The sequence below is a fragment of the Pantoea agglomerans genome (genome assembly GCF_020149765.1).
GTDB classification, from domain to species: domain Bacteria; phylum Pseudomonadota; class Gammaproteobacteria; order Enterobacterales; family Enterobacteriaceae; genus Pantoea; species Pantoea alvi.
This window is the reverse complement of the sequence record NZ_CP083809.1, coordinates 2,271,288-2,386,630: the sequence shown is the minus strand read 5'-3', so window position 1 is coordinate 2,386,630 and position 115,343 is coordinate 2,271,288. Positions and strand designations below refer to the sequence as shown.

At 57.2% G+C, this 115,343-nt stretch carries 97 protein-coding genes and 4 pseudogenes (1 of these 101 only partly in view); 52 read left to right on the top strand and 49 right to left on the bottom strand.

Going from position 1 to position 115,343, the window contains the following annotated elements:
• The 4 genes from LB453_RS14040 to treZ all read right to left on the bottom strand — a co-directional run.
• On the bottom strand, window positions 1–98 hold the 5' portion of the coding sequence (locus tag LB453_RS14040; protein ID WP_103795526.1) for a general stress protein. The gene continues 88 nt to the left of window position 1, outside the view; the window shows 98 of its 186 coding nt (coding positions 1–98); its start codon is at window positions 96–98; the stop codon falls past the left edge of the window.
• Window positions 99–448: 350 nt separating this feature from the next.
• Window positions 449–2,524, bottom strand: coding sequence for a glycogen debranching protein GlgX (gene glgX, locus LB453_RS14035; protein WP_103795527.1), 2,076 nt, complete (start codon window positions 2,522–2,524; stop codon window positions 449–451).
• Window positions 2,525–2,592: 68 nt separating this feature from the next.
• Entirely contained in the window at window positions 2,593–5,091 is a 2,499-nt protein-coding gene (gene treY / locus LB453_RS14030; RefSeq protein WP_103795528.1) for a malto-oligosyltrehalose synthase, read from the bottom strand.
• Window positions 5,088–6,875 carry a malto-oligosyltrehalose trehalohydrolase gene (gene treZ, locus LB453_RS14025; RefSeq protein WP_103795529.1) on the bottom strand — a complete coding sequence of 596 codons (1,788 nt, stop codon included), beginning with the start codon at window positions 6,873–6,875 and terminating at the stop codon, window positions 5,088–5,090. The genes treY and treZ overlap by 4 nt, the downstream gene beginning before the upstream one ends.
• 461 nt (window positions 6,876–7,336) lie before the next feature.
• On the opposite strand from treZ, the gene LB453_RS14020 reads away from it, so the two are divergent.
• On the top strand, window positions 7,337–8,698 hold the full coding sequence (locus LB453_RS14020; protein WP_411970225.1) for a sugar porter family MFS transporter: 1,362 nt from the start codon (window positions 7,337–7,339) through the stop codon (window positions 8,696–8,698).
• 98 nt (window positions 8,699–8,796) lie between these two features.
• Window positions 8,797–9,054, top strand: a complete 258-nt coding sequence (locus LB453_RS14015) for a hypothetical protein (protein ID WP_081141082.1) — start codon at window positions 8,797–8,799, stop codon at window positions 9,052–9,054.
• Window positions 9,055–9,081: 27 nt separating this feature from the next.
• Here LB453_RS14015 and LB453_RS14010 read toward each other — a convergent pair whose 3' ends face one another.
• On the bottom strand, window positions 9,082–9,369 hold the full coding sequence (locus tag LB453_RS14010; RefSeq protein WP_103795531.1) for a hypothetical protein: 288 nt from the start codon (window positions 9,367–9,369) through the stop codon (window positions 9,082–9,084).
• Between the two features lie 53 nt (window positions 9,370–9,422).
• On the bottom strand, window positions 9,423–10,187 hold the full coding sequence (locus tag LB453_RS14005; RefSeq protein WP_224481448.1) for an SDR family NAD(P)-dependent oxidoreductase: 765 nt from the start codon (window positions 10,185–10,187) through the stop codon (window positions 9,423–9,425).
• Between the two features lie 151 nt (window positions 10,188–10,338).
• Between LB453_RS14005 and LB453_RS14000 the strand changes: the two genes are divergently transcribed.
• Entirely contained in the window at window positions 10,339–11,541 is a 1,203-nt protein-coding gene (locus LB453_RS14000) for an FAD-dependent oxidoreductase (protein ID WP_103795533.1), read from the top strand.
• A gap of 123 nt (window positions 11,542–11,664) precedes the next feature.
• Here the strand turns inward: LB453_RS14000 and LB453_RS13995 are convergent, their stop codons facing one another.
• The 6 genes from LB453_RS13995 to LB453_RS13970 form a co-directional block, all read right to left on the bottom strand.
• Complete coding sequence (locus tag LB453_RS13995) at window positions 11,665–12,015, bottom strand: DUF3147 family protein (protein WP_103795534.1); 351 nt, start codon at window positions 12,013–12,015, stop codon at window positions 11,665–11,667.
• A 219-nt stretch (window positions 12,016–12,234) separates the two neighbouring features.
• A complete protein-coding gene (locus LB453_RS13990) occupies window positions 12,235–12,483 on the bottom strand; it encodes a YqjD family protein (protein ID WP_048785201.1) in 249 nt (82 codons plus the stop codon).
• Between the two features lie 342 nt (window positions 12,484–12,825).
• Window positions 12,826–13,515: a YetF domain-containing protein gene (locus LB453_RS13985; protein ID WP_103795535.1), complete on the bottom strand. Its 690-nt coding sequence runs from the start codon at window positions 13,513–13,515 to the stop codon at window positions 12,826–12,828.
• Window positions 13,516–13,721: 206 nt separating this feature from the next.
• Window positions 13,722–14,735, bottom strand: a complete 1,014-nt coding sequence (locus LB453_RS13980) for a zinc-dependent alcohol dehydrogenase family protein (RefSeq protein ID WP_103795536.1) — start codon at window positions 14,733–14,735, stop codon at window positions 13,722–13,724.
• Between the two features lie 164 nt (window positions 14,736–14,899).
• Window positions 14,900–16,108, bottom strand: coding sequence for an aldose 1-epimerase family protein (locus tag LB453_RS13975; RefSeq protein ID WP_103795537.1), 1,209 nt, complete (start codon window positions 16,106–16,108; stop codon window positions 14,900–14,902).
• Between the two features lie 342 nt (window positions 16,109–16,450).
• Complete coding sequence (locus LB453_RS13970) at window positions 16,451–17,704, bottom strand: MFS transporter (protein WP_103795538.1); 1,254 nt, start codon at window positions 17,702–17,704, stop codon at window positions 16,451–16,453.
• A 434-nt stretch (window positions 17,705–18,138) separates the two neighbouring features.
• Here LB453_RS13970 and LB453_RS13965 point away from each other — a divergent pair, with 434 nt between their 5' ends.
• Both LB453_RS13965 and LB453_RS13960 read left to right on the top strand, forming a co-directional pair.
• Window positions 18,139–20,103: a methyl-accepting chemotaxis protein gene (locus tag LB453_RS13965; RefSeq protein ID WP_103795539.1), complete on the top strand. Its 1,965-nt coding sequence runs from the start codon at window positions 18,139–18,141 to the stop codon at window positions 20,101–20,103.
• A 163-nt stretch (window positions 20,104–20,266) separates the two neighbouring features.
• Complete coding sequence (locus tag LB453_RS13960) at window positions 20,267–20,473, top strand: DUF2767 family protein (protein ID WP_103795540.1); 207 nt, start codon at window positions 20,267–20,269, stop codon at window positions 20,471–20,473.
• 358 nt (window positions 20,474–20,831) lie between these two features.
• Here the strand turns inward: LB453_RS13960 and LB453_RS13955 are convergent, their stop codons facing one another.
• The gene (locus LB453_RS13955) at window positions 20,832–21,635 is read right to left on the bottom strand and encodes a DNA polymerase beta superfamily protein (protein WP_103795541.1); all 804 of its coding nucleotides are present in this window, start codon (window positions 21,633–21,635) and stop codon (window positions 20,832–20,834) included.
• A 13-nt stretch (window positions 21,636–21,648) separates the two neighbouring features.
• A complete protein-coding gene (locus LB453_RS13950; protein WP_103795581.1) occupies window positions 21,649–22,875 on the bottom strand; it encodes an RtcB family protein in 1,227 nt (408 codons plus the stop codon).
• Between the two features lie 187 nt (window positions 22,876–23,062).
• On the opposite strand from LB453_RS13950, the gene rtcR reads away from it, so the two are divergent.
• Complete coding sequence (gene rtcR / locus LB453_RS13945) at window positions 23,063–24,637, top strand: RNA repair transcriptional activator RtcR (protein WP_103795542.1); 1,575 nt, start codon at window positions 23,063–23,065, stop codon at window positions 24,635–24,637.
• A 34-nt stretch (window positions 24,638–24,671) separates the two neighbouring features.
• Here the strand turns inward: rtcR and LB453_RS13940 are convergent, their stop codons facing one another.
• Together LB453_RS13940 and LB453_RS13935 are read right to left on the bottom strand one after the other, a co-directional pair.
• A complete protein-coding gene (locus tag LB453_RS13940) occupies window positions 24,672–25,235 on the bottom strand; it encodes a hypothetical protein (protein ID WP_103795543.1) in 564 nt (187 codons plus the stop codon).
• 62 nt (window positions 25,236–25,297) lie between these two features.
• Complete coding sequence (locus tag LB453_RS13935) at window positions 25,298–25,627, bottom strand: hypothetical protein (protein ID WP_103795544.1); 330 nt, start codon at window positions 25,625–25,627, stop codon at window positions 25,298–25,300.
• A 213-nt stretch (window positions 25,628–25,840) separates the two neighbouring features.
• On the opposite strand from LB453_RS13935, the gene LB453_RS13930 reads away from it, so the two are divergent.
• Window positions 25,841–26,020: a hypothetical protein gene (locus LB453_RS13930; protein WP_224481447.1), complete on the top strand. Its 180-nt coding sequence runs from the start codon at window positions 25,841–25,843 to the stop codon at window positions 26,018–26,020.
• 39 nt (window positions 26,021–26,059) lie between these two features.
• Here LB453_RS13930 and LB453_RS13925 read toward each other — a convergent pair whose 3' ends face one another.
• Window positions 26,060–26,416, bottom strand: coding sequence for a DUF4186 domain-containing protein (locus tag LB453_RS13925; RefSeq protein WP_103795546.1), 357 nt, complete (start codon window positions 26,414–26,416; stop codon window positions 26,060–26,062).
• A 98-nt stretch (window positions 26,417–26,514) separates the two neighbouring features.
• Here LB453_RS13925 and LB453_RS13920 point away from each other — a divergent pair, with 98 nt between their 5' ends.
• From LB453_RS13920 to LB453_RS13910, 3 genes are all read left to right on the top strand, one after another.
• Window positions 26,515–26,739: a YgdI/YgdR family lipoprotein gene (locus LB453_RS13920; protein ID WP_103795547.1), complete on the top strand. Its 225-nt coding sequence runs from the start codon at window positions 26,515–26,517 to the stop codon at window positions 26,737–26,739.
• Window positions 26,740–26,860: 121 nt separating this feature from the next.
• A complete protein-coding gene (locus LB453_RS13915; RefSeq protein ID WP_103795548.1) occupies window positions 26,861–27,244 on the top strand; it encodes a hypothetical protein in 384 nt (127 codons plus the stop codon).
• A 21-nt stretch (window positions 27,245–27,265) separates the two neighbouring features.
• Window positions 27,266–27,679, top strand: a complete 414-nt coding sequence (locus tag LB453_RS13910) for a GNAT family N-acetyltransferase (RefSeq protein ID WP_103795549.1) — start codon at window positions 27,266–27,268, stop codon at window positions 27,677–27,679.
• On the opposite strand, the gene LB453_RS13905 is transcribed toward LB453_RS13910, so the two are convergent.
• Complete coding sequence (locus tag LB453_RS13905) at window positions 27,680–28,342, bottom strand: MBL fold metallo-hydrolase (protein ID WP_103795550.1); 663 nt, start codon at window positions 28,340–28,342, stop codon at window positions 27,680–27,682.
• 22 nt (window positions 28,343–28,364) lie between these two features.
• Window positions 28,365–29,291, bottom strand: coding sequence for a muramoyltetrapeptide carboxypeptidase (ldcA, locus tag LB453_RS13900; RefSeq protein ID WP_103795551.1), 927 nt, complete (start codon window positions 29,289–29,291; stop codon window positions 28,365–28,367).
• Between the two features lie 167 nt (window positions 29,292–29,458).
• Between ldcA and emtA the strand changes: the two genes are divergently transcribed.
• Entirely contained in the window at window positions 29,459–30,088 is a 630-nt protein-coding gene (gene emtA, locus LB453_RS13895) for a membrane-bound lytic murein transglycosylase EmtA (protein ID WP_103795552.1), read from the top strand.
• A gap of 4 nt (window positions 30,089–30,092) precedes the next feature.
• Here emtA and LB453_RS13890 read toward each other — a convergent pair whose 3' ends face one another.
• Window positions 30,093–31,040 (bottom strand): sugar-binding transcriptional regulator, encoded by a 948-nt coding sequence (locus LB453_RS13890; protein ID WP_103795553.1) that lies wholly within the window; start codon window positions 31,038–31,040, stop codon window positions 30,093–30,095.
• Between the two features lie 183 nt (window positions 31,041–31,223).
• Between LB453_RS13890 and LB453_RS13885 the strand changes: the two genes are divergently transcribed.
• From LB453_RS13885 to LB453_RS13855, 7 genes are all read left to right on the top strand, one after another.
• Complete coding sequence (locus LB453_RS13885; protein ID WP_103795554.1) at window positions 31,224–32,165, top strand: D-ribose ABC transporter substrate-binding protein; 942 nt, start codon at window positions 31,224–31,226, stop codon at window positions 32,163–32,165.
• Window positions 32,166–32,176: 11 nt separating this feature from the next.
• Entirely contained in the window at window positions 32,177–32,785 is a 609-nt protein-coding gene (locus LB453_RS13880; RefSeq protein ID WP_103795555.1) for a DUF2291 family protein, read from the top strand.
• A complete protein-coding gene (locus tag LB453_RS13875) occupies window positions 32,782–34,296 on the top strand; it encodes a sugar ABC transporter ATP-binding protein (protein WP_103795556.1) in 1,515 nt (504 codons plus the stop codon). The genes LB453_RS13880 and LB453_RS13875 overlap by 4 nt, the downstream gene beginning before the upstream one ends.
• A gap of 2 nt (window positions 34,297–34,298) precedes the next feature.
• Complete coding sequence (locus LB453_RS13870) at window positions 34,299–35,405, top strand: ABC transporter permease (RefSeq protein ID WP_103795557.1); 1,107 nt, start codon at window positions 34,299–34,301, stop codon at window positions 35,403–35,405.
• Window positions 35,406–35,500: 95 nt separating this feature from the next.
• The gene (locus LB453_RS13865) at window positions 35,501–36,331 is read left to right on the top strand and encodes a transketolase (protein ID WP_103795558.1); all 831 of its coding nucleotides are present in this window, start codon (window positions 35,501–35,503) and stop codon (window positions 36,329–36,331) included.
• Window positions 36,324–37,268 carry a transketolase family protein gene (locus LB453_RS13860; protein WP_103795559.1) on the top strand — a complete coding sequence of 315 codons (945 nt, stop codon included), beginning with the start codon at window positions 36,324–36,326 and terminating at the stop codon, window positions 37,266–37,268. Before LB453_RS13865 ends, LB453_RS13860 begins: the two co-directional genes overlap by 8 nt.
• Before the next feature lie 2 nt (window positions 37,269–37,270).
• Complete coding sequence (locus tag LB453_RS13855) at window positions 37,271–38,758, top strand: FGGY family carbohydrate kinase (RefSeq protein WP_103795560.1); 1,488 nt, start codon at window positions 37,271–37,273, stop codon at window positions 38,756–38,758.
• Window positions 38,759–39,115: 357 nt separating this feature from the next.
• On the opposite strand, the gene LB453_RS13850 is transcribed toward LB453_RS13855, so the two are convergent.
• Together LB453_RS13850 and LB453_RS13845 are read right to left on the bottom strand one after the other, a co-directional pair.
• A complete protein-coding gene (locus tag LB453_RS13850) occupies window positions 39,116–40,240 on the bottom strand; it encodes a mechanosensitive ion channel family protein (RefSeq protein WP_103795561.1) in 1,125 nt (374 codons plus the stop codon).
• 95 nt (window positions 40,241–40,335) lie between these two features.
• Window positions 40,336–41,070 carry a flagellar brake protein gene (locus tag LB453_RS13845; RefSeq protein WP_103795562.1) on the bottom strand — a complete coding sequence of 245 codons (735 nt, stop codon included), beginning with the start codon at window positions 41,068–41,070 and terminating at the stop codon, window positions 40,336–40,338.
• 207 nt (window positions 41,071–41,277) lie between these two features.
• Here LB453_RS13845 and LB453_RS13840 point away from each other — a divergent pair, with 207 nt between their 5' ends.
• A complete protein-coding gene (locus tag LB453_RS13840; protein WP_103795563.1) occupies window positions 41,278–41,526 on the top strand; it encodes a GlsB/YeaQ/YmgE family stress response membrane protein in 249 nt (82 codons plus the stop codon).
• Between the two features lie 58 nt (window positions 41,527–41,584).
• Here LB453_RS13840 and LB453_RS13835 read toward each other — a convergent pair whose 3' ends face one another.
• Both LB453_RS13835 and treA read right to left on the bottom strand, forming a co-directional pair.
• Window positions 41,585–43,687, bottom strand: a complete 2,103-nt coding sequence (locus LB453_RS13835; RefSeq protein ID WP_103795564.1) for a TonB-dependent siderophore receptor — start codon at window positions 43,685–43,687, stop codon at window positions 41,585–41,587.
• Window positions 43,688–43,857: 170 nt separating this feature from the next.
• Window positions 43,858–45,543 (bottom strand): alpha,alpha-trehalase TreA, encoded by a 1,686-nt coding sequence (treA, locus tag LB453_RS13830; protein WP_103795565.1) that lies wholly within the window; start codon window positions 45,541–45,543, stop codon window positions 43,858–43,860.
• A gap of 201 nt (window positions 45,544–45,744) precedes the next feature.
• On the opposite strand from treA, the gene ghrA reads away from it, so the two are divergent.
• The 3 genes from ghrA to LB453_RS13815 all read left to right on the top strand — a co-directional run bounded on the left by ghrA (window position 45,745) and on the right by LB453_RS13815 (window position 49,530).
• Window positions 45,745–46,686: a glyoxylate/hydroxypyruvate reductase GhrA gene (gene ghrA, locus LB453_RS13825; protein ID WP_103795566.1), complete on the top strand. Its 942-nt coding sequence runs from the start codon at window positions 45,745–45,747 to the stop codon at window positions 46,684–46,686.
• Window positions 46,687–46,739: 53 nt separating this feature from the next.
• Entirely contained in the window at window positions 46,740–47,477 is a 738-nt protein-coding gene (locus tag LB453_RS13820) for a phosphatase (protein WP_103795567.1), read from the top strand.
• Between the two features lie 958 nt (window positions 47,478–48,435).
• Window positions 48,436–49,530: a hypothetical protein gene (locus tag LB453_RS13815; protein ID WP_146053813.1), complete on the top strand. Its 1,095-nt coding sequence runs from the start codon at window positions 48,436–48,438 to the stop codon at window positions 49,528–49,530.
• Between the two features lies 1 nt (window position 49,531).
• On the opposite strand, the gene LB453_RS13810 is transcribed toward LB453_RS13815, so the two are convergent.
• Window positions 49,532–50,679 (bottom strand): IS3 family transposase gene (locus LB453_RS13810; RefSeq protein WP_224481446.1). Its coding sequence is split into 2 segments (ribosomal slippage): window positions 49,532–50,442 and window positions 50,442–50,679, totalling 1,149 coding nucleotides; the frame shifts between segments, so codons are not numbered across the junction.
• Window positions 50,680–51,092: 413 nt separating this feature from the next.
• Between LB453_RS13810 and LB453_RS13805 the strand changes: the two genes are divergently transcribed.
• Window positions 51,093–52,496: a hypothetical protein gene (locus tag LB453_RS13805; protein ID WP_146053877.1), complete on the top strand. Its 1,404-nt coding sequence runs from the start codon at window positions 51,093–51,095 to the stop codon at window positions 52,494–52,496.
• Between the two features lie 136 nt (window positions 52,497–52,632).
• Here LB453_RS13805 and LB453_RS13800 read toward each other — a convergent pair whose 3' ends face one another.
• On the bottom strand, window positions 52,633–52,998 hold the full coding sequence (locus tag LB453_RS13800) for a helix-turn-helix domain-containing protein (RefSeq protein WP_103797491.1): 366 nt from the start codon (window positions 52,996–52,998) through the stop codon (window positions 52,633–52,635).
• A gap of 69 nt (window positions 52,999–53,067) precedes the next feature.
• A complete protein-coding gene (locus LB453_RS13795; protein WP_103797492.1) occupies window positions 53,068–53,328 on the bottom strand; it encodes a type II toxin-antitoxin system RelE family toxin in 261 nt (86 codons plus the stop codon).
• Between the two features lie 287 nt (window positions 53,329–53,615).
• Here LB453_RS13795 and LB453_RS13790 point away from each other — a divergent pair.
• A pseudogene (locus LB453_RS13790) lies at window positions 53,616–53,843 on the top strand (phosphatase); the annotation flags it as partial.
• A gap of 23 nt (window positions 53,844–53,866) precedes the next feature.
• Window positions 53,867–54,433, top strand: a complete 567-nt coding sequence (locus LB453_RS13785) for a molecular chaperone (RefSeq protein ID WP_103797493.1) — start codon at window positions 53,867–53,869, stop codon at window positions 54,431–54,433.
• 22 nt (window positions 54,434–54,455) lie between these two features.
• Here LB453_RS13785 and LB453_RS13780 read toward each other — a convergent pair whose 3' ends face one another.
• Window positions 54,456–55,820 carry a CoA transferase gene (locus LB453_RS13780; protein ID WP_103797494.1) on the bottom strand — a complete coding sequence of 455 codons (1,365 nt, stop codon included), beginning with the start codon at window positions 55,818–55,820 and terminating at the stop codon, window positions 54,456–54,458.
• 46 nt (window positions 55,821–55,866) lie between these two features.
• Window positions 55,867–56,751 carry a DMT family transporter gene (locus LB453_RS13775; protein ID WP_103797495.1) on the bottom strand — a complete coding sequence of 295 codons (885 nt, stop codon included), beginning with the start codon at window positions 56,749–56,751 and terminating at the stop codon, window positions 55,867–55,869.
• Window positions 56,752–56,933: 182 nt separating this feature from the next.
• On the opposite strand from LB453_RS13775, the gene LB453_RS13770 reads away from it, so the two are divergent.
• The gene (locus tag LB453_RS13770; RefSeq protein WP_103797496.1) at window positions 56,934–57,656 is read left to right on the top strand and encodes a glutamine amidotransferase; all 723 of its coding nucleotides are present in this window, start codon (window positions 56,934–56,936) and stop codon (window positions 57,654–57,656) included.
• Here the strand turns inward: LB453_RS13770 and LB453_RS13765 are convergent.
• On the bottom strand, window positions 57,644–58,207 hold the full coding sequence (locus LB453_RS13765; RefSeq protein ID WP_224481445.1) for a class I SAM-dependent methyltransferase: 564 nt from the start codon (window positions 58,205–58,207) through the stop codon (window positions 57,644–57,646). The genes LB453_RS13770 and LB453_RS13765 overlap by 13 nt on opposite strands.
• Window positions 58,208–58,441: 234 nt before the next feature.
• On the opposite strand from LB453_RS13765, the gene LB453_RS13760 reads away from it, so the two are divergent.
• Together LB453_RS13760 and LB453_RS13755 are read left to right on the top strand one after the other, a co-directional pair.
• Window positions 58,442–59,962, top strand: coding sequence for an aldehyde dehydrogenase family protein (locus LB453_RS13760; protein ID WP_224481444.1), 1,521 nt, complete (start codon window positions 58,442–58,444; stop codon window positions 59,960–59,962).
• 180 nt (window positions 59,963–60,142) lie between these two features.
• Window positions 60,143–60,322, top strand: coding sequence for a hypothetical protein (locus LB453_RS13755; RefSeq protein WP_103797499.1), 180 nt, complete (start codon window positions 60,143–60,145; stop codon window positions 60,320–60,322).
• 201 nt (window positions 60,323–60,523) lie between these two features.
• Here LB453_RS13755 and fumA read toward each other — a convergent pair whose 3' ends face one another.
• Window positions 60,524–62,170: a class I fumarate hydratase FumA gene (gene fumA / locus LB453_RS13750; RefSeq protein WP_103797500.1), complete on the bottom strand. Its 1,647-nt coding sequence runs from the start codon at window positions 62,168–62,170 to the stop codon at window positions 60,524–60,526.
• Between the two features lie 151 nt (window positions 62,171–62,321).
• Window positions 62,322–63,830 (bottom strand): anion permease, encoded by a 1,509-nt coding sequence (locus tag LB453_RS13745; protein ID WP_103797547.1) that lies wholly within the window; start codon window positions 63,828–63,830, stop codon window positions 62,322–62,324.
• 580 nt (window positions 63,831–64,410) lie between these two features.
• Between LB453_RS13745 and LB453_RS13740 the strand changes: the two genes are divergently transcribed.
• Both LB453_RS13740 and LB453_RS13735 read left to right on the top strand, forming a co-directional pair.
• Window positions 64,411–67,188 (top strand): flavocytochrome c, encoded by a 2,778-nt coding sequence (locus LB453_RS13740; RefSeq protein WP_103797501.1) that lies wholly within the window; start codon window positions 64,411–64,413, stop codon window positions 67,186–67,188.
• Between the two features lie 115 nt (window positions 67,189–67,303).
• Window positions 67,304–68,278: an FAD:protein FMN transferase gene (locus tag LB453_RS13735; RefSeq protein WP_103797502.1), complete on the top strand. Its 975-nt coding sequence runs from the start codon at window positions 67,304–67,306 to the stop codon at window positions 68,276–68,278.
• Here LB453_RS13735 and dcuR read toward each other — a convergent pair.
• Window positions 68,259–68,978, bottom strand: coding sequence for a two-component system response regulator DcuR (gene dcuR / locus LB453_RS13730; RefSeq protein WP_103797503.1), 720 nt, complete (start codon window positions 68,976–68,978; stop codon window positions 68,259–68,261). The genes LB453_RS13735 and dcuR overlap by 20 nt on opposite strands.
• Window positions 68,975–70,588, bottom strand: coding sequence for a sensor histidine kinase (locus LB453_RS13725; protein WP_103797504.1), 1,614 nt, complete (start codon window positions 70,586–70,588; stop codon window positions 68,975–68,977). Before LB453_RS13725 ends, dcuR begins: the two co-directional genes overlap by 4 nt.
• Window positions 70,589–71,267: 679 nt before the next feature.
• On the opposite strand from LB453_RS13725, the gene LB453_RS13720 reads away from it, so the two are divergent.
• Window positions 71,268–71,783, top strand: a complete 516-nt coding sequence (locus LB453_RS13720) for a DUF6622 family protein (protein ID WP_103797506.1) — start codon at window positions 71,268–71,270, stop codon at window positions 71,781–71,783.
• Between the two features lie 348 nt (window positions 71,784–72,131).
• Here LB453_RS13720 and LB453_RS13715 read toward each other — a convergent pair.
• Window positions 72,132–72,642: pseudogene (locus LB453_RS13715) on the bottom strand (tyrosine-type recombinase/integrase); the annotation flags it as partial.
• A gap of 532 nt (window positions 72,643–73,174) precedes the next feature.
• Between LB453_RS13715 and LB453_RS13710 the strand changes: the two are divergent.
• The 11 genes and pseudogenes from LB453_RS13710 to LB453_RS13660 form a co-directional block, all read left to right on the top strand.
• A pseudogene (locus LB453_RS13710) lies at window positions 73,175–73,580 on the top strand (tyrosine-type recombinase/integrase); the annotation flags it as partial.
• Window positions 73,562–74,035, top strand: a pseudogene (locus LB453_RS13705) (GNAT family N-acetyltransferase). The pseudogenes LB453_RS13710 and LB453_RS13705, both read left to right, overlap by 19 nt.
• Before the next feature lie 105 nt (window positions 74,036–74,140).
• Entirely contained in the window at window positions 74,141–75,289 is a 1,149-nt protein-coding gene (locus LB453_RS13700; protein ID WP_224481443.1) for a DNA cytosine methyltransferase, read from the top strand.
• A 9-nt stretch (window positions 75,290–75,298) separates the two neighbouring features.
• Window positions 75,299–78,064, top strand: a complete 2,766-nt coding sequence (locus LB453_RS13695; RefSeq protein ID WP_103797507.1) for a hypothetical protein — start codon at window positions 75,299–75,301, stop codon at window positions 78,062–78,064.
• A 35-nt stretch (window positions 78,065–78,099) separates the two neighbouring features.
• Entirely contained in the window at window positions 78,100–80,880 is a 2,781-nt protein-coding gene (locus LB453_RS13690; RefSeq protein WP_103797508.1) for a kinetochore protein, read from the top strand.
• A 14-nt stretch (window positions 80,881–80,894) separates the two neighbouring features.
• Window positions 80,895–83,822, top strand: coding sequence for a DEAD/DEAH box helicase (locus LB453_RS13685; RefSeq protein WP_224481442.1), 2,928 nt, complete (start codon window positions 80,895–80,897; stop codon window positions 83,820–83,822).
• 72 nt (window positions 83,823–83,894) lie between these two features.
• Window positions 83,895–86,843 carry a helicase-related protein gene (locus LB453_RS13680; protein WP_224481441.1) on the top strand — a complete coding sequence of 983 codons (2,949 nt, stop codon included), beginning with the start codon at window positions 83,895–83,897 and terminating at the stop codon, window positions 86,841–86,843.
• 7 nt (window positions 86,844–86,850) lie between these two features.
• Window positions 86,851–87,999, top strand: a complete 1,149-nt coding sequence (locus tag LB453_RS13675; RefSeq protein WP_103797510.1) for a PD-(D/E)XK nuclease family protein — start codon at window positions 86,851–86,853, stop codon at window positions 87,997–87,999.
• Window positions 88,000–88,085: 86 nt separating this feature from the next.
• On the top strand, window positions 88,086–88,400 hold the full coding sequence (locus LB453_RS13670) for a hypothetical protein (protein ID WP_103797511.1): 315 nt from the start codon (window positions 88,086–88,088) through the stop codon (window positions 88,398–88,400).
• Between the two features lie 442 nt (window positions 88,401–88,842).
• Window positions 88,843–89,193 (top strand): hypothetical protein, encoded by a 351-nt coding sequence (locus LB453_RS13665; protein WP_224481440.1) that lies wholly within the window; start codon window positions 88,843–88,845, stop codon window positions 89,191–89,193.
• 399 nt (window positions 89,194–89,592) lie between these two features.
• Entirely contained in the window at window positions 89,593–90,612 is a 1,020-nt protein-coding gene (locus tag LB453_RS13660; protein ID WP_103797512.1) for a hypothetical protein, read from the top strand.
• A 605-nt stretch (window positions 90,613–91,217) separates the two neighbouring features.
• On the opposite strand, the gene ychF is transcribed toward LB453_RS13660, so the two are convergent.
• Together ychF and pth are read right to left on the bottom strand one after the other, a co-directional pair.
• Window positions 91,218–92,309 carry a redox-regulated ATPase YchF gene (ychF, locus tag LB453_RS13655; RefSeq protein ID WP_033789708.1) on the bottom strand — a complete coding sequence of 364 codons (1,092 nt, stop codon included), beginning with the start codon at window positions 92,307–92,309 and terminating at the stop codon, window positions 91,218–91,220.
• A gap of 103 nt (window positions 92,310–92,412) precedes the next feature.
• Complete coding sequence (gene pth / locus LB453_RS13650) at window positions 92,413–93,000, bottom strand: aminoacyl-tRNA hydrolase (RefSeq protein WP_033747682.1); 588 nt, start codon at window positions 92,998–93,000, stop codon at window positions 92,413–92,415.
• Window positions 93,001–93,263: 263 nt separating this feature from the next.
• Between pth and ychH the strand changes: the two genes are divergently transcribed.
• Window positions 93,264–93,533, top strand: a complete 270-nt coding sequence (ychH, locus tag LB453_RS13645) for a stress-induced protein YchH (RefSeq protein ID WP_103797513.1) — start codon at window positions 93,264–93,266, stop codon at window positions 93,531–93,533.
• Window positions 93,534–93,593: 60 nt separating this feature from the next.
• Here the strand turns inward: ychH and prs are convergent, their stop codons facing one another.
• The 3 genes from prs to lolB form a co-directional block, all read right to left on the bottom strand.
• Entirely contained in the window at window positions 93,594–94,541 is a 948-nt protein-coding gene (gene prs / locus LB453_RS13640) for a ribose-phosphate diphosphokinase (protein WP_006118899.1), read from the bottom strand.
• A 137-nt stretch (window positions 94,542–94,678) separates the two neighbouring features.
• Complete coding sequence (gene ispE, locus LB453_RS13635; RefSeq protein WP_103797514.1) at window positions 94,679–95,536, bottom strand: 4-(cytidine 5'-diphospho)-2-C-methyl-D-erythritol kinase; 858 nt, start codon at window positions 95,534–95,536, stop codon at window positions 94,679–94,681.
• Window positions 95,533–96,156 (bottom strand): lipoprotein insertase outer membrane protein LolB, encoded by a 624-nt coding sequence (lolB, locus tag LB453_RS13630; RefSeq protein ID WP_103797515.1) that lies wholly within the window; start codon window positions 96,154–96,156, stop codon window positions 95,533–95,535. The genes ispE and lolB overlap by 4 nt, the downstream gene beginning before the upstream one ends.
• A gap of 216 nt (window positions 96,157–96,372) precedes the next feature.
• Here lolB and hemA point away from each other — a divergent pair, with 216 nt between their 5' ends.
• From hemA to kdsA, 6 genes are read left to right on the top strand one after another with little or no spacing between them, the layout of a single operon-like run.
• Window positions 96,373–97,629, top strand: coding sequence for a glutamyl-tRNA reductase (gene hemA / locus LB453_RS13625; protein ID WP_103797516.1), 1,257 nt, complete (start codon window positions 96,373–96,375; stop codon window positions 97,627–97,629).
• Between the two features lie 43 nt (window positions 97,630–97,672).
• The gene (gene prfA, locus LB453_RS13620; RefSeq protein ID WP_103797517.1) at window positions 97,673–98,755 is read left to right on the top strand and encodes a peptide chain release factor 1; all 1,083 of its coding nucleotides are present in this window, start codon (window positions 97,673–97,675) and stop codon (window positions 98,753–98,755) included.
• A complete protein-coding gene (gene prmC / locus LB453_RS13615) occupies window positions 98,755–99,588 on the top strand; it encodes a peptide chain release factor N(5)-glutamine methyltransferase (protein ID WP_103797518.1) in 834 nt (277 codons plus the stop codon). Before prfA ends, prmC begins: the two co-directional genes overlap by 1 nt.
• 12 nt (window positions 99,589–99,600) lie before the next feature.
• Window positions 99,601–99,999 (top strand): SirB2 family protein, encoded by a 399-nt coding sequence (locus LB453_RS13610; protein ID WP_103797519.1) that lies wholly within the window; start codon window positions 99,601–99,603, stop codon window positions 99,997–99,999.
• Complete coding sequence (gene sirB1 / locus LB453_RS13605) at window positions 99,996–100,805, top strand: invasion regulator SirB1 (protein ID WP_103797520.1); 810 nt, start codon at window positions 99,996–99,998, stop codon at window positions 100,803–100,805. Before LB453_RS13610 ends, sirB1 begins: the two co-directional genes overlap by 4 nt.
• 26 nt (window positions 100,806–100,831) lie before the next feature.
• Window positions 100,832–101,686: a 3-deoxy-8-phosphooctulonate synthase gene (gene kdsA / locus LB453_RS13600; protein ID WP_103797521.1), complete on the top strand. Its 855-nt coding sequence runs from the start codon at window positions 100,832–100,834 to the stop codon at window positions 101,684–101,686.
• A gap of 113 nt (window positions 101,687–101,799) precedes the next feature.
• On the opposite strand, the gene chaA is transcribed toward kdsA, so the two are convergent.
• Complete coding sequence (gene chaA / locus LB453_RS13595; protein WP_103797522.1) at window positions 101,800–102,891, bottom strand: sodium-potassium/proton antiporter ChaA; 1,092 nt, start codon at window positions 102,889–102,891, stop codon at window positions 101,800–101,802.
• A 370-nt stretch (window positions 102,892–103,261) separates the two neighbouring features.
• On the opposite strand from chaA, the gene chaB reads away from it, so the two are divergent.
• Window positions 103,262–103,492 (top strand): putative cation transport regulator ChaB, encoded by a 231-nt coding sequence (chaB, locus tag LB453_RS13590; protein ID WP_103797523.1) that lies wholly within the window; start codon window positions 103,262–103,264, stop codon window positions 103,490–103,492.
• Between the two features lie 190 nt (window positions 103,493–103,682).
• Complete coding sequence (locus tag LB453_RS13585; RefSeq protein WP_103797524.1) at window positions 103,683–104,360, top strand: gamma-glutamylcyclotransferase; 678 nt, start codon at window positions 103,683–103,685, stop codon at window positions 104,358–104,360.
• 43 nt (window positions 104,361–104,403) lie between these two features.
• Here LB453_RS13585 and LB453_RS13580 read toward each other — a convergent pair whose 3' ends face one another.
• The 8 genes from LB453_RS13580 to LB453_RS13545 form a co-directional block, all read right to left on the bottom strand.
• A complete protein-coding gene (locus tag LB453_RS13580) occupies window positions 104,404–105,849 on the bottom strand; it encodes a serine/threonine protein kinase (protein ID WP_103797525.1) in 1,446 nt (481 codons plus the stop codon).
• A gap of 44 nt (window positions 105,850–105,893) precedes the next feature.
• A complete protein-coding gene (locus LB453_RS13575; protein ID WP_103797526.1) occupies window positions 105,894–106,847 on the bottom strand; it encodes a hypothetical protein in 954 nt (317 codons plus the stop codon).
• A gap of 14 nt (window positions 106,848–106,861) precedes the next feature.
• Window positions 106,862–107,638, bottom strand: a complete 777-nt coding sequence (locus LB453_RS13570; RefSeq protein ID WP_103797527.1) for a PP2C family protein-serine/threonine phosphatase — start codon at window positions 107,636–107,638, stop codon at window positions 106,862–106,864.
• Window positions 107,635–108,762 carry a type VI secretion system-associated FHA domain protein TagH gene (tagH, locus tag LB453_RS13565; protein ID WP_103797528.1) on the bottom strand — a complete coding sequence of 376 codons (1,128 nt, stop codon included), beginning with the start codon at window positions 108,760–108,762 and terminating at the stop codon, window positions 107,635–107,637. The genes LB453_RS13570 and tagH overlap by 4 nt, the downstream gene beginning before the upstream one ends.
• 36 nt (window positions 108,763–108,798) lie before the next feature.
• Entirely contained in the window at window positions 108,799–109,497 is a 699-nt protein-coding gene (tagF, locus tag LB453_RS13560; RefSeq protein ID WP_103797529.1) for a type VI secretion system-associated protein TagF, read from the bottom strand.
• 13 nt (window positions 109,498–109,510) lie between these two features.
• Complete coding sequence (tssM, locus tag LB453_RS13555; RefSeq protein WP_103797530.1) at window positions 109,511–111,625, bottom strand: type VI secretion system membrane subunit TssM; 2,115 nt, start codon at window positions 111,623–111,625, stop codon at window positions 109,511–109,513.
• Window positions 111,625–112,842, bottom strand: coding sequence for a type IVB secretion system protein IcmH/DotU (icmH, locus tag LB453_RS13550; RefSeq protein WP_103797531.1), 1,218 nt, complete (start codon window positions 112,840–112,842; stop codon window positions 111,625–111,627). The genes tssM and icmH overlap by 1 nt, the downstream gene beginning before the upstream one ends.
• A gap of 85 nt (window positions 112,843–112,927) precedes the next feature.
• Complete coding sequence (locus LB453_RS13545) at window positions 112,928–113,422, bottom strand: SH3 domain-containing protein (RefSeq protein WP_199187370.1); 495 nt, start codon at window positions 113,420–113,422, stop codon at window positions 112,928–112,930.
• Between the two features lie 498 nt (window positions 113,423–113,920).
• Here LB453_RS13545 and LB453_RS13540 point away from each other — a divergent pair, with 498 nt between their 5' ends.
• Window positions 113,921–115,150, top strand: coding sequence for a nitrate regulatory protein (locus tag LB453_RS13540; protein WP_224481439.1), 1,230 nt, complete (start codon window positions 113,921–113,923; stop codon window positions 115,148–115,150).
• The last annotated feature ends 193 nt before the right edge of the window (window positions 115,151–115,343 follow it).

Genomic DNA, 115,343 nt, shown 5'->3' with positions numbered 1-115,343 from the left:
AAATTACCGCTGCTCATCTGCCCGCCTTTTTTTCCCGCTTCACGCGCTCTGTCGGGATTTTCAGCAAAGTTACCTGCTCCACCACGTCGCTGAGTCATATCAATTCCTCTCTGTATAAAATAATAATTAAAAAAGAGTTTCAATGCGTTTTAACTATGTAAGGTGAAGAGCAATTTAGCAATGTAGCATAATGGATGAAACTTAAGGCGTGGAGGAGGGGGTGAGTAATCGTTTCCTAATAGTGAGGTTTCTAATCATCTATCTCAGAAAGAGATTTTTTCGCATTTTGTACAACTGTGAAATGAGTTGTACAATTTGTCCCATTGTGCGGAAATGTGATGTTGATCACATTAAAAAAGGCGGTTTTTTATCTCCAGCTTAAAAAAACAGCGCCCGGGGATCGGGGCGCTGTTTACACAGGACGCGGGGTCAGGTGGCTACCACGGGGTTACGGCCGACGGAACAGCGCAAGACTGCGCCCCTCCAGCTCAAAGTCCTTCTCTTTGGTAATCACCAGCCCCTTGTTGTCGTTGTCGGAGGTGGTAAGCTCCAGCACCCAGCCGCCTTCGCCAAACTGCGGAATGCGGAACGGCACCGTGCCCTCAAACGGGTTGATCAGCATCAGCACGTCGTGCCAGATACCCTCTTCGGTTTGCAGATCAGGACGGCCGATATAGACGCCCAGCGTCGAGCCTTCCTCCCACTGCTCCTCCTGCTGGAAGCCGCCGCCGGCGTTAAACCACTTGATCTCCATGCCGTCACGCCAGCTCTCGCGGCGCAGCAGCGGCTGCTCGGCGCGCAGGCGGATAACGTGGCGCGTAAACTCGCGCAGCGCCTCTGCGCTGGCAGGGAGGTTCTCCCAGTGTACCCAGGAGATCTCGCTGTCCTGACAGTAGCCGTTGTTGTTGCCCAGCTGGCTGCGTCCGAACTCATCGCCCGCCAGCAGCATCGGCGTGCCGTGGGAGAAGAAGAGGGTGGCGAGGAAGTTACGCTTCTGGCGCTCGCGCACCGCGTTAATCCCTTCATCCTCGGTCGCCCCCTCCGCGCCGTAGTTATAAGAGCGGTTATCGTTGTGCCCGTCGTTGTTATCCTCGCCGTTGTCGTCGTTGTGCTTCTCGTTGTAGGAGACCAGATCGTTCAGCGTAAAGCCGTCATGGGCGGTGATAAAGTTGACGCTTGCCCAGGGACGACGGCCGCGCTGATCGTAGAGATCGCCGGAGCCGAGCAGGCGCGCGGCGAAGTCGGTGGAGACGTTGTCGCCTTTCCAGTATTCGCGCACCGTATCGCGGTATTTATCGTTCCACTCCGCCCAGCCCGGCGGGAAGCCACCGACCTGATAGCCGCCGGGGCCGATATCCCAGGGTTCGCCGATCAGCTTCAGCTTCGACAGCACCGGGTCCTGCATAATGGCGTCGAAGAACCCGCCGCGCTGGTCGAAGCCTTCCGGCTCGCGGCCGAGGATGGTGCCGAGGTCGAAACGAAACCCGTCGATATGCATCGATTCCGCCCAGTAGCGCAGGGAGTCCAGCACCATCTGCAGCACGCGCGGATGAGAGGTATTCACCGTGTTGCCGGTGCCGGTATCGTTGATGTAGTAGCGGTGCTGATCGGGCAGGGTGCGGTAGTAGGAGAAGTTGTCGATGCCCTTAAAGGAGAGCGTCGGGCCAAGCTCGTTGCCTTCCGCCGTGTGGTTGTAGACCACGTCGAGGATCACTTCGACGCCGGCGTCGTGGAAGGCGCGCACCATATCGCGGAAGCCCTGAATGCCGCGCGGGCCGTAGTAGCGCGGCGCGGGGGCGAAAAAGCCGATGGAGTTGTAGCCCCAGAAATTTTTCAGCCCCCGGTCCAGCAGGTGCTGATCGTCCGGGAACCAGTGTACCGGCAGCAGCTCAACCGAGGTGATGCCCAGGCTTTTAATGTAGTCAACCGTGGCCTGATGCCCCATGCCTTCGTAGGTGCCGCGCAGCGTCTCCGGCAGCGCCGGATTAAGCTGGGTGAACCCCTTTACGTGCGTCTCGTAGATCACCGTGTTCGACCAGGGAATGCTCGGACGGTTATCGTCCTGCCAGTCAAACTCGTTGGGATCGATGACCCGACACTTGGGCATAAAAGGCGCGCTGTCGCGCGTGTCGAACGTCAGATCTTTATCCTCATGCAGCAGCTCATAGGCGAAGTGCGCCTCGTTCCACTCGATATCGCCCGCCAGTTCGCGCGCGTAAGGATCGATGAGCAGCTTGTTGGGGTTAAAGCGATGGCCGTTCTCCGGGTCGTAAGGGCCGTAAACGCGATAGCCATAAAGCGCGCCGGGCTTCAGGCCCGGCACGTAGCCGTGCCACACCTCATGGGTAAACTCCGGCAGCTCGAGGCGCGCGATCTCATTCTTGCCGCTCTCATCGAACAGACAGAGCTCAATGCGCTCGGCGTGGGCGGAAAAGATGGCAAAATTCACGCCTTCGCCGTCGTAGTTGGCCCCCAGCTGCTGTCCCGAACCTGATGTAATAGTAAACTCTGTAGCCTCAGACATTTATCCCTCTCCATTCAGTAACATGCTATCCACAAAAACCGCGATGAATGACATCGTTTTTCATTCTGTCAGACGCTAATCAGCACCAGCGGCGCGCCGCTGTTGAGTGCCTCAAGGCTGAGCCGGTCGGTCAGGTCACAGGTTTCATCTGTGAAAACGTTGCGGTAACGGCGCTGCGCCAGCGGCTCCTTCAGGGTAATCGACGTCGCGTCGCTGAAGCGCTGGCGGGCGAACGCGAGGCGCGGCACCACCACAATCAGCGCCTGCTGGGCATCGGCGCGGGCGAAGGCGACCGCATGCGAGGCTTCCGTACCGTTGACCACCAGCGGCAGATAGTCGCCGTGGCGGAACAGGGCGTGATACTGCTGGCGCAGCGGCAGCAGGGTAGCGATGGTCTGCTGCTTGAGCTGGCCGCTTTGCCATCCTTCGGGCGCGGAGAAATCGCCGCGCTCGCCCAGCATGCGCTGCAGCGCGTCGAAGTCAGGCTCCAGCCGGTTATCGGGATCCACCAGGCTGAAGTTCAGCGCTTCGCTGCCCTGATAGATATCGGGCACGCCGGGCGCGGTAAGCTTAATCACCGTCTGGCTGAGGGAGTTGATCAGGCCCGCGGCGATAAAGGGCAGCAGTCCCTGGCTGAAGTCGGCGAGGAACTCGGCGTTATCCGGCGAGAGCAGACGGCGCGCATAGTCGAGCACCGCCTTTTCGTAGGCCTCGTCGCCGTCCGCCCAGTTGGTGCGCAGCTTGGCCTCGCGCAGCGCTTTTTCAACGAAGGCGATAAAGCGCGGTTCGATAGCCGCCAGCTGGGCGGCGTCCGCCGCGCCAGAGGCGGGCCAGACGCCTGCCAGCGCCTGATAGAGCATCCACTCTACCGCCGGTTCCGGCGCGGGGCCGCCGTCGAGCGCAACCACCGCGCTGCGGTTCATCTGGCGCCAGCGCGCCACATGCTGCGCCCAGCGCTGCGGCGACTCCGTCAGGGTATAGAGGCGCGCGCGCGCATCTTCGCCGCGCTTGGTGTCGTGCGTCGAGGTGCCGGTAAGGCCGTCGGGCTGACGTTCGCGGCGCAGCTGCATTTCGTCGTGAAAGCGCGCCAGCGAGAAGGGGCGCGGCAGCGGTTCCGCGCCCACTTCGTTAAGCGCCAGCGCCGTGTGCTGGCGGAAAAAGAGCGTATCCTCGACCGATTTCGCCATCAGCGGGCCGGTCAGCTGCTGGAAGCGGGTGCGGAAGGTGGCGGCGTCGTGCGCGACGGCGTCGTCGAGTTCGCCGGTCATAATGTGCAGCAGCAGGTCGAGCGCCGCAGGCGAAAGGTCGGGCGCGTCGCGGCGCACCGCGTCAGCCACGCGTCGCAGCAGGGCCGCGCCCTCCGGCGGCATGCCGGCCGGGGTGCCGTAGCTGCGATAGACCGGAAACGCCACCAGCAGCTCGCGCAGCGCGGCGCGCAGATCCTTCTCCGCCAGCGGCGTCCCGGCAGCGCTGGCGATCGCGCCTGCCAGCTTCAGCAGGGTGGTAAATTCTCCTTCAAAATTCTTATCCGCCATCAGCAGCTTGGCGGCGCGCAGCTGGGCGCGCATATCGACCGGCTCGCCCACCGTCTGATCGTAGGCCTGGCGCAGCGCGGCGATCTGGCGCCCATCCACCAGCGCGTCGGAGAGCGCGGCGATAAATTCATAGCCGGTGGTGCCGGAAACCGGCCAGTCCGCCGGAAGCTGCTCGCCTTCGCCGAGGATTTTCTCCACCGTGATATAGCACTCCGGACCGGCATGCTGGCGCAGCTGCTCCAGATAGCCCCTGGGATCGGCCAGCCCGTCGACGTGATCGACGCGCAGCCCGCTGACCGCGCCCGAATGCACCAGCTCCAGAATCAGCCGGTGGCTGTCGTCGAAGACCTGCGGATCTTCCACGCGCACGCCCGCCAGGCCGGTGATTTCGAAAAAGCGCCGGTAGGAGAGGTCGCGCGGCGCATCGCGCCACGACATCAGCCGGTAGGGCTGGCGATCGTGCAGCGCCGCGATCTGCGCCTTATCGGTCAGCGCCAGCACCTCCGCTTCGCGGCCCTGCCAGCTCGCCGGGGAGAGCGGATAAAAGCTTTCGTAATAGGCGAACGCCGGTTTGCCGCTGGCGGGGTCCGCCTTGATGGCAATTTCACCCTTTTCCAGCACCGCCTCGAAGCTGTCGCCCAGGAAGGGCAGCGTCAGACGGCGCGTCCAGTCGATATCGAAGTAGCGCGCATAGCGGCTCTGCTCGCCGTGCTCAATCACATCGCGCCACCAGGCGTTTTCCAGCGAGGCGGCCATATGGTTTGGCACGATATCGATAATCAGCTCAAGGCCCGCCTGCTTCAGCGTCTCCACCAGCCGGTCGAAACCGGCGCGGCCGCCGATAGCGGGATCGATCGCATTGGCGTCGGTCACGTCGTAGCCGTGGGTCGAGCCGCTGGTGGCGGTAAAGATCGGTGACGCGTAAAGGTGAGTGATGCCGAGCCGTTTGATATAGGGCACCAGCGCCGCCGCGCGATCGAAGGTCATGCCGTTGCGAAACTGAATACGGTAGGTTGAGGCGGGAATAGTCATTGGGCGTCTCCTTTGGCCAGGCGCACGACGATGGCGTTCTGCGGCAGATCGCGGCTATTCTCCGGCCAGGCGAAAATCGTCTCGCCGGGCTGCTCAGGCAGCGGCTGCGCTGTTTCGCCGATATTCAGCGCCAGCGACAGCGTGCCGGCGGGGAAGCGCCAGCTCACCTGAATAAAGCCCTCTTCGCTGCGCTCCACGCGACCGGCATGGCCGCCCGCCGTGGCGAGCAGCGGCACGATATGCTGCTGGCGCAGCGCCAGCAGGCGGCGCGACAGCATAAGCCAGGCCTTGCCTTCTTCGCTCTGCGGCTTGCGCCAGTCGAGCTTCGAGCGGAGAAAGGTCTCTTCGGCGTTGGGATCCGGCACGCTTTCGCCCTCATGGCCGGCGTGACCAGCAAACTCCTTCGCGCGTCCCTCGCGCACCGCTTTGGCGAGGTCGCCGTGAAAATCGGTGAAAAAGAGGAAGGGGTTGCTCTCGCCATACTCTTCGCCCATAAACAGCAGCGGAATATGCGGTGAGAGCAGCAGGGTGGCGAGCAGCACCTGGTTGCGCGCTGGGCCGATCAGGCTAATCAGCCTGTCGCCCTGCGCGCGGTTGCCCACCTGGTCATGATTCTGGATAAAGTCGACAAAGGCCGCAGGGGGCTGGCCGCGGCTGTCGACGCCGCGCGCCTCACCGCTGTGGGGCGAAACTTCGCCCTGATAAGCGAAGCCTTCCGCCAGCACGCGGGCGACATGCTGTTCCGGGTGCGGGGTGAAATCCTGGTAATAGGCGTGGGTTTCGCCGGTGGCAAAGACGTGTACCGCGTTGTGGAAGTCGTCGTTCCATTCGCCGCTGAACAGCGGCGCGTTGCCCTGCTCATCGCGCGGATGCAGGAAAACCACGTTGCGGCTGTCTTCGGTGGTGAGATGGATCGGGCGGTCGGAAATCTCCGCGCGGATGCGCTCGGCGATCTCGATCAGCGCATGTTTCTCTGAGCTATCTTCGATCTGATCGATGGCGTCGAAGCGCAGCCCGTCGAGGCGATACTCCTGCAGCCAGTAGAGCGGCGCCTCGACGATATAGCGGCGCGCGGCGTCAACATCATAGGCGATGCCAGCGCCCCAGGGCGTTACGCGCTCTTTATGGAAAAAGTCCGGCGCCAGCAGCGGCAGGTAGTTGCCTTCCGGGCCAAAGTGGTTCAGCACGATATCCAGCACCACCGACAGGCCGTGACCGTGCGCGGCGTCGATAAAGGCTTTAAAGTCGTCAGGGGTGCCGTAGGCGGCGTGCGGCGCATAGAGCAGCACGCCGTCGTAGCCCCAGCCGCGGTTGCCGCCGAACTGCGACACCGGCAGCACTTCGATCATAGTGATGCCCAGCTCTGCCAGACAGGGGAGTTTTTCGATTGCTGCCTGGAAGGTGCCTTCCGGGGTAAAGGTGCCGATATGCAGCTCATACACCACGCTCTCTTCCCAGGGGCGGCCCTGCCACGCCTGATGCTGCCAGACGTAGCGCGTGGGATCCACGACCAGCGACGGGCCGTTAACCTCATCTTTTTGCGCACGCGAGGCGGGATCGGGCACCACCGTGCCGTCAGCCAGCACAAAGTTATATTCGCTACCGGGCGCGACGCCGGTCGAGAGCAGTTCGAACCAGCCATCCTCCGCAGGACTCATTTGCGTATCTTTGCCGTTAAGACGCAGGTTGACGCTGTGTTGACCGGGGGCCCAGAGAGAGAAGCGGACCGCATCGTTGGCGACATACTCCGCGCCCCAGCTTTTGGTAAATGATGCTGACTCCATTCAATAACCTCGTCTGAATCAAATGTGATCGATAAACCACACCGCGCGGCTCACTTCCGGCGATGCAGGCTGCAAAGGGTAAGACGGAAACGTATGTGGCGCGCCGTCGGTGCAGAGGACGCGTCCGCCGCGCCGGAACGCGGTGACGGCGCAACCGGCTCTTTACGACGCCATACGAAAATCAATCATAGTCCACGCTGGAGGAGTTGCCGGAGCGGGGCACGGCGCAGAATGGGGCTTACGCGGCGCGGGGCGGGAAAAACAGGTGACGGTCGTCACAAATTAAAAAGTGCATCTATACTTGTTACTCTTGCCTGATTTGGTGAAATTATAAGCAAATTCAGGGTGTTGAAACTCATGGAGTAAATGTGGATCAGAATAAACCTGAATCAAACGACAACGGCGCGCCGTCGGCCGATACCGTTCGCCAGCGACTCTTTTTTGTGGTGCTGGTGGCGACAATGGGCGCGCTCGCCTTTGGCTACGACACCGGCATTATTTCCGGCGCGCTGCCCTATATGACGCTGCCGCCTGCGCAGGGCGGCCTCGATCTCACCCCCTTTACCGAAGGGCTGGTGACCTCATCCCTGATCTTCGGCGCTGCGGTTGGCGCCTTTCTTAGCGGCTATGTCTCAGATCGCTTCGGCCGCCGCATCACGCTGCGCAGCCTGGCGCTGATCTTTGTCGCTGGCGCTATCGGCACCGCCGTTGCGCCCAACGTCGAGGTGATGGTGGCGATGCGCCTGCTGCTGGGTGTGGCGGTGGGCGGCGGCTCCTCCACCGTGCCGGTGTTTATCGCCGAGATCGCCGGGCCGCGCCATCGCGCGCCGCTGGTCAGCCGCAACGAGCTGATGATCGTCTCCGGGCAGCTGCTCGCCTATGTGGTCAGCGCGCTGATGAGCTATCTGCTGCACGATGCGAAAATGTGGCGCTATATGCTGGCGCTGGCGATGATCCCCGGCGCGCTGCTGTTTATCGGCACCTTTTTTGTGCCCGCCTCGCCGCACTGGCTGGTGGCAGAAGGGCGCATCAAAGAGGCGATGCGCGTGATGAGGAAGCTGCGCGAAACGCCGCGCGAGGTGCGTAAAGAGATGGTGGCGATGCGCAAACAGGCACGCGAAGCGGAGCGTGGCCCGTCGGCTGGCGAGCTGCTGCGCGAGAAGTGGGTGGTGCGTCTGCTGCTGCTCGGCGCGGGCATGGGCATCGTTATTCAGTTCACCGGCGTGAACGCCTTTATGTACTACACGCCGATTATTCTGAAAACCACCGGCATGGGCACCAGCGCCTCTATCGCCGCGACCATCGGCAACGGCGTGGTGTCGGTGCTGGCGGTAATGGCCGGTATCCGCGCGGTAGGGCGCTTTGGCCGCCGCCCGATGCTGATAACCGGACTGTGCGTCGTGATCGCCGCGCAGCTGGCGCTCGGCTCGGTGCTGGTCTTTATGCCGCAGAATCTGACCCAGAGCCTGCTGGCGCTCGCCTGCATTATGCTGTTCCTGTTCTTTATGCAGATGTGCATTTCGCCGGTCTACTGGCTGCTGATGTCGGAGCTATTCCCGATGAAGGTGCGCGGCGTGCTGACCGGCACCGCCGTCTCTTTCCAGTGGATCTGCAACGCGGCGGTCGCCTTCGCCTTTCCACCGCTGCTGGCGCTGGCAGGCAACAGCACCTTCTTTATCTTCGCGGCAATTAACGTGGCGTCGCTGGCGTTTGTCGCCCTGATGCTGCCGGAGACGCGCGGCAAGTCGCTGGAGCAGATCGAAACCCTGATGCGCGAGCGCTTCGGCGAAGCGGAGGATCCCGCCGCCAGCGGCGCGGCCTGAGGCGCAGGCTGCGGATTATCCCGCTGATAATCCGCAGCTATCACACCAAATACTATTACCGTCTGGCGGCCGATGCGCCGCCCATGAATAATCTCACCATGGCTACTTATCGAATCAAAGTGGGATTTCATAATCCCTCCGCGCTGACCTTCCGGGAGCTGGATCTGATTCTGGCTGAAGCGTCATTCCGCGCCGCGCAGTCACAGCGCGCCGGCGTTCGTTATTTCACGGAGTATGAATATGAGTCGGAGGGCGATCTCTGTTCGGTCTGTGCGCTGGCCTATAGCCACGCCTGCAAGGTGAGGAAGTGTCCGCTGGTGCTGGTGGAGATGCAAAAGGCCGAGGCGGGCGTTTAGGAGCCTGTTACGCCGCGCCTCAGGCGGCTACAGCAGTTCGTCGGCCTGAATCGGCTGCGGATGCCAGCGTTCGACCGCCTGTTTAACCTCATCTTCGCTGGGGTTCTCTTCCGTCGCCACGTTGTAGCGTTTGCCGTCTACCGCGATTACCGTAACCGGCAGCACGTAGCGCTGCAGCACGTCGCGGTCTGGCGAGGTGCTGCTCTCGGTTTCTTCAGGCGCTTTGATCTCCACCTCAACTTCGACCTGACCCGCTGCAAAGCTTTTGACTTCGCCGTGATAGCCGGCGCCGAAAATCAGATAATCCTGGTTCATAGTCTCTCCTGAGCGTGAACGGCATCGCACCGCGCGATGCCGATGGTGACGCGTTATGCCTGTTTCGGCTGGCCGTTCGAGGCGGTAATGCCGCCGTCGACCGGCAGATTAACGCCGGTGATATAGCGCGCGTCGTCGCTGGCGATAAACAGCACCGCGCTGGCGATATCGTCCGGCTCGCCGGCGCGACGCAGGGCGATGCGATCGTAGAAGCGCTCCATCAGCGCCTCGTCGTTTTTCATCTCTTCGGTCAGATCGGTGAAGGTCAGGCCGGGGCAGATGGCGTTAACGCGCACGCCGTCGGCGCCGTAGTCCATCGCCAGCGAGCGGGTAAAGTTGGTGACTGCGCCTTTCGCCGCGTTATAGACGCTCATGCCCCAGTCGCCGCCGAGGCCGGAAACCGAGGAGATATTCACCACGTTGCCGCGGGTTTTAAGCAGGTCGGGCATAAAGTGGTGGATACAGTAGTAAACGCCGTCAAGATCGACCTTCATCAGCTTGTGCCAGTCGTCCGGCTGCACCTCATGAATGCGGCCCTGCACCACGCTGCCCGCGTTGTTAATAAGCACGTCGACGCGTCCATACTTCTCCGCCACGCGATCGCGCAGCGCTTTAACCTGGTCAACCTCCGCCACGTCGCACGGCGCGACCAGATGATCCCCCGCCGACAGCAGCCCCAGCGTCTTCTGCAGCTTCTCCTCGGTTCTGCCCACCAGCACCACGGCGGCGCCTTCACGGGAAAACTGTTGCGCCGTAGCCTGGCCAATACCCGAACCCGCCCCGGTGACAACGACCACTTTTCCGGTAAATCTCGACATGTTCTCTCCTTATGGTGGGGTGAATGACATTACCTTTAAGCCTGGCAGCCAGACGAGATCGTTCAAGCCAGACGGCAATATCCCTGCAATAAGTCTGTACTTTATGGCTGACAGCTGGCCTACACTGTCAGGCACTAACCGAGGAGTAACCATGCCATCACAGACGCTTTCCGCCGACTGCTGCATCGTTGGCGGCGGCCCGGCGGGCCTGATGACCGGCTATCTGCTGGCGCGCGCGGGCCTGCAGGTGGTCGTTATTGAAAAACACGCCGATTTTCTGCGCGATTTTCGCGGCGACACCATTCATCCCTCCACGCTGGAGGTGATGCACCACCTCGGCCTGCTGGAGAAGCTGCTGGCGCTGCCGCACCAGCGCGCCGAAAAGCTGCGGGCGGAGATGGGTGGGGAAGAGGTCACCATGGCCGACTTCTCGCGCCTGCCGGTGCGCTGCCGCTTTATCGCCTTTATGCCGCAGTGGGACTTTCTTAACTTCCTTGCCGACCAGTGCGCCGCTTTTCCCGGCTTCAGGCTGTTGACCTCGACCAGGCTCAGCGAGCTGATTATCGAGCAGGATCGGGTGTGCGGCGTCACCGCGCTGCGCGACGGCCAGCCGCTGACCATCCGCGCCCGGCTGGTGATCGGCGCCGACGGGCGGCATTCAGCGGTCAGGGCGCTGGCGGGGCTGACCAGCCGCGCGTTCGGCACGCCGCGCGACGTTATCTGGTTCCGGCTCGACAAGCAGCCGACGGATCCGGCGATGGGCACCGGCCACAGCGGTCCGCGCAATAACGTTATCGTGATCGATCGCGGCGACTACTGGCAGTGCGGCTTCACTATTGAGAAAGGGGAGTTCGAGGCGCTGCAGCGCGACGGGCTGGCGGCGCTGAAGCAGCGCATCGCCGCGGTGTCGCCGTTCGACGCCGGACGACTGCAGGCCATCGACGACTGGTCGCAGATCCGGCTGCTGTCGATTCGCATCGACCGGCTGGATAAATGGATGAGGCCCGGGCTGCTCTGCATTGGCGATGCGGCGCACGCCATGTCGCCCATTGGCGGCGTCGGCGTCAATCTGGCGATCCAGGACGCGGTAGCCGCCGCCAATCTGCTGACGCGGCCGCTACAGCGCGGCAGAGTCACGCTGCGCGATCTGGCGCGGGTGCAGAAGCGGCGTCAGTTTCCCACCGTCGCCACCCAGTTTCTGCAGATCAAGATGAGCCGTAAACGAGCGGGCGGAAGCGGGAAAAACCCGATGCCGGGCATGCTGCGCAAATGGCCGTTCCTGCGCTTTGTCTTCGGGCGGCTGCTCGGCATGGGGGTTCGCATGGAAAAACCGCGCCGCTTTGCGCCGCGCTGAGGCTGAACGCGCGGCGCAATCCTGTACGTGAGCCATCAACGGCCCCGTCACCAGGACAGGCCTGTGGAAAATCCTCAGCTGCTGACGCGGGATAACAGCGAGGCGCAGCAGCGGCTCTGGCCGCTAGAGCAGCGCAATGCCAAACCGTTTTAACAGCAGCGCCCACAGAGCGAAAAGCGCGATGGTGACGATGCAGGAGATCCCCAGCGTGGGCCAGAAACCGGTGCGCTGGTAGAGAAACGGAAACAGGATAAACATCGGCAGGGTCGGCACCACATACCAGAAGGTGTACCAGGCGTGAGCGGCGATCTTCTCCTGCGCCTGTCCCTCCAGCTTCATCCAGATCAGCACCAGCACGGTAACCAGCGGCAGGGCGGCCAGCAGGCCGCCGAGGCGATCGCTGCGTTTCGCCGTTTCGGATATCAGCACCACCATAAAAGCGGTAATCGCATATTTTGAGATAAGCCAGAGCATAATTTCTTCCGTTACTGACCCGACGCAAAGCTGACGGCGAGCGGCAGCCAGTCGACAATGGGGTGAAGGGGATCGTCAGCCAGGAGAGTGACAGCTTTCAGGCTCGACGGGAAGAGGGAGAAGTGAGGCGGTGCGGACAGAGATCGGGGCGGGGCGCTGACGGGAAGAGACAGACGTCTCTTCCCGTTCTTTCCGCATCAGGCGGAAAGTCGCGCTGGATTATTTACGACCCAGCAGGAAGCCGATAAAAACGCCGACGCCAGCAGCGACCGCCAGACCGGCAAGCGGGTTGGCCTGAACCTGGTCTTTAATGGTGTCAGCCGCGTCGCGCGCAGCGTAGGTCGCCTGGTTAGAATAACGACGCGCCGCACCGCGAACGCGATGACGCGGTGAATCGGTGGCTTCGCCCCATTGCTGCTCAGCGGCGCCAGCAACTTCTTTTACGGTATCTTCGATTTTTCCTGACATTGTTCGTCTCCTTAGGGTTGGCATTCACTCAAAGCGTAGCAAAGCCCGGCGGTTATGCTGCATGTTTACGCTTTTGTTACGCTTTTTCATCTTATGGCGCTGGCTGACCCACCGGGCCGCAGCCGCATGGCGACCCTGGCGGTTGAGGGCCGCCTGGCGCATGAGGCGGCGCTGGGGCGACAGGCGGCGGTGGCGTGCAGGCGGTCAGGGCGAGCGCGGCACTCCCGAGTAAAAAAATCATTACCAGCTGTTTCATACCCATCTCCTGCTCAAAAAAACAACTGGTAAAAGCGTAGCGGGAGAGTCGCCAGCGGGCAAACGAGACGACGGACGATACGCTGTTTAGGTTCGACGCGAATGCAGCGCCAGCGACCAGATATTCCGGCCACATTCGGGACAGCTGCATCTGGCGCCGGCACGCATCTCCTGGGTCAGGCCGCAGCGCTTACAGGCATAGAGTCCATCCTGGGGAATTAACGTGAAGCAGGGGCGATGCGCGGCTGGCAGAACGGAAAGGCCAGGAATGACATCCTCATCCTTAAAGAAATAGAGGCTGAGCTGGCCATCGACCTCAACCAGCCCCAGGCGGATTTGACCAAGATGTTCTGCGCCGGCATGCCGCAGTTCCATTAAGAATTCATCTTCAGAAATATTAAGTTTGTCGAGATTGCTGGAGACATATTTCCCTTCCGAAATAAGCGTAACCACTTCCCCCTCAATTAATGTCGACAGCGCGGTGGAGCGCGACATAGCCCAGGTAGTCAGCCGATAAAGCGTAAGAAGGACGACAAAAACCATGATGACTGGCAGCACCGGCACATCGTCATAAAATGTCACGTCGCCGGAAGCTGAACCCAGCGTTAATATAATCACCACCTCGAAAAGCGACAGCTGTTGAACGCCTCGCCTGCCTGAAATTTTGAGAAAAATAAACACAACGCTATAGGCAATAAAAACGCGAATAACGACTTCAAGAAGAAAGGTATAAGGCAGGTCATTAATAAGAAATTTATCAAGATCGAAGTCGCTCATCTCTTTTCCTTTTCACTATTCCTGATTTTCTCTGCGTAGATAACCTGTCAGTCTGACGTGGCCCGCGGCGAAGCGGGTTAATGGCGCGGGATAAGGTAGATACGTGCGGGCAGGCGAATAATCATCGCCAGCACGACCCGACAAAAGGCTCGTGCTGGCGCCGTTACAGAGGGGCGATAAGCGGAAGTCTCCCTATCGCCACCTCATCACCAGGTGACGCAGATTTTGCCCAGATGGGCGCCGCTCTGCTGGTAACGAAAGGCTTCGCTAAGCTCGGCATAGTTAAAGGTGCGGTCAATCACCGGCTTCTTGCCCATCATCTCCAGCGCCTTAACAAAATCGATCTGATCCTGGCGGCTGGCCACAATCAGGCCTTTAAGCTGCACCTGCTTCGCCAGAAGAGCGAGCACCGAGATGTCCGCCTTGTCGCCGGAAAGAATGCCTATCTGCGCAATATGGCCGCCGACTTTGACCGCTTTCAGGGATTCGTTCAGGGTGGCCGGACCGCCTACCTCCACCACGTGATCGACCCCGAATCCCTGCGTCAGTGCGAGCGCTTTATCGCCCCACTGCGGCGTGGTTTTGTAGTTAATGGTTTCATCGGCACCCAGCGCCCGCACGGCGGCGAGCTTTTCATCGGAGGAAGAGGTGGCAATCACCCTGGCGCCCATCGCTTTAGCAATCTGCAGGGCCGCGACAGAGACGCCGCCGGTTCCCTGCACCAGCACCGTTTCACCCGCTTTCAGCTGGCCATCCGTGACCAGCGCGCGCCAGGCCGTCAGGGCTGAGGTGGTGATGGTCGCCGACTCGGTATGGCTCCAGCCTTGCGGCGCGTGGGTAAAAGCATTTTCCGAACGAACGACATATTCGCTCGCCATGCCATCAACGCCGTCGCCGGGGGTATGGGCAAAGCTGCCGGCTGCGGGCACCGGCTTGCCTGCCGGCCAGTTCGGGAAAAAGGTGGAGACCACAGCATCGCCGGCCTTGAAGGCTTCAACGCCTTCTCCCACTTCTTCCACAATGCCTGCGCCATCTGACAGCAGGATGCGGCCATCCTGGGTGGGGAACTGCCCGCTGGCCACAATCAAATCATGGAAGTTTAGCGAGCTGGCTTTAATCGCCACCCGAATCTCGCCTTTGCCGGGCCTGCCGGGATCGGCAATATCTGACAGGGTAATGTTTTCCAGGCCGCCGGGTGCCTTGAGCGTAACTGCTTTCATTGTGCATCTCCTGTGAGCGCGTAAATTTATCGCATAAGGGATTAATTACCATAAGTCACAGGCGCAATTTGTTAAAGCGAAGGCGGAGATTCGCCAGACGCTGGGGGATAAGATCGGCCAGCAGAGAAGGGCAGGCCGAGGCAATCGCGGCCCGCCCGTCGGCCTTACTCTACGGCGATCGGTTTCTCCTCCACCGCCGGTTGTTCATCCCCCTGAATCTGTTTGATGCGCTGCTCGGTGGCGTTAACCGCGCTGGCGCTGCTCAGCAGGGTATAGGTCAGCTCAAACGTGGTGCTTTGTCCGGGCTGGAGCTGTCTGACGCGACCCTGCTCTTTTTCAATCGTCACCGGATAGGCGTAGTTGGTGCCTGGCTCAATGCCGGTAACATAGCCCTGTTTCAGCGTGTCGGTATTCTTCCACATCGTCAGCAGGGGCAGCTGGTGGGTATCAAACTCAATCGAGGCACCCTTGTCGCCTTTGCTGTTGATCACTGCCGCCAGGGTTTTGCCGCTGCTGTCCGCCTTAGGCACCAGGTTAAAGACCATCTCATCGAAATCTCTGGCAGGTGCGCCGTAGGTGTTCCACGTTTTCAGGCCGGTTTTCGCATAGTCGTTAAAAGGCGAAACCGATTTTAACGGCGCGATAAAGCGCGCATCTTTTTCCAGAATCGGCGTGCCGAAGTTGCTGTGATAAATAATCTGATAATCGTGCGGATAGTCGCCGCGGTTGGTCAGCACGTCGTGCAGGGTAAAGGATTTCGCACCGGGCACGTAACGTAGCTCGGTCCAGGTTTCCAGGTTGGCTTTTTTAAAGGTGTGCTCTTTTAACAGACCGCGCACGCGGATTTCATGGGGCGCCTTATCGTCGATGGTGACCTCAACGCGTGACGCTGGCGTATTGCCTGCTTTGCCGTGCAGGGTATAAATCCTGCCGTCTTTGACCACCGGGTGCCCGGTCCACTCGTAGCCGCAGCGCACCATCATTTCGTTGAATCCTTCCAGCCAGCCTAATCCATTGCGGCTTTCGAGATTGATATAGGCGGGGTTAACCACCTCATCTACCGGCGAATCCCAGCCCAGACGGATGCCATCGCCGTTCACATGCAGCAGATCCATGCCGCGCGTCGGGCTAAGGGCGATAGTCAGGCCATTCTTGCTGGTAATAGTCAGTACCTTAGAGCCTTCCTGCTTGCCGCCATGCAGGACTTTCTGCTGCAGGCTGAAGGCATCGCCAGAAAGCTTCAGCTGTTTGCTGTCAATCTGCCAGTTTCCCTTGTCGGTACCCGCTTCAGCATCGGTCAGCACCCACGTTTGTGCTGCTGCCTGACCGCTTATTGCCGCCATTACCATACCTGCTAAAAGTGCTAATTTCATTTTTACGCATCCTGTTGCTGAATTGATTTAGCTTATGCCGCGCAAGAGTATAAATAGCCGCCGCAGGAAAACGTGATGCGCTTCACCTGGCGCAATTTTCTGTTAAAGGAGTGAAATAAATCAGATCTTTGTCACAGGTTTTTGCTCAGGCACTAATGGTTTGTGCAGGAAAAAGAGACAAAGCGCAGGGAGATGAGGGGGCAGGATTAAATCGTTTCAGCTTTACCGCAGCTTGCCTGCCCTGAGATAAGCCGTCAGCGTCATCCGCCAGCGCCTTACTTATTACGCTGACGGTGACGGCGACCGGTTTTATGCTTGGCCGCTTCTTTTCACCTGCGGATGTTATATATCCCGCAGACGGCTCAGAATAGTGCGCCTGAAGGCGAAAATAATGGCGCACAGCATCAGGCTGAGTAGGGCGGTGCAGATAAAGACGCCCGCGCCGGTCAGCGCCAGCATCACGCCGCCGATCAAGGGGCCGGCAGCGATCCCCAGCGTCGTCAGCATCGAGGCGCCCAGGTAAGCGCCGCGATGCCTGGCCGGCGCCAGCTGATCGAGCAGAATGTTCAGGTTCGGCATAAGAATCGCTTCTCCCAGGCTGAAGATGCCAGTGACCGTCAGCCACAGCCAGATTTCCGTTGAGCGCAGGGCAAAAAAGCAGAGCTGCGACAGGGCAAAAATCATGCCGCCCAGAAGAATGCGTTTCGGCAGGTTCATCTGTGCCATAAAGCGCACGATAAATGTCTGAAACACCAGCACGGTACAGGCATTTGTCACCAGTATCATGGTGATGAGTTTCACTGCCCCGTTGCCGTCAAGCAGCAGCAGGTACTGGGGCAGTATGGCTTCGTAATGGATAAACACCACGCTGCATAAAATGCTGCACAGCAGCGCCGCAATAAAGGTCTTATCCCCGGCGATAATACCCATCATCTCGGTCAGCTTAACCGACGGCTCGCTGCCAGCCTGCTGCTCGCTCAGCAATTTACCGGACGGGATAAACAGCAGCACGTAAGCGAAAAAAGGCAGGTAGCTCAGCCCGGTTAGCAGAAAGGTTCCCTTCTGAGAGGTCAGGCCAAAGGCGATCCCCACCAGCGGACCAAATACCGCCGCGACGTTGATCAGGTAGTAGCGCATTTGCAGCGCCAGCGCACGGCGACGACGATCGCCCAGCAAATCACTCATCAGCGCGCGCAAAGGGGGATCGACCCACGCAAAGGAGACGCCCGTAATCATAAGGCCGACGATAAACAGCCCCAGCCCGGCGGCCTGCGCCAGGATAATATATCCCAGCGCGGAAAAGGCGCAGCCCAGCAGAAGGATCACGCGCCGGCCGAGCCGGTCCGATATCTGCCCGCCATACATGCCCAGCACTACCGAAAACAGCGCGCTGCCGGTCATCGCCACGCCAATGGCGACTGGCGACAGGTGATAATTTTGCGTCATGATCACGGCGATAAACGGCCATGCCATAAAATAGCTAAATCGTATAACCAGCGTAAAAAAAAGCAGCGCATGGACAGCCGCCGGAAAGGATTTTAGCGTCTGGAACAGACCGGGTTCTGGCCGTGCGGCAGCGGCGTGTTTAGTCGGCATACTTTATCCCTGTAATGGTTTTTATTAACACCCTGAAACGCTGTTGAATATAAGTGATTAAATAGTAATAAATTTATTATTTGGCTGCGGCAAGATAAATGTAGCCAGACTGTTTAATTCGTCAGCTTATGATGTGAAGACTCTTTGTTGCAGCGAAATATAAGGGAAAGCGCAACGCAGACAATTAAATGCGGAAGTTAGTGCTGAAATAACGCACGGCCTGCTCTCCCTGTGCACATTTAACTCCTCTTATCAGTGAGACCAATCACAGTAATTGCTGAAGCTCTGGCTAGATGAGTCGATAACCCCTGCTCAGCTCATCTTTTGATGCTGACCAGGGATCATGAGTACTGATTGCGAACGGACCTGCTTTTAGCCCTCTTTTTTACAACACCAGCCTATGCACGCTTTTTAATTACAGTGGAAATAATAATATGTCTGCTTTTAAGACAATGGGTAAAAGTCTACTCGGTTCACGTTTTGCCGGCGCCTCTCAGCCCGCTAACGGCATTTTTAACTGTGAGAGTCTGCCGGCCTCGCTCTCTGCGGCAGGTCTCAGCCCGCGCGCGGCGGGGGTACTGCTGACGTTCGTGCCGCCAGAGGCTGATTTCCAGAAAGTCAGTCAGGCGTGGCAACGCTTTACCTCAGCGGATTTAACCGTCATTACGCTCTCCTCTAACGGCGCCCTCAGCGCCAGCGGCAGAGAGACAACCTACTGCAAAGGGGATGGTCAGGAAGGGAGCTGGCTCTGGTTGCCCCGCAGCCTGATTGCGGAACATGAAACCCATATCGTCGACCTGCACCTCAATGACACCCACACGGCGACCGATCGCATCAGCGCGATTGAGCAGGAGCTGGCCGCGCTGAAGCTGCGTATGCCGCTCTCTGCCGATCGCACCTTCGCCATGATCTACTGCGACGGGCTTTCGGCGTCGGAGGGATTTTTGATGCAGGCCTGGTACAACAGCGGCCGCTTTCCCTGCCTGGCCATCGGCGGCTCTGCGGGCGGGCGAGTCACCTTCGACGGCACCTGGATTGGCGTCGGCGGTCGCGTGCTGCAGGGGAAAGCGGTTATCGTTTTCTGCCGTATGGCGGCGGGCAAATCCTTTGCGCCCTTTAAAAGCCAGAACTTTGAGCCGCTGAATAAGAGCTGGCTTATTGCGGAAGCCGATCCGGTGACCCGCACCCTGACCTCGGTGTTTAATCAGCAGGGGCAGCAGCAGCCGTTTACGCAGGCGCTGGCGCAATATCTGGAGTGCAACGAACAGCAGCTTACCGAGCGGCTGAAAGGGCTGACCTTCGCCGTGAAAGTGGGGGAGGCATTTTTTATTCGCTCCGTCGCGAAAATAGCGAGCGGCAGCGTGCAGTTTTTCTGCGACCTGGAATTTGGCGACCGGCTCTACCTGATGCGCGAAACCGATTTCAAGCAGGCTACACTGCGCGACTGGCAGGCATTTACCGGGCGTCACGGCAAACCGGCGGCGATCCTGATGAACGACTGCATACTGCGTCGCGTAGGCAACGCCGATCGGCTGCATGACGCCCACTTTTTTAAAGGCATTCCCGCTGCCGGCTTCTCCAGCTTCGGCGAGATCCTTGGCGTGCCGATTAACCAGACCCTTTCTGCGCTGGTGTTCTTTAATCACGACGCCAATGCGATGGCGCAATTTCCCGTGGAGTATGCCAGCTATGCGGCACACTACGCCCAGCGCGCCCTGCGTCGCTGGGAGGCGTTGAACCGCGTGCAGTCAGGCGTGCTGGCGCGCGTGGTGAACTATCAGCAGGAGCTGGCGCCTATCGTGCAGGCGCTGCCGGTGCTGGAAGCGGCGACCCAGAGCCAGAGCGAAGCGCTCACCATGGCCGAAAGCACCATCCGCGCCATCAGCGATATCGCCAAAGAGAGCCAGCAGGCGCAGGGCCGTTTAGGCGAGGGGCTGGACGATCTGGAAGAGATCTCAAACGGCATCAACGTCATCACCCATGGCATCAGCAACATCGCCTTCCAGACCAATATTCTGGCGCTTAATGCGGCGGTTGAAGCGGCGCGCGCGGGCGAGGCGGGCAGGGGATTTGCCGTGGTGGCGGGCGAAGTGCGCCGTCTGGCCCACTCATCCAAAGAGCAGGCGGAAGCGACGGCGAGCAATATCAGCGATGCGGTGAGCACCATTTCACGCATTCGCGACGTGGCGACCAACACGGTGCAAACCGCCACCGATATGGCGGAGCGCAGCATTCAGGCTGCCGATACCATCGCGGCAATGAGCCATCGTACGCGCGAGGAGCGCGCAGACATGACGAAACAGCTGGATAGCCTGCGCACCCTGACCGCCGGCATGGACGCCATGCAGGAGGCCGTGGCGGAGCTGAAGGTGCTGCAAACGCTCTCCACCCGCCGGTAAGGCACCGCCGGCGCAGCGCTCTGCAGAGTGGCCGCGCCGGCGGCAAATAAAGCCCTGAGCCTCCGATGCTGTTGCGCCAGCGGCAGGTTTGCGGCGCGCCACGATCCTGACTACTGTTTCTGAGTACTCTTTTTCACGAGCGGCTGGGCCGGCAGGAGGAACGATGAAGCGCGATGCATTAAATGAAGAGGATTACGACGAAGTCTGCCGGGTTATTGGCGATGCGGTGGTGGTGCTGGCCGAATCGGGCCATGAGACCAAACGGGAAGAGATTTCCGCGCTGCTGAAACGTGCGCGGCAGCACCGTTCCCACAGCGAACGCGATGAGCAGCGGATGCTGGAGCACGCGATCCGTCTGGTTAAGCCTTAAACGCGGGCTGCGCAGCTGCACCCCACGCTTAAATAAAAGCCCGCAGAAAGCGGGCTTTACCTGTTGGTGAGCCGTTCAGGCGCAGGGGATCCTGCAGCCCCTGCAGTTTTTGCTGCACTTCTTCGCAGGGGCCATGCTTCAAGAGCATTGAGCGCCATTTGCCGGTTTCTTATTACTGGACGCCGAAGTGCTGCTTTAAGTAAAGGCCCTCTGAAGTGATAAATCATCGTGCCTTCAGGCGCACCAGATGCCCGGAATAGTGCGTCCGACTCGCCCAAAGGCTGAGATGGCAGCAGGTTATTATCCCAGGGCAGGGGGTGTGCCTGCCCATCAGTCTGTTCGAGACGTGTATTCCCTTTTAAGCAGCCTTGCCCATCACGGTTTTAAACAGCAGCGCATCCAGCAGCGCATCATCATTTTTGTGTGGCGGCGGAGCGAGCGTCACTTCAGCACGCAACAGCTCATGCTCGATAAAGGCATGCAGCACCGGGCGGCGTGGCCCAAACTGCGCCTCGCCGGCGCGCTGTTTGGCGCTAAGCAGTTCAGCAATATCCTCGAGTAGCGGTCCCGCCTGCACGGTTCCCTCTAGCAGCCGATCGAAGCGCATAGGCGGCGCGCCTTTGCCCGCTTCTATCCAGCGTACCGCCAGCAGCGGACGCAGCACATAAAAGTACTTTTTCAGCCTGACTTCATCGCTCTGCAAATAGTGATGGAAGTTCTTGTGGGCCATCGAGCGGTAGTGCCAGCGCGCCCGCTCGGGCGAAAAGAAACGATCGCCCATCGTCCGCAAGTCAGCCATAAGCTCCTCATCCTGCTGATAGATAACAGGCGAATCGAGCCAGTCGATCAGCGTCGGGTTGGCACGCTTTAACAGACCCAGCGCCTTGCGCCACTCCCAGCCGCATACGTCGAGTTCGGCATCGACAGGCTTTTCGATAACGTCGCGCGGCGACTCAACGCGCAGGTACCACTCAGGTTTATGCACGTAGAGAAAACGCACGTCATAATCGCTGTCCGGCGAGGCGAATCCCCAGCCCCGGCTGCCTGATTCGCAGGCGAACACTATCCGGACATCGTGCTCGGCTTCCGTCTGCGCCAGAACCGCACGAACGCGGGCGCGCATTGACTCATCGACCCCATGTAATCCCGTTTCTATCTTCATCCTGCTCTCCCTTTTATCCTTTAACGCAGACCACCTGGCGCAGCGTGTGAACGATCTCTACCAGCGAGGACTGCGCAGCCATAACGGCATCAATGTCTTTGTAAGCCATGGGTATTTCATCTATGACGTCACGATCTTTACGGCACTCAACGTGGGCCGTGGCGCGGATCTGATCGTCGAGGGTGAAACGATTTTTAGCGGCGGTGCGGCTCATGGTGCGTCCCGCGCCGTGGCTGCATGAGCAGAAGCTCTCTTCATTGCCCAGTCCGCGAACGATAAAGCTTTTGGCGCCCATCGAGCCGGGAATAATGCCCATCTCGCCCTGCTGTGCCGACACCGCTCCCTTGCGCGTAATCAATACCTGCTGATTGAAGTGCTTCTCTTTCTGCACATAGTTGTGATGGCAGTTCACCGCCTCCTGATGGGTGGCGAAGGGTTTGGTAATGGTGGCGGACAGCGCTGCCAGCACCCGATTCATCATCACCTCGCGGTTGTGGTGCGCATAATCCTGCGCCCAGCCTACCGCTTCCAGATAGTCGTCATAATGACGGCTGCCTTCCCGGAAATAGGCGAGATTGCGATCGGGAAGATGGGCAATATGCTGCTGCATATCTTTCTGCGCCAGCGTAATAAACAGCGTGCCGATCGCATTGCCCACGCCGCGCGAGCCGCTGTGCAGCATCACCCAGACCCGATCGGCCTGGTCGAGGCAGATCTCGATAAAGTGGTTGCCTGTGCCGAGCGTCCCCAGATGCTGGTGGTTATTGGTTTTCAGCAGCTGCGGATAGCGCTCCGTCAGGCGCTTAAACCGTCCGGCCAGCTGCGACCAGTGCGCATCAACATCAGGCGGCGTCTCGTGCCATGCTCCCTTATCCCGTTTACCGCGGCTGCTGCTGCGCCCGTGCGGCACGGCTTGCTCGATGGCGCTGCGCAGGCCCAGCAGGCTGTCAGGTAAATCGGCGGCGACCAGAGAGGTGCGTACTGCAATCATACCGCAGCCGATATCGACGCCGACGGCCGCCGGAATAATGGCGCCTAGCGTCGGGATCACGCTGCCAATCGTGGAGCCTTTACCCAGGTGCACATCGGGCATAACGGCCATGTGTTTAAAAATAAACGGCATGCTGCCCGTATTCAGCAGCTGCAGTCTGGCTTCTGGCTCGACGGGGACACCTTGTGTCCACATTTTTATCGGCGCGCCGGCGCCAGACTGGAGCAGGTCAAATTGAGGTTTCATCATTTTTTCGTCATTGGATCTATACATGACGTTATACATAGCGAATAGCGTGCCAGAATCGGGAATTAGCGAGGAATAGAAATAACTATCTGTATTTAAATGGTTTAATTTGGAAGGGAGAGTTTGCCAGGCAAGGTCGAGAGAGATATTCTTATTCTTTTGGATAGGCTTTTATATAAAAGGATAAAGCATGAAAAAGCGCGTCGTTATCGGCGTTCTGGGCACACAGCTCGACAGACGCGGCAAGCGCGAGCATCGCTGGACCAAATGGCGTCCCAGCGTGGCGCTGTGCCAGCACCATGACCTGCCGATCGACCGCTTTGAGCTGCTGTACCAGCCGCGCGACCTCAGCCTGGCGCAGCGGCTGACGGAGGACATTGCCGCCGTCTCACCGCACACGACGGTGATCCCCCATGAGGTAAGCCTCAATGATCCCTGGGATTTTGAAGAGGTGTATAGCGCGTTTCTCGATTTCGCCGAACGTTATCCTTTCGACACCGAAAACGAAGAGTATCTGGTGCACATTACGACCGGAACGCATGTGGCGCAGATTTGCTGGTTTTTGCTCACTGAAGCACGCTATCTGCCGGCCAGCCTGTTACAGACTGGCCCAGGACAGCAGGGGGAAGCAACGCCGCAGGGCGTCTATTCGGTTATCGACCTCGATTTAAGCCGCTATGCGACGTTAACCAGCCGTTTTCAGCGCGAGCAGCAAAGCTCGGTCTCCTTTCTGAAATCGGGCATTGAAACCCGCAACCCGACCTTTAACGCGCTTATCGAACAGATTGAACGCGTCGCGCAACGGTCAAGCGCCCCGGTGCTGCTAACCGGGCCAACGGGCGCGGGTAAATCTTTTCTGGCCGAGCGCATTTTCCAGCTGCGGCAGGCACGTCATCAGGTGCAGGGAAAGTTTGTGGCGGTAAACTGTGCGACGTTGCGCGGCGATAACGCGATGTCAACGCTGTTTGGCCATGTGAAAGGGGCCTTTACCGGCGCGCAGGCAGCGCGCGTGGGTCTGCTGCGCGAGGCTGACGGCGGCATTCTGTTTCTGGACGAAATTGCCGAGCTGGGCCTGGATGAACAAGCTATGCTGCTGCGTGCGATAGAAGATAAATGCTTTTTTCCCTTTGGCGCAGACCGCGAAGTGAGCAGCGATTTTCAACTGATCGCCGGTACGCACCGGGATATGCGTCAGTGGGTCAGGGAAGGGCGCTTCCGGGAGGATCTTTACGCGCGTATCAACATGTGGACGTTCAGGCTGCCGGGCCTCGCTGAGCGGCGGGAGGATATCGAGCCTAACGTCGATTATGAACTACAGCGCTTTATTCGCGACAATCGCAGCCAGATACGCTTCGACAAAGAGGCGCGCGCCCGCTACCTGAGTTTTGCCAGCTCAGAGGCCGCCGCCTGGCACGGCAACTTTCGCGAACTCGGGGCGAGCGTTGCGCGGATGGCCACGCTTGCTGAAAATGGCCGCATTACCGCCGCGCTGGTGGAGGAGGAGCTTGGCCGACTACAGGAGACCTGGCAGACGCCCGAGCAACCGCAAGCCTCTCTGCCGGTGAAGCAGGCGATCGACCTGTTCGACCGCGCGCAGCTGGAAACCGTTCTTGCGGTGTGCCGGCGCTCAGCCTCACTCTCCGAAGCCGGACGTGAGCTTTTCGCCATTTCCCGCCAGCAAAAAAAGCAGCCAAACGATGCGGATCGCTTGCGCAAGTACTTAAAGCGTTTTGATTTAAGCTGGGAGGAGGCGCGGCGGGCATAAACCCGCTTTCGGTCGTGCCGCCAGGCGCCCAGCGCTATGCCTGCTGCGCCAGCAGCCCCGGACGGCTGGCGGGATACCAGCTCACCAGAAAATGCCGCAGGTGATCGAGGCACCACTCCGCCTCGTCACGCTGCTGGCAGTAGTACATCACCGTCACCTTTTCATATTCCCGCGCGCGCTGGCGCAGCGGCGACCAGCCCCACTCCAGCACGCAGCGGGCGAAGTTAAGCAAGGCGTCCGGTGCCATAGCGTGCTGCGTCGCCTGCTCGCGCAGGTAGCGCCAGAAAGCCTGATCGAGCGTCAGCGTCTCCTGGCTGGCGGCCGGCAGCTCGGGACGAAAGGCAAAATCGATAAAGCCGCACACCGCGTCGGCGCGCTGCTGCCAGTCGCAGGCCAGCGTCATAAACAGCCCCTCCTGCAGATTGACCTCCTCCAGCAGGCGACGCAGATTGGCCGACTGAGTCAGCACCGCAATCTCATCAATACGCTCCGTCTGCAGCGTAAGATCGATGCCGCACGGGTTCAGCGAACCGTCTTCGTTGCGCGTGGCGGGGAAGGGGAAATCGATATAGCCGTTATTGTCCAGTCGCTTTTCCATGAAGGGTGAGCCTGCAGCCTGACGAGCCACGACAATAAACCATCTGGCCCCCGGACGCACGCCTAAGGGCACGTCCAGGTGATCATGGTGTCTTCGTGCGGATTAATCAGGCGGAACTGCTTATCCGACAGCCGCTGGGCGTAGTAGCCTTCGGCGGTGACGGCGGAGGGAACATATTTGAAACGATCCAGCGATTGCAGTGTCCCACTCTGCACGTTAACGCCGTCGCGGCTGATGGTGAAGGCGCTGACCAGGTCGAAAATAGTCGCCTGGGTCTGCCCCATTGGCTGGCCGTAAATAGTGCTGACTTCGCCTGGACACTCCACCCCTTTCGGGCCGGAAGCGCAGCCGGCAAGCAGCGTAATTAAAGTGAAAACCGTGAGTCGCAACATATCCTGTACCTGCTTCAATCCCTGGGAAACCCGTGGCGCTGATTTTGACGCGTTGCGTCCCGGCTATTGTGATCATAGCAGGTCTGGCGCGGCATCCCATTTGTACTTCGATTAATTGTTAAGCGTAAAACGTGCCAAAGGGTGACTTGAGTAGCACATTAAAGGTATTCTTGCCCTCTTTGCGCACCAGTTGGGCGATTTAAGGGAAATTGAATGAAAGAAGAAGAAGCCAGTCTAATGATTATCCGTCATGCGATCGAGAGGCTTGAAGCGGAAAAGAAGCAGCAGGTGATGACCTGCGCAGCGGCAATCCGCGATGTTATGCAGGGGTACGACGAGGAGAACGCCTCGCTGGCGTTAATGCTGGTCGCCGCCGAGGTTGCGGCGGAATAAAAATATTAACCCGGCGTTGCATTATGCGGCGCCGGGCTTTTAGCGGTTCATCTCACCCACCAGCCAGCGGTGGATTACGCTGACAATCCACGCCTGCTGCGCGCTGCTCAGCGGCTGATGGGCTGCAACACCGTGCCACTTCGCCAGACAGCCGCGACAGCAGGTCGCCGTGGCGTGCTGGGCGATAAAGACCGGATGGCCGCGCATCGGCGTCTGCTTACCGTCATTCTTCGGCTCTGCCTGCGCCAGCCGCTGCGCGACAAAATCCGCCGCATGTTGATCGATCACCTCAGGCCCTTTCGCCAGGCAGTAGGCACGCTCTTTAACGCCCAGATGAAAGCGACGGCGAAACGGCGACTGCGCCAGCCGCTGAAACAGGGCATCTTGCCGGTCCATAGGATCTCCTTTAGGAATCAATGCGTTTTAAACCTCTTCCTGGTTTCGCTTTGGCGAGGCTGTGCTAAACCTAAAAGCGAACCCAGGAAGGAGGAAATATGAAAAAAACCGCTATAGCGCTCGGTATGTTGTGCGCGGGCCTGATGCTGGCCGGCTGCGCGAACGATCACGTGCTGCACACCAACGACGGCCGCACTATTGTGGCACAGGGCAAGCCGAAGGTAGATGACGACACCGGTATGATCACCTACAAAGACGTCTACGGTAAAGAGCAGCAAATCAATCGCGACAGCATCAAAGATATGTCGCAGGTTGGGAACTAAAGCGCACTTTTGTTACATCTCGGCCCGCCACGCGCGGGCCGTTTCGCTTTTCGGCGCTGGCAGATATGTTATCCTGAAAATAGTCAACTAAATCAGAGCATAACTGCGAGGGAACCTGAAAATGAAAGCGACTCTGCTCACCCTTGGGCTGCTGAGCTGCGCCATTGCGCCCGCCTGGAGCGAAACCCAGTTTCAGATCAACTGTCCCGGCCGACCCACCATGACCATTTCACGCGCGGCCTATGGCCTGAGCACGCTTACCTGGCCGCAGCACCATTTTCAGATTGCCGCTGGCCAGCAGCATACCCGGCTGAAGGACGGCGACAGCGTAGCCATTACCCGCTTCCGCAATGGCGACCAGCTGATCGTCAATAAAGCGAGCGAGGAGACATTCTTCGTTTACCGCGACAGTAACCGGCTGCTACCCTGTAGCCGCAGCGAAACGCGCGATGTCGATCAGCTGTCGCTGGAGCCGTACGACGATCGCGCCCATCCGCACTCCTGACTCGCTTACGCTGGAGGATCTATGCAACTGAATGTTACCGATGCGGTCACGCATCAGGATCTGGATGAGGTACGCCTCGGCCTGAATGCTTTCAACAGCCGTTTTATCAACATCGATGAGATCAAGGCTATCGGCGTGTTCGTCACCGACGAGCAGGGTAAAAAGCGGGCGGGGCTGACTGGCTCGACCACCGGTAACTGGCTGCGTATCGATATGCTGTGGGTCAGCGACGCGCTGCGCGGGCAGGGGGTCGGCACGCAGCTGATCAGAGCGGCGGAAGAGGAGGCGCGCCGGCGCGGCTGCCGCTATGCGCAGGTCGATACCGCCAGCTTTCAGGCGCGCCCGTTCTATGAGAAGTTAGGCTACAGCCTGCGTTTCAGCCTGGATAACTACCCGCGTCATCATCAGCGCCACTACCTCAGCAAGGCGCTCTAATCAAAAAAGCGGCTGCTGGCGCACATCCAGCGGCTGCTGTTCCGCCTCATCAATCGCCGCCAGCCAGCTTTGCAGCGTCACCTCGACCCAGGAGAGATGGCCGCGCGTGGTGCTCATCAGCACCACATCGGGCCGCAGCGTGCGGTAGAACTCCAGCGACTGTTTCAGCTCGTGCGGATTGCTGTCCGCCACCAGTACGGTGATCCAGCGATGGTGATCGCGCGTCAGGGTATCGCCGACGAACAGGTAGGTGCGATCCTGCGGCGAACGGTAAAGAAAGCTGCTGCTGCCCGGCGTATGGCCCGGCGTCGGCAGCAGGTGGAAATCACCGAAGTGCGTCTCCTGCTGGCTGAAAGTGTCGTCCGGCTCCACCACCCGGCTGATGGGGCCAAGCGAGCGGCTATGGCAGTAGAGCGCGCTGTTAAAGCGCAGCTGAATAACGGCGGCGGCGGGTGACGCCTCGTGCCAGTGGGTCAGATAGTGGCGGATCACGCCGCCCTCGTCGGCCAGCACTTCATGATCGAGCGGGTGCGTCACGCGGCCAATCAGCAGGTTGCCGCGCGGATGACGCAGCAGAAAGCCGTGCATCATCACATCACTGGCGGCATCTTCTTCCGGGAATTCCGGCGTGGAGATCCACAAATCGTCGTACAGCGGCTTCAATGGCGATCTCCCTGAGAACGGCTTAATGCTCGGGTAAAACGGGATGGCCAGTGGCCTGCAGTTCGGCCTGATGGTTCGCCACGCGCAGGCGCGCGCGTGCTCCCAGCGGCAGCGTCACGGTATCTGCATCGTGGCCAAAGGCCAGATCGCTGATCACCGGCAGGCCGGTGAGGTCGCGCAGATATTGCCAGACGCTGGCGAAATCAAACCCATTGTCATAGTCGCTGAGCGCGCTGCTGGTAAAGCTGCCGGTGATAATGGCGCGCTGCCGCGCGAGGATGCCGCTCTGCTGCAGCTGGATCAGCATGCGCTCGATGCGGAACGGATGCTCATTAACATCCTCGATCACCAGAATCCCATCGTCGAACTGCGGCAGCCAGGGGGTGCCGATCAGCGAGCAGATCATCGCCAGATTGCCGCCCCACAGCGTGCCCTGCCACTCGCCGGCGTCCGGCGTCTCGCTGCGCCAGCCAACATTGACTGTAGGCGAAGTCAGCGCCTGCCAGAAGTGCGCCAGGGTAAATTCAGATAAAACCTCTGCGCCGAAGTTGCCGGCCAGCATCGGCGCGCTAAAGGTGATCAGGCCGGTCTGCGCCAGCAGGGCGAGCTGCAGGGCGGTAAAGTCGCTGTGGCCGCATAGCGCCAGCGGCTGATTCAGCAGGCGGCGCTGCAGCCCGACGTAATCGATCTGCGCCAGCAGACGGCTGGCACCGTAGCCGCCGCGCACCGCCAGCACAATATCGGGCAGCGCGTCGAGCTGCGCCAGCCGGTTAAATTCGGCGAGGCGTTCAGCGTCGGTGCCGGCGAAGCGCTGAAAGCGGCGGCCGATAGTTTCCAGATTATCGACCTGGTGGCCCGCCGCGCGCAGCCGCTCGACGCCGCGCCAGGCGGCTGGCTGGTTGTGACAATATCCAGAGGGGGAAACAAGATGGACGGAACGAGAAATCATAAGGCTATTCCTGCGGTTAACGGGCAATTAACGGGCCGATGATGACGAAAAGCGCGACGGAAGTCACTGGGCGACACGCTTTTTAACGCAATTAGGATAAACGGTAATTTTGCTGCGGCGCGCGCCAGGTATGATAGCCTGCGACCACATTGCATCAGGATGAAAAATTGGTGAAATTTCGATACCTTGCTCTCTCCGCGCTGCTGCTGGCGGGCTGCGCCAGCGAACCGTCAAAACAGATTGTCAGGCAACCCAATACGCCGTTAACCCAGGCGCCGCCGTCCAGAATTAACGCGAACTGGGCGATGTTCACCGAAGATGCTGCCAGTCATTATGGCGTTGATGAGAAACTGCTCAGCGCCATTATCACTGTCGAATCGGGCGGCAATCCCGGCGTCGTCAGCCGCTCTAACGCGGTGGGGCTGATGCAGATTAAAGCCTCGACGGCGGGCAGGGAGGTCTATCGCGTGCAGGGGCGCCGCGGTCAGCCGTCGAACGCCGAACTGCGCGATCCGGCGAAAAATATCGATATTGGCGCTGCCTATATCAAAATCCTGCAGCAGTCGGCGCTCTCGGGCATTCGCGACCCGCTGACGCTGCGCTACGCCACTATCGTCTCCTACGCCAACGGCGCCGGCGCGCTGCTGCGCACTTTTTCCCGCGACCGCGATCGGGCAATTGCCATGATCAACGCCATGTCGCCGGACGAGTTCTACCAGCACGTCCAGAACAAGCATCCCGCCGCGCAGGCGCCGCGCTACCTGTGGAAGGTCACCACGGCGTACCGCACCATCTGACCTCTTACTCCACCAGCAGCCGCGCGGTGGGGTAATCGACGATGAGCACGTTAACGTAGCCGCCGCGCAGCGCGCCGCGGATGGCGTGCGCCTTCTCTTTGCCGCCCGCCAGCGCCACCACCTGCGGGCAGTTGCGCACCTGTTCCAGCTCCATGCCGATCACCGGATCCTCCTCCTCGCTCAGCACCGGCTCGCCCTGTGCGTCGAAGTAGTGCAGGCAGATATCGCCTACCGCGCCGCGCTGCGCAAGGGTGCGCAGCATCTCTTCGTCGTAATAGTTGCCGGAGTTGCGCAGCAGCGCCGACGGCTCCAGATCGCCGATGCCGACGATAGCCAGATCCACCTGATCAAACTTCTCCAGCACCTCTGCGACATCAGCGTTAGCCGCCAGCCGCTGGCGATCCTGCACCGAATGCTCGATCGACTGCGAGGGCAGCAGCCAGGAGGGGCAGTTGAGCAGCGCCGCGAGGTTCTGCGTCAGAATCGTCGCCTGCACGTTGCCGTTGGCGCCGACGCCGCCCAGCAGCTGGATCACCCCTTTGCAGGCGGCGTTAAAGGGGTGCAGCGCATCCACCATGGCGCGGATGGTGCCGCTCCAGGAGGAGATGCCGATCAGCTCGTCGGCGCGCAGCCGCGTTTCCAGATAGTGCGCCGCCGCCGAGCCAATCGCCTGCTTGATCTGCTGCGAGGAGGCGTTTTCCGGCACGTCGACCACAATCGCCTGCGGCAGCCCATAGCTCTGCTCAATCGCCTTCTCCAGCGCCGGAAAGATATTGGCGGGCGGCACGACGCTGATCTTTACCACGCCCTCTTTCACGCTGCGGTTGAGAATGCGCGAGACAAAAGATTGCGACAACTTCAGCATCTGCGCGATATCTGACTGCTTCATCCCTTCGCTGTAGTAAAGCGTGGCAATCTTCACCATCAGCCGTTGCTCATCCTGTTTCGCCATTCATCCTTCCTCTCTGTGTCGGCCTGGTATTGTTAACCAGGATGCGGGAAATCACAACGCGGGACATTTTGTGATCCTTTTCGCTTTTTAAACACTCGGGGTTGCGCGCCCGACAGGAGCGGGTGCATAGTCATCTTGAATATAAAATCGCAATTGAATATTTATTCAAGCGGAGAATAGCCGATGAACGCACCTCTCGTCAAAATTACCCTACTGGCTTCACTGATCGCCTTCTCGTCCGCCGCGTTCGCCGCTGATAAAGGGCTGCTGGCGATCATTACCCCTTCCCACGACAACCTCTTCTTTAAAGCGGAAGCGGACGGCGCGCTGGAAAAGGCTAAAGCGCTCGGCTACGCCACGCTGGTGGCGTCGCATGATGACGACGTCAGCAAGCAGAACCAGCTGATCGAAACCGCCATCGCGCGCAAAGCGAAGGCGATAATCCTCGATAACGCCGGGGCGGACGCCACCGTCGGTCCGGTGCAGAAAGCCAAAGAGGCCGGCATCCCCACCTTTCTTATCGACCGCGAAATCAATAAAACCGGCATCGCGGTGGCGCAGATCGTCTCCAACAACTATCAGGGCGCGCAGCTGGGCGCAGAGAAGTTCGCCAGGCTGCTGAACGGCAAAGGCAACTACGTTGAGCTGCTGGGTAAAGAGTCTGACACCAACGCGGGGGTGCGTTCCCAGGGCTACCACGACGTGCTGGACGACTATGGCGAGATGAAGATGGTGGCGCAGCAGAGCGCCAACTGGAGCCAGACCGAGGCGTTCAGCCGCATGGAAACCATCCTGCAGAAGAACCCCGATATCGTCGGCGTGATTTCCGGCAACGATACCATGGCGCTGGGCGCGGAGGCGGCGCTGAAGGCGGCGGGCAAAACCAACGTCATCGTGGTGGGCTTCGACGGCAGCGACTACACCCGCGACTCCATTCTGAACAAAGGCAATATCAAGGCGACGGTGCTGCAGCCGGGCTGGGCGCAGGTGCAGATGGCGGTCGAGCAGGCGGACTACTACCTGAAAAACGGCAAAGCGCAGAAAGAAGAGAAGCAGCTGATGGACTGCGTGCTGATTGACGACAGCAACGCCTCAAAGCTGAAAAATTTTAGCCTGGCGAAGTGACCGGAGGCGGCATGAAACGGAGCGGAGCGATGCTGGTGGTGACGCTGGCGCTGGCGATAAGCGGCTGTACCGTGGTGGATCTCGACGCCAGCGGCAATCCGATCATGCCGAAAGATCCCCATGCGAAACCAGGCTACAGCAGCCAGACGCCGCAGCAGATCGCCGAGGCGAGCTGGCAGAGCCGGGTGCTCGACGCCGCGCAGCAGCGCGCCATGAGCTGGGCAGATATGCAGACCAAAAGCGAGACGGTGAAGGCGGGCAGCAGCGAAAGCGTCTTTGTGCGCGCCAGCGGCACGGTCGCCGCGCTGGACGAGAGCAACAGCCGCGAGCGCATCCTGACGCTGACGCTAAACGGCAGGCCGGTCAGGGTGAGCCTCGGCCCGGTGATCCGCAGCAACGCGCTGCGCGATGCGGCGGGTTTCCGCTTCGAGGAGTTCACTAATCAGGTGCAGTACGCGCAGCTTACCCGTGCGCTTAACCGTCATGCGGTGCAGCAGTTGCCGAAGGTCGATGCCAGCTGGGTGGGCAAACCGGCGCAGGCGCTGCTGGCGGTGGAGATGGGCCACGGCGTAGTTAACAACGTGATGGCGGTGGAGCTGAAGCCGGGAGAGGCGCCATGAGCGACGATATCATCCTGAAGGCCAGCAATATCTCCATGCTTTTTCCCGGCACTCTGGCGCTGGACCGCGTCGACTATCGCGTCTGGCGCGGCAAGGTCAACGTAATTATCGGCGAAAACGGCGCGGGCAAATCGACGCTGATGAAAATCCTCGCCGGGGTGCAGCAGCCCACCAGCGGCGAGCTGTTCCTCAACGGGGAAAAGGTGGTGCTGAGCAGCACGCGCGCCGCCGCGGCGCTCGGCATCGGCATGGTGCATCAGGAGCTGAACCTGTTTGAAAACCTGTCGGTGGCGGAAAACATCTTTCTGGGCCGCGAACTGCAAAGCGGCATCAGGCCGATCAACGAGGCTGAGCAGGCGCGCCGCGCCGCCGCGCTGATGGCGCGCCTTGACCAGCCGATTTCACCAAACGAGCCGGTCGGCAATCTCAAGGTTGGGCAGCAGCAGCTGGTGGAGATCGCCAGGGCGCTGGCGGAGGACGCCGATATTCTGATCCTCGACGAGCCGACGTCGGCGCTGAGCAAAACCGAAGTGGAGATTTTGTTCCGCGTGATCCGCGAGCTGACGCGGCAGGGCGTCACGCTGATCTATATCTCGCATCGCCTCGAAGAGCTGATGGCGATCGGCGACAGGATCACCATTCTGCGCGACGGCCGCTTTCAGGCGGAAGCGCAGGTCAGGGATATTGACGTCGCCTGGATCGTGCGCGAAATGCTCGGCAGCGAGCCGATGAGCAACTTTCTGCCGGCTGGTCGCACCTTTGGCGCGGCGGTGCTGGAGGCAGAGCACATTACCTGCGTCAGCCCCAACGGCAACACCCTAGTGGACGACGTCACCTTTAACGTGCGCGCCGGGGAGATTGTCGGCATCTACGGGCTGATGGGCGCGGGGCGCACCGAACTGTTTGAATGCCTGCTCGGCAGCGAACGCAACTACCTCGGCAAGATCTGGCTCGACAGCAAGCCGGTACCGACGCGGCTGGCCCCCGCCGAACGTATCCGCATGGGCATGAGCCTGGTGCCGGAAGATCGCAAGCGCGCCGGCATTTTCCCGGGATCGTCGGTAACGAGCAATCTCACCATCGCCAGCCTGTGGCGTCGCCTGACGCACCGCTTTGCTATCGCCCAACAAGAGGAGCGGGCGGCGGTGGCCAGCACCGTCGGCAATCTGGCGATCAAAGTCTCCTCGCCGGAGGTGGCGATCAGCGCGCTGAGCGGCGGCAATCAGCAGAAGGTGGTGATCGGCCGTTCGCTGCTGACTAACCCGCGCCTGCTGCTGCTGGACGAGCCGAGCCGCGGCATCGACGTCGGCGCCCGGGTGGAAGTCTTTCGCATGATGGTGCAGCTGTCGGAGCAGGGCATCGCGGTACTCTTCTCCACCTCCGACCTGAAAGAGATTATGGCGGTGGCCGATCGCATCCTGGTGATGTCGGGCGGCAAACTTACGGCTGATATGCCGCGCAGCGACGCGGAAGAGTCAGCGCTGGTGAAGGCAAGCGCACAGGGGTTCTGAGCATGAAAGGCAATAACGCGATGACAATGGCAGGGCAACCGGCGAAGGCGTTTAACTCGCGCGAAAGCATTATTCTGCTGCTGCTGAAGCTGCGCACCTTTATCGCGCTCTTTTTGATTGTTGGCTTCTTTGCGATCGCCGTGCCGGACTTTCTCGCCCCCGGCAGCCTGGTGATTATGGTGAAGCATATCGCCATCAACGCCTTTCTGGCGCTGGGCATCACCTTCGTCATTATCACCGCCGGCATCGATCTCTCTATCGGCGCCACCCTGGGGCTGTGCGGCATGCTCGCCGGCTGGCTGATCACCAAAGGGATCGTGCTGCCGATGTTCGGCATCGCCATCTTTCCCAGCGTCTGGGTGATTGTGCCGCTGGTGCTGCTAACAGGCGGCCTGATCGGCGCGGCCAACGGCTGGATTATCACCCGCTACAACGTGGCTCCCTTTATCTGCACGCTCGGCACCATGTATATCCTGCGCGGTGCGGCGATGCTGACCTCGGGCGGTGAAACCTTCCCCGGACTGCAGGGCAATCCGCTGCTCGGCAATACCGGCTTTGACCGCATCGGCGCCGGAACGCTGCTCGGGCTGCCGTACGCCATCTGGATGATGATCGTGCTGGCGCTGGTTATCGCCTATATCGCCCGTCGCCTGCCGTTCGGCCGCCAGGTCTACGCTATCGGCGATAACGAGCGCGCGGCGGAGCTTTCCGGCGTCAAAGTAAAGCAGGTGAAAATCTGGGTTTATACCCTCTCCGGCTTCTGCGCGGCGATTGCGGGCATCGTCGTCTCGTCGCAGCTGGTGGCCAGCCATCCGGCCAACGGCACCTCGTTTGAGATGAACGCCATTGCGGCGGTGGTGCTGGGCGGCACCTCGCTGGCGGGTGGGCGCGGCACCATTCTCGGCACCCTGGTTGGCGCCTTTGTTATCGGCTTTCTCGCTGACGGCCTGATCATGATGGGGGTGAGCGAATTCTGGCAGATGGTGATCAAGGGCATCGTCATTATCATCGCCGTCATCATCGACCAGATGCAAAACCGCATGCAGCAGAAAGCGGCGGTGGTGGCGCAGAAGGCGCTGATCGAGGAGGGCGAGGAGGCAAAAAGTTAATCGGTGGCGGTGCAGGCCTCTCCTTTTGCTGCACCCCCTTTTTTTACCCGTTATGAATATATATTCGTGTGTGGTTTTTAATTCAGAGGTGATGTATGAATCCTTTCAAACTTCCGGTTGATGAACTGCAGCGCAAGGCGCGCGCCGTACGCCGCCGCATTATCCAGCTTAACGCGGGCAGCCCGGCCGGTGGCCATACCGGCGCGGATCTGTCGCAGGCGGATATTCTGACCGCGCTCTACTTTCGCATTCTCGACTGCGCGCCGGATCGCACTGACGATCCGCAGCGCGACATCTATATCCAGTCCAAAGGCCATGCGGTTGGCGGTTACTACTGCGTGCTGGCGGAGGCGGGCTATTTCCCCGTCGACTGGCTGCCTCTCTATCAGCACGCTGATTCGCCCTTGCCGGGCCATCCGGTGCGGCAGAAGACCCCCGGCGTCGAGCTGAATACCGGCGCGCTCGGCCACGGCCTGCCGGTGGCGGTGGGGCTGGCGCTGGCGGCGAAAAAAGATGGCAGCAAGCGGCGCATCTTCGTGGTGACCGGCGACGGCGAGCTGGCGGAGGGCAGCAACTGGGAGGCCGCGCTGGTGGCGGCCCACTACGGCCTCGACAACCTGATTATTATCAACGACAAGAACAAGCTGCAGCTGGCGGGCACAACGCGCGACATTATGAATACCGATCCGCTGCCGGAAAAATGGCGCGCCTTCGGGCTGGCGGTGACGGAGTGCAACGGCAACGATATGGCGCAGCTGGTCGAGACCCTTGAAAGCCTGCCGCAGAACGGCAAGCCGCAGGTCATCGTGGCGCATACCGAAAAAGGCTACGGCATCTCCTTTATTCAGAGTAAGGCGGAGTGGCATCACCGCGTGCCGAAAGGCGAAGAGATCGAACTGGCACTGGAGGAACTGAAAGATGAGTAATGCACAGCATTTAGCCAGCGTCATGGTGACGGCCTTTATCGACGCGGTGAATCGCGGCGTGGATCTGGTGCCGGTGGTGGCGGACTCCACCTCAACCGCAAAAATCGCGCCCTTTATCAAAGCCTTTCCCGATCGGCTGGTGAACGTCGGCATCGCCGAGCAGACCCTGGTCGGTGCCGCTGCCGGGCTGGCGCTGGGCGGCAAGATCGCCGTGACCTGCAACGCCGCGCCTTTTCTGGTATCGCGCGCCAACGAGCAGGTCAAGGTCGACGTCTGCTACAACAACACCAACGTAAAGCTGTTCGGCCTCAACGCCGGTGCCAGCTACGGCCCGCTCGCCAGCACCCACCACAGCATCGACGATATTGCGGTGATGCGCGGCTTCGGCAACATCGAAATCTACGCGCCCGCCTGTCCGCTGGAGTGCCGTCAGATTATCGACTATGCGCTTGAGCACGTCGGCCCGGTCTATATCCGCCTCGACGGCAAAGATCTGCCGCAGCTGCACGATGACGATTACCGCTTCGAGCCGGGCAGAATCGATCAGCTGCGCGCCGGCACTGATATCGCGCTGGTGGCGATGGGGTCGACGGTGCATGAGATTGTACGCGCGGCGGAGCTGCTGGCAGAGAAAGGGATCTCGGCGGGTGTGATCAGCGTTCCATCCATCAGACCCTGCGATACCCAACAGCTGCGCAACCTGCTAAATCACTATCCAGCCGCGATCAGCGTGGAAGAGCACAACGTCAACGGCGGCGTCGGCAGCCTGGTGGCTGAGGTGCTGGCGGAAGGGGGCTGCGCTATTCCGCTGCTGCGGCTGGGCATCCCGGACGGGCAGTACGCTATCGCGGGCGATCGCGCCTCTACGCGCGCGTATCACGGCATCGACGCCGCGAGCGTCGTTAAAAGCGCAGTGCGCATTTGCGCAGGAGCCTGACCATGCAAGACCCCCTTATTCTGGCGATAGATGAAGGCACGACCAATGCCAAGGCGATCGCCGTCAATCGCCAGGGTCGCGTCGTGGCGCGCGGCAGCCAGCCGCTGACGCTCTCCCATCCGCAGCCGGGGCTGGCGGAGCAGGATGCGCTGGCGATCTGGCTGGCGGTGAAACAGGCGGTGACCGCCTGCCTGGCGCAGTGCGGCGGCGCGCCGGTGGCGGCGGTGGCGATCAGCAATCAGCGCGAGTCGGTGCTAATCTGGCAGCGGCGCGACGGCAGGCCGCTGACGCCGCTGGTGAGCTGGCAGGACCGGCGGTCGGAAGCCTTTTGCCGCGATCTGCGCGCCGCGGGCAGCGCCTCGCGTATTACCGGGCTGACCGGGCTGGCGGTGGACCCGATGTTCCCGGCGGCGAAGCTCACCGGCATGCTGGCGGCGATCCCGGACGGCGCGGCGCGTGCGGCGGCGGGCGAGCTCTGCATCGGCACGGTAGACAGCTGGCTCGGCTGGCAGCTCAGCGCGGGGGAGATGTTCGTCACCGATCACGCCAACGCCGCGCGCACCCAGCTCTACAGTCTGCATAGCAGCGGCTGGGACGATGAGCTGCTGCGGCTGTTCCAGCTGCCGCGCGCCGCGTTGCCGACTATCGTGCCGTCGGCCAGCGCGCAGGGCGCGGTAGCGGTCAGCGATATTCCCGGCCTGACACCGGGCACGCCGATTCTGGCGCGCATCGGCGATTCCCATGCGGCGCTGCAGGCGCAGCGGCGCGGCGACGAAGAGGTGGTGAAGGCGACCTACGGCACCGGCTCTTCGCTGATGATGTCGATGGCGACGCCGCTGCTGACCGACAACGGCCTGAGCACCACCGTCGCCTGGCACGACGGCGCGCTGCGCTTCGCCTTCGAGGGCAATATTACCCATACCGGCTCCGGCGCGGCCTGGCTGGGCAGCATGCTCGGCATCCAGGACCCGCACGAGCTGACCGCGCTGGCGCGCACCACCGACAGCAGTCAGGGGATCTATTTTGTGCCCGCGCTCTCCGGGCTGGGCGCCCCCTGGTGGGATCTGCGGGCGCGCGGCATGGTCTGTGGCCTGACCGACGCCGCCACGCCTGCGGTGCTGGCGCGCGTAGCGCTGGAGTCGATCGTCTATCAGATCGCGGACGTCTTTCTGGCGATGGAGCAGGCGAGCGGCCAGCGGCTGTCGGCGCTCTGCGTTGACGGCAGCGCCACCGCCAACGACTGGCTGATGCAGCTGCAGGCGGATGTGCTGCAGCGCCCGCTGCTGCGCGCCCCCACGGCGGAGGTCTCCGCGCTCGGCGCGGCGCTGCTGGCGGGCAAGGTGCTGGGCTGGTGGCAGCAGGGGGACGAGATGCAGGCGCTGCAGGGGGGCACGCGCGTGGAGCCGCGCAGCGAGCAGGCGCAGGCGATGCGGGAGTGTTATCAGGGATGGACAGAGGCGGTGGCGCGCTGCCGCTTTCAGCCGGCGTGATGGCTGGCAAAATAGGGGCAGGGTGCAGAAGTAGGTGACAAGGCCCGATGGCTAAGACGCAAAAAGCGTTATCCCGGGCGGCTCGACCCGCGCGTTTACGCCCCTTATCCCTGAGGGGCGCCCGTCACCGCGCCAGCGCGTTGCGTTGTTCAAAAACGCTTCCGGCGTTTTGTCCTTGTCGCGGGACGCTTTGCTCTTCGCCCCTTGTCACCGACGTTATGCGTTTCTTAACCGCCTGAAAAAGCCTGGGATGACCAATACTAACCCAGGGCTTATAAACAGCCGCACCCATGCTAAGGGGAAAGGGCGAAACGCCCTTGAACCGGCGCGAAACGCAAAGCGACGGGGCCAGGCAGACTACGCCCGTCGCGCCTCTTCCTCGTCGTTCTCCGCGCGCAGCATCTCCACCGGCGGAATGCGGCCGCCGCTGAACTCCACCTGACGGATCGGGAAGGCGAAGCGCACATCGCGCTGCTCCAGCGCCGCCATCAGCTGCAGGTTAATCTCCTGCTGAATATCCATATATTTGTTGTAGTCGGCGTCGAGCACGAAGTAGACCACCTCGAAGGTCAGCTTCGAATCCTCAAAGGCGAAAAAATGGGCGCGGTCGAAGCGGGTCAGCTCAATGCCCTGAATAATCGTCTTCACCAGTTCGCTCACCTCGCGCACCTGCGCCGAAGGCGTGCCATAACTCAGGCCGAAGCGAAACAGGATGCGTCGCTGCTCCATACGCTTGTAGTTGTGGATGGTCTGCTGCAGCAGAATGGTATTGGAACAGACGATCTGCTCGCCGCTCAGGCTGCGCAGGCGGGTGGTCTTCAGGCCGATATGCTCGATAGAGCCGGCGATATCGCCAAACACGATAAAATCGCCGTGCTCGAAAGGCTTATCGAAGCCGATCGCCAGCGAGGCGAAAACGTCGCTCAGCACGGTCTGAATCGCCAGCGCGATAGCGATACCGCCGACGCCGAGGCTCGCCACCAGCGCGGTAATATTGATGCCCATATTCGACAGAATGGCGAGCAGCATCATCACCCACACCACCATGCGCAGCAGAATGCCCAGGATCACCGTGGTCACCGGGTTGCGCACGTGGACCGGATCGCGCAGCAGGTTATGCAGCCACAGCCGGATGCCGCAGTCGATCCACATGGCCAGCTGCACGGCGAACGCCAGGAACCAGCCGTGGGAAATAAAGCCGTCCCAGCTGGCGGGAACGTCAACGAAGCGCAGGGCGATAAGCAGCGAAAAAATCAGCAGCAGCAGCTGGCTGGTGCTGCGCAGGATCTCCACCAGAATCGAGGTGAAGCGCACATGGCGCTGCTCGCTGTAGCGGGCAATGCGGCTGGAGATAAAGCGGATAGCGCTGCGCAGCAGCCAGTAGATCACCAGCGTACCTGCCGTCACGATAGCGCTGTTGATCCAGAAAGCCTGATTAAGAAAAAGGCGTTGAAAATAGCCGGATGAGAGCCAGTTTTCCATTGGGGAATTTCTCCTTGCTGGGAGCCGGTTTAAAAAAAAGAGCAAGGAGAAGCATAGCCTGGATGCGCCGGGTGGCGGCGCAAATCACTGAATAATTACTGAAATCGGTTCGCTTTGTCGCGCGCCAGGCGCTCAAGGGCGAAAATGACCTGCTGCAGCTGACGCTCCTGCAGCGGCTCGATAGCGGTAAAGCGAAAGCTAAGACGCGGCGTGACGCGCGTTTCGTTTTTGCTGGTCACCACGCTGCGCTCGCCAATATGCAGCAGCTGCGCGCCAACCTCGAACTGACCATATTCGCCCAGCTCGACGTGCAGTTTTTTAAACTTGTCGCCGCTGCTCAGGCCCTCCGGCAGCGGCTCGTCCACCAGCACGCCGATGCCGCCCAGCGACAGATCCTGCAGGCGGAAACGCACCTTTTTGCCGCCAGGCCACTCGCTGTGGCAGTAAAAGGTCGGCTCCAGCGGCACGGAGATACGGAAAAACTCGCGGCGCTGGATCTGCCACAGCAGCTCAGGCAGCGGTGCGCTAAAGGCGGGCAGGCCCTCGAAGGTGGTTCTCTCCAGCGACGCCAGGCTGAACTCGACTTTCGCGCCGTAGGTTTCAGCGAAGATGCTCACCTGATCGCAGGAAAGAACGTACTCGTTGTCCAGATTGTTGCTGCCGAAGTCGAAAATAATGCGATCTTCGTCGGCGTCCAGCATACGGCTGATAAACTGACCGCGTGAAAAAGTGACCATTAAGGGCGTCTGTAAACGCAGCAAATCCTTTATCACGCCCAGAACGGCCAGCGTGCCACGTTTGAGATACTGTTCTTTGTCGGCTTCTTTCACTTACGGGCTCCAAAAGAGGGCAAATTTGCTGTTAACAGAGGCTTTATGCACTCTCCGTTATCGGCGACGGGCGCGGAAGCTTTAGATCTTAAGTCAATTTTTGTCGCGGTTTATCCTGCACAAGAGAATTTCCTGTCTATACTTACCTCTGTAATTCTCCTGATTAATCAGGCGGTCACAACCTAAACAGAAAGGAAGGAGTAGTCGATGGGTATCATTTCATGGATCATCTTTGGTTTAATCGCCGGTATTCTCGCTAAATGGATCATGCCGGGCAAAGATGGCGGTGGTTTTATCGTTACGGTGATCCTGGGGATCGTCGGTGCGGTTGTCGGCGGCTGGATCAGCACCCTGTTTGGCTTCGGCCGAGTAGACGGCTTTAACTTCGGCAGCTTTGTGGTTGCGGTAATTGGCGCTATCGTGGTGCTGTTTATCTACCGTAAAGTCCGCAGCTGACACGCTTAGCGTAAGAACTGCAACGGGACGACTTTGTCGTCCCGTTTTACTTTCCCCGTCAGAAATCGTATCCCACCGACACCAGCAGCGAACGCTCCGCGCCCCAGTAGCAGTAGCCGGTGCCGTAACAGGCCGCCACATAGTGGCGATCGGTCAGGTTGCTGGCGTTAAGCTGTAGCCATGCGCCGCGCAGCGCGCTGTTCCAGACGCCGAGATCGGCGCGCACCGAGGCGTCAAACAGCGTTACCGACGGCACGCGCCGGCTGTTCCCGTTATCCGCCCACTGCTTGCCGATATAGCGCACCCCGGCCCCCGCGCTGATGCCGGCGTCGAACTGATAGTGTCCCCACAGCGACGCCATGCTGTTCGGCGTCACGTAAGGCGTGTGGCCGTCGTTGCCGTCCACCGTCTCTTTATAGCGCAGGTGGTTAAGGGTATAACCCGCCACCGTGCTCAGGCGCGGCGTCAGCTGATTGTGCGCCTCCAGCTCGATGCCCTGCGAATGCACCTTGCCGGTCGGCGTATAGGTGGAGTCAACAATATTACGCGTCGCGACATCTTTCTGCGTCAGATCGTAGATCGCCAGGCTGTAGAGATCGCGCGTGCCCGGCGGCTGATATTTCAGGCCCGCCTCATACTGTTCAGAGGTGGTGGGCTGCAGCAGATTGCCGTCGGATCCGGTAAGCGCGGTCGGCGTAATGGCCTGGCTGTAGCTCAGATAAGGGGAGAGGCCATTATCGAAGGCGTAGAGCAGCGCCGCCCGCCCGCTGATGTGGTCATCCTGACGGCGCGCCGTGCCGCTGTTGTCGGCGACGATGCGGTCGTAGCGGCCGGAGAGATCGAGATGCCAGCGATCCCACGTCATCTCATCCTGCAGATAGAGGCCGGTCTGGTAGTAGCGGCGCGTCTCGCGCGTCCAGCTGTAGTCCGGCATCGGGCCGAGCGCCTCGCCGGTGGCGGCGTTGAGCGCGCTGGCTGCGTCGCTCGCCTCGCTTAAATCGTTTTTATAGCGGTGATACTCCGCGCCGATCGACAGGCGATGCGACAGCTCGCCAGTGTCGAACTCCGCCGTGACGCGGTTATCCGTCGCCCAGGCGGAAAGCGACGAGCGCTCGCCGGAGTAGTAGCGGTTAAGGATGTTGCTGCCGGGCGCCTGCCAGCCGATCTGATAAACCTGGTCGAGATCGACATTAGCGTGGCTGTAGCTGCCGGTAGAGGTAAATGACCAGACGTCGCTGAAGTGATGCTGGAAGTCATAGCTGTAGATCTGCTCGCGGCGCTTGAACTGGTCCAGCGACGGATCGCCGTCGTAAAAGCCGGTGCTGAGCTTCGCGCCGTTATGGGCACTCAGCGCGCCGTCGCCCGGCACCGAGCCGTGATAGCCGCCCGACGGATCTTTTTGCAGATAAGCGCGCAGCAGCAGCTGCGTATCTTCCGTGGGCTGCCACATCAGCTGCGGCATCAGCGCATACTTCTCCTCGCGCGTATGGTCATACTGGGTATCGCTGTTGCGCGTCATCCCGGTCAGGCGAAACGCCCACTCGTTGCTGATGGCGTTGGTGTAGTCGAAGGCTGCGCCGCGCGTATTCTGCGTGCCCGCCGTCAGCCGAAAATGGCCCGCTTCGCTGAACTGCGGGCGGCGCGTGGTCTGGTTCACCAGCCCGCCCGGCACCGTCTGGCCGTAAAGGGCAGAAGAGGGGCCTTTAATGACGTCGACGCGCTCCAGAAACCAGGGATCGACCTGCAAAACGTTATAGCTGCCGCCGTCGCTCATCAGGCGCAGGCCGTCAAGGAAGGTGTTATCCACGTCGCCGCCGTGGAAGCCGCGCAGCGAAATGGTGTCATAGCGCGTTGCCGCGCCGCCAAAGTTGGTGAACACCCCGGGCGTATAGTTCAGCACCTGGTTGAGATCGATGGCGCCCTGATCGTCTATCTGCTGGCGGGTGATCACCGACACCGACTGCGGCGTCTTCACCAGCGGGCGATCGCTTTTGGTGGCGCCCGCGCTGGTGGTGGCGAGATAGCCCTGGGTCGGGGCGTCGGCGCTCTCCTGGGGGGAGGCGGTCACCATTAGCGTGTCGGCCGCCAGGCTGGCGGCGGGCAGAGTCATCGCCAGCGCGCACAGCAGGGCGCAGCGATGAGGGGGAAACGGCAGCGTCATGTCCTGTCCTTGTTCGGTCCGCCCCTGGCAGGCGGCACATTATTGATAAAGATTCTTAAAATCAGAGTGAGAATTATTATCAATATGTCAAAAATGTTTCAAGGATTGTTAGAGGGGAGGCGTTAAAAAAAGGAAGCGAAGAGCCGGGAGCGGCCCTTCGCCTGAGAGGATTACTTCGCCGTCGCTGCGGCCTGGGGAAGATCCTGCACGCTGTTGCAGGTTTTCTCTTTCGGACAGTACTTGTCGAGCAGCATCAGCGTCACGCCGTTGGTCCAGCCAAAGCCGTCCTGCAGCGGATATTCACCGCCGCCGCCGCCGCCGAGGTTCGGCCCGTCGACCACGTACTTCTCGACCAGCTTATGCTCTTTGTCGTAGGTGGTCTGTACGTTCTGCAGGAAGCGCATGCCAACCTGCTGCGCCAGCTGCGGCTTGTTGTAGTGCTCCAGACCTTCCACCGCCACCCACTGCAGCGGCGCCCAGCCGTTGGGGGCGTCCCACTGCTGGCCATTATTTACCGTGGTGGTAAGCAGGCCGCCCGCTTTCAGCAGCTGTTTCTCAACCGCCGAGGCGGTGCGATCCGCCTGCCGGTCGCTGGCCAGCTGCATATAGAGCGGGAAGAGCGCCGCGGCGGTGAGCTGCGGGCTGGCCTGACGCGTTTTCGTGTCGTAGTCAGCGTACCAGCCCTGCTTCTCATCCCACAGATAGCGGTTTACCGCCGCCTGACGCTTCTCTGCCAGATCGGCAAACTGCTTCGCTTTATCCTGCTGCTTGTCGAGGCGATAAGCTTTGGCCAGCGTCTGCTCCAGATGGAACATCAGGCTGTTGAGATCGACCGGCGCCAGCTGGGTGGTGCGGATCGAGGCGAGATTGTGCGCGTCGCTGAACCAGCGCGAGCTGAAGTCCCAGCCGGAGGCGGCACCGGCACGCAGGTCGCGGTAAAGTTCGCCTTTGTCGCGCTGTGGCGCTTTTTTCGCGGTATTAACGTCATCCAGCCAGGATTCGGTGCGCGGCACGTCGCGCGCGTCCCAGTAGCGGTTAAGCAGGGTGCCGTCCGCCAGCTTGATGACGCGCTTGCTCGCCTGGCCAGCGGCGACGCTATCGCTGTCCGCCATCCAGTAGTCATACTCTTTCTGCAGCTGCGGCAGATATTTGCTGTAGGCCGCGTCGCCCTCGTGGGTCGCCAGCAGATCGACCATCAGGCTAAAGAAAGGCGGCTGCGAGCGGCTGAGGTAGTAGCTGCGGTTGCCGTTGGGAATATGGCCGTACGTGTCCAGCTCCCACGCAAAGTTATCCACCATATCCTGCACGCGATCCCAGTGGCCGCTCTCCGCCAGGCCGAGCATGGTGAAATAGCTGTCCCAGTAGTAGACCTCGCGGAAGCGGCCGCCCGGCACCACGTAGGGCTTCGGCAGCGGCAGCAGTGAATCGTAGCGGCCGGCGCTTTTGGCGGTGCGCGTCAGCACCGGCCACAGGCCGTCGATATGGGCGCGCAGGCTCTGTCCGGCGGGCGGCACATACTTTTCGCCCGCGGCGGGCAGGGTAAAGTTGCTGGCGACGAAACGCTTCAGATCGAAGTTGCGCTGATTTTTCTGCATCTGCCAGTCTGCCAGAATCGACGCGGGATCGAACTTAGGCACCGCGTCGGCGAAGGTTTTCTGGTCGGGATAGAATTTCGCCTGCTGTACCGCGCTAAACAACGGCCCCAGCCGGACATCGGGCGGCTGCGGCTGGCTGCTGAGCATGCGTGAATTGTCCTCTGCCTGCGCCGTCAGCGCAGGCAACCCCAGCAGCAGAGTCAGCAGCACTGGCGCGACTCCATGACGCCCGACAGGCGCGGTTACCACAGTTTTCTTCATCGGTTTTTCTCCTTGTCCGAAAGGCGGCCGCGCGTAACGCATTGACCACTCAAACAACTTTAGTCGTAAACTGACAACGTGGCGCAACGAGACTGCGGAAATGTGAAGCAGACCGGAACAGAAGCTGGCGGCGGGGCGGTGGTTTTTGCTTGCCCTGACGCCGCTTTTACCGGAGGCTGAGGGCAAAAAACGAGGAGCGAGATGGATATTATCTGGTATCACCCGACGCAGGATGGCGACGTCTGGCTGACGGGCATGCAGCGGCGGTTGCCCCAGGCGCGGGTGCGGCGCTGGCAGCCGGGCGACGACGCGCCCGCCGATTACGCTATTCTGTGGCAGCCGCCGCGCGAGATGCTGGCGCACCGTTCCGGCCTGCGCGGCGTATTCGTTATGGGGGCGGGCGTCGACGATATTCTCTCCCGGCTGGCGCGCTACCCCGATATGCTGCCGCCGTCGGTGCCGCTGGTCCGCCTGGAGGATAGCGGTATGGCGCGCCAGATGCAGGAGTATGCGCTCTGCTGCGTGCTTGGCTGGTTCCGCCGCTTCGACGACTACGCCAGGCAGCAGCGGCAGGCGCAGTGGCAGCCTTTGCCGCCGGTGGCGCGCGAGGCGTTCAGCGTCGGCGTGCTCGGCGCAGGCGTGCTGGGGCAGAGCGTCATTGAGGCGCTCAGGCCCTGGGGTTTTCCGCTGCGGGTCTGGAGCCGCACGCCGAAGCGCATCGCCGGCGTCGAGAGCTTTGCCGGACGTGAGAGCCTCGACGACTTTCTGCGCGGCACGCAGGTGGCGATCAACCTGCTGCCCACTACGCCGGAAACCCTTAACCTGTTTAACGCGCATACGCTGAGCCAGCTACCGCCGCACGCCTGTTTTCTCAATATGGCGCGCGGCGCGCAGGTGGTGGAGGCGGATCTGCTGGCGGCGCTGGAGAGCGGGCAGCTGCGCGCCGCCGCGCTTGATGTGTTCCAGCAGGAGCCGCTGCCGCAGGAGAATCCGCTGTGGCGTCATCCGCGCGTCACCGTCACGCCGCATATTGCGGCATTGACGCTGACGGACGAGGCGATGGACGCCATTACGCGCGGCATCGGTGCCATCGAGGCGGGCGAGCAACCGTCGGGCTGCGTCGACCGCCAGCGCGGCTACTGAGCATTCCCGTTAATTTATTGACCGCCCGGGCGGGCGGCTGAAAGGAGAAAATAATGTACCCCGTTGATTTGCATATGCATACCGTCGCCAGTACCCACGCCTACAGCACGCTGCACGACTATGTCGCACAGGCGAAAAACAACGGCATCCGACTCTTTGCCATTACCGATCACGGCCCCGATATGGCCGACGCGCCACACTACTGGCACTTTGTGAATATGAAAATCTGGCCGCGCGTGATCGACGGCGTCGGCATTTTGCGCGGCATCGAAGCCAATATTAAAAACCAGCAGGGTGAAATCGACTGCACCGGGCCGATGCTCGGCTCGCTGGATCTGATTATCGCTGGTTTTCACGAGCCGGTTTACGCGCCGCGCGACAAGAGCCATCACACTGACGCGATGATCGCCACCATGGCGAACGGCGTGGCGCATATCATCAGCCATCCGGGCAACCCGAAGTTTCCGATCGATATCCGCGCCGTCGCCGAAGCGGCCGCGCATTACAATGTGGCGCTGGAGATCAACAACTCCTCTTTTACCACCTCGCGCCCCGGCAGCGAGCCGAACTGCCGCGCCATCGCCGAAGCGGTGCGCGACGCCGGCGGCAAGCTGGCGTTTGGCTCCGATTCCCACACCGCCTTTACGCTGGGGCAGTTCGAGCACTGCCTGCGCATCACGCGCGCAGTGGATTTTCCCGAAGATCGCGTGTTAAATGTCACGCCGCGCCGCCTGCTCGATTTTCTTGAACAGCGCACCGGCAAACAGATTGCCGAACTGGCAGATTTCTGACCCTTACTGCAGTGGCGTGACGTTTCGCAGAAGCAAGAGCGCGCATAAGGTCGATGGGAATGCAGGAGGTAAGGGCTACTGTGAGTGTTCTCAGCAGCATCCAGTCAGGCCTGACAAGCGGTGCCTCAGTACAAGGCGTTTGAGGGAGAGTGAACGCCTCGCCGGTACTCTGACTGACAAAGAAGAAATATAAAGCAATCTTAAATAAACGGGCCACCACAGAGGTGGCCTCTATCCTTTAAAGTACTCACTGAGAGATAGCACTCTGAGTCGTACCCAACTCATCGAGGCGGGCGAGCAACCGTCGGGCTGCGTTAACCGCCTGCGCGGCTACTGAGCATTCCCGTTAATTGCTGGAACAGCAGTATAGAGCGTTTGTCATCACCCCAATGCAAAATATCCGAACATGTATCCAGTCTCAAAACGGATTTGGAAAAATCCTGACGCAAGAAAACTACGAATGAAATGCGTATGAACAACCTCACAACAGATTTAGAGATCATGCACGGTAACTCTAAGGCTATATTAGGACTACAGGAGGATAGCGTAATCTTCGCAAAAACCAGTACTGGCATTAAGTACCGTTACTATACAGAAGCGAACCCGTTTCCAGTCGCTTCCAGCTAAAAATCACCAACGTTGGCCGGGGCAGATTCGATCAAAATTGACGCAAGTACTGCATCCGTATTTCACATTACGTTAGAGCGTGCCAGTACTAATACCCTATGGCAGTGAGTCTGCATTTCGACAGCTTATATTGTTAGTAGTGCAAGATGTTTTTGGCGATCGTGCCATTAACTGGCCTTTAAACGTGAAATGGTCACAGGACAGAAAACCACAACTGTCATTGGAAGCAAACATAATGGATGGGCTTACTCTCGCCAGTAATAAGGGGGGAATACATTTTCAGGATTCTTCAATGGTGGATGGTTTAACATGAACTAATAGAGAGGATTATATGATACATAGCACATGGGATAATGAAAAAGATTTATCTGATAACGTATTAAAACTTTTAAATGGGCACAGATGCTTCCTTGAAAGGAATACCGGGGAAACGATTGATGCTTCAAAGCAACATTATGTTTTCAACGAGCAAATGGTATTAAGCAATAACCGCCATTTCATTGCTGCCAGTATGCAAGAAGCACAACCAAACGGAGATGCTCCAAGCGAATCAGGTTCTTTGCAGATACTTGGTCATTGCTATGTCTATATGGCAACTCGTGATGAGTGGCATTTAAATATGGCAAAAAAAATATTCCAGGCGTTTGTTGATTACTTCTATCAGGAGCCAGTACCAGACACGCCACGAATGTATATCAGCAACTGGCTTGTGAATGGTAAAGAACCGGTACTTGCGAATTACCCTATCGATTGGGAATCACCGACTCACTCAGGATTTAAGCGGGTAATACTTCCTTATACTAATGGATTAACAAAAGTACCTCACGGTTCACCATACTTTGGTGAGTATCTTGATAAAGCCACTTTTGCCTATGTTGGTGAACTTACATGGGACGCTATCAACGCTTCAGTCCAGGCAGTGAAAGCAGATGGCAGTATTGACTGGAGTAATGACGGCCAACAGTATGACATTGACTGGATTATCAACTGGGAAGGTAAAAAAATTGACTGGGATGGCAATGTTCTGAGTACCGGTCACTCAGAAGATGAGAAGGGTACTATGCAGTTGAAAGATACTTCTATCACTGGCGACTATAAGACTAACTTTGCCGGTAAAGTACCGGTAGAGTTTGGTGGTTATCTGATGCCGACTAACTCTGCATGGCATAACAGACCTCTCAATGTGCCGGTAACTAAAGGCAACTTTGGTAATGCGGCTGATGCCGAACAATGGTTTTGTGATGGTGCTTATCTGTTATGGAAGCTTACTGGTGATGATCTTTATTACCGTGCATGGCAGTGTTCTCTGGAAACCTGTAAGTCATATTCAGAAATCGATTTGTATGATCGCTTCTTCCGTAAAAGTACTATCGACAAATCGCCTTTTACTGATGGCATCTCCTATGACTTGAATCGCCACGGATAATCTAGACACTTCTGAGCCGTTGATAATACTGGTTTTCATATTCAGCCGGAGGCATTTGCTCGCTCGAACCATGCCGACGCTTACTGTTATAAAACATTTCGATGTAATCAAAAATATCGCTGCGGGCTTCTTCCCGCGTTCCGTAGATCTTTTTCTTTATCCGCTCGCGTTTCAATAACTGGAAAAAGCTTTCTGCAACCGCATTATCGTGGCAGTTACCACGACGGCTCATGCTGCCCTCCAGGCCGTGTGATTTCAGGAACGACTGCCACTCATGGCTTGTGTACTGACTGCCCTGATCCGAGTGAACCAGCACCTGTTTTTGGGGATTACGCCGCCATACAGCCATCAGCAGTGCGTTCAGGACAATGTCCTTTGTCATCCGGGATTGCATGGACCAGCCGATAATTTTGCGTGAGAACAGATCAACAACCACGGCAAGATACAGCCAGCCTTCGTGGGTCCTGATGTAGGTTATGTCCGTTACCCAACGCTCATCCGGAGCATCCGGATTGAACTGCCGCTGGAGCCTGTTGGGCGACACGATACTGGCCTCGCCTTTACGTGCCCGCGGGCTCCGGTATCCGACCTGAGCCTTTATCCCGACACGTTTCATCAGCCGCCAGACCCGGTTCACTCCGCACTGTTGCCCGCTGTCCCGCAGATCCAGATGGATCTTGCGATAACCATAGACGCATCCCGATTCCAGCCAGAACTGTTTAATCTGTCCTGTCAGTCTCAGGTCTGCCTGATGGCGTTGTGAATGCGGCTGCTGAAGCCAGGCGTAAAAGCCACTGGGATGAACATCCAGCACCCGACAGAGCAGGCGAACAGGCCAGCAACAGGTGTTGTCACGGATAAAGGCGTACCTCAGTCGGACAGCTTTGCGAAGTACGCCGCGGCTTTTTTTAATATGTCCCGTTCGTCGGTAACCCGCTTCAGCTCTTTCTGGAGACGGCGGATCTCGGCCTGAGCATCTGACTGTTCTTTATTAGTGGAAGATTCCGGACCGTACTTCTTTATCCAGGCGTAAAGGCTGTGGGTGGTGATATCGAGACGTGTTGCAACGCTGGAAACAGAATGACCACGATCAACAACCTGTTTGACTGCTTCAATTTTAAACTCTTCGGGATAACGCTTACCGCTCATGGGCACCTCTCTTTAAGCCATCTTAAATGACTCGGAGGTGTCTGTTAAACCCGTGGCGATTCAACTATTTCTATCCGGGTGAACAGGAAGCGTCTTACAGCCGTGATGCAGAAGGCTACATAGTTATAGAACAAAGTGCAGCCGCACAAACCACACTAGAACAACAGGCTGTCTGGTTCAGGATCTCGAAAGATTCCAAAGTACGTACTCAATTTGGCGGGGTAGACAACGCCGGTAATCCGCTCCGTGCTCGTATCAGACTAACCCTCTCACAGCAGAAGACAGATAACGATCCATCAGCACGCGAGTACCAGTACGAGTTACCGCCAAGTACCAGTACTGCTGTGCAGACGTATGATCTACCTCTTAGCTCTCTCACTCCGGTAACTGACCTTAACGGGAAAGAATACTTCATGGCTGATCTGAGAAGCGTCTATACGTATGGTGAGCCAGACGTAAGTACGTCGATGATGACAGATTACAACATCCTTGGATCACGTCAGGGTTCAGTGAACCATACGGTATTCACATCAGACAGTGCAGGTATGGGTATTGGTTTCTGGTTACTGGATGCAGGTACATCGGTACTGAACAGCATTACGTACAAAGCTACCAGGCAGGTAGAGATTGGTATTGAAGATGATAACGGCTGGCGTTGGCAGTGGACATTACAGCCAACAGAGACATACGTTACTCAAAATCTGGTCTCAAGCCAGTTAGTACTCAGAGATTATCAACCTAACCATGCTGATACTGAAGAAAGGCCGTCCACGCCGGTATACTCAGTACTAGAAGAGTTCTCAATTACGCCTGTAGATAGTACTGAAACACACTTCTACTGGTACTGCGTGAATGATGTACCGCCAACGTTCTCACTGGATGATGGCTACACCATAAAGTACAGCGTAACGATCTCAGGGGATGCTGCATATACTGCCCGCCTCGGTGACTGTACTATTCTCGACTACAAGCCAAATAATTTAGCATTTACGCCAGGCGTTATTCCGTTCAGTAATATTTCTGTACCAGGCAACGTTCGGTTCGATGGATGGCGTGGGATGCCTTATCCAGGGTACATGCATCCGTTCATTTATACTCATGATCGAGTACCCAATGAATGGACTACTCACCTTAATAATATGGTCGAATTTTTATGGGCTTCCCAACAAAGTTATTTTGATAATTTTGGTGAGTTGGGGCCTGGTATGAGTGCATACATCTGGAACCGTTGGGACAACCTTAAGTACGGCGAACCTGATACCTGGACTATGTACCATTGGGGGGATGGTCATGCGTGGCCAGGCTATCAGCCTCGTGCTTACTGCAATGCTGCACGTGCCTGGTACGAGCTGGCGATCCAGAACAAACCAGTGCCGCCTAAGTTGCAACAGTATGTTGAGAACTGGGCTACCTGGTTAGCTCAGAAATTCAAAGAGCATGGGTGTACGCCTACTGACTGGAACACTGATGGGAGTAGCGTATTCGATACCACAGACTTCACAGGGCATATGTCAGGTTTATGGTTAGCCGGTTCATGCTTCGCAGTACTGGCAGGCTCAACACTCTCTGTACTGCCTGAGTTTATTGAGGATGTGGTAGGGGAACTTGAGCGGAATTTCATTGATACCGGAATCCCTGGGCACATAATGAATGGCTCATGGAGTCCTGCTGTACGTCTGGATACCGGCAATGGTGTAGAGAATAATGGTATGTTTTTTGGAATCTGGAGTGGCGAGATCATGAGAGGTTTAGGCACGTATCTGCTCTACAAACAACTGAATCCAAAACAGGATATGTACGAATTAATAACAAAATAAAATAAAAAAGTACTGGCATTAAGTTGCCAGTACTTAAATAAGATGGATTCTCAAAAATCACGCAAGGAGAATATATGTCTTTAGATAATAGTAATTATATTCATACAAAGGCCACCGCAGAGGTGGCCTGTATCTTTTAAAGTACTAACTGTTCTGGACGGCAATCATAGAGCTTCGCAAGCCGTTCACGCGTCTTCTTCTGTGGCTTACTCTCTGCGCGTTCTAACTGAGAGATAGCGCTCTGAGTCGTACCCAACTTTTCAGCGACATCATACTGGCTTAAGCCACGATAGATACGCCAGGCAGCCTGTAAACTTACATCCTGTTCAACCATGATGTTTACGACGGCACCAGGTACAGTTTCGTCATCATCTGGGCCAGCTTCAACCGGTATGCTCTCCCATTCGCCTTCAGCGTCTAAGAGAAGCTTTTCATACTCTGCTACAGGAAGTACCACAAATTGCGGTTTACCTGCTTCATCATAAATATACTGTTTTGACATAGTTTATCCGGGTGTCTTAGCGTCGCGGTTAATGTCATGGAGCATAATGGCTGGGCGCCCCGCCTTGTATCAGTAAGTCCTTGATGTTCTGCGTGTCACTTCTTCGATTCTAAGTACTACCGGCTCACCCTCTATCAACTCAAAGATTACCCGGTAGTCACCAACTCGTAACCGGTACGGGTTATCGGTATCCTGTAACTTCTTTATGTCTAAAGTCACAAGAGGGAAGGTGACTAACTGCTGGGTCTTCTCGTTAATGAATTTCCGATAGCGGCTATCGATCTTAGTCAGGTGCTTCAATGCACGCTTAGACCAAACCACTTCAACCATTATGCCTCCAAATCCTGAAGAACATATCCCGCTGGGGTGATTAGATAATAGGGTTGGTATTTAATTGCATCAAGATAATTTTTCTAATTATCTAATGTTATTTTCTTATGCAATATGAAAGTGTATATACCTGGAGGTTGGTAAAGATCTGCATGATATCTTAGGGTTAATGACTAACCTGTAAGTACCTTAATTGCTTGATTGTCAGAGGGTTTAACAGTGGAATATGATGGGTTCACCAGTAACTTTCGCTAACCCTGAGTTTTCGATGGATATCCGCGCGGTCGCCGAACTGCCGTGCCATCGCTGAAGCGGTGCGCGACGCCGGCGGCAAGCTGGCGTTTGGCGCCGATTTCCACACCGCCTTTACGCTGGGGCAGTTCGAGCACTGTCTGCGCATCACGCGCGCAGTGGATTTTCCTGAAGATCGCGTGTTAAATGTCACGCCGCGCCGCCTGCTCGATTTTCCTGAACAGCGCACCGGCAAACAGATTGCCGAACTGGCAGATTTCTAACCCTTTAGCCTCTGGAATAGTGCATGAACGAGTTTTCCATCCTCTGCCGCGTTATCGGCTCCCTGTTTAACCGTCAGCCGCAGGATCCGCTGCTGGTCCCGCTGTTTACCCTGCTGCGCGAGGGCAAACTTGGCGCACAGTGGCCACTGGAGCAGGACGAGCTGCTGCAGCGTCTGCAGCAGAACAGCGATCCGCAGGCGCTGGCGGCGGATTACAATGCGCTGTTCGTCGGCCCCGACTGTAAGGTACCGCCTTACGCGTCGCAGTGGCCGGAAGGCAAGCCGGAGCCGGAAGTGCGCGCCTTTCTCGCCTCGCGCGGTATGCCGCTCAGCGACGCCCCCGCTGACCACTTCGGCGTGCTGATGCTGGCGGCCTCCTGGCTGGAAGATCAGTCGGCGGAAGATGAGAGCGCGGCGCAGTGCGCCCTGTTTGACAGCTACCTGCTGCCCTGGTGCGGCGCGTTTCTCGGCAAGGTCGAGGCGCACGCCACCACCGCCTTTTACCGCACGCTGGCGATGCTGAGCCGTGAGGCGATCCAGGCGATGTGGGACGAGCTGAACGAGGCCGCCGAAGACGACGGCGAAGCGTGATGAAGCACTCCGGCGCGCAGCTCTACCAGCGCGCCGGGTGCGTACCCGGCTCGCAGCCTGGCGTTGCACAGATCTGAGGCGTGCCGGGCAGCCGGGCAGCGGCGCGCAGCCGTTCGCCGATGCCCCAGGGCGTCAGCTCTGTGGTCGGCAGCGTGTCGTGCGCATGCGCTTTAATGCCTGCGGCCAGGCTTGCGTCCCGAGAGGGATGCTGCTGCAGCAGCAGGGCGGTGCGGGCCAGCGACAGCCGCGCCCTGACGCCGTAGCCGGTGGTGTGGCGCTGGCGCAGCCCCTCCAGCGCCGCGGCGGCCATCAGATAGCCGGTGGCGTGATCCAGCGCCTGTACCGGCAGCGGCGTCGGCTTCTCCGCTTCTGCCCAGCGCATGCCGCTCTCAGCGATACCGCTCGCCATCTGTACCAGACTGTCGAAGCCGCGCCGGTTGCGCCACGGCCCGCGCCAGCCCCAGGCGTTCAGGCTGACGTCCACCAGGCCCGGCGCCAGCCGGGCGCGCGTCTCAGCGTCAAATCCCAGCTGCTCCAGCGCGTCGGCGCGATAGCCGTGTATCAGCACGTCCGCCTGGTGCAGCAGCGCGCGCAGCCTGTTGCTGCCCGCCGCTGTTTTGAAATCGACCACCGCGCGCCGTTTGCCACAGGCGATCTCTTCGTCGAGCGTCGGCTCGCCCCAGCCAGGCGGATCGAGACGCAGCACCTGCGCGCCGAGGCTGGCGAGAAAGCGAGTTGCTACCGGCCCGGCGATAACGCGCGTCAAATCCAGTACCCGAACGCCGAGCAGCGGTCGCGCGGCGGGCATCGGCCAGCTGCGCGCGGGGGCGGCATCACCCTGTTGCCAGGCGATCAGCGGCTCCTCGCGCACTGCCTGGCCCTGCGGATGCTGGTGCCACTGCTGTTCGCTGCGCATACGCGCGGCGCAGCCGCCGGCGTCGACCACCGCCTGCTCCAGCGCGTCAGCCTGCCAGCGCGCCACCTGCTGCGCCAGCGCGTCGCGGTCGGGATGCCTGCCCAGCACGCGCTCCATCGCCGCGCGATGCTGCGGCGCATTGGTGTGCAGGCGGATCCAGCCGTCGGCGCAGGGGTAATCACCGGCAAAGGCGTCCCACAGCGCAGGCGAAGGGCGATTGCGGGGAAAGAAGCTGGTCTGAAACCAGCGCGAGGCGAGGCGGACGTTTACGCTGACCGGCTGCCGGGAACCGATAAAAGCGGCCGTCGCCTGAGTCGCCAGCCCGATGCTGGTGGCCGCCAGCTCGCTGACGGCGAAAGCGGATGAGAAGGTCGCGGTATCAAGAAAGGTGGGCGGGGCGGTTGCGTCGCCGGGGCCACGCAATCCTTGCCACAGCTGCTGCCACAGGGACGCGGCAAGCTGATGATCCATAATCGTTCTCCAGAAACAGACGGTATCCAGAGCATAGCACCGCTTTTCAGCGGCGGCGCAAACGCGGGAAGCGCGCGTGCATGCGCAGGCTGCGCAGATTGATCACCGCTATCGCCGTGCCGCACACCACCAGCGAGGCACCGATGATTTTAAAGCGGTTGAGGCTGTCGCCCAGCACCACAATACCCATCAGTACCGACAGCACCGGCGTCAGCAGCGAGTAGGGCATAATCAGATTGACGTTGTACTTCTTCAGCAATCCGTACCAGAGGGTATAGGCGACAATCGACGAGGCGATCGCGCTGTAGAGAATGCCAAACCAGCCGCGCCATCCCGCCTGGCTCAGCGCATAAAACTGGTTCGACTCCATCACAAAGCTCGACAGGCCAACGATGGGCACCGCCAGAAAGGCGATCCAGCCGGTCATGGTCAGCGGCTGGATCGGCGGCGATTTTTTCACGATCAGGTTGCTCACCGCCCAGCCGGTGGCGCTGCAGAGCAGGATCGCCAGCACCCACCAGGCGGGGATGGTTGGACTGCCGGAGAGCACCGCCACGCCGCACAGGGAGATGGCGATGCCCACCAGCTGGATCGCGCGCAGCCGCTCTTTCAGCACCACCATCGCCAGCAGCATGGCGATCGGCGTGCCGAGCTGTACCACAATCGCGCCGGTGCCGGCGTCGGTATAGCGCATGCCGACGAACAGCAGCGAAAAGTGCATAAAGCCGAAGGTAAAGGCGAGCGCCAGCAGCCAGGGAAGCTGCTGACGCGTGATGCGGCAGAAGGGGATCAACACAATCGCCACCACCACAAAGCGCATCCAGGTGAGAAACAGCGGCGGCAGCTCCAGCAGGCCCCACTTCACCGCTACGTTATTGAACGCCCAGATAGAGACCACCATCAAAATCAGAAAAAAATGCCGCAGTGCCACAATCCCGTCCTTCGCTGTTATTTTTCGTTACGCCCTAATGATGGCACGAAGCGGGGAGAGGCCGACAGGCGATGACAAATATTTTTCTGTTATGACCCGTGCAGGAAAATCATAAGACACGCCGCCGCTTTGCTGTCAGACTGATTCACCGAGACGCTCACCCGTAGAGGATCCGGTTCGGTATGCTATCCACTTCCGCTTTGCCCCTTGCCCTGATTCAGTTAGAGGTTCCCCCTGCCGAGGTTGCGGCGCGTATCGGCGAACAGCCGCGCTGGTTTATTGATGCGCTTGGCCTGCAGCCCGACGATTATCTTATTGTGCGTCCCCATCTGGGCGAGTCGCTGCCGCAGTTCGATCGCATCAGCGGCGCGATCCTCAGCGGCTCCTGGGCGATGGTGACCGACCACGCCGAGTGGAGCGAGCGCAGCGCGGCGTGGGTGCGGGCGGCGATCGACGCAGAGCTGCCGCTGCTGGGCGTCTGCTACGGCCACCAGCTGATGGCCTACGCGCTGGGCGGCAAGGTGGCGGACAACCCCAACGGCTGGGAGCGCGGGCTGCTGCCGCTGACGTGCGACGCGGCGGCGCAGCGCGACGCGCTGCTCTCGGTGCTGCCGGGACGCTTCAGCGTCTGGCTGTCGCACCGCCAGTCGGTGATTGTGCCGCCGCCGCAGGCACAGGTGCTGGCGACATCGCAGAAAGATGCCTGTCAGATCCTGCGCTACTCGCCGCAGGCGCTGTCGGTGCAGTTTCACCCGGAATTTTCACGCCAGATTATGAGCGCCTGCCTGCCGGCGGGGATCAGCGACAGCGGCGCGGATATCGACGGCGCGGACTGGGCGCGGCAGCTGCTGATGGCGTTCTGGCAGCAGACGCGCCCGCAGGCGAGCCAGGCTCAGGGCGCGTAGCTGCGACGGCAGCGATAAACCCAGGCGGGCGGCACGTTTTTCAGCACCCGCTGACGCTGCCAGATAAAGTAGCGCGACAGATCGGGCTGGGTGAGCGAGGTGTACTGAAACTGCACGAAAACGCCCCCCGGCCCGAGCGCCTCGAAGGCCGCGCGCAGGATGTTGTTGCGCAGCGCGGGCGGCAGCGACAGCAACGGCAGGCCGGAAAAGATCGCGTCATACTCGCCGCTCAGATACTCCGCCGAACAGGTGCGCACCTGCAAACGCGCATCCCCCAGCGCGCGCAGTTTATCCGCCAGCGGCGCGCTAATCTCAAACGCATCCAGCGTCGCCTGCGGCTGCATGCGCGCCAGCAGATAACGCGTCAGCACGCCGTCGCCCGCGCCGAGTTCGGCGACGCGCAGCGCGCTGTGCCAGCAGACGCTGTCGCTCATGGTGCGGCACAGCGCCGCCGAGGAAGGCGTAATGCTGCCCATCTTGCGCGGATTGCGAATAAACTGATGAATAAATTCTGCTTTTGCGCGCATAAGGGTAAAAGCCGAAGCCAGCATGTCACTCTCTCCTGTGATTAACCTTATCTGTTGACCCTGTTTCGACCCCGGGTTTCGCTTTTTTTTGCCGCTTCGGCTTATTCTCAGAATTTTCTGTGTGCCCGGTCGGCGCGCTTTTCCTTTGCGGCGGTCACAGTTTCCGAAGGCAACATCTGACAGGCTGGGTTTGTTCATCCATTGTTAACAACAAGTTTCAATGTTGTTTAAATCCCAGCCATGTTAAGGAGATTTACCATGCGTTACGCCTCTCCCGGGGAACAGGGTTCTCTGATTCAGCTGCAGAAAACGTACGGCAACTTTATTAACGGCGAATTTGTGACGCCGGTGAACGGCAACTATTTCACCAATACCTCGCCGGTAAACGGCTCGGTTGCAGGGGAGTTCCCGCGTTCGGACAAGGCGGATGTGGATAACGCCGTCGCCGCGGCGCAGGCTGCCGCCGAGGCCTGGGGCAAAACCTCGCCGCAGCAGCGTTCGCTGGCGCTGCTAAAAATTGCCGATCGGCTGGAGCAAAATCTGGAATATATGGCGGTGAACGAGACCTGGGATAACGGCAAGCCGGTGCGCGAAACCCTGGCCGCCGATATGCCGCTGGCGGTGGATCACTTCCGCTATTTCGCCGGCTGCGTGCGGGCGCAGGAGGGCACCGCCGCCGAGATCGACGAGTTTACCGCCGCCTACCATTTCCATGAGCCGCTCGGCGTGGTGGCGCAGATTATCCCCTGGAACTTCCCGCTGCTGATGGCGGCGTGGAAGCTGGCCCCGGCGCTGGGCGCGGGCAACTGCGTGGTGCTAAAGCCGGCCGAGCAGACGCCGCTGAGCATTACGCTGTTTGTCGAGCTGATCAAAGATCTGCTGCCGCCCGGCGTGCTTAACGTCGTACACGGCTACGGCAAATTGGCGGGCGAGGCGCTGGCTTCCCATCCCGATATCGCTAAAGTGGCCTTTACCGGCTCGACGGCGACCGGCGGCCATATTCTCGAGCTGGCGGCGAAAAGCATGATCCCCTCTACCGTTGAGCTGGGCGGCAAATCGCCGAATATTTTCTTCGAAGATATCATGCAGGCGGAAGAGAGCTTTATTGAGAAGGCGGCTGAAGGGGTGGTACTCGGCTTCCTTAACCAGGGCGAGGTCTGCACCTGTCCGTCGCGCGCGCTGGTGCAGGAGTCGATCTATGAGCCCTTTATGGCGGCGGTGATGAAGCGCATCAAAACCATCAAGCGCGGCGACCCAATGGATAGCGAAACCATGGTCGGCGCGCAGGCGTCGCAGCAGCAGTTCGACAAGATCCTCTCCTATCTGGAGATTGCTCGTCAGGAGGGGGCAGAGGTGCTCACCGGCGGCGGCGTAGAGAAGCTGGAAGGCTCGCTCGCCAGCGGCTACTACATTCAGCCGACGCTGCTGAAGGGTGACAACAGTATGCGCGTCTTCCAGGAGGAGATCTTCGGGCCGGTGGTCGGCATCACCACCTTTAAGGATGAGGCGGAAGCGATCGCTATCGCCAACGACTCGATTTACGGGCTGGGCGCCGGCGTCTGGACGCGCGATATCAACCGCGCCTACCGCGTCGGCCGCGCCATCAAGGCGGGGCGCGTCTGGACCAACTGCTACCACCTCTACCCGGCACACGCCGCCTTTGGCGGCTATAAAAAATCGGGCATCGGGCGCGAGACGCACAAGATGATGCTGGATCACTATCAGCAGACCAAAAACCTGCTGGTGAGCTACAGCGTACAGCCGCTCGGTTTCTTCTGATTTCGCGGCCTGCGGCGCGCTGCTCTCTGGGCAACGCGCCGTTTTTGTTCCATATTCATCTCAACGCATTTCGCGTTTTTTCGACCCATTGTTAACTGTCATAACCGCGTAAGATTGCTATGGCATGGTCTGGAGAGGCGTTCCCGCCGGGCCTGAGGCCGAACTGAATAAGGAATGTTGATGAACGAATTATATAATGTGCTGACCGAACATGATGAGGTGCTGGATGGGCTGGAGTACAGCATTATTGCTGTTAACCTGCCGACCCGGCAGGCGGTCTCTCTGCGCGATAGCGGCGACGCCGCACGGCGGCTGACAGCAGAGGCGGGCGAGGCGGCTGAAGTGCCGCGCTTCTGGTAAGCTGTCGGCGTATCAGACAAGCACAATGCGCCTGAAACAGATTCCGGCAGGCAGCGCAGAGGCTTAATACGCGGCTGAAAGGGTTCGGGGAGCAAAGCGACCCGCGACGTGGATGTCGCGGGTCGAGCGAGCAGGGATGCGTAAAGCGCCCTGCCAGCCGCGTGAGCACAAATGTCACGCCTTCTATGAGGTAGTTAAGCTTTACTTCACGCAGCGCGCGCAGGTGCTGTCCTGAATCTGCTTAAAGAAGTCGTTGCCTTTGTCATCCACCAGGATAAACGCCGGGAAGTTCTCAACCTCAATCTTCCAGATCGCCTCCATTCCCAGTTCGGCATACTCCACGCACTCCAGCTTCTTGATGCTCTGCTGCGCCAGCACCGCCGCCGGGCCGCCGATGCTGCCGAGGTAGAAGCCGCCATGCTTGTGGCAGGCATCTGTAACCTGCTGGCTGCGGTTGCCCTTCGCCAGCATAATCATGCTGCCGCCGTGCGACTGCAGCAGATCGACGTAGGAATCCATGCGGCCAGCCGTGGTCGGGCCAAGCGAGCCGGAGGCGTAGCCTGCCGGGGTCTTCGCCGGACCGGCGTAGTAGATCGGGTGATCTTTCACGTACTGCGGCAGACCTTCACCGCTGTCGATGCGCTCTTTCAGTTTGGCGTGTGCGATATCGCGCGCCACGATAATGGTGCCGCTCAGCGACAGGCGCGTAGAGACCGGATAAGCGGAAAGCTGTGCCAGAATCTCTTTCATCGGCCGGTTCAGATCGACGCTGACGACGTCGCCTTCGCCCTGCTGACGCAGCGCCTCTGGAATATACTGCGCCGGGTTATCCTCCAGCTTCTCGATCCAGATGCCGTCGCGGTTAATCTTCGCTTTGATATTGCGGTCGGCCGAGCAGGAGACGCCCATGCCCACCGGACAGGAGGCGCCGTGGCGCGGCAGGCGGATCACGCGGATATCGTGCGCGAAATATTTGCCGCCGAACTGTGCGCCGAGGCCGAGCTGCTGCGCCGCCTCCAGCAGTTCCTGCTCCAGCGCCAGGTCACGAAACGCCTGACCATGCTCGTTACCGCTGGTGGGCAGGCTATCGTAGTAGTGGGTCGAGGCGAGCTTCACCGTCTTCAGCGTGGCCTCTGCCGAGGTGCCGCCAATCACAAAGGCGATGTGATAGGGCGGGCAGGCGGCGGTGCCGAGCGACATCATCTTATCCACCAGATAGTTCTTCAGCTTGCCCGGAGAAAGCAGCGCTTTGGTTTCCTGATAGAGGTAGGTTTTATTGGCTGAGCCGCCGCCTTTGGCGATGCAGAGGAACTTATATTCGTCGCCGTCAGTGCTGTAGATGTCGATCTGCGCCGGCAGGTTGGTGCCGGTGTTCACCTCGTTATACATATCGAGGGCGGCGTTCTGCGAGTAGCGCAGGTTATCTTCAATAAAGGTGTTATAGACGCCCTGCGACAGCGCCGCTTCGTCGCCACCGCCGGTCCAGACGCGCTGGCCTTTCTTGCCCATGATAATCGCCGTGCCGGTATCCTGGCAGGTGGGCAGTACGCCTTTGGCGGCAATCTCCGAGTTGCGCAGGAACTGCAGCGCGACATATTTATCGTTCTCGCTCGCCTCATCGTCCGCGAGGATAGAGGCAACCTGCTGCTGGTGCGCCGGACGCAGCATAAAAGAGGCGTCGTGAAACGCCTGCTGCGCCAGCAGGGTCAGCGCTTTCGGATCGACCTTCAGCACTTCTTGACCCTCGAAGCTGGCGACGGAAACGTGCTCGCGCGTCAGCAGGTAGTACTGGGTCTCATCGTGGGACAGCGGAAAGGGATCTTGATAGTAGAAAGGTTTGTTCGACATCTCGGCTCACTTATGCGGCGACGGCTCGCTCAGGGCGAAACAAACAGCCGCAAATATTGTTGGTTTTTATTTCGCCAGCCGTGCAGGACGCGGCTGGCGTAAGCTGAAGGGAAAAGATTTTACACTTTATTAACCTGTCTCGTCGCCTGGTTTAGAACATCATTACCATCCACGGATAGGCGATCAGCATCAGCAGCACCAGGAAGAGCAGGCCGAAAATGGTGCCCAGACGCCAGTAGTCTTTGGTCGGCAGATAGCCGCTGCCGTAGTAAATCGGGCTGGGGCCGGTGCCGTAAGGGGTGATAATGCCCATCACGCCAAGGGAGGTACAGAGCATCAGGCAGAACACCGGCATATTGATGCCAGGGATCGCCGCGGCGATGGTCAGCATCGCGGGAAGCAGCGCGGTGGTATGCGCCGTGGTGCTGGCGAACAGGTAGTGCAGCAGATAGAAGGCGATAAGCAGCACCACCGCGGAGATCTGCGGGTCATAACCCTGCAGCAGCAGGCCGCCCTCTTTGCCCAGCCAGGCGATAAAGCCAACGCGTGCCAGACCATCCGCCAGCGCCACCAGCGTGGCGAACCAGGCGAAGGTGTTCCACGCCGCCTTGTTGCTGGTGATGTCGCTCCAGTTCAGCACGCCGGTCCAGAGCATCAGGATGATAATCAGCAGCGCGGCCATCGCAGGCTCAATCCAGGCGGTGGCGAAAATCCACATCAGCAGCGCACAGACCACGAAAATCAGCAGCAGAATCTCATTGCGTGACAGTTTGCCCAGCTTCTGCAGCTCGGCGGTAGCCCAGCGCGGCACTTCGTCGTTAACCTTCACTTCCGGCGGATAGAGCCAGTAGGCCAGCAGTGGCATGGTCAGGATCAGCAGCACGCCGAGCGGCAGGAAGGCGATAAACCACATGCCCCAGGAGATATCGAAGCCGACGACGCTTTTCACCAGCGCCAGCGCCAGCAGGTTCGGTGCCAGCGCCGACAGGAACATCGAGCTGGTGATACAGGCGGCGGTAATCGCCACCCACATCAGGTAAGAGCCGATGCGGCGCGCGCTCGGGTCGTTGGGTTTAGAGCCGTAGAGCGGCGGCAGGTTGGCGATAATCGGGTAGATGGTGCCGCCGCTGCGCGCGGTATTTGACGGCGTAAAAGGAGCCAGCAGCAGATCGGCGAAGGTAATGGCGTAGCCGAGCGTCAGGCTGCGACGGCCGAGATATTTCACCAGAATCAGCGCCAGGCGGCGGCCGAACTGGGTCTTATCGTAGCCGGCAGCGAACATAAAGGCGCCGAAAATCAGCCAGACGGTGGAGTTGCCGAAGCCGCTAACGCCCCACTTAAAGGCCTCAGTGGCGACTTTAAAACCGGGCTTCGCCAGCTCGGCGGGGCTAAACAGCACAAACTGGCTGAAAAGGGCGATAACCACAACCCCGGTCAGGCCGATAACTGCCCCCGGCAGCGGTTCGAAAATCAGGCCGACGATAACGCCGACGAAAATGGCGAAAAAGTGCCAGGCGTAGGGCTCCAGTCCGGCGGGTGTCGGCACCAGCAGTAGCAGGATGGCGACTACGATGGGCAGAGCGAGCATGATCCAGCGTTTATGTTGTCCCGGCGGCGGGACAGCCGCAGGTTGCGCGGCGTTGTTCAGCGTCGTTTTCATATTCATAGTAAGGGTCTGCAAGTTATAAAGAAGAGAGTGTCGGCTTTGTTGATGCGCCCTTTATTTATTCGTGCGCGTAGAACGCCTTCAGCAAAACCTTATTGAATAACGTCTTCACATGACAACTTTATTAAATAAACTTTTGCTCCGTGCCTATATGATGCGCCTGCCATAATTGTAAATTTTGATCTAGATCAAAGAGTGAGTGCGGCGTTAATTTGAATCAGCTGCTTTAAAATGCGTGCGGCACGCATAAAAGGATTTTATGCTGGGAAATGAGGTTATCGGCGCTTTTTGGTATAAATTTCATCTCTTTTACCTTATTGAAAAGTATTGAAAAAATTTTTACTTATAACAATAATTTGATTTTTTTAGCGCTTTCGTTAACATTACTATAACCAAATTCTCTGGCTTTGCAAAATAAATAACTCCGCTGCTTTAAAAGTTTTATAACTATATTCATTTCTTTCGTAACTAAAGTTGCTGGTATATTAGTTGCATCAAGCCGGACTTTTTAATAATTCACCAGAGTGCCTCGTCCGCAGAATTTCTCAGCTTTTAATTTCCGGAGTTAATCTAAATGAATACTCGCACCCCGCTTTTAAATCCGCTGACTTTACCTAACGGCGCGGTATTAAAAAATCGACTGGTCATGGCGCCGATGACCACCTGTACGGGATTTTATGACGGCACCGTGACCAGCGAGCTGGTTGAGTACTATCGCGCGCGCGCAGGCACGCTGGGTACCGTCATCGTCGAGTGCTGCTTTATTGACGCCAAAGGGCCCGCCTTTCCCGGCGCTATCGCCATCGACAACGACAACAAAATCGCGGGACTGGCGCGCATCGCCGACGCGATTAAATCCCAGGGTTCGACCGCTATCCTGCAGATCTATCACGGCGGCCGTATGGTGGAGCCGGAGCTGATTGGCGGTAAAACGCCGGTCGGCCCGAGCGCCATCGCCGCGCCGCGCGAAGGCGCGACCAAACCGCAGGCGCTGACCGCCGATGAAGTTGAAGTGATGATCACTAAATTCGGTGACGCGGTGAACCGCGCCATCAAGGCGGGCTTCGACGGCGTAGAGCTGCACGGCGCCAATACCTACCTGATTCAGCAGTTCTATTCGCCTAACTCTAACCAGCGCGACGACAAGTGGGGCGGCAGCCGTGAAAACCGCGCCCGCTTCCCGCTGGCGGTGCTGGATATCGCCCATAAAATGGCGGAGCGCATCGCAGATAACACCTTTATTATCGGCTATCGCTTCTCGCCGGAAGAGATTGAAGTACCCGGCATTCGCTTTGACGACACGCTCTATCTGCTGGAGAAACTGGCGGAGCGCGGCCTTGACTACGTGCACTTCTCCGTGGGCCAGCTGCTGCGTCCCTCTATCGTCGATACCCGCGACCCAACGCCGCTGATCGACAAATATATTGCACAGCGCTCCGAACGCCTGGCGAAAGTGCCGGTCATCGGCGTGGGCGGCGTGGTGAATAAAGCTGACGCCGAGATGGCGCTGGAGCACGGCTACGATCTGGTGGCGATCGGCAAAGCCTGTATCGCCTACCCGAACTGGGCGGATCGCGTGCTCAACAACGAGCATCTCGACCTCTACATTGACAGCACCCAGCGCGAAGCGCTGATGATCCCGGAGCCGCTGTGGCGCTTCTCGCTGGTGGACGCGATGATCCGCGAAGTCAGCGCGCCGGGCCGCAAATATAAAGCGGGCGTCTATCAGGAAAAAGTCGAGGCGGAAGCGCTGAAGCTGAAAATCAACGTCACCCTCGATACCGACCGCATCACCGATATCTCGCTGGTGCCGGACGATACGCTGGACGTCGATTTCACCGAGACCTTTGAGAGCCTGCGTAGCCGTATTCTGGTGGCTAACAGCCCGCACGTTGACGCCATCAGCGGCGCCACAACCCAGAGCGAGGCGCTGAAAAAAGCAGTATCGCGCGCGCTCTCTACCTCCAGCAAAGAGTATGTGATTGAAGAGGGCGGTAATCCTTCCGCGCCGCAGAACTACGACGTAGTGGTGATCGGCAGCGGCGGCGCAGGCCTGGCGGCGGCGATTCAGGCGCACGACGAAGGCGCGCGCGTGGTGATCATCGAGAAGATGCCGACCATCGGCGGCAACACCATCAAAGCCTCCGTGGGCATGAACGCGGCGGAAACCCGCTTCCAGGCGATGAAGGGCATCAAAGACAGCAAAGAGCTTTTCTATCAGGAGACGCTGAAGGGCGGCCAGCACAAAAACAACCCGGCGCTGCTGCGTGAGTTTGTCGATCTGGCACCGGAGGCGATCGACTGGCTGGCGGATCACGGCATTGAGCTGAACGATATCACCATCACCGGCGGTATGAGTATCGACCGTACGCACCGTCCTGCGGACCGCTCGGCGGTCGGCGGCTACCTGATCAGCGGCCTGGTGAAAAACATCAACAAGCGCAATATTGAAGTGCTGCTCGATACCTCGGTCGCGGAAATTCTCACCGAGAATGGCGCGGTGACCGGCGTGAAGGTGGTGGATGAGTATTACGACAGCCGCATCCTCTATGCGAAAAGCGTTATCGTCGCCACCGGTGGCTTCAGCGCCAACCGCGAGATGGTGGTGAAATACCGCCCTGAGCTGGACGGCTTTGTCACCACTAACCACAAAGGCGCTACCGGCAGCGGCATCGCTATGCTGCAGAAGCTGGGCGCGGATACCGTGGATATGGGCGAAATCCAGATCCACCCGACGGTGGAACAGACCACCTCCTATCTGATCTCCGAGTCGATTCGCGGCGGCGGTGCTATCCTGGTTTCACAGGCGGGCAAACGCTTCTTTAACGAGATGGAGACGCGCGACAAAGTTTCCGCGCAGATTATCGCGCTGCCGGAGAAAAGCGCCTGGGTGGTCTTCGATGAGCAGGTTCGCGCAAACAACAAAGCGGCGGATGAGTATATCGCCAAAGGCTTTGTTATCAGCGCGCCCACCGTGGGCGAGCTGGCAGTGAAGCTCAATATGGAGCACACCACGCTTGAAGAGACGCTGGCGCGCTACAACCAGTTTGTGGTGGACCAGAAGGATGAGGATTTCGGCCGTACCACCGCGCTGCGTCATCCGCTTAATCAGGGACCGTTTTACGCCATCCGCATCGCGCCAGGGGTGCATCACACCATGGGCGGTGTCACCATCAACACCGACACTGCGGTGCTCGACAGCAACAAACAGGTGATCCGTGGTGCCTGGGCGGCGGGGGAAGTGGTCGGCGGCATCCACGGCGCCAACCGCATTGGCGGCAACGCTGTAGCGGATATCATTATCTTTGGTATCCTTGCCGGACGTAACGCGGCGGCCCTGGCGCGCGGCTAGCCCGCCGCTGGCGGCTACGAGCGCCGCGCCAGGGATGGCGCACGGCGCGCAGGGCAGCAACGCCCGGCGCGCCGTTACCGCCGCGCCCGGATCCACTTAGACAGCCGAGGCGAGTATGTCAGCCGACGAAGGCGTTTACGCCTATTCCGCAGTGCTTATGGGTTCGCCCATCCTTCTTAAACTCTTTGACGATAATGCGGCGCTGGCCGCGCAGGTCTTCCGTCTTATTCGCCATCAGGAGAATATCCTCACCGTCAACCGCGCCCACTCCGAAGTGATGGCGATCAACCACGCCGCAGGCAAAGAGGCGGTCTGCGTCAGCCGCGAGGTGTTCGATCTGATCCAGTGCGCGCACCAGGTGAGTTTATTGCCGCAGAGCCTGTTTAATTTCACCATCGGCCCGCTGGTCAAGCGCTGGAAGATTGGCTTTCAGGGCCGCAGCGTGCCGCCGCACGCCGAGCTGGAGAGGCTGATGGCGCTGACCGATCCGCGCCAGGTGGAGCTGGATCCCGCGCGGCGCAGCGTGTTTCTGCGCCAGCCGGGCATGGAGATCGATTTAGGCGCTATCGCGAAAGGCTATATCGCCGATCTGGTACGCAGCTTTCTGCGCCAGCACGGCGTGGAAAGGGCGCTGATTAACCTGGGCGGCAATGTGCAGACGCTCGGCGCGCCGCCGCAGGCTGCCGGCTGGTCGGTGGGGCTGAAAACCCCCTTCGGGGCGGCCGACGCGCTTATCGGCGTGATTGAGGTGGCGGGTAAATCGGTGGTGACCTCGGGGATCTACGAACGCTATTTCGAGCTGGACGGGCGCCTCTATCACCATATTCTCGACGCGCGCAGCGGCTATCCGCTCGACAACGAGCTGCTGAGCGTCACGGTGATTTCCGACCGCTCGATAGACGGCGATATCTACACCACGCTGCTTTACGGGCTGGGGGTGGAGCAGAGCCTCGAGGCGCTGCACGACGCGCCGCACATCGAGGCGATATTCGTGACCCGCGACCAGCAGGTGATCTGCTCTTCGTCGCGCCAGTTCGCGTTTCGCCTGCATGACCGCCGCTACCGGCTGATTACTGACAGTACTGCCTGAGCAGCGAATGGTATTCCGGCTGCAGGCGGTAGCGATAGACCGGCCGGCCGGTTGCGCCGTAGTGGATGCTGGTGAAAAGAATATTGATCTGCGCCAGCCAGATCAGGTATTTGCGGCAGGAGACGCGCGAGATATTCACCTCCGCCGCCAGCTCGTCGGTAGAGAACTCGCTGCCGGGATTGGCATCAATCCACTGGCAGAGGGTGCGCAGCGTCTGCGGCGTCAGACCCTTCGGCAGCCGTTTGCTGTCGTTGCTGGTGGGCGGGTTGCCGTGGATCAGCTGGTCGACTTCCGCCTGCTGATAGTAGAGGTGGTTATCCATCAGCGACTTCTTCTGTCGCCAGTTGGTGAGCGCCTCTTCAAAACGCGGGAACTGGAAGGGTTTGATCAGGTAATCCACCACCCCGTAGTGCAGGGAGGTTTTGATGGTGGCGGCGTCGGCAGCGGATGAGATAATGATCACCTCGACAGGCTGCTTTGCCTCGCGCAGCTCCGGCAGCAGATCCAGCCCGTTCTCATGCTGCAGATAGATATCGAGCAGCACCAGATCCACGGCGGGCTCGCTGTGGAGGATCATCTCTTTCGCCTGCTGCAGCGTCGACGCCGTGCCGACGCAGTGAAAGCCCGGCACCTGCCCGACGTAAACGCGATTCAGCTCGGCGACCATAGCGTCATCATCGACCACTAACACATTGATCATGCGGTTTTGTTGCCTCCATCCCAGGGAAGTTGTACAAAAAATTGGGTAAACACGCCCGGTTCCGACTCCACGCTGACGCTGCCGCCCAGGCTTTCCGTCTGCTGCTTCAGCAGATACAGCCCGACGCCGCGATCCTCGCCTTTAGTCGAAAAGCCTTTGTCAAAGATAGCATCCAGCTTGTCGGTCGGTATGCCTGGTCCGTCATCGCTGACCTCGCACGCCAGCCAGCCGTTCTGGTAGTGCAGCATCACGTGGATATCGCCGTTGTGTTCACTGCCCAGCGCGTCGAGGGCGTTCTCGATCAGGTTGCCGAGCACGGTGATCAGCACGGCGATCTGCTGCTCGTTGCCGATATCGGGCAGGAAGCTGGCGTCGCTCAGCGTCAGGCGATGGCCGCTGTCCGAGGCGCGATTGATTTTACTCAGCAGGAAGCCGGCGATCACCGGCGACTTGATCTTATCGAGCAGCGAACCGATTTCGGTCTGGTAGTTGTTCGCCGTCTTTAAAATATAGGCTTCGACCTGCTCATAGTTTTTCATATGCAGCAGGCCAAGAATAACGTGCAGCTTATTCATAAACTCATGCGAGCGCTCACGCAGCGCGTCGACGTAGTTTACCATGCCGCTCAGGCGCTGCAGCAGCCGCGTGATTTCGGTTTTATCCCTGAAGGTGCAGACCGCGCCGATAAGCCGCTGCTGACTGTAGACCGGCACGGTATTGCTCAGCAGCACCTGGCCGTTGATATTCAGCTCTTCATCGCGCCGCGCGCGGCCGGTAGCCAGCGTATCCCGCAGCTGCGCGTGGATCACGCTGGCGTCATCCATGCTGCCGGAGCCTTCCTCCGTTAGCAGCTTTTGCGCCGCCTCGTTGATCAGCGACACCTCGGCGTGGGCGTCCACGGCGATAACCCCCTCTTTTACCGAGTGCAGGATCGCCTGGCGCTGTTCGAACAGCGAGGAGATCTCCCAGGGCTCAAGCCCAAAGAGGATGCGCTTCAGGGTTTTTACCAGCGCCAGCGTGCCCAGCGTGCCCGCCAGCGCGCCGATCAGGATGGTCCAGATAATGCTCCAGCGGCTCTGGTTGATCTGCACGCTGACCGCCTCCAGCGAGATACCTATCGACACCACGCCGATCTGCTGCTGCTGCGCGTTATAGACCGGCGTAAAGACGCGCAGCGCCTCTGCCAGCGAGCCGCGATTGACCGAGACGTTCTCTTTGCCCTGCAGCGCCGGGTTGATGTCGTCGCCGATAAAATGCTTGCCGATAAGCGCCGGATTCAGATGGGAGTAGCGGATGCCCTGCATATTGGTCACCACCACAAACAGCAGATTGTTGTGCTGCTGTGCCGCGCGGGCGATAGGCTGGATAATGCCGGCGTCCGGCGGCCCGCTCAGCGCCTGTTGAATGGCGGGCACGTCCGCCAGCGTGCGCGCCACGGCCATCGCCTTGTCTTCCAGCTGGTTCTGCGTGGCGTTGCCGATCTGGAAGAAGTAGAGCAGATGCACGCTGAGCAGCACGAAGGTCACTACCGCGCCGATCATCAGCGTGACCAGCGTGCTGAGCTTCATATGTTTTTTGCGGGTCAGGTTGCCTTGCGGTGTGTCGCGCATCGTCGGTCCTTTATCGGAAAGCGGTGGGGTATTATCCCTTTCCGGCGCGAATTGAAAACCTTTTTAACGGTGAGCAGGGCGCAGGGGGGGCGGCGCGCCAGAGCGAGCGTGAACGCAGCAAAAGTTTTGCCAGTAGCGACATGTATGATGGGGTGAGCGTTTGCTCTGCCATCCCTACAGGGGAAAACGAGGCTGTACTGGTTGATGTGCAATTTATGCTGGCCAGTATACACCGGCTCGTTGTAGTGATTATCGAAACAAAACGCGAGCTATAAGCGGTTTTTATTACGCATCAGCATGTTGTCCTGGTACAGGGCTAAAGGTTCTTTAGCAAATTAGCGGTTTTTGCGAATCAATGTATCAGGGGCTGCGTGAAAGCATGATCCGCTCGCAACCCCTCTATGGTGATTAGCTCAAAGGTGTTGAATACGTCATTGACAGTTTCAGCGATTTACGGGACAAATACAAAGCGCTGCCAAAACACTGGCTATAGGTGACGATATGGAAAGCATGTTCCCTTCAGCTGGTCGCTAACTCTTAGGCTTGTATCTTTGTCTTTAATCGTGCTGGCACTTTTGGCTTCATATTATTTTCCTGAGATGATTCGAGATCACTATAGAAAACGATTTTCAATCGGCTGCTACTTCCTTTCCACACCACGTTAACCGAGGAAAATAATATGACTGTTACTCATTTTGTTAAAGATACTCCTGTTTGGGTCTGGGTGTTACTTGTTTTTCTCATTAAGCGTGGGATTACCGCACTATCCGACCGTGAAATGCGCATAGAACGTCTATTTATATTGCCGCTAATATTCCTTGTCTGGGGCGTCTATAGCGTTGTCCATGAAACAGTGGAAACAGACGCATCTTTGGCGTTGATGCTAGTCGGGGTAATTTTAGGCATCGGAATTGGATGGGCACTGTGGAGTTCCCAACCCAGACTGCGAAACGGTGCAGAAGAAAACGTAATTATCCGGGCGGGAACACCGCTGACGTTAGTGTTGATTGTGCTGCTATTTATCGCGAAATTTGCCCTAACGGCTTCATTGGCTCTATGGCCAGTGCTCTTCCATTCGTTGCATTACAATCTACTTTTCGGTCTGTTAAGCGGCGTTCTGGATGGTATATTCTGGGGCGGTACGCTAAATTTGTATATCTCATGGTATCGCTCTAAACATAAAGCAATGTACTGACTTAAAAAATACGCTGTTATAGCCAGACTGGCGATAACTTTGCAGCAGACAACGACAATGATGTTGCCTGATGCTGAGCATTCCGCAGCATGGCCAGAAGCCAGGATGTGATCAACCACATCTAATGGCTTTTGAGGCGGCTATTTTTTTACACGGTGAATATCTCTGCTTCAGCTATAGCCATTAAACTCTTCATCAGGAAAAAACACGGGACTCTTCGGTCTGATGCAGGAACGCTCGCCTGACGGCTGTTAAGGCAAAACTTATCCAGAAGGATGAACTGTATAAATGGCCATCCGTATTTTTCTCAAGCATTTCCGCGTATTCGTAAGAAGAAAAAATTAAATTAAGTGTCGCTATCGCCAGATCGAAAATCGATTGAATAATCCAAGGGCTTCAGCTGCAACGGTCGGTGCGCCGCATTTAGAGGCTATCTAAAGTATTTTGAAAATATGATGCAGTGTGATTTGCCTGATAGGGAGTTTGCCAATATTGCGGAAAAACACACGTTAAAACATATCCAGTCGGCGTGTTTGAATATTTCGGCCCAGTCTTTCATTTGCAACCACTCTTTAGCGATCAGCTCAAAGGTGTTAGAAGCGTCATTGACCTTGCGGATCTTATCTAACTGACGAGCCTGTGTCGGACTAACTCCATCTGCGACCTGCTTACGCGCTTGCTCGCATTTCTCTCGCGCTTCGGCGAGCTTTATCGCTGCATACTCACCCAACGCAAACATGCTGGATTTACCCTTGAGTTTAAACCGATAGCGCCAGGCCTTTTCGCCATTGGGTTCCACTTCGAGGTAGAGGCCATTAAAGTCATTGAGCCGATAGAGTTTTTCTTTTGGCCTGGCCATGCGGCTTTGTGTGTCAGTGGGCCTGAAGGACACCTGTTTATTTATTCTTTTGTTACAGGACTCACTTAAAATGAAGATGGAAGCATGTTGTACCCATCTTTGTTCTCATTTTTCACCGCGTCGTGACGAGATGAGTTGGAACACTAAGAAATGAAAAACCCACGCAGTTGCGTGGATTTTATAGATTTTTTGTGAACTTCATGAGGTGCTGTGAAACCCCATGAAACAACAAAACTTATTTAGACGTTGAATTGTGATTTTTTTATGAGGTTGATTTTTATTGTTTTATTTAATTTTTATTTGTACTCATTTTTGAGTTGGCTCACATTCGTAATGCGAAGGTGGTGGATTCGTCGCCAATTATCGGTACTATTTCAAACTCATTTCAATCAATTGAAATCAACTAAAAGCCCGTATGATGCGATTTTTGGCCCGTACCTTATCTCTGTTATCAACTCGACTCAACCGAAGTCAAATCATAGTTGGGGGCATAAGTAGGGATATTCTGTGTTTGGCTTTGGGAGATGCCCCCATGAAGCTTGATGCTTGACAAGTCGATAGCGCTAAATCCAGAGAGAAAGCCTACAAACAGTCGGATAGCGCTGGTTTGTAACTTGAGGTTTGTTCCCTCTGGTTCCAATACTGCCGCATGAAATATCGCTTCAACGGGAAAGAGAAGCGCCATGGCCTTTGGCGTGTACCCTACAGTGACTCTCGCGCAGGCGAGGGCATTGCGTGATGAGGCCAAGAAAAAGTTGGCCGAAGGGATCGATCCATCAACAGCAAAGAAATAAGAGAAACTGGTTTGCGATGTACAACTCAACAACACGTTCCAGACTGTGGCGCTTGAGTGGCATGCGACGAGAGTTGGTCGACGGTCTGAAGGATATGCCTCTGACATTCTGGAGGCTTTCAATAAATACATTTTCCCCTTCATACAGGGTATATTCTTACCTCGTTCTGTTGTGGAGAGGATTCTATGGATAACTGGCTAAAACAGTGGACGATGAAGAACCAACTTTCCGTCGCATCCCGCACGTTTGTCTGTTTCTGATGATGCTAAGGTGATGGCTTCCTACTCGCTGGCTTCCATCTCTGTAACAATAAATACTGCCCCCGTGCGCTTTTGCCGCAATATGTCTTACCAAATCCCCTTCTGGTGCTGGGACGCCTGGAGGTGGATAAATCGCTACATGGGCAAGGTATGGGGCTGGCACTGATACGTGACGCCGAGTTGCGGGTAATATAGGTAGCGGAACGCATCTGTATTCACGGGACGCTGGTTGATGCGTTGTCTGACGAAGCGCGGGAATTTTATCTGCGAGTGGGGTTTGAGCCGTTGCCGATGGATACGATGTTGCTGATAGGGGATTTGGTGGGAAGCGCTATCTGAAGAACGGCCATTTTAGTAAGACCTTAACAACAAAAACATCACTTGCCCCTCAAAGGCTAAGTATATTGATGTAAGATTCTTTACACAGGTGTATAATCTTTCTCTATGATTTTATGGCAAATAAAAACCAGTTACGGTTTGTTAGAAGAAGATATTTGGTATGGGCGTATGAGCAGTGTTTTTGAGAGAGAGAACGATAATATTCGGGTACTTTCACTTTTCTCCGGTTGTGGTGGTATGGATTTTGGAATTACCTCAGCTGGTGGAGACATCGTCTTTGCCAACGATGTTGTAGAGAATGCCTGCAAAACATTAGGGAACTATTTCCCCGATAGTGATATCAGGCATAGTGATATCTCTCAAATTCTGTCTTTTCCAGATGTTGATATTGTTGTTGGAGGCTATCCCTGCCAGTCATTTTCAATGGCAGGTAACAGAAAACCTAACAATGACGACAGAACAAACCTTTATAAACACTTTCTACGGGTATTAGAGACTGTTCAGCCGAAGTATTTTGTTGCTGAAAATGTTTCGGGCTTGAAACATTTAGGGGCAGGTAGCTTTCTGGAACAACAGCTCACGGCATATAAAGCTGCCGGGTACCAAGTCAGCTATCATATGGTAAACGCGAGGGCTTACGGCGTGCCTCAGTCGCGCAAGCGTTTGTTTATTATTGGCGTCAGAAACGATCTGGGGCAATACTTTGAATTTCCTGCTGAAACACATGGGAAAGCGACAAAAAAGAATCCTCATTTAAAACCCTATGTTTCACATGGTGAGGCTATTAGGGATTTACCACTATGGCCTGAAGGTGAGTTTTACGAACGACCACATGATCCTGAAGGGCATTTCTCATGGTATTTCATGTCCCGAAATCGTAAAGCTCTATGGGACAGCCCTGCTTACACCGTCGTAGCTAACTGGCGTCATGTGACATTACATCCTGCCAGCCCGGTGATGAAGTTAACATGGTCAAACCTGGAGGATGGCTGGAAGCAGCGCTGGGACTTTTCTGATGAATATGAGCATCTAATTGTTGATACTTCTCGTCCCAAACTGGAACAGGCAAGGCGGTTATCATGGCGGGAATGTGCACGAATACAAACTTTTCCACAGGATTTTGAGCCTGTAGGAGACGTCGAGTCAAAATTTACCCAAATTGGTAATGCTGTTCCCCCACTGCTGGCTGAGGTACTTTTTCGGCATTTATTTTCTGGTGCTGGTTTGAAAAAGATGACAGCGAACGGTAATTAGGCGGTGAGTATGGATAATTCTTTCCCGGTTACTTTAGAAGAATGGAATGCTGAACTAGTAAAGATCGTCTTTTTTGAGTCTTCGCATACAGGCTCGACTTTAAGCCGAATTGATACTACGGGACGCATTTTTGAGCAACTTGCAGGTCCACGTAGCAAAGAGGATGCTAAGCGAAGTTTCCTGATTTCGTTCGGAAAAAAAGCGTCTAAAATCCAGGATGCTCTCAGGGATGAGTCGCGATTAGACATTTTAGCGCAAATAAAAGGATACCCTACTTATTTTGCCGTTTTATATTTAACATTACTTGCTGCCAGTGCTGATGATGAAACACATGACGAAAGGGATTTTCGGGTTCGATTTTCTGTGCTGCTTGGCTTTGATAAAAATAAAAAATTTGTTTTTACTGAATTACCCAACTTATGGGAAAGGTTAGAAAGATGGAGTAGTAAAAGACAAAACTGTACCCGTTTAATCTTGCCAAGGCCATCAAAGCATGAAAGATTGATTGGGTATTCCAAGAGAATTGCTTTTCCCTGCTACAAAGATGAGGTCTTTTTACGGAATATTCTCATCGATAATAAATTAGATAACCATTCAACTTTTGAATCAGTTAATAAGGTAGTACATCAATATATATCTTATTTTAGCGAAGTTTTTAACCAAGAGTTTATTGAGTTCAGAACATTACTTTCAAAGGCTGCTATGCAGCAGGCTTATGACTCTCCTTTTTGGGGCGCTGTCCGTGATATCACTGTACACACAGAAAGAGAACAACTCAAAGAGAATGGTAAGTATTGTATTCACATGGAGTTTAATGATTCAGGTAATCCGGAGATTTATCTTCTTATGGATGACGCTGCTGCTAAAGCCTCAGAAATCCAGCGTTATTACTCCTTGCCTAATGAAATAGAGAACTATAATAATATATATTACGAACGAGACATAGGCACCACATTAAATTCCTTGGATTTATTATTAAAAAAAGGGAAGGGTTATTTCTATAAATCACGAGTGGGAGTCGCACTGCGGTCTGGGTGTTTGCCGCTTTTTCGTGATGATTTTTGTCATATTAGTTCAGAAGGAGAATATTATGAAGATTCTCCAACCTATTTAATACTTCATCATACATATGCAGACAGTATTTACGCTGTCTTGAAGAAGGTTGGCGAAAGAGTACAACGTCGGGATATTAAATCTACCAAATGGTCGATAGTTTCTTCCGATAAAGTTGGCAGGCAAACGCTGGATAAGATTGCCCGTTTGTTACCAGAAGAAGCCCGTCGTTTTCTAATACAGGGATGGCAGCCTGCTCGACCTCGTATGTCAGGTGCAGCGCGATTTGGACAGGCTATACTGCTTAACCCTGCCAGTACACCAATAATTCATATGCCTGAAGTACTAAGAGGATGCTATGTCATCAGCAATAAAGACGGAGAAGTATTAACTCATGGCTCGCTATCTCAGGGAGCTGAAGGATTATTCATTCCACCAGAGGAGTTGATGGAAATATCTGGTCAGGCATTTTGTCGCTACGAACTTACGTTAGCGCATTCAGATATCCCAGTAAATTTTGATGTACACGTGTTAGATCACGCGCCTTACGCCACTTATTGTAAAATTACAGAGCCACATGAATGGCTTATTGATGGACCATCGGGAGTATTAATGGCGTTAGGGGATACGGCAGTGATCCCCCCACTGAAACGCGAAAAAATAACACCATTGAGTGGTGCTCAGATGTTATGGCAGTATAAAAATTGCCTTCCTGTAACATGCCAATATACCGAGTTACATAATATACCCGCAGCATTTGACTGGCTCGCTGAGGCGCTGGCATTGCGTTTTCAACGTCGTAGCACATTGCCTTTTGGTGAATTAAAACAACATATTGACCCCGTATCACAGGTAACGAGGATACCCGAGTGGCAATTGCGTCGCATGCTCTTTGCTGCTGGCTGGCTTTGTGTAGTACAACGACGTCATGCGCCATATTCGTTAGTCTCATTGGCTGAAAGAACCATTTCCGTTGATGTCACTGAGCAGGGAATTGTTGCCCGAATTCTGGGGATGTTTACAAGAAGTGAACGTAATCTTCTCCAAGAAGCACTTAATAACGGTGAGCGAATAGGGCGTCGGTTGGTTGAGGATAAAGGTTGTTCAATGGGTTGTATTGAATTGCATCTATCAGCCAAAGAGCGTATTCATGCTTTCATTGAAAAGTTTGGGTTACGTTTGGTTAGTCACGACGATTTCCCCGTAAATGCTTTGAGCGGAGTATTGCTACCACTGTCTCAAATGCAGTTTATCCCGGCTTTACCCCCGGAACTCCATGTGTCGCTATGGCAAGCTGAAAAATACAAATGGTCAGAAGAACAGCGGCTTACTCAAACGGCTAATAATCTATTGATACGGTGTCAGGAAAAGCAGCGTTATCGTTATTTTATTCGGCAGAACACCGGATACTGGCAAACTGATAGCTTCTCCTGGGCATTAATGGCTCAGATGATATGTTCAGGAGAAACGGTTGGCGTGCAAAAAGGCGATACTGACTGGTGCTGGCCAAAGAAAATCTTTGCGTTACCGCCCTCCGTTTTACAGTGGTGGATCCATGTTGCCCATGGATGCTTGTCGATAACAGATAATGGTGGTTACTTATTTGCAGGGGGGAAATTTCCACTCTGGGACAATGTAATGGTTTCCCCTTCGTGCCAACGCGCGTTGGAACGACGGAACAGAGCGCTGACAACACGCAAGCTGCGTAGAACCTTCCAGTAATTTTACAGAATCAGGTGGTAAGGAGAACGTTTAACATGGCTAAAAAGAAAAGTATTATCAGCGACCGGCTGGGCCAAATGTACAGCTTCGGTACAGAAGCTCATGAATTGATCAGATGCTTGCAAGAGTGCAAGCAAAGGCTCACCAGAAATGGCGCTAAAGCAGATAATTTACCTAAAGGACCAGAGAAAAGGTTACATTTTCTCCGTACGTTACCACCTAAGGCCAAACTTGTTGTGTCTGATTGGCTTCGTGAAAATTTAACGTTTTCTGAACAAAATGACCCAGAAAATGTTCTTAGAGATCTGTTAGAAGCAGAAAGTAATGCGGAAGATATTGAACTCTGTAAACCGTTATGGCGCACTATTCTGGGATTCTATATTTCTTCTGACTGCCCTGAAATTATAACGAAATTCCTGAATGGTGAAGAAATAGATTTACCCCAACATGGTGTTTCTGACTCTTCGACAATTAATTTCATGGATGAAGACATTGAACATTGTGCCTTAATTAGTCAGGGTAGAGAAATTCCTAAGCCAGAGCGCACTATACCGCTGTTTGTTGGGGGATTGGTTGATGCACTCAGGGGAACGCGAACAGCCGATAATCGATGGCGGACAAAGCTATCAGAACATTCTTTACCGATGGCGCGAAAATTGGGTGAGCTTATCGATCAGTTTGAAGCCAGTTACGACCTTAAAACAATAGATGGTACCAGTGTAATACAGGCTCCTCCCGTTGTTTCCAAAGAAATCGACAGTTCGATGGACGAAGTTATGTTCATTGGAAAAGTGTTAGCGTTAACCGCAACCGGCGCTTTTTTTGTTATGCCGATTAGTCTGTTAATTAATGGCAACCTACGAGACCTCCCGGAGGAACTGGTAAAAGATCTTTTCCCCCATGGAGGTGAAGCCATTGGTTTTGAAAGCCATTTCAGCAAAAAAATTACTCGGGGTGAAATAGCAATATGGAAAGCCCGATATCAGCCGTCTGATAAACCCGCGCAGTATGTTATTACTGACTACCTGTCGCGCGTTTATCCTGTCGTTGCGCTGCCTCATGCCTCTGATGAGCCTGATGCTGTCAGAGAGTGGTTACTGACCCGCTACCAGCCGCAAAACGATACGGCGGTCATTTTTCATCTAAGTGATGGCGTATCCCTAAGATTACCGGGTGACTTGTCTGATCCTAAAAAATATGACTTTGATATGCCGCTAGAGAGTTATCGTCAGGTTTCTCAGACACTACTTGGTTCTCATGCCCTCAGGGTGATCACTGAACTCCCTCAGGTGAGTAAAAAATATGATTGCGCTGAAGCTAGCACGTGGATCAAACGCCTGCTTAAACGCACTGATTCAGCAAAAGATTTCCCTCAATTCAGTAAAGGACAGCTACAAAATTTAACCCATTTTATTGCTGAACATGAGTCTGATAATGAGGCATCCTATCTTCGTGCAGTATCTCACCTGGAACAGATAGCAGATACAAAATCCTTTCTTAACGATACGACTCAACAGTTATTGGCTTTACCTGAGGTTGAAGCGCAAATTAATATTGAGAAACAAGAAATACTGACTCGTTACGAAGAAGAACAGTACCAGATTAAACAATCAATAAAGGTATTATCTGAAAAGAAAATACAGCTTGAAAATGAAATCGACGACCAGAAGAAAAAACTGAAAAAAGAGACCGATCGTATTAATAAAGCGCTACGTCAGCAAGAAAATGAACTGGAACAACGGATTAAAAAGACCTTCGAAGCTGCATCTCAAGCGGGAATTGAAACGCTGGCCCAGACAGCGTTACTGCGGGCGATAATTAAAAATGAAACAGTGCAGGAACAACCTGCCCAACGACGAATAGCACCAGAATCTGTAGCCGAATCAGTAAATTCTAATTTTCCATTAGCAGAGACGAATGCCCTGACTCGCAAACATCAACTATCATCGGCTATCGAAAAACAGGCTCTGGCGACGGGACTAAGTGAATCTTTATTATCCAGCCTGATTGCCGCTGCGAGTGTTACACCCGCAGTCGGATTGATGGGAAAACAGACGAAAGAGACTATCGCCTCACTAGCGAATCTCTTAGCTGGGAATGTTTGGGGGGAAGTATCGGTACATAGCGACCATTTTAGCTTCAGTGATTTAATGAACTCCCCCACATTGATCCGTTTATCCGGCGATACTAATACCATGACGCTAGGCGATTTTTTGACCCATCAACAAGAGGCAGGGCTGGCGAGCATCGTTGAATTGCGTGGTTTTAACCGCACTCCTCCAGAAACGCTGCTCCCTGAACTCCAAGAGTGCTTATTCAGAACTCGCCATCCTGCCGCATGCAGTTGGACGGATCGGCGGCAGGCTCTACGACATTTGCCCATCCGACACCCGATACTTTTTTTACTCACATTCACCACCGGGAAAAGCACGTTTCCATTACAGGCTCCTCTTGCTTACCAGTTACCCCTGTTTCTTGCAGAAAATATATGGTCGGATGAACGGCTATTTGAGCAAAATACTGACATCACGCCTTCTCGTATTACCCTTGAACTATGGCAGACAATCAATGTGGACAACCCCCAGCCAGAGTACCAAGCTTGTGCGCCAAGGGAAGTGCTAGAAGCAGCGCTACTCTCTTTACTTCCTGATGAACAAGCACAAGCTGTTGCCCGTCTGGCTTATAGCCTAGGCCGTAGTACGGCACAAGATATTTCGACCACGATTGACGCTCTTGCCCCGGAGTTAGGGCCATATGTTCAGGAAATGACTATCGGTGAATCTGCAAGCGTACTTGAGACCCTTTTCCAGTTATAAGCAAAGGATTAATAATGAATAACCCACTGGAAACATTTGAATCAATAAGAGATTTTTATATTTCGTACCTTGAAACGGCCTTCCGTATTGGTTCATCAGACATACAGACTGAACGGCGAGCGTTACTGGAACAGCAAGGGACATTATGCGCCGATCTATTTCTTGAGCCGATGTCCCGATATCAGAACTATGGCTTAACTATCAGTGAATTACGAAATGATGCTCATGGTCAGACATGGTTGCCAGGGTTTAATGCGCAACAAAGGGCGGCATTCATCGACCTCTGTTTAGGTGGACTTCTGCCCCGCAATAAAACGGATTCAACTAAGGGACGTTTTAATCTTTATACCCATCAACTGGACATGCTGAAAAGAGGGGTACAGCAAGGGAAACCGGGCATTGTCACCTCCGGGACCGGTTCCGGTAAAACCGAATCATTTTTACTGCCGGTTCTGGCACAGATCGCAAAAGAAGCTACCGGCTGGCCGCAAAGCCCGGCGTTGAAGCGCTGGCAACCGTGGTGGCATAAGGAAGCGGATAAACAGCCCAGCTTCATGCGCGAGCATGAAGCCGCTGCTCGTCCGAAAGCGGTACGCGCGCTGATCCTCTACCCGATGAATGCCTTGGTAGAAGATCAACTGGTACGTATGCGACGAGCGCTGGATTCCAGCGAAGCTCATGATGTCATGGATACGCATTTCGGCGGCAACCGGATCTTCTTTGGCCGTTATACCAGCGCAACTAAAGTAACTGGCTGGCTTAAACATCCCCGACTCAGTAAAGAAAAAAATGAGAAAAAGCGCGTAGCTAAAAAAATCACTGAGCTGCGTGAATATATGCAATTAACGGAAGAGACCCATCAGGAGGCGGTACGACAAGCGCAGCAGGACAAGGATAACGAATTATCGTTTAATTTCCCCCGAACCGCTGGCGGAGAGGTTCTCAGCCGCTGGGAAATGCAAAAGACACCGCCCGATATTTTGATCACCAACACCAGCATGCTCTCAACGATGCTGGTTCGCGAGGTGGACGATCCTATTTTTGAGCAAACCCGACAGTGGATTGAGCGCGATCCTGATGCCTATTTTTATCTTATTCTTGACGAACTTCATCTACAGCGAGGAACCGCTGGTACTGAAGTCAGCTACTTGCTTAAACATTTGATCAACCGGCTGGGGCTGGATCAGGAAAAACACCGACACAAATTGCGTATTCTGGCCTCCAGCGCCTCTTTACCCGTTGAAGGGTCTGAAGGTGATCAAAGCGTCGAATATTTATGGGGAATGTTCGGTCAGCGGGGATTACCCGCAGGTGCCTCTTCCAGCGACTGGAGAGAATGTATTATCAAAGGTGACACCCTTCCCCCGGGCAATATGTCTCTTTTCCAAGGGGATCTGGAGGCGTTTTATCACGCAGTGCTTAAGTTACAGCAAGCACCACTTACCTCATTACAATATTGGCAGAATGTCGCCCGCAGCATGGGAATGACAGCCAGTGAAGCCTCTACAGAACAACTGGCGCAACGTGTCGTCTTACAGGCAGCCAACCTGCTTGAAAGTGGCTGCTATACGGACGATCATTCTCCGAGAGCCACATCAATTAAAATGCTTAGTTCACGCATATTTAGCGCTCAACCCAATAGTGAAAAAGCGCTCCGGGCATTAATCTGGTTACGCTCGACTGAGGGAGACTGGCCGCAATGGTTTTCACATGCCTTTCCTGATGATATCGGTGCGCCGCGTTTCCGCGCGCATGCTTTTTTGCGTGCACTAGAAGGGTTATATGCCGCGCCAATTTCCGTCCCCAGCGCTGCATCTGCGCAAGAAATCAATCACCGCTATTTTGGCGATCTTACCATAGAGTCCGGCTTACGTTACGGCAAAGATAAAAAATCGCGACGTGTCGAATTACTTTATTGTGAATGCTGCGGCAATCTCTTCTTGGGCGGTAAACCTTCAGTCTTTTCTGGTGCAGAAAATCGAATTGAACTTTTACCCAACGACCCGGATACGGAACAACTGCCCGAACACGCAAAATCAGTCATGGTAGAACGCCGATCTGCTGAAGAATACGCGTTATTTATGCCTGTCGTCGAACGTTTCTGGCCGAAAGGAAATGAGGAGCTAAAAAGCGACAATGACAATACTTTCGGTACATGGGTAAAAGCCAGTTACGATCCGTATACCGCCACCATTAAGCATCCTGTTCCGTTATTAAAACAGTTGTCAGAAAACTATATTGCGGGCTGGTTCTATGATGTCAAACCCGGTGAATTTTCTACCCCGGAAAGAGGCCAGTCATCCAGCCAGTCACCGGGAACGGCGCTACCTTTTCAGTGTCCGGCATGTGGTACATCCTACAAATACGGCAAAGGTAAGCTTTCCCCAATCCGTAGCTTTCGCGTCGGTTTTTCGAAAACGACACAGCTACTGACCAGCTCGCTAATGGCGGAACTACAGCGATCGGGTAACCGTGAGCAACTTGTAACGTTTTCAGATAGTCGTCAAGATGCCGCAAGGGCGGCGCTCGATCTGGAATCGGGTCATCATGACGACGTCAGACGAGAAATTGTTGTCCATTCGCTACAGTCCATTGCGGCTGATAAACCGTCCCATAACCAACTAAAAATACGCCAGGCAGAGATAGAGAACCGGAACAAAACACTGATTAACCTCAACGTAAGGTCGGATGAGGAAGAGGATGAATTGGATCAACTTGCTGATGAACGAAAGAAAATCAGAGGGTTATTATCAAAGCCTGAAGCTGACAGCATACCTCTGCGTGAAATCCTCGAACCTGAATCACCGGATGCAGGTCAACCGCTTGGCCTGCTGTTAAGGGCGCAGGTAGATGCAGGTATTCACCCTTCCGATCGTACTGGCATCGCGCCTGTTCCCGATCCTGAAAAACATGAAGAAGGCACGCTGACCTTTGCATGGTAACAACTCTTTGAAAAGAACGCGCAGGGGGCGTGGTGCTGGAAGGCGCTTCCATCCTATGAAGACAACCTGCTTGTGGCACGACAGGAGATTTCACGCGATCTGAAACGGCTGGTGGGGGAAAGCGTATTCAGTAAAACCTACTTCGCGCTGGAAGAGTCCGGTTGGGGTTATCCCTGCCTTCCAATTACCGGAAACGACTCACGGGAACATCTCGCGATTTATGACGCAATGTTTCGTGTGTTGGCTGACGCGTACCGGGTTACCCCTTCACAATATACAAAGCCAGAAACCCCATGGAGTTCAGCGCGCGATGTCAATCGTAGAAACCGCCTGTACCGCTTTACGCAGGAGATATGCCAGCGTTCAGGAGGCGAGCCTTTATCTTTAATTGATAATTTTCTCCGGCGACTGGAGCTGGCGGGTCATCAGGGCGGTATTATTGATATTGGCAAAATGCACTTTCGCCTGGCGGAACCTACCGATCGCGTCTGGCGCTGCTCCCGTTGTGGGCGTATACACATGCACACCGGCGCGGGAATCTGTACTCGCTGCTACTCTCCTTTACCAGAAACGCCGTGCAGCGAGGCAAAAACGCTCCAGATGCAACATTATCTTGGCAAACGTCTCTCACATTCTTCTGGTATTCACCGGATGCGCTCAGAGGAACTGACTGGAATGACCGAAAACCCGGCGGCAAGGCTACGCCGGTTTAAAGGTATTCTGATTGCCGACGACGATGATATTTTACCGGAGGGAATGAAAGATTTTGCGCCCGATCGAGACCTTGACCGGGCAGCTCGCGTGGTCGATGTGCTTTCCGTAACCACAACCATGGAAGTGGGAGTGGATATCGGTGATTTACGCGCGGTCTTTCAGGCTAACATGCCTCCACAACGCTTTAATTATCAACAGCGTGTGGGACGTGCCGGACGACGCGGACAGGCGTTTTCATTCGTATTAACCGCGTGTCGCAGCAAGAGTCACGATCTGTTTTACTTCCGCTATCCGGAAAAAATTACCGGTGATCTCCCTCCGCCACCGTTTTTGACCACAAAGCTGGAGATGATCTGCCAGAGACTGGTACGAAAAATCTGGCTGGTGTCGGCATTCAAATGGTTAAGGCAGCAAACGGAAAAAGCAGATCACCCATGGCCGGTTGACGAATACGCGTACACCCCTGATAACCACGGTGAGTTTTTCCCGGTACACTGGCTGAAAGAAAACCAGGCAGAATGGCTGCCAAAAATCCGGCGGGCCATCGAAGCAACCATCCTGGCACGCGATGAATTTGCCCGGACTTGCACGCAGCAAGACCAACATTTATTCCAGAAAATTATTCAGCCTTTGACGCCGGAACAACTGATTCAGGATATTAACGCCGTACTGAACGACAGTGCAATGGAGGCGAAAGGACTGGCAGAAGCGCTGGCGGAACACGGTAAATTTCCAATGTATGGCATGCCGACCCGATCACGCCTGTTGCTGACAAGGCCCGTCAGCACAGGCGAAAAAGAAATCGAATTTGCCAGCATGGATCGCGATCTGGATATTGCGATACAGGAATTTGCCCCCGGAAAAATTCTGGTTCAGGACAAACGACGCTACTTTACGGCAGGTTATAGTGGAATGCTTAAGCAAAGCAGAAAAAATCCACGATCATTTTATTCAAATGCCTGCGAACCGGGTGAACTCAGAACAATGACCGCCTGTCCGGTGTGCAACGTCTGGGCCCCTGCAAACACACTGGCTACAGAATGTACTATCTGCGGCGCCGTTATGGATAACGCGGAACGCTATCAATGCTATGTTCCTTATGGATTTATCACCACGCTGGAACCAAAATCGGCCAAAGAGGATTTTGATCAGATCCTGACTACGGCCAGTCGTGTATCAATAGCAGAAGCCTATACTTTTTCTGCAATGCCACAGCCTGGCGTTAATGTGGCGATACAGCTTCAGCCGCAGACATGTCTGCACCGCCTGAATCGGGGAGTTTACACCGATAAAAAATGGCGTGGTTTCAGCGCAACACAGGGAAGCCTATCGGTCCCTTTCAGAAAGCAAGGGACTTACCAGTCGCTGTGGGCGAACCGGGTTTGGATGGATAGCCAAATCATTGAGACCGATCTGTTAGTTAAAAACCGCTTTACCGATCGAGGGGAAAATCGAAACACATTTTATCTTGCCGCGCCTAAAGTGACTGATCTACTGGCGCTGAGGGTTGCCCAAACCCCGCCGGGTCTCCGGCTACAGTATTCCACGCTTACTCCGGCATTCAGGGCTGCTGCGCTCTCGGCGTCTTTTATCATTGTTAACTATGCATCAAAAGAGCTGCTGGATATTGATCCTGAAGAAATCGAAATTCTGGAACCCCGCGTTCAAATGTTGAAAAACGGTAAATCGGTACCGATTCTGCAAATGGCCGATCGCCTGGTTAATGGTTCAGGATTATGTGAACGGCTACAGCAGAAGGGGGCATCCGGTTCTCTCATTATCCTTGAGGTCATGAAGAATATTTTAAATAACAAAAAGGCCTACCCGCTGGCTGAGTTCCTGCAACCCGAACATCGCGAACGCTGCTTTCAGGGGTGTTATCACTGCCTCCACCGATACGGAAACCAGCCATATCACGGATTGCTGGACTGGCGTCTGGGACTGGATGTTATTCAACTTCTTCTGGATCAAACCTATAACGCCGGGCTGAACGGTGATTTTACATCTCCGGGCGTGTCGGACTGGCCGGAAAATGCCCTACGATTAGCCAAAGAGGCCGCTTCGCTATACAGCGACAGTGACGTAAAAGTGATGGGGAATATACCCGTGATTCGCACCGGGGACGGGCGCTGGGCCGCCGTACTACATCCATTCTGGGATCCCGATGCTGCATTTGCTGCAAACCCCGAACTTGAGGCATTTTCATATGAGGTGGATGTAGACGCGACGAATACTTTTGCATTGTCCCGCCGCATGGGGACTGAAATGGCGAAATTACGGACTCAGGCGTCCTCATCTCAGGAGTGATAATGCAATGAATGAAATGACGCTATCGCGTACTCGTCCGGTGCTTCCTTCCCTGTTGGGGTATTTCGCCGTTTGCCCGGCGAAATACCTGCTGGAAAGTGAAGCTCATTCTTACGCTCGTTTACCGCTGCATCCGGGAGTGATTCTGGGCCAGGTAATACATCAACGCGTCAATTCAGTGATACACAGGGAGGCCGCTTTCGGGAATTATACCCTCAGGCAACTGGAAAATGATTTTACAATCGCGCTGACAGCCAATCGACGCGCCGGGCCGGTAGCAAACTGGATATATGACCGTCACGGCGTTGCCGGGCTGGTGTCGCGCCAAATGCTTGTTACCCAGATCCGCTACGTCAGATCGCTTCTGCCGCCTGTTTTCGTAAAAGGGGTTCCTGCACACGAAAAAACATTACCCGTTGGCCGGGAGGTTATGCTGACCAGCAATGATTTCGATATGCATGGGCGGGCCGACCTCATATATCAGGAGCGACCCGATCGGTTAAACGTAGTTGATTTGAAAACTGGAAAGGTAACAGACGAACAAAACCAGCCGAAAGAAGCTAACCTGTTACAGATCGCGGCCTATGGCATAATGTTAAAAGAGCGAGCACCTGACATGAACATTGGGTTAGTTCTGACGGGGAGCCGTGATAGCTGGGAAGGGACACTGGATACAGACCTGATTGAACGGGTCACTACGATTATCAAAAATATTAATCGACTTTTGCCCCGGAATATCCCACTTTCAGTATATGAGCTGGCTTGTCCTGGCACGTACTGCTCCCATTGTTCCTGCCGTTGCTCGTGCCCGGCTTGGACAGAAAAGCTACGCAAGCAGATGCAACCGTCTCTTTCTGATCTTCAGCATGGCGGAATCGATATCAGCGGAAAATTACTTGAAGCGGAAAGTGACGATCATCTTCTTACGCTGAAGATCCTGCTACCCGATAATTCAGTTGTTAAGGTCTTTCGTGTGCCTTCCAGCACCATTCCAGAACCAACGGAAATAACAGGAAAAAAAATTGCATTGTACGGATTAAACACCTTCAGTGAGACATCAACAGAGTATTTTCCCCGCAACTTCTATGTCATCAACATGCAGGATACGAGAAGATCGGCGTTTCAGTTTCACTGGCAAAGTGAAGGAAAGAATTAAATCTGGGGAAAACGCTTACCTTTGAGTTGGTTAGGGAGAAATGTCTTGACATATTCAAGGAAAGTGGGCCGACGTATGAGCGTGCAATGGAGGCGCTGGCAAGCGCGGGAATTATCAAACTAATCGGTTATTCCAATGCTCGGCGCTCATGCCGGGAATATGTTGTTTCTCAGCGATTTTTTCGTAAATTATTTTGCACCGACAGCGAGGCATACCTTAGCTGTAAGGATTGCTACCGTTATTTGACGGACATTTTCAGCAAGCGTAAACGTTACTCATTTGATGAACTGATTGAGATTGCCATAGGTCATGGGCAGCGTGCCAAACATGAGAAGTCTAAACGTGATATACCTAACGCTGCCTTCAGGAAGTTGATAGTAGGGGGGCTGGAACAATTTTAAGCCGCTTGAAATCAATCTGGATGCATTACTAGATTACTATAACGATAGTCCCACAACGAAGAATAAAGTATTCATTTTCAATTTCCTGTCGCGACTGGCTGAAACAGGTGCGGAGCTGGTGAAAGAGTCACCGTTACGGTGGCTTACATGCAATCGTATAAAGCTCTTTGAGACTGGTATTAGCTTACAAAGTCTGCCATCTTGCATTAGGTGAGCGTGTTTGGCACGTGGCGTCAATTATGACATCTAGGGATGCCAGCTCGTGATAATACGGCATGGGCTGTTGGGTATTGGCATTTCCGCAAAGTCCCTTGTAGTACTGGAAACGAGCTATATCTGCCGGGTGTTGCTTGTTGCTGAAGAGCTGATGAGGTAATTCAGGTTTTCCTGCATATTCAATGCCATGTTTGTTACCCTATTACTTAAATCCAGCATAAGACGCTTGTTGAACCGTGAATTAGGTGAGGTAGAGGCAGGCTATACAAGTACTGAAACGCTAGAAACATCTTCTGAAACCTTTACGGCGAGATTTGGCTTTATTGCTGGATCATTAAGGAGCACAGCTAGAACCAATCGTTACGATAAATATATAACCAATGAAGTAGGGCAACTATCCAATATTACCTACAAAAATGTGGCAACTAGTAAACGCTGGAAGTCGGATTTAATGCGTCGAAAATTTTTGTCGCACATGTTACAGGGTCTGGAAAGTTGGGCGGTTTATGGTTACGCTGTCAGCCATAAGGCCATTTGCGCATTGGATCATGATGGGTTTGTTCATATGAAGAGGTAACTGACTGGGCTCATCCATATCTGTTAATAGAGAAAAAATATCGAAGGGCCATTTAGTTAGCTGGGACTCATCACCGGTTGATAAAATCAGGGGGGATGAAATCTTGCCCAGGGATCAACATAGCCAGATACAAGGAACATCTGCTCTGAGCGATCTGCGGACATCCTGTAGACCAGGTTTTTAGCCTGCTGCGCTAACCGGCAGCTTCGATATGCTCCTTTCTGCCTTTGGGCTGTCGAAAGGGATCTGATGGCTTGATGGCATACATGTGAGACTAAAGATGTAGGGATGCCAACTAATGAATTATGAAAATATTAGGGCACAAACGGAAGCAATAGTATGCGAACCGTCTGCTACTGAATCTATGGTTGGGTGACTTTATACGTGATAAGGCGTTTTATGACTCGCGGAAACTTTAATTTTATAAAATCTAATGTGGCATATTCACAATCCGATAAATCATGGTGGATAGATCTCATAAAAACCGATTGCATCTGGTATGATATGATAATTAATCCTCCCGATGATATCAGAACAAATAAGATAATAAAAAACTATCTCGTCGCCATCGAGAAACATGTGAGGGAAAACTGTGAAAAGAGATTTGTTTATTTCTTAGGTTCAAGAAAGAAAGTGAGATTTTCAATTAAGAGGAAGCCTAGGTATAACCCTTTCACAAAAAATATAGTATTCACTCTATTGATTGGCAAAGAAGAGCGAAAGTTTCGGGTAAAATATTTCTTTCGCAAGTTTACGCAGGATGGGGAAGTAAAAATAATGCCAAATGTTAGAGTGACTGAGAAGTTTCTCTACATTCAACATGAAGATGGAAATTCATTTGTGATTTCAGTCCATGATTTCGTGAAAGAAAATCACATTGATTTAGGAATTCATACGGAAGTGCATTACGTAGGATATACACGTAATCCGCATAAACGTCCTGTTGATTTTATTCATCGTGGCTTATCGAAGATGCTGTATAGTGTTTCAAATGATGATAATGATTTTTTTGTTTATTTTAGCTTATTCAACCCAAGAGTTATATCTCTGAATAATAACTACAATGTGATGTTTAATATTTCAAATTCTCAACTGGATGAGATTGAAGTTGATAATGAAGGTAGAATCATTGAAAACTGTTTCATACGTTACTTTGACCCTAAAATTCAAGATGATGACAAGGAAAGCAAAAAGTCAGATTTAAATAAAATGTTTATGGATTTAGTGAAGAATAAAAAAATTAGAAAAATATCTGTAAATTTACAATATGAAATGAACAATGAGTACTTCTGTTTTTACTCTAAAGTTGTCCCGCCGCAAAATCATCATTTCTTTGTGCTGGATTTTACTGATGACAAGATCAATATTGACAGGGATCAAGATATGACGACTCAGATAGCATTATATATGGAGGGTTAAATATTAACATTTTCGCCTGTTAACCACTTAGCTTCTATTTTTTTTCGCATCAACTACGGAGTGATATTAATGTTCATCGGTAAGGGGTATCAGGAAAATTTATAGTCTGCAGGCGGGTCATGAAATAAATGAAAGACAGTTGTTAGCTATATCCACTCTGAACGGGGAACGCACATTTTCATCGAAAAATAAAATTAATTGCACAGCTCTAGTCTAAATACTACAGAAGTAATGCTAGCATTCTGGTAATCTTAGATGTGACCTGCTCCCTGTTGATTAATACACCGCGATGTGAGTAATGTCTTCATTAGCAACATGGGAGCATCACTGTGAAGAAACGTTATTCCGACGAACATAAAATTTTTTTCTGCCTGGCATTACGGCATTGCATATCAGTGAGTATAGCGGCTCCTTGTTTATTTCTTAGACCGTTATTGTTCTCACCTAAAATGATAATGGAAACGAATTGTACTCATCTTAGACTGCTTTTACATGAGATCATATGAGATAATGTGGAGTAAAAAATCCACGCAGGCGCGTGGATTTTGTGGTTTTTTTTGAACTTCATGAGGTGCTCTGACACCTCATGCGAAAACAAAACTTATTTAGACGTTAAACAAAAAGTTCATCACATCGCCATCTTTGACAATGTACTCTTTACCTTCTGAACGCATCTTGCCCGCTTCTTTCGCGCCTTGCTCGCCCTTGTAAGCGATAAAGTCCTCAAACGCGATGGTCTGCGCGCGGATAAAGCCTTTCTCGAAGTCAGTATGGATCTTGCCTGCCGCCTGTGGCGCGGTGGCGCCAACCGGGATAGTCCAGGCGCGCACTTCTTTCACGCCTGCAGTGAAGTAGGTCTGCAGGTTCAGCAGGGCGTAGCCAGCGCGGATCACGCGGTTCAGGCCCGGCTCTTCCAGACCCAGCTCGGCCATAAACTCGGCGCGATCTTCATCGTCCAGCTCGGCGATATCTGACTCAACGGCGGCGCAGACCGGCACTACGACGGAGCCTTCCGCTTCGGCGATGGCGCGCACCTGATCGAGGTACGGGTTATTCTCGAAACCGTCTTCGTTGACGTTGGCGATATACATGGTCGGCTTCAGCGTCAGGAAGCTCAGATAGCGGATCGCCGCTTTCTCATCGGCGTCCAGCTTCAGCGCGCGCAGCATACCGGCGTTTTCCAGATGGGGCAGGCACTTCTCCAGCGCGGCCAGCTCGACCTTCGCATCTTTGTCGCCGCCTTTAGCTTTCTTCTGCACGCGCTGAATGGCGCGCTCGCAGGTTTCCAGATCGGAGAGCGCCAGCTCGGTGTTGATCACGTCGATATCTTCCGCCGGATCGACTTTGCCCGCGACGTGAATGATATTCTCGTTCTCGAAGCAGCGCACCACGTGGCCGATCGCTTCGGTTTCGCGGATATTGGTCAGGAACTGGTTGCCCAGGCCTTCACCTTTCGACGCGCCTTTCACCAGACCTGCGATATCGACAAACTCCATGGTGGTCGGCACCAGGCGCTGCGGTTTGACGATCTCCGCCAGCTGATCAAGGCGCGGATCCGGCATCGGCACCACGCCGGTGTTGGGCTCAATGGTGCAGAAGGGGAAGTTAGCCGCTTCGATGCCCGCTTTAGTCAGCGCGTTGAACAGGGTGGATTTACCGACGTTCGGCAGGCCCACGATACCGCATTTGAATCCCATGGTTGATTACCCTTCTAACTTGAGGTGCAACGCCTGCTGCAGGCATTGCCGGAAACGAAAAAAAGTTGGCGCATTATACACAGAAATCGCGCGGGCAGGGCGTTTAGCTCGCCTTGAACGCGTGCAGCCGGTTCATCGCCTTCAGGCGATCCTCCTTGAGCCACACTTCGGTACAGCGCGCTGCTTCATCAATCGCGTCGTCGATCAGCTTCTGCTCGCTGGCGGGCGGCTTGCCCAGCACAAATCCCGTCACCTTATTACGGTCGCCCGGATGGCCGATGCCGATGCGCAGGCGGTGAAAGTTATTGTTGTTGCCCAGCTTGCTGATAATGTCCTTCAGGCCGTTATGGCCGCCATGCCCGCCGCCCTGTTTAAATTTCGCGACGCCAGGCGGCAGATCGAGCTCATCGTGCGCCACCAGAATCTCCTCCGGCGCGATGCGGAAAAAGGTCGCCATCGCCGCCACGGCCTTGCCGCTGAGGTTCATAAAGGTGGTCGGCACCAGCAGACGCACATCTTCGCCCGCCAGGCTGATACGCGCGGTATAGCCGAAGAATTTCGCCTCTTCCTTTAGCGACTGATTATGACGCTCCGCCAGTAAATCGAGATACCAGGCGCCCGCGTTATGCCGCGTAGCGGCGTACTCCGCGCCGGGATTGGCCAGGCCCACAATCAGTTTAATGCTGCTCACGATGATTATCCTGCTCAGGTGGTGAAAAGGCGTTAGTGTACTTCGCGGCAGAGCAGAGAACAAACATCGCAAAAAGCGAGTGATTACGTCGCGTGACTAACTATTTTATTCTTTAAATCAAGCTGCTACGCGTAAATTTAGGTCAGCCTTTATTAGTGATTGTGATCCTGGACGCAAATTGTAAGCAGGTCATTGCCTAAACTTATGACAAGTTAACATTATGTGCGGTTTGTTTGGCTTGTTCATATGGACAGAGGTGAGTTATGAAACATCAACATTGTCGACACGCAGGAAACGCCCTGATGATCGTGGGGCTGATTGTGATGGTCTCCAGCATCTTCTTCTCAGTGCTCAACCAGCTGCCAAGCATTCAGATGCCGGCGCTGCTGGCGCAGGGCGCTATCCTCGGTATCTTTATCGGCGCGCTGTTGTGGCTGGCCGGCGCGCGCGTTAGCGGGCGCGAAAAGATCGAAGACCGCTACTTCTGGCACCGTCACTACGACAAGCGCTGCCGCCGCACGCCGCATCACTAACCTGTTGTTCCAGCCATAAAAAAACCGGGCGCATGGCCCGGTTTTTTAGTTAGCGAATCCTTAGTGCTCGAACATCGCCGAGATAGACTCTTCGTTGCTGATGCGACGGATCGCTTCAGCCAGCATGCCCGACAGGGTCAGGGTACGCACGTTCGGCAGCGACTTCATCTCTTCAGACAGCGGGATGGTGTCGCAGACAATCACCTGATCGATAACCGATTTACGCAGGTTCTCAACCGCGTTGCCGGAGAAAATCGGGTGAGTAGCGTAGGCGAAGACGCGTTTCGCGCCGCGCTCTTTCAGCGCTTCCGCCGCTTTGCACAGCGTGCCGCCGGTGTCGATCATATCGTCGACCAGCACGCAGTCGCGGCCTGCCACGTCGCCGATGATATGCATCACCTGAGAAACGTTCGCGCGCGGACGACGTTTATCGATGATAGCCATATCGGTATCGTTAAGCAGTTTGGCGATGGCGCGGGCACGCACAACGCCGCCGATGTCCGGGGAAACCACAATCGGGTTTTCCAGACCAATTTGCAGCATATCTTCCAGCAGGATTGGGCTGCCGAAAACGTTATCAACCGGGACGTCAAAGAAGCCCTGGATTTGCTCGGCGTGAAGATCGACCGTCAGAACGCGATCGACGCCAACGCTGGAAAGGAAATCCGCGACCACTTTAGCGGTAATCGGTACGCGAGCGGAGCGCACGCGGCGGTCCTGACGGGCATAGCCGAAATAGGGAATAACCGCGGTAATACGACCAGCAGAAGCTCGACGCAGCGCGTCGACCATCACAACCAGTTCCATCAGATTATCGTTGGTGGGAGCACAGGTGGACTGGATGATGAAAATATCACCACCGCGTACATTTTCATTAATTTGTACACTCACTTCGCCATCGCTGAAACGGCCCACTGCGGCGTCTCCGAGGCTGGTGTAAAGGCGGTTGGCAATACGTTGTGCTAGTTCCGGGGTGGCGTTACCAGCAAATAGCTTCATATCAGGCACGAGAAGAACCTCAGGCTTGGCGTCCAGAGAATGAACGGCGTTACGGTAACCGGCGCATACCGCAACGCATGTTCATACGGGTGTGTTAATGCACAGCGTGCAGCGTCTGGAACGGGGTGACACTGTCACACATGCGCTTACAGCCCGGAAAGGGTGCGATGCAAAGGCGAGACGTTAACGCCTCGCGCGACAAATCCGCATACCCATTTCGGGGCGAGTTCCAGCACCTGACGAGCGGCTGACTCGGTGTCAAATTCGGCAAACACGCAAGCGCCAGTGCCAGTCAGGCGCGACGGCGCGTATTCTAGCAGCCAGGAAACAAGCTCATCAACCTCGCGAAAACGTTTTCTTACCACTGCCTCACAATCATTGTGAAAAGGTGTCGATAAAAGCGCCGCCAGCGAACGCACCGGCGTATCGCGCGTAAGTTGCGGATCGTTAAACACCAGCGGCGTTGGCACGCTCACGCCAGGATGCGCCACCAGGTACCACTTTTCCGCCGGATCGGCAGGCTGTAGCTGCTCACCGACGCCCTCTGCAAAAGCGGCGAAACCTCTGACGAACACCGGCACGTCCGCACCCAGCTTAATGCCCAGCTCCGCCAGGGTTTCCAGAGAGAAACCGACGCCCCACAGGTGATTGAGCGCCACCAGCACGGTGGCGGCGTTGGAGGAGCCGCCGCCCAGTCCGCCGCCCATCGGCAGCCGCTTCTCAATGGCGATCTGCGCGCCGGCGTCGGCCGGCAGTCGGTTCTGCGCCTGCGCGGCCTGGCGCAGCGCCGTCGCCGCGCGGACGATCAGGTTGTCGTCATGGGCAACCCCCTCGACCGGCGTGGTCAGGCTGACGCGACCGCTGCTGTCCGGGGTGATATGCAGGCTGTCGCCGTAGTCGAGAAACTGAAACAGCGTCTGCAGATTATGGTAACCGTCTGCGCGACGGCCGGTGATATAGAGAAACAGGTTGAGCTTTGCCGGAGCGGGCCAGGTGGTGATCATTGCAGGGTCCAGCTATCCATACGCAGTTTGATGCGCTGGTCGCCTTCGCGCAGCTCCAGATTCGCCGGCAGCGGCGGGGTGGTTTTGCTGTCGTAATCCTGAATGGTGACCTGCCACGTCTGACCGTTGCTGCTGTAGTTCAGGCTCTTGAGCTGGTAACGGCTGTTCAGCTGGTAGTCGCTGGCGTCCCCCGGCAGGCCCATCATCCACTGGCGCAGGTTGGCGAGCGGAATATCCATGCCGGTCAGCTGAGAGATCATCTTCTCCGCGTCGTTGCTGACGTAGCGTTTGCCTTTGTTGTCCACCAGCTGCACGGTGTCGCCCTGGGCATCAAGCTGCAGCTCGGTGCTGCCCAGCGGATTGGTCAGCAGCAGGCGATAGCGGTCCGGGGCGGTCTGCTGCCAGTTAAAGCGCGCGTAGACTTTCTGCTTGTCGGAAAGATAGGCGAAGGCGCCGCGTGTCTGGTAGTGCGTGACTTTCGCCACTTCCTGCTGATGCTGCTGCCACTGCGGCGCGGTCGTGCTCGGGCCAGGGCCCTGAGGTTGATTAACGGCGCAGGCGGTGAGCAGAACGCTCGCCAGCGGCAAAAGGCGCAACATAGTGCGTGGTGAATAGGTCATCACGTGGTCATCTCCTCGGACACGTTTTTAATTCGTAACGGATAACGCTAGCGATCCGCTTATAAACCGTCAATGCTGATTAGCGCAAAATTGCGCACGATCAGTTTAATCTTATTACTGTCATAGCCTTTGTATGGCTTTTCATGATCTGCCGCATCTTGTAGAATGCGCATCACAAAACCCTGACATTATTGGGACATCCCAACTTTTATCGCCATGACGCTGCTCGCACTCGGAATCAATCATAAAACTGCACCTGTTGCGCTGCGCGAACGCGTTGCGTTCGGGCCGGACGTGCTGGAACAGGCGCTCGACAGCCTGCTTTCCCAGCCAATGGTGCAGAGCGGCGTCGTTCTCTCTACCTGTAACCGTACTGAACTCTACCTTAGCGTAGAACAGCAGGCGGATCTGCAGGAGCGTCTGGTGCGCTGGCTGTGTGATTATCACCATCTCAATGAAGAGGACGTGCGTCAAAGTCTTTACTGGCATCAGGACAACGCAGCGGTCAGCCATTTAATGCGCGTCGCGAGCGGTCTCGACTCGCTGGTGCTGGGCGAACCGCAAATTCTCGGCCAGGTGAAAAAAGCCTTCGCCGATTCGCAGCGCGGCCATGCGCTGAGCAGCGAACTGGAGCGCATGTTCCAGAAAACCTTCTCGGTCGCCAAACGCGTGCGCACCGAGACGGAAATCGGCGCCAGCGCAGTGTCGGTCGCCTTTGCTGCCTGTACGCTGGCGCGCCAGATCTTTGAATCGCTTTCAACGGTCAATGTGCTGCTGGTCGGCGCGGGCGAAACCATTGAGCTGGTGGCGCGCCATCTGCGCGAGCATAAGGTGCAGAAGCTGCTTATCGCCAACCGCACGCGCGAGCGCGCCGAGCGCCTGGCGGAAGAGGTGGGCGCGGAAGTGATCGGCCTGGCCGACATCGACGCGCGCCTGGCCGACGCCGATATCGTTATCTCCTCCACCGCCAGCCCGCTGCCGATCATCGGCAAGGGAATGATGGAGCGCGCGCTGAAAGCGCGCCGCAACAAGCCGGTGCTGCTGGTGGATATCGCCGTGCCGCGCGACGTTGAGCCGGAAGTGGGCAAGTTGCCTAACGCCTATCTCTACAGCGTCGACGACCTGCAGGCGATCATCGAGCAGAATATGGCGCAGCGCAAAGCCGCCGCCGTCGAAGCCGAAAGCATCGTGATGCAGGAGAGCAGCGAATTTATGTCCTGGCTGCGCGCCCAGAGCGCGGTCGAGACCATTCGCGAATACCGCTCTCAGGCGGAAAGCGTACGCGCCGATCTTGAATCGCGCGCGCTGGCCGCGCTGCAGCAGGGCGCCGATCCGCAGAAAGTACTGCAGGAGCTGGCGCACAAGCTGACCAACCGTTTAATTCACGCACCAACCAAATCCCTGCAGCAGGCCGCCCGCGACGGCGACACTGAACGCCTGCAATTGCTTCGCGACAGCCTCGGTCTCGAGTAGACTTTCGGGCTGTTGCCCTCTGTGACGAGAATCCCATCACGACATGAAAACCTCTATTGTTGCCAAACTGGAAGCGCTGCAGGAGCGCCACGAAGAAGTGGAAGCGATGCTCGGCGACGCCAGCGTTATTGCCGATCAGGACCGCTTCCGCGCGCTCTCGCGCGAATATGCGCAGTTAACCGACGTGACCCAATGTTTCCGCGCGTGGCAGCAGACGCAGGAAGATATCGAAACCGCCCAGATGATGCTGGACGATGCCGAAATGCGCGATATGGCGCAGGAAGAACTGCAGCAGGCGCGCCAGCAGAGTGAGCATCTGGAGCAGCAGCTGCAGCTGTTGCTGCTGCCGAAAGATCCTGACGACGAACGCGCCTGCTTTATCGAAGTGCGCGCCGGCACCGGCGGCGACGAGGCGGCGATTTTCGCCGGCGACCTGTTCCGCATGTACAGCCGCTACGCTGAAGGCCGCCGCTGGCGCGTCGAGATCGTCAGCGCCAACGAGGGCGAGCATGGCGGCTATAAAGAGGTGATCGCCCGCGTCACCGGCGAGGGCGCCTATGGCCGTCTGAAGTTCGAATCGGGCGGCCACCGCGTGCAGCGCGTGCCGGAAACCGAATCCCAGGGGCGTATCCATACGTCCGCCTGTACCGTGGCGGTAATGCCGGAGGTGCCGGAAGCGGAGCTGCCGGAGATCAATCCGTCGGACCTGAAAATCGATACCTTCCGCTCCTCCGGCGCGGGCGGTCAGCACGTCAACACCACCGACTCCGCCATCCGCATCACCCACCTGCCGACCGGCATTGTGGTGGAGTGTCAGGATGAGCGTTCGCAGCACAAAAACAAAGCCAAAGCGCTGGCGGTACTCGGCGCGCGCATCCGCGCCGCGGAGATGGCAAAACGCCAGGAGGCGGAGGCGAGCACGCGCCGCAACCTGCTGGGCAGCGGCGACCGTTCCGATCGTATTCGCACCTACAACTTCCCGCAGGGGCGCGTCACCGATCACCGCATCAACCTGACCATCTACCGCCTTGACGAAACCATGGAAGGCAAGCTGGACAGCCTGATTGAGCCGATCGTGCAGGAATATCAGGCCGATCAGCTGGCCGCGCTGGCTGGCCAGGAGTAATGGAGTTTCAGGAGTGGCTGAAACAGGCTGTCGCCGCCCTGCAGGGCGGGGATAGCCCGAAGCGCGACGCGGAGATCCTGCTGGGGCATGTCACCGGCAAATCGCGCAGCTGGCTGGTGGCGTTCGGCGAGACTGAACTGCTGCCCGAGCAGCAGGCGCGCCTCGACGCGCTGCTGGCGCGGCGCGTGCGCGGCGAGCCGGTGGCGCATCTTATCGGCGAACGCGAGTTCTGGTCGCTGCCGCTGCGCGTTTCCGACGCGACGCTCATCCCGCGCCCCGACACCGAAGTGCTGGTGGAACAGGCGCTGGCGCGCCTGCCGGCCGCGCCGTCGCGCATTCTCGACCTCGGTACCGGCACCGGCGCCATCGCGCTGGCGCTGGCGAGCGAGCGTCCCGACTGCGAGGTGCTGGGCGTCGACCGCATCGAAGCCGCCGTGGCGCTGGCGCAAAGCAACGCCGAACGGCTGGCGATTGCCAATGCCGCCTTCCTCCTGAGCCACTGGTTCGACGCGCTGCCCGCCGGGCGCTTCGACCTTATCGTCAGCAATCCTCCCTATATCGACGCGTGCGACCAGCATCTGTCGCAGGGCGACGTGCGGTTTGAGCCGCGCAGCGCGCTGGTGGCCGATGAGGCGGGGCTGGCGGATCTGCGCCTGCTTATCGCTCAGGCGCCGCAGTGGCTCGCGCCCGGCGGCTGGCTGCTGCTGGAGCATGGCTGGCAGCAGGATGCGGCAGTGCGCGCGCTAATGCAGCAGCAAGGTTTTCTTCAGGTCGCGACCGTAAATGACTACGGCGGCAATCCGCGCGTCACGCTCGGTCGCATTCCCTCTTAAAAAGGACGTTCCATGGCCGCTTTCTACCCGCTTATCAAGCAACTGCATCTGCTGACGGTGTTTATCAGCATCGCGCTTTTCGTCGTGCGCTTCTACTGGCTGCGCAGCGGCTCGGCGCTGCTGCAGCGCCGCTGGGTGCGCATTGCGCCGCACGTTAACGACACCTTTTTACTGCTTACCGGCGTGCTGCTGGTGACGATCACCCACTTTTACCCGTTCTCGCCACAAGGAAGCTGGCTGACGGAGAAGCTTTTAGGCGTTATTATCTACATCGCCTTAGGTTCCGTGGCGTTGAGTCGTCGCCCGCGTACCAGCCGTACCCGCTGGATCGCTTTCCTGGTCGCGCTGGTCGCGCTGGTGACAGTGATTAAGCTGGCGGTGACCAAAATGCCGTTATTGGGGATAGTATGACCTCCACAGAACAATTAGATTTTAGCCAGACGCCGCTGTGTGAAGCGGTGATTGGCGCCACCCGCGCGATCCGCGCCGATTTTCCCGCCTCATCCGTGCAGGAGCAGCTGGCGGCCCTGGTGGCGGAAGCCCGCCGCTACGTGAGTAGCGAACAGGACGCCGATATGCAGCTGGAGAAGCTGCTGGAGCTTTTCTATCGCCAGTGGGGCTTCGGCGGCGCCAGCGGCGTCTATAACCTCTCCGACGCGCTGTGGCTCGATAAAGTCCTCAAGACGCGTCAGGGCACCGCGGTGTCGCTGGGCGTGATCCTGCTGCATATCGCTCAGGCGCTCGACATCCCGCTGATGCCGGTTATTTTCCCTACGCAGCTGATTTTGCGCGCCGACTGGATCGATGGCGATATGTGGCTGATTAACCCGTTTAACGGTGAGACGCTGGATACCCATACGCTGGAAGTGTGGCTGAAGGGCAATATCAGCCCGACGGCAAAGCTCTACGACGACGATCTGGAAGAGGCGAAGACCATTAGCGTGATGCGCAAGATGCTCGACACCATGAAGGCGGCGCTGATGGAGGAGAAGCAGATGGAGCTGGCGCTGGGCGTAAGCCAGGTGCTGCTGCAGATCGATCCCGATGACCCTTATGAGATCCGCGACCGCGGTTTGATCTACGCGCAGCTGGAGTGCGATCATATTGCGCTAAACGATTTAACCTATTTCGTTGAGCAGTGTCCTGAGGATCCGGTCAGCGAGATGATCAAAGTACAAATTCACGCAATTGAACAGAAACAGGTGACGCTGCACTAAGCGCACCACACCATTAAGGAAAGGGCATGACTCAGAAAGTCGTCACTATTGGTGATATCAAGGTCGCTAACGATCTGCCATTTGTGCTGTTTGGCGGCATGAACGTGCTGGAGTCGCGCGATCTTGCCATGCGTATTTGCGAACACTACGTCAGGATCACCGACAAGCTCGGCATTCCGTACGTGTTCAAGGCCTCTTTTGACAAGGCGAACCGCTCTTCCATTAAATCCTATCGCGGTCCCGGCCTCGAAGAGGGCATGAAGATTTTCCAGGAGCTGAAGCAGGCGTTCGGCGTGAAGATCATTACCGACGTGCACGAGGCGTCACAGGCGCAGCCGGTGGCCGACGTGGTCGACGTTATTCAGCTGCCCGCCTTCCTGGCGCGTCAGACCGACCTGGTGGAAGCGATGGCGAAGACCGGAGCGGTGATCAACGTCAAGAAGCCGCAGTTCGTTAGCCCTGGCCAGATGGGCAATATCGTGGATAAGTTCGCTGAAGGCGGCAACGATAAGGTGATTCTGTGCGATCGCGGCAGCAACTTCGGCTATGACAATCTGGTTGTTGATATGCTCGGCTTTAACGTGATGAAGAAAGTCAGCAACAACAGCCCGGTGATTTTCGACGTGACCCACGCGCTGCAGACGCGCGATCCGTTCGGCGCCGCTTCCGGCGGTCGTCGCGCCCAGGTGGGCGAGCTGGCGCGCGCCGGTATGGCGGTCGGCATTGCCGGTCTGTTTATTGAAGCGCATCCGGACCCGGATCACGCTAAGTGTGACGGCCCCTCCGCGCTGCCGCTGGATAAGCTGGAGCCGTTCCTGGTGCAGATGAAGGCGATTGACGATCTGGTGAAGAGCTTCCCGGAGCTGGATACCAGCAAGTAACGGGTGCCTTAGCGGGCGAAATAAAAAAGAGCGACCTCGATCGCTCTTTTTTTTCGCCTGCCGGACAGGTCGTGACGGGGGCGCTTTGCCTTTTAGATTTTGTAGCCTTTAATTCACAGCATAATCGTCATCAGATAGCCGGCAAAAATCGCCAGGTGTGCAGCGCCGTTCAGCACGTTGGTACGCCCGGTTGAAAACGAGATATGACACAGAATCAGCGCCGCTGACATCATCACCATCTGCGGCGGCTCAAGGCCGAAGACCAGCTGCTGATCGGTCAGGGTGGCGATAATGGTCACCGCAGGCACGGTCAGCGAGATGGTCGCCAGCACGGAGCCGAAAAAGAGATTCATGGCGCGCTGCACCTGATTCATCAGCACCGCCTTCAGGGCGCCCAGGCCTTCCGGCGAGAGGATCAAGAGCGCCACCAGAAAGCCGGTGAACTGCGCAGGCGCATTAAACTCCGTCAGCAGATGCTCCAGCGTGTTAGCGTTCATCTTGGTGACGCTGATCACCGCAATCAGATGCACAAGCAGCCAGACGGTGTGCCAGACGCTGCTGTGCGCCGAGGGCTTGCCGTGGTGCGGGTCGCCATCGTCGCTGTCATCTTCATGTTCGTAAACAAACAGGCTCTGGTGGGTGCGCGTCTGGATCAGCAGAAAAACGCCGTACATCGCCGCCGAAATTGCCGCGATCAGCAGCGCCTGGGTGGGGGTAAAATTGCCGCCCGGCAGCGCATTAGGGAACACCAGCACCAGAATCGCCAGCGGAAAGATAGCGATCAGATACTGCTTAACCCCGGCAAGATTGACATACTGGGTGGCGAATTTGCGTCCGCCCAGCAGCAGCGAAAAGCCCACCAGGCCGCCGGTAACAATCATAATGATAGAGTAGAGCGTGTCGCGCATCAGCGCGGGCGCCGCGTCGCCGGTTGCCATCAGCGCCGAGATCAGGCTCACCTCAAGAATCACCACTGACAGGCTGAGGATCAGCGAGCCGTAGGGTTCGCCCAGCCGGTGCGCCAGCACGTCGGCGTGCCGCACCACGCTAAAGGCGCTGCTGAGGATCGCCACCAGCGCCAGCAGGTTGATGCCGATAACCACCGGCAGGGAGTTTTGTCCGCCGAAGAAAAACAGCACGCCCAGGGCGGCGAGGGGAAGTATCAGCGAGAACTCTTTGTGACGTGTTTTTTCATGCGTAGTCATTCACCATCCTCTCCAGAGAAATGCGTCGGCGAAGCCCAACGGGGCCTCACAAAAGAGTAGAACTTTTATTACATCCGACAGTGTAACTTTTCACCGTTTATCCGACGGAAAATTTACCGGTTTTTACTTTTTATCATTTAATGCGCGACAGCGCCAAAAGTGCAAGCAAGCAGATTTTATATCTTCTTGTTCATTGTGTTAGCCACATCAGCTACCCATTCATCCGGCGGTTAAACGCCTGTTTATCGCGAGATAAGGCCTGTTTTTATTCGCCTTGCCGGTTTTGTGCAAAAGGGGAGGCTGAATAGCAAGGTTGTAATTTTTTATCCATACGCCAGGCTTAAAGCAGGCCCATAATGGAGGAAATGCAATGCCTTACAAGAATCGTGAAGCGCTGCCGGATAGCGTAAAACATGTGCTGCCGCCCCACGCGCAGGAGATCTATCAGAAGGCGTTTAACAGCGCCTGGGATCAGTATAAAGACAAAGATGAGCGCCGCGGCGATGAGTCTCAGGAAGAGGTAGCGCACAAAGTCGCCTGGTCGGCGGTGAAAAAAGAGTATGAAAAAGGGGATGACGACAAGTGGCATCCGAAAAAGTAGCCACCTGCAGAACGGGCCAGCGGGGCTGGCCTGACGCGGCGATTTTTTAATTTCTCAGCGGAGCGCGGCCTTGAAAGCGGTGTGGAAAATGCATACTGTCAGTGAATGTTGCGGCTCAAGTATGCCGCCCGCCAGCCGATTTTATAAGGGAGCCCGTCGGACAGGACGTTAAAGAAGTCAGGAGGTCGCATTGTTAACCCGAGAATTTTTATTAAAAGCTGACTGCAAAACGTCATTCGGCGATATTGAGGAGTCCCTGCTCTGGAGCTGCGAGCAGCGCGCCGCGTCGCTGGCGGCCACGCTGGCCTGCCGCCCCGACCAGAGTCCGGTCTGGGTCTTTGGCTATGGATCGCTGATGTGGAACCCGGTTTTTGAGGCGGACGAGGTCGCTTCCGGCACGCTGGAGGGCTGGCATCGCGCCTTCTGCCTGCGCCTGATCGCCGGGCGCGGCACCTCGTCCCATCCTGGCCGTATGCTGGCGCTGAAAGAGGGCGGGTCAACCAGCGGTCTGGCGTTTCGCCTGCCGGAGACGCGCCTGCATGAAGAGCTGGAGCTGCTGTGGAAGCGCGAAATGATCACCGGCTGCTATCTGCCAACCTGGTGCGAATTAACGCTGGAGGATGGGCGCAGCGTCACCGCGCTGGCCTTTATTATGGATCCGCGCCATCCGCTCTATGAGTCGGACTCCTGTCCCGAGGCGATCGCGCCGCTGATTGCGGCGGCGAGCGGGCCGCTGGGCAGCAACGCGCAGTATCTCTTTTCCCTTGAGCAGGAGCTGGCGAAGCGCGGGATGGAAGAGGAGAGTCTGAGTCGCCTGGCGCATCAGGTGCGCGCGCTGCAGGCGGGCGTGCGCTGCGCGCAGGGATAAACATCAAGGCTGGCGGCGTGACGATCCACGCCGCGAAAACCCATTAATTTCCCGGATTCAGCAGCCAGGTGCCTGGCTTGTCAATCACCAGCGACTGCGCGCGCATGCTGGTACCTGAATGCACTTCGATACGATACTGACCCGCGGCCAGATTGAGCGTGGCGAACCCGTTGCTGCCGGTTTTCACCTCTACCGGCTGACCGTTAAGCACCACACTGGCGTCGCGCTCCAGCTTGAGGTAGACCGTCGCCAGCGCGGCGGGCGCAGTGGCCTGCGGCGCGCTGTTCACTACAGGATTCTCCGCCACGGCGGGTGAGGCGTTTTCCGGCGCGGCGTCGTGACGGTTAGCCAGCCAGGCCACCACCACAACCGCCAGCAGCGCCGCGGCCGCCAGGGCGATCAACCCCGGCGAGAGGCGGCGCACGTTGCGCGGCGTCACCGGCTCAACGCTGGCCGAGGCGTGATTGACCGCCATCACCACCGGCGCGGGCGTTACCGTCTCCTCCTCCTCGACCACGGGCGCAGGCGCAGGTGCTGCGACCGGCGGCTCCGGCGCAGGCTGCAGGCTGTTGACCACCGCCTCCACGTCGCTGACGGGCAGGTCGATCAGCGCCGCAAAGGCGTCAATTGACTGCGGACGATCGGCGGGCTTCATTGCCAGCGCGCAGTCCACCGCGTGCAGCAGCGGCAGCGAATAGCCGGGCGGCTGGCGCTCGACCAGCGGCTGGTAGTTATCCTCGATGCAGCGCACCACGCTTACCGGCGGCGCATTGCCGGTGATCAGGCTGTGCAGCACCGCGCCGAGCGCATAAATATCGGTCCACGGCCCCTGTTCGTTTTCACCCTCTTCGCTGTACTGCTCAATCGGTGCGAAGCCCGGCTTGAGCATAATCTCGGTTTCATCCGACAGGTTGCCGATCTCTTTGCGCGCCGAGCCGAAGTCGAGCAGTACCGGCAGCTGGTTTTCCTGAATCTGAATATTATCCAGCGAAATATCGCGATGCAAATAGCCCGCCTGATGGATAGTGTTGATGGCGCCAAACAGCGGCGGCAGCAGGCGGCGGATCCAGGCTTCGCTCACCGCCTCGGGGCTGGTCTGCTGCCACTCTTTCAGCGTCATGCCGGGGTAGTAGAGCGTGCCCATATAGGCGGTGCCGTTCTGTTCCCAGAAGCGCAGCACGTGCAGCAGGCCGGGATGGTTGAAGCGCGCCAGCAGACGCGCCTCCTGCATAAAGCTGGTCAGGCCGGCGTTAAACAGCTTTTGATAGCGTTCGCCGCGCAGCTCCAGCGACAGATCTTCTGCGCGTACCGCCAGCGACACCGGCATATACTCTTTAATGGCGATGGTGCGTTCAAGCTGATGATCCCAGGCGCGATAAACGATGCCAAACCCGCCGCCGCCAATCACTTCCTTGATTTCAAACTCGTTAAAACGGTATCCCGCAGGGAGCGCGTTGGGCACCGCTTTTTGATTATCATTTGCCGACATAGTGAACTCTCTGAACACCGCCTGGCAGCCAGGCTGCGCTGTAATTAATTGATGTTACGCCACGCACCTATCGCCGGATCAACCAGATCGGCGTGCAGGGTGTCGATCAGTAACACATTCACTTTTTGCTGTGGCATAAACTGCGGTCCCCAAAGACCACGCAACGTTTCCACCCGCGATTTCACGGCGTCCGGATCCTGCTGCGCCGTATTCTTGTCCATTTTCACCAGCAGGGCGCCGTTAAAGCGCCAGACGTGGGTCGCCTCGTCGAAAGGCAGCACCAGCCAGCTCTCCGCGGCATCGGCGCGCGTCACGATCATGCGCTCTTTATTTGCGGCCACCACCTGCAGCGAGTTGCCGGTAATCAGCAGATTCGCAATGGGGTAGCCCTGATAGAACGTCACCGGCAGAGGTGTGCTTTTGCCCATGCTGGCCAGCACTAACTCGCTTTTACCTTCCAGCCAGCCGTCGTGCGGACACTTCGCCTGCGCAACATCGGGAATAAACAGCGACGCGCCGTCGGCGTCCCACGAGGTGCGGAAGCGGCAGCCGCCAGGCAGATCAAAATGCTGTAGCGGCGCGTTACTGGCCGGACGCGACAGGTCGAGCGGCGCGGCGTTAGCGGCGCTGGCGCTGGCGGTGGCGTCAGCCATCACAATCGGCCGCCAGTTTTGCAGCTTGCTGGCGCTGCCGCTGGCCAGCACGCCGCCCTCTTTGTTGGTCATCTGCCAGGGCAGCTCATCCAGCGTGCCGCACTGGTTCGCCAGCAGCGTGCCGACGCGCGGCAGAAAGGTGGTCAGCACGGCGGAATCGGTGCTTTTGCCCGACACGATGCGCAGCGGCAGCGACTCTCTGCACCAGTCGTCGGGGGCTTTGCTTTTCACGCCGTCGATAAAGACCTCCAGCGCCAGGCTGGGGGAGTAAACCACGCGATAATCTTCGGCCTGCGCGCTGAAAGCGATAAGCAAGGTCGCAATGCCGGACAACCACAATTTCATAAGGATCCTTGATATCAGTCGCGGGGCGGCAGAAAACGTGCCGAATCCGCCGCAGAATAAAGCAACGTGGCGTCCTGAGGTTCGCCGATCCACACAGAGAGCGCGCTGAGATTATCCTTTTTCACGCTGCGGCTGACCGCTTTTTCCATCAGCGCCAGCCACTCTTCGCAGGCGTTCACCATGCGCAGCGCCTGCTCCATCTCTCTGGCCGTCAGGTTCAGCCAGAATCCGTCGGTGCAGACCAGAAAGGCGTCACCATCTTCCAGCGCCAGCTCGGCGGAGAAGGTCACCGGACGCGCCGGATCCGCGCCGAGCGCATTATAGAGTAAATTACTGTTAATGCCGGTATTTTCATAGCCCGCATCCTTCAACTGCTGCGCCAGACTGTGATCGCGCGTGACGTCGAACAGCGTGCCGTGGCGAAAGTGATATACCCGGCTGTCACCGGCGTGCGCCCACCAGGCGCGCCGCTGCGGGCGATCGATAAACAAGGCCGCCAGCGTGGTGCTCATGCGGGCGAAGCCGGGCTGCTGCGCCTGCGCCTCGCGCAGCGCCGCGCGGCAGCGCTCAATCGCTGCGTGCGTGTTCTCCGGCGTGAGTCGCGGCTGGTCGCGCAGATCGGCCAGCAGGGTGTCGCGCACCAGCTGCGCGGCGCGATCGCCGCCGGCGAGGCCCGCCACGCCGTCGCAGACCACAAAGCAGGCCTTCTCGTCGGTGATCTCCGCGCCGGTGCGGTCCTGGTTCTCATCGCGCAGCCCCTGCTGGCAGCGGCTGGCAAATACAATCTTCATGCGTCGTCCGTCCGGGTCTGCGAATCTTTATACTGGTTCACTTCCACATCATAAGCGTGCAGAAAGGCTTCGCCGAACAGGGTGTGGAAGTCATCTTCAATCTCGCCGGCGGTGCGCTGATAGCTACGCGTAAAATAGTCCCAGAGCGCGGCTTTTCGGGCGACGGAGAAGGGGAGTTTAGGCAGTACGCCCTCGCTGCGCGCCTGCTCTTCCAGGCGCTGCGGGTTAAACGACTGCAGCATGGCGGCGATAATGGCGCGAATGCCGGCGATCATGCCGAGCTGATGCGCCTGCAGATCCACCAGCGCGTCGCGCACCGCCTGCTCCGGCGGCATAAAGCCGGGCATCTGGCTCTGATACATCTGCATCAGCACGGTTTTGCCAGAGGGGAGGATCTTAAAGGGGTTGTTCGCCTCGTTGAGGATCATCGTCATGTCCGCCTTGACGCCGCGCTTGAGGATCTGGCGCGACGACAGCAGCGCCACGGTGCCCTGTGAGAAGAGGCTCAGCATCCGTCCCGTGACGCGCATCTGCTCTTCATCAATCGGCGTGGCGTGCCCGTTGTTCAGCCCCATGCCCTCCAGCAGCGCGGCGATCAGCTTCTCCTGATCCTGCATCGCGACGCCCGTCGCACGCGGCGACTCGCTCTGCTGCGGATCGATCGCCAGCCGTGCGTCGCTGTGGCGCGACAGCGGAGGGGGCGCGGAGAGGACGCTTCCCGCCGGTTCGACCTCAAGCATGCCCAGCGGATCCCCCTCCAGCTGCAGCTCGCTGACAAACAGCGCCAGCGGGTCATCTTTCGCCGCGTCGGCACGCGCCGGATCCTCTACGGCAAGCTGGTATTCGCCAATCTGCAGCGCGTCGCCATGGCGCAGCTGCACCTGCATTCCCCGCTCCAGCGCGACGCCGTTGTGTACCACTGCGGTTACGCTGCCCTGGCTGGTGAGGCGGCACTCCCCGTCGGCGGAAAGGTGCACCACCGCCTGCAAACGCGAAATGGCGCGCGATTCGTCCGGCAGCACCAGATCGTTATCCTGGCTACGGCCGATGGTGCCGCCGGGCGGCTGAAACGCCACGGTTTTTACCGGAACATCCGTATTGCACTGCACAATGGTAAATTGCATGAGTCATCCCGTGTCTGATGGGCAAACGCAAGGCCGTTATTCGAACATTGGCGGATAGAGGCCGTTACGTCCCGGCTGAGTACCTGCCGCCGGGTTAAAAAGAAGTAAAAACAGTTGCGCCGTCAGGTTGCCGCTGTGCTTGTGGGTCGCATGAGCGAAGCCGTCGCAGCGGTTGGTCCACCAGTAGCTGATATGCTGCTGGGGATCGAAGCGGTCCGCCACCTCGCGCCAGCTCAGCGTACAGGGCAGGTCGCTGAAGCCGATAACATCCATAATATCGGAACGCTGCTTCTCCGGCACCAGCAGCGGCGGCAGCGCCTGCATCTGCTGCTCCAGCTGCGCCGGGGGGATTTGAACCTGCACCGCCTGGTAGAGCGTGGCGCCTAAATCCTGAAACCAGTCGCCGGAAATTGCGAGCTGCGCCGGATGCCACTGGCTGAGCGGGAAGGTGCGCAGGGCCAGCAGCGGCCAGGCGCGGCCCACGCGATCGCAAGAGGGCATCAGGCAGCCCATCTGCACCTGCTGCACGCCCGGCGTGATCGGCAGAACGAAGTTCCACACCGGCGCCCGTAAAAACCAGCTGGTGGCCGCCTGCTCCTGATTGTGCCAGTGCATCAGCCCTTGCTGAAACCAGTGGGTCCAGGGCGCGATATGTTTCTCGCTCAACCGGTGGCGCAGAAAATCGCCGGTTGAAGGGAGCTTCCCGTACCAGCCGGGGGCGACGATCGCAGCCATACTCACCTCATCATTACTCGCTATGCGTGGTCAATCGCTGCGCGTCCGCCGCTGGCGTAACGGCCAGCGCGCTGCCTTCGCGACCCGCATTTTTAAGATTTTCCGCAAGCTTGCGCATCATCAGCGCATTGTCGCGCGCATAGGGCGAAGACTGAATCTGCTGATCCAGCAGCTGGCTGAGGTGCCAGTCAAGCTGCTGCAGATCGCGCGCGCTGACGTTCTCAGGCAGCGAGCGCTGCAAATTCTGCATCAGCCAGGCGCGTAAAAATTCGCCGTCGTAGTTGCGCGGCTGATAGAGCATCTGATAGGCGCGCAGCGCGTTGCGGCTGTATTCATTGTCGTCGCCCTTGTCGTTTCGCAGCAGGTTGGTGATCTGCTGCGCGACGCGCGGTAATAGCAAAGACTTTAGCGCATTTTGATAAAGCGCCCAGGCGGCATCGCTCACCTGGGTGCCGCGATAAAGCCCGGCGCGCATGGTAACTGGCGGATTATCCAGAGAAAAGTGGTCCGAAAGCGGCAGTTTAACCAGGTTGTTCAAAAAGGGAAGCAGATCAAAAATATTATCCGCCGGCTGATGGATCACCTGCTGGCTCTGGGTGGCGATAACCGGCACGCGCTCCGCCACCTGGCTGAGATAGCGCTGGTTCTGGAAAAAGCTAATCATCCAGAGCCCCGAAGCGATAGTGAGCGCGCCCGCCAGCACGCCGTAGCCAATCCAGTGGAACAGCTGGTTGCGGTGCTCCCAGTGGCGGTTACTGCCGGCGAGACCGCTCTCGCGGAACACCAGGTCGCTAAGCAGATCGCGAATAAAAAAGCTCTGTCCCTTGTTGCCGGGAATAGGGCTGTTGCGGTTGACGCTATCCCAGGCGGCGATGGTCTGACCGCCCGCCTGCGGCAGCTGCAGCTTGCGGCTCAGCTCGCCCATAATGCGGTCGAAGGGCAGGCCTTCCTGCGTGCCGCTGGTAAAGAAGAGCCCGCGGGCGCTCCAGGCGATCGACTCCTGCTGGTCGGAGAAAACCACGTCAAGGTATTCGCTCAGCAGCGGGCGCAGCGAGGCGAACTCCTGCGGAAAGAGGAAACAGTCGGCGCGCTGGCTGAGATCGCGCTCCTGCGCCATCTTGTGACCCAGCTGCTGCAGCAGCTGCTGTTCGAGACGGTGGAACTGCTGATGAAAGCTGCGGTGCCAGTCATCTTTATGCGGCTTGCCCGGCTCCCAGGGGAAGGTAAAGCCCCAGACGGCGTCGCGCTGGCGCTTCTCCAGCGCGCCGAAATAGCCCATAAAGCCTTTCAGCAGATCGGTTTTGGTTACCATCACATAGACCGGGAAGTGAATGCCGGTCTGCTGGTGCAGCTCCCTCAGGCGGTTGCGCATGGCGCTCGCCTGGGCATAGCGCGTCTCGGCCGACTCGCTCAGCAGATCCGCCACGCTGAGCGTCATGATCACGCCGTTGATCGGCTGGCGGGTGCGGTAGCGCTTCAGCAAATTGATAAAGCTGTTCCACTCGCTGGCGTCGCGCGCGCGCTGGCTCTCCTGCAGGGTATAGCGCCCGGCGGTGTCGATCAGCACCGCCTGGTCGGTAAACCACCAGTCGCAGTGGCGGGTGCCGCCTACGCCGCGGATGGCGGTCTTGCCGACGCTGTCGGTCAGCGGAAAGTCGAGACCGGCGTTGAGCAGCGCGGTGGTTTTGCCCGCGCCGGGCGCGCCGATCACCAGATACCACGGCAGCTGGTAGAGATAGCCCGACTGCATGCGCGCCAGCCAGCGGCTGTTGCTTTTGCGGCTGAAGGGCATGCGTTTTAGCTGCATCACCGCTTCGCTGAAGCGCTGGGTGAGCAGCTCTTCGGTCGCCTGACGGTCGGAGAGATCCTCCGCGCCCGCCTGCTGCAAATTAGTGAGCAGCTTGCTGTTGAACCAGGCGCGATAGAGCGAGGGGATAAACTGAAACAAAATCCAGATGAAAAAGAGCAGGCCCACCGTCAGCTGGCGCGGCAGCGCCGGCTCCAGCGGCCGGGTTTCTCCCCAGCTCCAGAAGGGGCCGAGGATCCAGACGAGACAGCTCAGCGCCGTCACGCCAATAAAGCTCCACAGCAGACGATGGGTGAGAGCAGGGCGTAATGATGCGCGCATTACTGGGTTTCCTGATGATTACTGAGCGTTTCCGGCGCGGCGAACAGCGTAATTTCGACGCGGCGGTTGCGCGTGCGGTTTTCGTTGCTGTCGTTGGGCAGCAGCGGATCGCTGTCGCCGCGCCCTTCAGAGCGGATCGCATGGCCGTCGGCGAGCTGCGACTGCAGCAGCTGGGTCACGGCGCGGGCGCGGGCGAAAGAGAATTCATAGCTGGAGGCGAAGCGGCTGTTATCCACCGGACGATTGTCGGTAAAGACCGACACCAGCACCGTGCCTTTAACGTTCTTCATCGCCGTGGCGACGCGGGCCAGCAGCGCGCGACCCACCGGATTGATGGCGGTGCCCTGTTCGGCGAACAGCTTGTCAGCGGGGATAATCACCTTGCTGCCGAACGCGCCGTCGCTGACTTCGAGCTGACCGGCGGCGATAACGTCGTTGAGGCGCTGGCGCAGATCGAGCAGCGCCTGCGGCGAAGAGGGGCGGCGGCCGACGGTGATCTGCGGCAGCGGCGTCTGATAAATCGCGCGCAGCAGCGGTTCGGCGTCGTTGCCGAGCCGCCAGTTAAGGGCGCTGTAGAGCAGGCAGGCGAGCAGCGCGGCGACGGTGGCGCAGGCCCAGAGCGGGATCATCGGGCGCGAGATGCTGCTGACCAGCGGATGTACCTCGACCAGCGGCCTGGCGCTCTCGCTTTGCGGCTGGCGCGTTTCTTCGATCAGCTTCGCAAGGCGCTTGCGAATGGCGTCGCACTGCACCCGTCCGCTGTCGCTGCCGCGGTAGCGGCCTTCGTAGCCGAGCAGCAGGCAGTAGTGCACCACCTCCAGCAGCCAGAGGTGCTGGGCCGGACTCTGCGAAATGCGCGACAGCAGCTGGAAAAATTTTTCGCCGCCCCAGCTTTCGTTGTGGAAAGTGACCAGCATGCCGTTGCCGGACCAGACGCCGCGCGTGCCCCACGGGGTTTGCGCCGCCGCCTCGTCCAGCGCGCTGCACAGGCAGTAGCGCGCGCCGATAATCATCTCGAACGGCAGCCCGGCCTGTTTGCAGCGCTGCTCGAACTGGCGAATTTCATCGATCAGCGACTGACGCAGGCCGGCGGGGTCGTCGTGCGTGACCGCCTGGCGTAGCTGCACCACGGCGTTCAGCAGCGGCGCCGCAGCCTGAAGTAAAAGATTATCGTTGCCCGAGGCGTTTGCCTCTGCGGCCTGCGATTCTTGTGTCATTAACGGGGATTCTTCCAGACAAGAACAGATCCCTGAGTGGCGAGCTCAGGGATAACAAACTGGCAATATGCGCCGGATTTCATTATCAGTCTAAGATCCAGGTCGCGGTATCGTTGGTGCGACACGCCTTGCTGGCGCCGCCAACATCGACGCAGACCTGCTTATTCTTACCGCGCGGGCGCGGGCGATCGCTGCGCAGCGTCGCGTCGTAGCGGCTGCTCTCTACGCCCGCTTTCAGCGGAACATAGCCGATCAGCGGGCCGTCGGCCTGGTCGGCGATCGCCAGCCAGTGGTTTTCGACGCTGCCCAGCACCTCAAACGGCTTGCCGGTTTCAAGGTAACGTACCACTTTGCCGCCGTAGTCGGGCGTGGTCATCACCGAGGCGGCATAGAGCGCACGCCAGGTCTCATTCACCGGGGTAAATTCGGCAGGCGCGACCACCGCATGACGATGCACTAACTTAACGCCATTGACTTCGCTGGTGACCAGCGTGTCATCAGTGACCGGCGGGGGCGGCGCTTTGCAGCCCGCCAGGGTCAACGTCGCCAGCAGCATTAACGCAAGACTCTTTTTCACCATGTTCCTCGATTTCATCAGAGTAACTGCATAATACGCCGCCATCGTCATCCTGGTGACGACCTGCGCGCTGCATCATGCCTTCACAGCATCAGCTAAAAAAACAGACAAATTACATCAGGATAGTACTGCGACCAGTCTACCTAAGACTTTTGAGATTTCAAACTATTGCGCTGTCGCTAAAGTCATGCTAGCCGGGCAGGCGCGCGGCGCGCAAAAATGCCGAAAAACGTCGCTGGGCAGTTCAGTTAAACCCGTTTAACTAATGAATGACGTAACGCGATGAATTATGAAGCAGCTTATTTTGTCATGGGCCACCAGGAATAGGAAATTATTAAATTTTTTTAATTGCTTCCACTTTCTGCCACGTCGCCAGGCTCGGCTGGACGCCCGCTATTTTCAGAATATCCGGGTGAGGGGGATCGCCTTTTTTTTGTAAAGCGGCATGGCTTTTGCTTCGTACTGTCCAGACAAGGCGACTCTGAGTAAAAGGTGACCCCTATGACCGACGCGCTGGCATACCTCCAGGCATCGCGCGACAGCGACATCGCCAGCCTGCAACGGCTGCTGCACACCGGCCAGCTGATTGCGGCACTGAGCGAGCTGATCCACCAGCTGCAGCGCGAGCGCGGCGCCAGCAATATCTGGATCTGTTCGCAGGGGCGGCTGTTTAGCCAGGAGCGCCTGGCGCGCGAGGGTGAGGTAGGCGAGGCGATCCAGCGCTTTACCCGGGCGCTGCCGCCCGCGGCGGCCCATCCCGGCGACAGCCGCTTCTGCAATTTGATCGCCGCCGCGCTGCAGGCGCTGGCGGCGCTGCCGGGGCTGCGCACGCAGATGCTGGCGGGCGAGCGCGATCAGGCGCAGGCGATGCAGGCGTTCAACGAGGTGATCCGCACCCTGCTGACCCTGGTATTTGAGGCGGCGGATACCGCCAGCCATCCCGATATCTCCCGCGCGCTGATTGCGCTGTTCAGCTTTATGCAGGGCAAAGAGCTGGCAGGGCAGGAGCGCGCCACCGGATCGGCCGGCTTCGCCGCCGGCCGCTTCAGCGAAGAGCAGCGTCAGCGTATGGTGGCGCTGATCGCGGCGCAGGAGCAGAGTTTTGCCACCTTCAGCCAGTTCGCCGACGCCGACGCGCTGGCCCGCTGGCGTCCGCTGGCCTCCGCCAGCCGCGAGGTAGAGCGGCTGCGTCGCATCGCCTGCACCCTCGGCCAGGCGGAAGAGTCAGGCACCCTGCGCTGGTTCTCGCTGCTCAGCGCCCGCATCGATCAGATGAAAACGCTGGAGGATCACCTTACCGCCACGCTGATGACGCGCTGTCGCCAGGCGATTCAGACCGCGCAGAGCGAAGCCGCCCAGCCGGTCCCGGCGGCGGACCAGAGCTTTAGCCTCTATATCGCCGGCGCCGACTGGCTGCCGGAGGATCAGACCCGCCTGCACAGCGACGGGCTGGCGCATCAGCTTGGCCGCTCGGTGCTGTCGCTGGTGCGCGAGCAGGCGCAGCGTCTGCAGCGCCAGGCGGATGAGCTGGCGACCATGCGCGCCACCTTAGAGGAGCGGCGAACTATCGATCAGGCGAAGGCCTGGCTGATGCAGCAGCACGGCTACGACGAGCCGGCGGCGTGGCAGGCGCTGCGCAAAAGCGCCATGAACCAGAATAAACGCATTATTGATATCGCCCAGGCGGTACTGGCGGTGGCCGCGATAGCGCAGCCCCCCGCGCAGCCGTAAGGGGCAGCTACCTCTGCAGAGGTAGATGCACAACCGCTGTGCGCAGGCCGCGTTAACAAAGTGCATCCCTCTGGCCTGGCCGCGCCGGGAGCCGCGGCGCGGCGGGTTCATTAACCTGGCACGCTCCTTGCTGGACTTACAGGGTATTCGCACTTCTTTCGCCAACGGCGGCGAAACAGTGCTTTGGATAAAG

Coding starts and splice junctions, on each gene's coding strand:
- glgX (WP_103795527.1), bottom strand. CDS start 2,524: ATGTCTGAGGCTACAGAGTTTACTATTACATCAGGTTCGGGACAGCAG.
- treY (WP_103795528.1), bottom strand. CDS start 5,091: ATGACTATTCCCGCCTCAACCTACCGTATTCAGTTTCGCAACGGCATG.
- treZ (WP_103795529.1), bottom strand. CDS start 6,875: ATGGAGTCAGCATCATTTACCAAAAGCTGGGGCGCGGAGTATGTCGCC.
- LB453_RS14020 (WP_411970225.1), top strand. CDS start 7,337: ATGGGCGCGCTCGCCTTTGGCTACGACACCGGCATTATTTCCGGCGCG.
- LB453_RS14015 (WP_081141082.1), top strand. CDS start 8,797: ATGGCTACTTATCGAATCAAAGTGGGATTTCATAATCCCTCCGCGCTG.
- LB453_RS14010 (WP_103795531.1), bottom strand. CDS start 9,369: ATGAACCAGGATTATCTGATTTTCGGCGCCGGCTATCACGGCGAAGTC.
- LB453_RS14005 (WP_224481448.1), bottom strand. CDS start 10,187: ATGTCGAGATTTACCGGAAAAGTGGTCGTTGTCACCGGGGCGGGTTCG.
- LB453_RS14000 (WP_103795533.1), top strand. CDS start 10,339: ATGCCATCACAGACGCTTTCCGCCGACTGCTGCATCGTTGGCGGCGGC.
- LB453_RS13995 (WP_103795534.1), bottom strand. CDS start 12,015: ATGCTCTGGCTTATCTCAAAATATGCGATTACCGCTTTTATGGTGGTG.
- LB453_RS13990 (WP_048785201.1), bottom strand. CDS start 12,483: ATGTCAGGAAAAATCGAAGATACCGTAAAAGAAGTTGCTGGCGCCGCT.
- LB453_RS13985 (WP_103795535.1), bottom strand. CDS start 13,515: ATGAGCGACTTCGATCTTGATAAATTTCTTATTAATGACCTGCCTTAT.
- LB453_RS13980 (WP_103795536.1), bottom strand. CDS start 14,735: ATGAAAGCAGTTACGCTCAAGGCACCCGGCGGCCTGGAAAACATTACC.
- LB453_RS13975 (WP_103795537.1), bottom strand. CDS start 16,108: ATGAAATTAGCACTTTTAGCAGGTATGGTAATGGCGGCAATAAGCGGT.
- LB453_RS13970 (WP_103795538.1), bottom strand. CDS start 17,704: ATGCCGACTAAACACGCCGCTGCCGCACGGCCAGAACCCGGTCTGTTC.
- LB453_RS13965 (WP_103795539.1), top strand. CDS start 18,139: ATGTCTGCTTTTAAGACAATGGGTAAAAGTCTACTCGGTTCACGTTTT.
- LB453_RS13960 (WP_103795540.1), top strand. CDS start 20,267: ATGAAGCGCGATGCATTAAATGAAGAGGATTACGACGAAGTCTGCCGG.
- LB453_RS13955 (WP_103795541.1), bottom strand. CDS start 21,635: ATGAAGATAGAAACGGGATTACATGGGGTCGATGAGTCAATGCGCGCC.
- LB453_RS13950 (WP_103795581.1), bottom strand. CDS start 22,875: ATGATGAAACCTCAATTTGACCTGCTCCAGTCTGGCGCCGGCGCGCCG.
- rtcR (WP_103795542.1), top strand. CDS start 23,063: ATGAAAAAGCGCGTCGTTATCGGCGTTCTGGGCACACAGCTCGACAGA.
- LB453_RS13940 (WP_103795543.1), bottom strand. CDS start 25,235: ATGGAAAAGCGACTGGACAATAACGGCTATATCGATTTCCCCTTCCCC.
- LB453_RS13935 (WP_103795544.1), bottom strand. CDS start 25,627: ATGTTGCGACTCACGGTTTTCACTTTAATTACGCTGCTTGCCGGCTGC.
- LB453_RS13930 (WP_224481447.1), top strand. CDS start 25,841: ATGAAAGAAGAAGAAGCCAGTCTAATGATTATCCGTCATGCGATCGAG.
- LB453_RS13925 (WP_103795546.1), bottom strand. CDS start 26,416: ATGGACCGGCAAGATGCCCTGTTTCAGCGGCTGGCGCAGTCGCCGTTT.
- LB453_RS13920 (WP_103795547.1), top strand. CDS start 26,515: ATGAAAAAAACCGCTATAGCGCTCGGTATGTTGTGCGCGGGCCTGATG.
- LB453_RS13915 (WP_103795548.1), top strand. CDS start 26,861: ATGAAAGCGACTCTGCTCACCCTTGGGCTGCTGAGCTGCGCCATTGCG.
- LB453_RS13910 (WP_103795549.1), top strand. CDS start 27,266: ATGCAACTGAATGTTACCGATGCGGTCACGCATCAGGATCTGGATGAG.
- ldcA (WP_103795551.1), bottom strand. CDS start 29,291: ATGATTTCTCGTTCCGTCCATCTTGTTTCCCCCTCTGGATATTGTCAC.
- LB453_RS13890 (WP_103795553.1), bottom strand. CDS start 31,040: ATGGCGAAACAGGATGAGCAACGGCTGATGGTGAAGATTGCCACGCTT.
- LB453_RS13885 (WP_103795554.1), top strand. CDS start 31,224: ATGAACGCACCTCTCGTCAAAATTACCCTACTGGCTTCACTGATCGCC.
- LB453_RS13880 (WP_103795555.1), top strand. CDS start 32,177: ATGAAACGGAGCGGAGCGATGCTGGTGGTGACGCTGGCGCTGGCGATA.
- LB453_RS13875 (WP_103795556.1), top strand. CDS start 32,782: ATGAGCGACGATATCATCCTGAAGGCCAGCAATATCTCCATGCTTTTT.
- LB453_RS13870 (WP_103795557.1), top strand. CDS start 34,299: ATGAAAGGCAATAACGCGATGACAATGGCAGGGCAACCGGCGAAGGCG.
- LB453_RS13865 (WP_103795558.1), top strand. CDS start 35,501: ATGAATCCTTTCAAACTTCCGGTTGATGAACTGCAGCGCAAGGCGCGC.
- LB453_RS13860 (WP_103795559.1), top strand. CDS start 36,324: ATGAGTAATGCACAGCATTTAGCCAGCGTCATGGTGACGGCCTTTATC.
- LB453_RS13855 (WP_103795560.1), top strand. CDS start 37,271: ATGCAAGACCCCCTTATTCTGGCGATAGATGAAGGCACGACCAATGCC.
- LB453_RS13850 (WP_103795561.1), bottom strand. CDS start 40,240: ATGGAAAACTGGCTCTCATCCGGCTATTTTCAACGCCTTTTTCTTAAT.
- LB453_RS13840 (WP_103795563.1), top strand. CDS start 41,278: ATGGGTATCATTTCATGGATCATCTTTGGTTTAATCGCCGGTATTCTC.
- LB453_RS13835 (WP_103795564.1), bottom strand. CDS start 43,687: ATGACGCTGCCGTTTCCCCCTCATCGCTGCGCCCTGCTGTGCGCGCTG.
- treA (WP_103795565.1), bottom strand. CDS start 45,543: ATGAAGAAAACTGTGGTAACCGCGCCTGTCGGGCGTCATGGAGTCGCG.
- ghrA (WP_103795566.1), top strand. CDS start 45,745: ATGGATATTATCTGGTATCACCCGACGCAGGATGGCGACGTCTGGCTG.
- LB453_RS13820 (WP_103795567.1), top strand. CDS start 46,740: ATGTACCCCGTTGATTTGCATATGCATACCGTCGCCAGTACCCACGCC.
- LB453_RS13815 (WP_146053813.1), top strand. CDS start 48,436: ATGATACATAGCACATGGGATAATGAAAAAGATTTATCTGATAACGTA.
- LB453_RS13805 (WP_146053877.1), top strand. CDS start 51,093: ATGGCTGATCTGAGAAGCGTCTATACGTATGGTGAGCCAGACGTAAGT.
- LB453_RS13800 (WP_103797491.1), bottom strand. CDS start 52,998: ATGTCAAAACAGTATATTTATGATGAAGCAGGTAAACCGCAATTTGTG.
- LB453_RS13795 (WP_103797492.1), bottom strand. CDS start 53,328: ATGGTTGAAGTGGTTTGGTCTAAGCGTGCATTGAAGCACCTGACTAAG.
- LB453_RS13785 (WP_103797493.1), top strand. CDS start 53,867: ATGAACGAGTTTTCCATCCTCTGCCGCGTTATCGGCTCCCTGTTTAAC.
- LB453_RS13780 (WP_103797494.1), bottom strand. CDS start 55,820: ATGGATCATCAGCTTGCCGCGTCCCTGTGGCAGCAGCTGTGGCAAGGA.
- LB453_RS13770 (WP_103797496.1), top strand. CDS start 56,934: ATGCTATCCACTTCCGCTTTGCCCCTTGCCCTGATTCAGTTAGAGGTT.
- LB453_RS13765 (WP_224481445.1), bottom strand. CDS start 58,207: ATGCTGGCTTCGGCTTTTACCCTTATGCGCGCAAAAGCAGAATTTATT.
- LB453_RS13760 (WP_224481444.1), top strand. CDS start 58,442: ATGCGTTACGCCTCTCCCGGGGAACAGGGTTCTCTGATTCAGCTGCAG.
- LB453_RS13755 (WP_103797499.1), top strand. CDS start 60,143: ATGAACGAATTATATAATGTGCTGACCGAACATGATGAGGTGCTGGAT.
- fumA (WP_103797500.1), bottom strand. CDS start 62,170: ATGTCGAACAAACCTTTCTACTATCAAGATCCCTTTCCGCTGTCCCAC.
- LB453_RS13745 (WP_103797547.1), bottom strand. CDS start 63,830: ATGAAAACGACGCTGAACAACGCCGCGCAACCTGCGGCTGTCCCGCCG.
- LB453_RS13740 (WP_103797501.1), top strand. CDS start 64,411: ATGAATACTCGCACCCCGCTTTTAAATCCGCTGACTTTACCTAACGGC.
- LB453_RS13735 (WP_103797502.1), top strand. CDS start 67,304: ATGTCAGCCGACGAAGGCGTTTACGCCTATTCCGCAGTGCTTATGGGT.
- dcuR (WP_103797503.1), bottom strand. CDS start 68,978: ATGATCAATGTGTTAGTGGTCGATGATGACGCTATGGTCGCCGAGCTG.
- LB453_RS13725 (WP_103797504.1), bottom strand. CDS start 70,588: ATGCGCGACACACCGCAAGGCAACCTGACCCGCAAAAAACATATGAAG.
- LB453_RS13720 (WP_103797506.1), top strand. CDS start 71,268: ATGACTGTTACTCATTTTGTTAAAGATACTCCTGTTTGGGTCTGGGTG.
- LB453_RS13700 (WP_224481443.1), top strand. CDS start 74,141: ATGATTTTATGGCAAATAAAAACCAGTTACGGTTTGTTAGAAGAAGAT.
- LB453_RS13695 (WP_103797507.1), top strand. CDS start 75,299: ATGGATAATTCTTTCCCGGTTACTTTAGAAGAATGGAATGCTGAACTA.
- LB453_RS13690 (WP_103797508.1), top strand. CDS start 78,100: ATGGCTAAAAAGAAAAGTATTATCAGCGACCGGCTGGGCCAAATGTAC.
- LB453_RS13685 (WP_224481442.1), top strand. CDS start 80,895: ATGAATAACCCACTGGAAACATTTGAATCAATAAGAGATTTTTATATT.
- LB453_RS13675 (WP_103797510.1), top strand. CDS start 86,851: ATGAATGAAATGACGCTATCGCGTACTCGTCCGGTGCTTCCTTCCCTG.
- LB453_RS13670 (WP_103797511.1), top strand. CDS start 88,086: ATGGAGGCGCTGGCAAGCGCGGGAATTATCAAACTAATCGGTTATTCC.
- LB453_RS13660 (WP_103797512.1), top strand. CDS start 89,593: ATGACTCGCGGAAACTTTAATTTTATAAAATCTAATGTGGCATATTCA.
- ychF (WP_033789708.1), bottom strand. CDS start 92,309: ATGGGATTCAAATGCGGTATCGTGGGCCTGCCGAACGTCGGTAAATCC.
- ychH (WP_103797513.1), top strand. CDS start 93,264: ATGAAACATCAACATTGTCGACACGCAGGAAACGCCCTGATGATCGTG.
- ispE (WP_103797514.1), bottom strand. CDS start 95,536: ATGATCACCACCTGGCCCGCTCCGGCAAAGCTCAACCTGTTTCTCTAT.
- lolB (WP_103797515.1), bottom strand. CDS start 96,156: ATGACCTATTCACCACGCACTATGTTGCGCCTTTTGCCGCTGGCGAGC.
- hemA (WP_103797516.1), top strand. CDS start 96,373: ATGACGCTGCTCGCACTCGGAATCAATCATAAAACTGCACCTGTTGCG.
- prfA (WP_103797517.1), top strand. CDS start 97,673: ATGAAAACCTCTATTGTTGCCAAACTGGAAGCGCTGCAGGAGCGCCAC.
- prmC (WP_103797518.1), top strand. CDS start 98,755: ATGGAGTTTCAGGAGTGGCTGAAACAGGCTGTCGCCGCCCTGCAGGGC.
- LB453_RS13610 (WP_103797519.1), top strand. CDS start 99,601: ATGGCCGCTTTCTACCCGCTTATCAAGCAACTGCATCTGCTGACGGTG.
- sirB1 (WP_103797520.1), top strand. CDS start 99,996: ATGACCTCCACAGAACAATTAGATTTTAGCCAGACGCCGCTGTGTGAA.
- kdsA (WP_103797521.1), top strand. CDS start 100,832: ATGACTCAGAAAGTCGTCACTATTGGTGATATCAAGGTCGCTAACGAT.
- chaA (WP_103797522.1), bottom strand. CDS start 102,891: ATGACTACGCATGAAAAAACACGTCACAAAGAGTTCTCGCTGATACTT.
- chaB (WP_103797523.1), top strand. CDS start 103,262: ATGCCTTACAAGAATCGTGAAGCGCTGCCGGATAGCGTAAAACATGTG.
- LB453_RS13580 (WP_103797525.1), bottom strand. CDS start 105,849: ATGTCGGCAAATGATAATCAAAAAGCGGTGCCCAACGCGCTCCCTGCG.
- LB453_RS13575 (WP_103797526.1), bottom strand. CDS start 106,847: ATGAAATTGTGGTTGTCCGGCATTGCGACCTTGCTTATCGCTTTCAGC.
- LB453_RS13570 (WP_103797527.1), bottom strand. CDS start 107,638: ATGAAGATTGTATTTGCCAGCCGCTGCCAGCAGGGGCTGCGCGATGAG.
- tagH (WP_103797528.1), bottom strand. CDS start 108,762: ATGCAATTTACCATTGTGCAGTGCAATACGGATGTTCCGGTAAAAACC.
- tagF (WP_103797529.1), bottom strand. CDS start 109,497: ATGGCTGCGATCGTCGCCCCCGGCTGGTACGGGAAGCTCCCTTCAACC.
- tssM (WP_103797530.1), bottom strand. CDS start 111,625: ATGCGCGCATCATTACGCCCTGCTCTCACCCATCGTCTGCTGTGGAGC.
- icmH (WP_103797531.1), bottom strand. CDS start 112,842: ATGACACAAGAATCGCAGGCCGCAGAGGCAAACGCCTCGGGCAACGAT.
- LB453_RS13545 (WP_199187370.1), bottom strand. CDS start 113,422: ATGGTGAAAAAGAGTCTTGCGTTAATGCTGCTGGCGACGTTGACCCTG.
- LB453_RS13540 (WP_224481439.1), top strand. CDS start 113,921: ATGACCGACGCGCTGGCATACCTCCAGGCATCGCGCGACAGCGACATC.